General features: G+C 61.2%; 107 protein-coding genes, 1 tRNA gene and 5 pseudogenes (2 of these 113 cut by a window edge). 58 read left to right on the forward strand and 55 right to left on the reverse strand.

Annotation, left to right across the window (positions count from 1 at the left end):
- The 7 genes from GC125_RS18345 to GC125_RS18375 form a co-directional block, all read left to right on the forward strand.
- Window positions 1–423: the 3' end of an extracellular solute-binding protein gene (locus tag GC125_RS18345; protein ID WP_151986970.1), read on the forward strand. 1,470 nt of this gene lie to the left of the window's left edge; 423 of the gene's 1,893 nt are visible here — the last part of the coding sequence; its start codon lies beyond the left edge, outside the window; its stop codon occupies window positions 421–423.
- A 42-nt stretch (window positions 424–465) separates the two neighbouring features.
- Entirely contained in the window at window positions 466–1,569 is a 1,104-nt protein-coding gene (locus GC125_RS18350; protein ID WP_151986971.1) for a microcin C ABC transporter permease YejB, read from the forward strand.
- A gap of 118 nt (window positions 1,570–1,687) precedes the next feature.
- The gene (locus tag GC125_RS18355) at window positions 1,688–2,767 is read left to right on the forward strand and encodes an ABC transporter permease (RefSeq protein ID WP_286165692.1); all 1,080 of its coding nucleotides are present in this window, start codon (window positions 1,688–1,690) and stop codon (window positions 2,765–2,767) included.
- Window positions 2,768–2,778: 11 nt separating this feature from the next.
- Window positions 2,779–4,419 (forward strand): ABC transporter ATP-binding protein, encoded by a 1,641-nt coding sequence (locus GC125_RS18360; protein WP_151986973.1) that lies wholly within the window; start codon window positions 2,779–2,781, stop codon window positions 4,417–4,419.
- Window positions 4,416–5,060, forward strand: a complete 645-nt coding sequence (locus tag GC125_RS18365; RefSeq protein WP_151986974.1) for an NUDIX domain-containing protein — start codon at window positions 4,416–4,418, stop codon at window positions 5,058–5,060. The genes GC125_RS18360 and GC125_RS18365 overlap by 4 nt, the downstream gene beginning before the upstream one ends.
- Window positions 5,057–6,028 carry a 2-hydroxyacid dehydrogenase gene (locus GC125_RS18370; protein ID WP_151986975.1) on the forward strand — a complete coding sequence of 324 codons (972 nt, stop codon included), beginning with the start codon at window positions 5,057–5,059 and terminating at the stop codon, window positions 6,026–6,028. Before GC125_RS18365 ends, GC125_RS18370 begins: the two co-directional genes overlap by 4 nt.
- A 55-nt stretch (window positions 6,029–6,083) precedes the next feature.
- Entirely contained in the window at window positions 6,084–6,524 is a 441-nt protein-coding gene (locus GC125_RS18375; protein WP_151986976.1) for a DUF1801 domain-containing protein, read from the forward strand.
- Between the two features lie 23 nt (window positions 6,525–6,547).
- Here the strand turns inward: GC125_RS18375 and GC125_RS18380 are convergent, their stop codons facing one another.
- From GC125_RS18380 to GC125_RS18390, 3 genes are all read right to left on the reverse strand, one after another.
- The gene (locus tag GC125_RS18380) at window positions 6,548–7,393 is read right to left on the reverse strand and encodes a C40 family peptidase (protein ID WP_151986977.1); all 846 of its coding nucleotides are present in this window, start codon (window positions 7,391–7,393) and stop codon (window positions 6,548–6,550) included.
- Window positions 7,394–7,401: 8 nt separating this feature from the next.
- Complete coding sequence (locus GC125_RS18385) at window positions 7,402–7,749, reverse strand: MarR family winged helix-turn-helix transcriptional regulator (protein ID WP_151986978.1); 348 nt, start codon at window positions 7,747–7,749, stop codon at window positions 7,402–7,404.
- An 87-nt stretch (window positions 7,750–7,836) separates the two neighbouring features.
- The gene (locus GC125_RS18390; RefSeq protein ID WP_199864641.1) at window positions 7,837–9,219 is read right to left on the reverse strand and encodes a leucyl aminopeptidase family protein; all 1,383 of its coding nucleotides are present in this window, start codon (window positions 9,217–9,219) and stop codon (window positions 7,837–7,839) included.
- 179 nt (window positions 9,220–9,398) lie between these two features.
- Here GC125_RS18390 and GC125_RS18395 point away from each other — a divergent pair, with 179 nt between their 5' ends.
- From GC125_RS18395 to GC125_RS18415, 5 genes are all read left to right on the forward strand, one after another.
- Complete coding sequence (locus tag GC125_RS18395; RefSeq protein WP_151986979.1) at window positions 9,399–10,211, forward strand: tetratricopeptide repeat protein; 813 nt, start codon at window positions 9,399–9,401, stop codon at window positions 10,209–10,211.
- 72 nt (window positions 10,212–10,283) lie between these two features.
- Complete coding sequence (lepA, locus tag GC125_RS18400; protein ID WP_286165572.1) at window positions 10,284–12,107, forward strand: translation elongation factor 4; 1,824 nt, start codon at window positions 10,284–10,286, stop codon at window positions 12,105–12,107.
- A gap of 80 nt (window positions 12,108–12,187) precedes the next feature.
- Complete coding sequence (locus tag GC125_RS18405) at window positions 12,188–12,859, forward strand: class I SAM-dependent methyltransferase (RefSeq protein ID WP_151986981.1); 672 nt, start codon at window positions 12,188–12,190, stop codon at window positions 12,857–12,859.
- Window positions 12,860–13,032: 173 nt separating this feature from the next.
- Window positions 13,033–14,061, forward strand: a complete 1,029-nt coding sequence (locus GC125_RS18410; RefSeq protein WP_151986982.1) for a fatty acid desaturase — start codon at window positions 13,033–13,035, stop codon at window positions 14,059–14,061.
- 124 nt (window positions 14,062–14,185) lie between these two features.
- A complete protein-coding gene (locus GC125_RS18415) occupies window positions 14,186–15,817 on the forward strand; it encodes a BCCT family transporter (RefSeq protein WP_151986983.1) in 1,632 nt (543 codons plus the stop codon).
- Between the two features lie 9 nt (window positions 15,818–15,826).
- On the opposite strand, the gene GC125_RS18420 is transcribed toward GC125_RS18415, so the two are convergent.
- From GC125_RS18420 to GC125_RS18435, 4 genes are all read right to left on the reverse strand, one after another.
- On the reverse strand, window positions 15,827–16,972 hold the full coding sequence (locus GC125_RS18420; RefSeq protein ID WP_151986984.1) for an aminotransferase class V-fold PLP-dependent enzyme: 1,146 nt from the start codon (window positions 16,970–16,972) through the stop codon (window positions 15,827–15,829).
- Between the two features lie 28 nt (window positions 16,973–17,000).
- Window positions 17,001–17,666 carry an amino acid ABC transporter permease gene (locus tag GC125_RS18425; protein WP_151986985.1) on the reverse strand — a complete coding sequence of 222 codons (666 nt, stop codon included), beginning with the start codon at window positions 17,664–17,666 and terminating at the stop codon, window positions 17,001–17,003.
- Window positions 17,667–17,747: 81 nt separating this feature from the next.
- Entirely contained in the window at window positions 17,748–18,533 is a 786-nt protein-coding gene (locus GC125_RS18430; RefSeq protein WP_151986986.1) for an ABC transporter substrate-binding protein, read from the reverse strand.
- Window positions 18,530–19,285, reverse strand: a complete 756-nt coding sequence (locus tag GC125_RS18435) for a GntR family transcriptional regulator (protein ID WP_151986987.1) — start codon at window positions 19,283–19,285, stop codon at window positions 18,530–18,532. Before GC125_RS18435 ends, GC125_RS18430 begins: the two co-directional genes overlap by 4 nt.
- A gap of 71 nt (window positions 19,286–19,356) precedes the next feature.
- On the opposite strand from GC125_RS18435, the gene GC125_RS18440 reads away from it, so the two are divergent.
- On the forward strand, window positions 19,357–20,094 hold the full coding sequence (locus tag GC125_RS18440) for an SDR family NAD(P)-dependent oxidoreductase (protein ID WP_151986988.1): 738 nt from the start codon (window positions 19,357–19,359) through the stop codon (window positions 20,092–20,094).
- On the opposite strand, the gene GC125_RS18445 is transcribed toward GC125_RS18440, so the two are convergent.
- Window positions 20,091–20,849 carry an N-acyl homoserine lactonase family protein gene (locus GC125_RS18445; protein ID WP_151986989.1) on the reverse strand — a complete coding sequence of 253 codons (759 nt, stop codon included), beginning with the start codon at window positions 20,847–20,849 and terminating at the stop codon, window positions 20,091–20,093. The genes GC125_RS18440 and GC125_RS18445 overlap by 4 nt on opposite strands.
- A gap of 40 nt (window positions 20,850–20,889) precedes the next feature.
- Between GC125_RS18445 and GC125_RS18450 the strand changes: the two genes are divergently transcribed.
- From GC125_RS18450 to kynU, 3 genes are read left to right on the forward strand one after another with little or no spacing between them, the layout of a single operon-like run.
- Window positions 20,890–22,053, forward strand: a complete 1,164-nt coding sequence (locus GC125_RS18450) for an aminotransferase class I/II-fold pyridoxal phosphate-dependent enzyme (protein ID WP_151986990.1) — start codon at window positions 20,890–20,892, stop codon at window positions 22,051–22,053.
- Between the two features lie 3 nt (window positions 22,054–22,056).
- Window positions 22,057–23,157, forward strand: coding sequence for a cupin domain-containing protein (locus GC125_RS18455; protein WP_151986991.1), 1,101 nt, complete (start codon window positions 22,057–22,059; stop codon window positions 23,155–23,157).
- Window positions 23,158–23,180: 23 nt separating this feature from the next.
- Window positions 23,181–24,374, forward strand: coding sequence for a kynureninase (gene kynU / locus GC125_RS18460; protein WP_151986992.1), 1,194 nt, complete (start codon window positions 23,181–23,183; stop codon window positions 24,372–24,374).
- A 68-nt stretch (window positions 24,375–24,442) separates the two neighbouring features.
- Here the strand turns inward: kynU and GC125_RS18465 are convergent, their stop codons facing one another.
- On the reverse strand, window positions 24,443–25,321 hold the full coding sequence (locus tag GC125_RS18465) for a DMT family transporter (protein ID WP_286165573.1): 879 nt from the start codon (window positions 25,319–25,321) through the stop codon (window positions 24,443–24,445).
- A gap of 127 nt (window positions 25,322–25,448) precedes the next feature.
- Between GC125_RS18465 and GC125_RS18470 the strand changes: the two genes are divergently transcribed.
- A complete protein-coding gene (locus tag GC125_RS18470; protein WP_286165574.1) occupies window positions 25,449–26,159 on the forward strand; it encodes an SDR family oxidoreductase in 711 nt (236 codons plus the stop codon).
- A 16-nt stretch (window positions 26,160–26,175) separates the two neighbouring features.
- On the opposite strand, the gene polA is transcribed toward GC125_RS18470, so the two are convergent.
- Window positions 26,176–29,193 (reverse strand): DNA polymerase I, encoded by a 3,018-nt coding sequence (polA, locus tag GC125_RS18475; RefSeq protein ID WP_151986994.1) that lies wholly within the window; start codon window positions 29,191–29,193, stop codon window positions 26,176–26,178.
- A 155-nt stretch (window positions 29,194–29,348) separates the two neighbouring features.
- Between polA and GC125_RS18480 the strand changes: the two genes are divergently transcribed.
- Together GC125_RS18480 and GC125_RS18485 are read left to right on the forward strand one after the other, a co-directional pair.
- Window positions 29,349–30,017, forward strand: coding sequence for a hypothetical protein (locus GC125_RS18480; RefSeq protein ID WP_151986995.1), 669 nt, complete (start codon window positions 29,349–29,351; stop codon window positions 30,015–30,017).
- Complete coding sequence (locus tag GC125_RS18485) at window positions 30,014–30,328, forward strand: hypothetical protein (RefSeq protein WP_151986996.1); 315 nt, start codon at window positions 30,014–30,016, stop codon at window positions 30,326–30,328. Before GC125_RS18480 ends, GC125_RS18485 begins: the two co-directional genes overlap by 4 nt.
- 15 nt (window positions 30,329–30,343) lie before the next feature.
- Here GC125_RS18485 and GC125_RS18490 read toward each other — a convergent pair whose 3' ends face one another.
- The gene (locus tag GC125_RS18490) at window positions 30,344–30,838 is read right to left on the reverse strand and encodes a hypothetical protein (protein WP_151986997.1); all 495 of its coding nucleotides are present in this window, start codon (window positions 30,836–30,838) and stop codon (window positions 30,344–30,346) included.
- 66 nt (window positions 30,839–30,904) lie between these two features.
- Entirely contained in the window at window positions 30,905–31,591 is a 687-nt protein-coding gene (locus GC125_RS20105) for a hypothetical protein (protein ID WP_199864642.1), read from the reverse strand.
- 290 nt (window positions 31,592–31,881) lie between these two features.
- On the opposite strand from GC125_RS20105, the gene GC125_RS18500 reads away from it, so the two are divergent.
- Complete coding sequence (locus GC125_RS18500) at window positions 31,882–33,348, forward strand: alanine/glycine:cation symporter family protein (RefSeq protein ID WP_151986998.1); 1,467 nt, start codon at window positions 31,882–31,884, stop codon at window positions 33,346–33,348.
- A 34-nt stretch (window positions 33,349–33,382) separates the two neighbouring features.
- Here the strand turns inward: GC125_RS18500 and GC125_RS18505 are convergent, their stop codons facing one another.
- The 14 genes from GC125_RS18505 to rimP all read right to left on the reverse strand — a co-directional run bounded on the left by GC125_RS18505 (window position 33,383) and on the right by rimP (window position 49,194).
- Window positions 33,383–33,844, reverse strand: coding sequence for an AAC(3)-I family aminoglycoside N-acetyltransferase (locus GC125_RS18505; protein ID WP_151986999.1), 462 nt, complete (start codon window positions 33,842–33,844; stop codon window positions 33,383–33,385).
- 780 nt (window positions 33,845–34,624) lie between these two features.
- Complete coding sequence (locus GC125_RS18510) at window positions 34,625–35,176, reverse strand: SLATT domain-containing protein (RefSeq protein ID WP_151987000.1); 552 nt, start codon at window positions 35,174–35,176, stop codon at window positions 34,625–34,627.
- Window positions 35,131–36,021 carry an SMODS domain-containing nucleotidyltransferase gene (locus GC125_RS18515; RefSeq protein WP_151987001.1) on the reverse strand — a complete coding sequence of 297 codons (891 nt, stop codon included), beginning with the start codon at window positions 36,019–36,021 and terminating at the stop codon, window positions 35,131–35,133. Before GC125_RS18515 ends, GC125_RS18510 begins: the two co-directional genes overlap by 46 nt.
- 187 nt (window positions 36,022–36,208) lie before the next feature.
- Window positions 36,209–36,454, reverse strand: coding sequence for a hypothetical protein (locus tag GC125_RS18520; protein WP_151987002.1), 246 nt, complete (start codon window positions 36,452–36,454; stop codon window positions 36,209–36,211).
- Window positions 36,455–36,537: 83 nt separating this feature from the next.
- Window positions 36,538–36,744, reverse strand: coding sequence for a hypothetical protein (locus GC125_RS18525; protein ID WP_151987003.1), 207 nt, complete (start codon window positions 36,742–36,744; stop codon window positions 36,538–36,540).
- Between the two features lie 238 nt (window positions 36,745–36,982).
- Entirely contained in the window at window positions 36,983–39,106 is a 2,124-nt protein-coding gene (gene pnp, locus GC125_RS18530; RefSeq protein WP_151987004.1) for a polyribonucleotide nucleotidyltransferase, read from the reverse strand.
- Between the two features lie 308 nt (window positions 39,107–39,414).
- Entirely contained in the window at window positions 39,415–39,684 is a 270-nt protein-coding gene (gene rpsO, locus GC125_RS18535) for a 30S ribosomal protein S15 (RefSeq protein WP_151987005.1), read from the reverse strand.
- 203 nt (window positions 39,685–39,887) lie between these two features.
- The gene (locus GC125_RS18540) at window positions 39,888–41,600 is read right to left on the reverse strand and encodes a sensor histidine kinase (RefSeq protein ID WP_151987006.1); all 1,713 of its coding nucleotides are present in this window, start codon (window positions 41,598–41,600) and stop codon (window positions 39,888–39,890) included.
- A 234-nt stretch (window positions 41,601–41,834) separates the two neighbouring features.
- Window positions 41,835–42,770, reverse strand: a complete 936-nt coding sequence (truB, locus tag GC125_RS18545) for a tRNA pseudouridine(55) synthase TruB (protein WP_151987007.1) — start codon at window positions 42,768–42,770, stop codon at window positions 41,835–41,837.
- On the reverse strand, window positions 42,770–43,231 hold the full coding sequence (gene rbfA / locus GC125_RS18550; RefSeq protein WP_151987008.1) for a 30S ribosome-binding factor RbfA: 462 nt from the start codon (window positions 43,229–43,231) through the stop codon (window positions 42,770–42,772). The genes truB and rbfA overlap by 1 nt, the downstream gene beginning before the upstream one ends.
- Before the next feature lie 130 nt (window positions 43,232–43,361).
- Window positions 43,362–46,067 (reverse strand): translation initiation factor IF-2, encoded by a 2,706-nt coding sequence (gene infB / locus GC125_RS18555; RefSeq protein WP_151987009.1) that lies wholly within the window; start codon window positions 46,065–46,067, stop codon window positions 43,362–43,364.
- Window positions 46,068–46,169: 102 nt separating this feature from the next.
- On the reverse strand, window positions 46,170–46,811 hold the full coding sequence (locus GC125_RS18560; protein ID WP_151988079.1) for an RNA-binding protein: 642 nt from the start codon (window positions 46,809–46,811) through the stop codon (window positions 46,170–46,172).
- A gap of 56 nt (window positions 46,812–46,867) precedes the next feature.
- Window positions 46,868–48,490 (reverse strand): transcription termination factor NusA, encoded by a 1,623-nt coding sequence (gene nusA, locus GC125_RS18565; RefSeq protein ID WP_151987010.1) that lies wholly within the window; start codon window positions 48,488–48,490, stop codon window positions 46,868–46,870.
- Window positions 48,491–48,552: 62 nt separating this feature from the next.
- Window positions 48,553–49,194 (reverse strand): ribosome maturation factor RimP, encoded by a 642-nt coding sequence (gene rimP / locus GC125_RS18570; protein WP_151987011.1) that lies wholly within the window; start codon window positions 49,192–49,194, stop codon window positions 48,553–48,555.
- Window positions 49,195–49,534: 340 nt separating this feature from the next.
- Here rimP and GC125_RS18575 point away from each other — a divergent pair, with 340 nt between their 5' ends.
- On the forward strand, window positions 49,535–51,364 hold the full coding sequence (locus tag GC125_RS18575; RefSeq protein ID WP_151987012.1) for an ABC transporter ATP-binding protein: 1,830 nt from the start codon (window positions 49,535–49,537) through the stop codon (window positions 51,362–51,364).
- Window positions 51,365–51,367: 3 nt separating this feature from the next.
- Entirely contained in the window at window positions 51,368–52,198 is an 831-nt protein-coding gene (gene dapB, locus GC125_RS18580; protein ID WP_151987013.1) for a 4-hydroxy-tetrahydrodipicolinate reductase, read from the forward strand.
- Between the two features lie 21 nt (window positions 52,199–52,219).
- On the opposite strand, the gene GC125_RS18585 is transcribed toward dapB, so the two are convergent.
- The gene (locus GC125_RS18585; RefSeq protein WP_151987014.1) at window positions 52,220–52,432 is read right to left on the reverse strand and encodes a SlyX family protein; all 213 of its coding nucleotides are present in this window, start codon (window positions 52,430–52,432) and stop codon (window positions 52,220–52,222) included.
- Window positions 52,429–52,863 (reverse strand): acyl-CoA thioesterase, encoded by a 435-nt coding sequence (locus GC125_RS18590; protein WP_151987015.1) that lies wholly within the window; start codon window positions 52,861–52,863, stop codon window positions 52,429–52,431. The genes GC125_RS18585 and GC125_RS18590 overlap by 4 nt, the downstream gene beginning before the upstream one ends.
- Window positions 52,864–53,051: 188 nt before the next feature.
- On the opposite strand from GC125_RS18590, the gene GC125_RS18595 reads away from it, so the two are divergent.
- Genes GC125_RS18595 through deoA form a run of 7 tightly spaced genes read left to right on the forward strand, consistent with a single transcriptional unit; the run spans window position 53,052 to window position 59,970 of the window.
- Complete coding sequence (locus GC125_RS18595) at window positions 53,052–54,587, forward strand: ABC transporter ATP-binding protein (RefSeq protein ID WP_151987016.1); 1,536 nt, start codon at window positions 53,052–53,054, stop codon at window positions 54,585–54,587.
- A gap of 4 nt (window positions 54,588–54,591) precedes the next feature.
- On the forward strand, window positions 54,592–55,725 hold the full coding sequence (locus GC125_RS18600) for an ABC transporter permease (RefSeq protein WP_151987017.1): 1,134 nt from the start codon (window positions 54,592–54,594) through the stop codon (window positions 55,723–55,725).
- Entirely contained in the window at window positions 55,725–56,687 is a 963-nt protein-coding gene (locus GC125_RS18605) for an ABC transporter permease (protein WP_151987018.1), read from the forward strand. Before GC125_RS18600 ends, GC125_RS18605 begins: the two co-directional genes overlap by 1 nt.
- Before the next feature lie 4 nt (window positions 56,688–56,691).
- A complete protein-coding gene (locus tag GC125_RS18610; RefSeq protein ID WP_151987019.1) occupies window positions 56,692–57,084 on the forward strand; it encodes a cytidine deaminase in 393 nt (130 codons plus the stop codon).
- Window positions 57,081–57,878 carry a purine-nucleoside phosphorylase gene (locus GC125_RS18615; RefSeq protein WP_151987020.1) on the forward strand — a complete coding sequence of 266 codons (798 nt, stop codon included), beginning with the start codon at window positions 57,081–57,083 and terminating at the stop codon, window positions 57,876–57,878. The genes GC125_RS18610 and GC125_RS18615 overlap by 4 nt, the downstream gene beginning before the upstream one ends.
- A gap of 2 nt (window positions 57,879–57,880) precedes the next feature.
- Window positions 57,881–58,654, forward strand: a complete 774-nt coding sequence (deoC, locus tag GC125_RS18620; RefSeq protein ID WP_151987021.1) for a deoxyribose-phosphate aldolase — start codon at window positions 57,881–57,883, stop codon at window positions 58,652–58,654.
- The gene (deoA, locus tag GC125_RS18625) at window positions 58,651–59,970 is read left to right on the forward strand and encodes a thymidine phosphorylase (protein WP_151987022.1); all 1,320 of its coding nucleotides are present in this window, start codon (window positions 58,651–58,653) and stop codon (window positions 59,968–59,970) included. Before deoC ends, deoA begins: the two co-directional genes overlap by 4 nt.
- Before the next feature lie 20 nt (window positions 59,971–59,990).
- On the opposite strand, the gene GC125_RS18630 is transcribed toward deoA, so the two are convergent.
- From GC125_RS18630 to GC125_RS18670, 9 genes are all read right to left on the reverse strand, one after another.
- Window positions 59,991–60,560: a retropepsin-like aspartic protease family protein gene (locus GC125_RS18630; RefSeq protein WP_151987023.1), complete on the reverse strand. Its 570-nt coding sequence runs from the start codon at window positions 60,558–60,560 to the stop codon at window positions 59,991–59,993.
- A 132-nt stretch (window positions 60,561–60,692) separates the two neighbouring features.
- Window positions 60,693–61,322 carry a uracil phosphoribosyltransferase gene (gene upp / locus GC125_RS18635; RefSeq protein WP_126007059.1) on the reverse strand — a complete coding sequence of 210 codons (630 nt, stop codon included), beginning with the start codon at window positions 61,320–61,322 and terminating at the stop codon, window positions 60,693–60,695.
- An 86-nt stretch (window positions 61,323–61,408) separates the two neighbouring features.
- Window positions 61,409–62,566 (reverse strand): iron-containing alcohol dehydrogenase, encoded by a 1,158-nt coding sequence (locus GC125_RS18640; protein WP_151987024.1) that lies wholly within the window; start codon window positions 62,564–62,566, stop codon window positions 61,409–61,411.
- Between the two features lie 9 nt (window positions 62,567–62,575).
- Window positions 62,576–63,958 (reverse strand): aldehyde dehydrogenase family protein, encoded by a 1,383-nt coding sequence (locus GC125_RS18645; RefSeq protein ID WP_151987025.1) that lies wholly within the window; start codon window positions 63,956–63,958, stop codon window positions 62,576–62,578.
- A 107-nt stretch (window positions 63,959–64,065) separates the two neighbouring features.
- The gene (locus tag GC125_RS18650; protein ID WP_151987026.1) at window positions 64,066–65,427 is read right to left on the reverse strand and encodes a glutamine synthetase family protein; all 1,362 of its coding nucleotides are present in this window, start codon (window positions 65,425–65,427) and stop codon (window positions 64,066–64,068) included.
- 100 nt (window positions 65,428–65,527) lie between these two features.
- Window positions 65,528–66,595, reverse strand: coding sequence for a TRAP transporter substrate-binding protein (locus GC125_RS18655; protein WP_151987027.1), 1,068 nt, complete (start codon window positions 66,593–66,595; stop codon window positions 65,528–65,530).
- Window positions 66,596–66,720: 125 nt separating this feature from the next.
- A complete protein-coding gene (locus GC125_RS18660; RefSeq protein ID WP_151987028.1) occupies window positions 66,721–68,046 on the reverse strand; it encodes a TRAP transporter large permease in 1,326 nt (441 codons plus the stop codon).
- Window positions 68,043–68,555, reverse strand: a complete 513-nt coding sequence (locus GC125_RS18665) for a TRAP transporter small permease subunit (RefSeq protein ID WP_151987029.1) — start codon at window positions 68,553–68,555, stop codon at window positions 68,043–68,045. The genes GC125_RS18660 and GC125_RS18665 overlap by 4 nt, the downstream gene beginning before the upstream one ends.
- Window positions 68,556–68,560: 5 nt before the next feature.
- On the reverse strand, window positions 68,561–69,358 hold the full coding sequence (locus tag GC125_RS18670; protein WP_151987030.1) for an N-formylglutamate amidohydrolase: 798 nt from the start codon (window positions 69,356–69,358) through the stop codon (window positions 68,561–68,563).
- Window positions 69,359–69,433: 75 nt separating this feature from the next.
- Between GC125_RS18670 and GC125_RS18675 the strand changes: the two genes are divergently transcribed.
- The 5 genes and pseudogenes from GC125_RS18675 to GC125_RS18695 form a co-directional block, all read left to right on the forward strand.
- Window positions 69,434–70,267 carry a MurR/RpiR family transcriptional regulator gene (locus GC125_RS18675; protein ID WP_151987031.1) on the forward strand — a complete coding sequence of 278 codons (834 nt, stop codon included), beginning with the start codon at window positions 69,434–69,436 and terminating at the stop codon, window positions 70,265–70,267.
- A gap of 80 nt (window positions 70,268–70,347) precedes the next feature.
- Window positions 70,348–71,298: a 16S rRNA (cytidine(1402)-2'-O)-methyltransferase gene (gene rsmI, locus GC125_RS18680; RefSeq protein WP_151987032.1), complete on the forward strand. Its 951-nt coding sequence runs from the start codon at window positions 70,348–70,350 to the stop codon at window positions 71,296–71,298.
- 6 nt (window positions 71,299–71,304) lie between these two features.
- Complete coding sequence (locus GC125_RS18685) at window positions 71,305–71,697, forward strand: YraN family protein (protein WP_151987033.1); 393 nt, start codon at window positions 71,305–71,307, stop codon at window positions 71,695–71,697.
- A 96-nt stretch (window positions 71,698–71,793) separates the two neighbouring features.
- Window positions 71,794–72,738, forward strand: coding sequence for a glutathione synthase (gene gshB / locus GC125_RS18690; RefSeq protein ID WP_151987034.1), 945 nt, complete (start codon window positions 71,794–71,796; stop codon window positions 72,736–72,738).
- Window positions 72,739–72,927: 189 nt separating this feature from the next.
- Window positions 72,928–73,578: pseudogene (locus GC125_RS18695) on the forward strand (magnesium chelatase domain-containing protein); the annotation flags it as partial.
- A 337-nt stretch (window positions 73,579–73,915) separates the two neighbouring features.
- Here the strand turns inward: GC125_RS18695 and GC125_RS18700 are convergent.
- Complete coding sequence (locus GC125_RS18700; protein WP_151987036.1) at window positions 73,916–74,110, reverse strand: hypothetical protein; 195 nt, start codon at window positions 74,108–74,110, stop codon at window positions 73,916–73,918.
- A gap of 277 nt (window positions 74,111–74,387) precedes the next feature.
- On the opposite strand from GC125_RS18700, the gene GC125_RS18705 reads away from it, so the two are divergent.
- The gene (locus GC125_RS18705) at window positions 74,388–75,509 is read left to right on the forward strand and encodes a cache domain-containing protein (protein WP_199864643.1); all 1,122 of its coding nucleotides are present in this window, start codon (window positions 74,388–74,390) and stop codon (window positions 75,507–75,509) included.
- A gap of 9 nt (window positions 75,510–75,518) precedes the next feature.
- Here the strand turns inward: GC125_RS18705 and GC125_RS18710 are convergent, their stop codons facing one another.
- Window positions 75,519–77,501 (reverse strand): glycosyltransferase, encoded by a 1,983-nt coding sequence (locus tag GC125_RS18710; protein ID WP_151987038.1) that lies wholly within the window; start codon window positions 77,499–77,501, stop codon window positions 75,519–75,521.
- 3 nt (window positions 77,502–77,504) lie between these two features.
- Window positions 77,505–78,701: an HlyD family secretion protein gene (locus GC125_RS18715; RefSeq protein WP_151987039.1), complete on the reverse strand. Its 1,197-nt coding sequence runs from the start codon at window positions 78,699–78,701 to the stop codon at window positions 77,505–77,507.
- Window positions 78,702–79,808: 1,107 nt separating this feature from the next.
- Here GC125_RS18715 and GC125_RS18720 point away from each other — a divergent pair.
- Both GC125_RS18720 and GC125_RS18725 read left to right on the forward strand, forming a co-directional pair.
- Window positions 79,809–80,093 carry a hypothetical protein gene (locus tag GC125_RS18720; RefSeq protein ID WP_151987040.1) on the forward strand — a complete coding sequence of 95 codons (285 nt, stop codon included), beginning with the start codon at window positions 79,809–79,811 and terminating at the stop codon, window positions 80,091–80,093.
- Window positions 80,093–80,350, forward strand: coding sequence for a hypothetical protein (locus tag GC125_RS18725; RefSeq protein ID WP_151987041.1), 258 nt, complete (start codon window positions 80,093–80,095; stop codon window positions 80,348–80,350). The genes GC125_RS18720 and GC125_RS18725 overlap by 1 nt, the downstream gene beginning before the upstream one ends.
- Here GC125_RS18725 and ligD read toward each other — a convergent pair.
- Window positions 80,332–81,420: a non-homologous end-joining DNA ligase gene (gene ligD, locus GC125_RS18730; RefSeq protein WP_151987042.1), complete on the reverse strand. Its 1,089-nt coding sequence runs from the start codon at window positions 81,418–81,420 to the stop codon at window positions 80,332–80,334. The two genes, GC125_RS18725 and ligD, sit on opposite strands and share 19 nt — an antisense overlap.
- A 109-nt stretch (window positions 81,421–81,529) precedes the next feature.
- On the opposite strand from ligD, the gene GC125_RS18735 reads away from it, so the two are divergent.
- The 5 genes from GC125_RS18735 (at window position 81,530) to GC125_RS18755 (ending at window position 84,488) form a co-directional block, all read left to right on the forward strand.
- Complete coding sequence (locus tag GC125_RS18735; RefSeq protein ID WP_151987043.1) at window positions 81,530–81,988, forward strand: MgtC/SapB family protein; 459 nt, start codon at window positions 81,530–81,532, stop codon at window positions 81,986–81,988.
- A 20-nt stretch (window positions 81,989–82,008) separates the two neighbouring features.
- Entirely contained in the window at window positions 82,009–82,665 is a 657-nt protein-coding gene (locus GC125_RS18740) for an SOS response-associated peptidase (protein WP_151987044.1), read from the forward strand.
- Window positions 82,666–82,876: 211 nt separating this feature from the next.
- Window positions 82,877–83,473 (forward strand): outer membrane protein, encoded by a 597-nt coding sequence (locus GC125_RS18745; protein ID WP_199864644.1) that lies wholly within the window; start codon window positions 82,877–82,879, stop codon window positions 83,471–83,473.
- Between the two features lie 289 nt (window positions 83,474–83,762).
- Window positions 83,763–84,074 (forward strand): hypothetical protein, encoded by a 312-nt coding sequence (locus GC125_RS18750; RefSeq protein ID WP_151987046.1) that lies wholly within the window; start codon window positions 83,763–83,765, stop codon window positions 84,072–84,074.
- 114 nt (window positions 84,075–84,188) lie between these two features.
- On the forward strand, window positions 84,189–84,488 hold the full coding sequence (locus GC125_RS18755) for a hypothetical protein (protein WP_151987047.1): 300 nt from the start codon (window positions 84,189–84,191) through the stop codon (window positions 84,486–84,488).
- 560 nt (window positions 84,489–85,048) lie between these two features.
- Here GC125_RS18755 and GC125_RS18760 read toward each other — a convergent pair.
- On the reverse strand, window positions 85,049–85,399 hold the full coding sequence (locus tag GC125_RS18760) for a hypothetical protein (RefSeq protein ID WP_151987048.1): 351 nt from the start codon (window positions 85,397–85,399) through the stop codon (window positions 85,049–85,051).
- A 155-nt stretch (window positions 85,400–85,554) separates the two neighbouring features.
- On the opposite strand from GC125_RS18760, the gene GC125_RS18765 reads away from it, so the two are divergent.
- Window positions 85,555–85,821: a hypothetical protein gene (locus GC125_RS18765; RefSeq protein WP_151987049.1), complete on the forward strand. Its 267-nt coding sequence runs from the start codon at window positions 85,555–85,557 to the stop codon at window positions 85,819–85,821.
- A 535-nt stretch (window positions 85,822–86,356) separates the two neighbouring features.
- Window positions 86,357–86,644: an EAL domain-containing protein gene (locus GC125_RS18770; RefSeq protein WP_199864645.1), complete on the forward strand. Its 288-nt coding sequence runs from the start codon at window positions 86,357–86,359 to the stop codon at window positions 86,642–86,644.
- Window positions 86,645–86,727: 83 nt separating this feature from the next.
- Here GC125_RS18770 and GC125_RS18775 read toward each other — a convergent pair whose 3' ends face one another.
- Window positions 86,728–87,072: a helix-turn-helix domain-containing protein gene (locus tag GC125_RS18775; protein ID WP_151987050.1), complete on the reverse strand. Its 345-nt coding sequence runs from the start codon at window positions 87,070–87,072 to the stop codon at window positions 86,728–86,730.
- A gap of 168 nt (window positions 87,073–87,240) precedes the next feature.
- Between GC125_RS18775 and GC125_RS18780 the strand changes: the two genes are divergently transcribed.
- The 3 genes from GC125_RS18780 (at window position 87,241) to GC125_RS18790 (ending at window position 88,575) form a co-directional block, all read left to right on the forward strand.
- On the forward strand, window positions 87,241–87,555 hold the full coding sequence (locus tag GC125_RS18780; RefSeq protein WP_151987051.1) for a hypothetical protein: 315 nt from the start codon (window positions 87,241–87,243) through the stop codon (window positions 87,553–87,555).
- A gap of 54 nt (window positions 87,556–87,609) precedes the next feature.
- On the forward strand, window positions 87,610–88,029 hold the full coding sequence (locus tag GC125_RS18785) for a hypothetical protein (protein ID WP_286165575.1): 420 nt from the start codon (window positions 87,610–87,612) through the stop codon (window positions 88,027–88,029).
- 153 nt (window positions 88,030–88,182) lie between these two features.
- Window positions 88,183–88,575 (forward strand): hypothetical protein, encoded by a 393-nt coding sequence (locus GC125_RS18790; RefSeq protein WP_151987052.1) that lies wholly within the window; start codon window positions 88,183–88,185, stop codon window positions 88,573–88,575.
- 244 nt (window positions 88,576–88,819) lie between these two features.
- Here GC125_RS18790 and GC125_RS18795 read toward each other — a convergent pair whose 3' ends face one another.
- Together GC125_RS18795 and GC125_RS18800 are read right to left on the reverse strand one after the other, a co-directional pair.
- Window positions 88,820–89,425, reverse strand: coding sequence for a hypothetical protein (locus tag GC125_RS18795; protein WP_151987053.1), 606 nt, complete (start codon window positions 89,423–89,425; stop codon window positions 88,820–88,822).
- Between the two features lie 214 nt (window positions 89,426–89,639).
- Window positions 89,640–90,299 (reverse strand): hypothetical protein, encoded by a 660-nt coding sequence (locus tag GC125_RS18800; RefSeq protein WP_151987054.1) that lies wholly within the window; start codon window positions 90,297–90,299, stop codon window positions 89,640–89,642.
- Window positions 90,300–90,593: 294 nt separating this feature from the next.
- Between GC125_RS18800 and GC125_RS18805 the strand changes: the two genes are divergently transcribed.
- Window positions 90,594–91,277, forward strand: coding sequence for a recombinase family protein (locus GC125_RS18805; protein ID WP_151987055.1), 684 nt, complete (start codon window positions 90,594–90,596; stop codon window positions 91,275–91,277).
- A gap of 560 nt (window positions 91,278–91,837) precedes the next feature.
- Here the strand turns inward: GC125_RS18805 and GC125_RS18810 are convergent.
- The 3 genes from GC125_RS18810 to GC125_RS18820 are packed head-to-tail and all read right to left on the reverse strand — an operon-like array spanning window position 91,838 to window position 96,762.
- Window positions 91,838–92,746, reverse strand: coding sequence for a DUF6671 family protein (locus tag GC125_RS18810; RefSeq protein WP_151987056.1), 909 nt, complete (start codon window positions 92,744–92,746; stop codon window positions 91,838–91,840).
- Window positions 92,743–95,166, reverse strand: coding sequence for a YbcC family protein (locus GC125_RS18815; RefSeq protein ID WP_151987057.1), 2,424 nt, complete (start codon window positions 95,164–95,166; stop codon window positions 92,743–92,745). The genes GC125_RS18810 and GC125_RS18815 overlap by 4 nt, the downstream gene beginning before the upstream one ends.
- Before the next feature lie 24 nt (window positions 95,167–95,190).
- Window positions 95,191–96,762: a proton-conducting transporter transmembrane domain-containing protein gene (locus GC125_RS18820; protein WP_151987058.1), complete on the reverse strand. Its 1,572-nt coding sequence runs from the start codon at window positions 96,760–96,762 to the stop codon at window positions 95,191–95,193.
- A 103-nt stretch (window positions 96,763–96,865) separates the two neighbouring features.
- On the opposite strand from GC125_RS18820, the gene GC125_RS18825 reads away from it, so the two are divergent.
- The gene (locus GC125_RS18825) at window positions 96,866–97,744 is read left to right on the forward strand and encodes a LysR family transcriptional regulator (RefSeq protein WP_151987060.1); all 879 of its coding nucleotides are present in this window, start codon (window positions 96,866–96,868) and stop codon (window positions 97,742–97,744) included.
- A gap of 15 nt (window positions 97,745–97,759) precedes the next feature.
- On the opposite strand, the gene GC125_RS18830 is transcribed toward GC125_RS18825, so the two are convergent.
- Entirely contained in the window at window positions 97,760–98,671 is a 912-nt protein-coding gene (locus GC125_RS18830; protein ID WP_151987062.1) for a hydrogen peroxide-inducible genes activator, read from the reverse strand.
- Between the two features lie 103 nt (window positions 98,672–98,774).
- On the opposite strand from GC125_RS18830, the gene GC125_RS18835 reads away from it, so the two are divergent.
- The 4 genes from GC125_RS18835 to GC125_RS18850 all read left to right on the forward strand — a co-directional run bounded on the left by GC125_RS18835 (window position 98,775) and on the right by GC125_RS18850 (window position 101,479).
- Complete coding sequence (locus GC125_RS18835) at window positions 98,775–99,014, forward strand: DUF465 domain-containing protein (protein ID WP_199864646.1); 240 nt, start codon at window positions 98,775–98,777, stop codon at window positions 99,012–99,014.
- A gap of 10 nt (window positions 99,015–99,024) precedes the next feature.
- On the forward strand, window positions 99,025–99,312 hold the full coding sequence (locus tag GC125_RS18840) for a hypothetical protein (protein ID WP_151987066.1): 288 nt from the start codon (window positions 99,025–99,027) through the stop codon (window positions 99,310–99,312).
- 139 nt (window positions 99,313–99,451) lie between these two features.
- Window positions 99,452–100,459, forward strand: a complete 1,008-nt coding sequence (locus GC125_RS18845) for a TerC family protein (protein ID WP_151987068.1) — start codon at window positions 99,452–99,454, stop codon at window positions 100,457–100,459.
- Between the two features lie 342 nt (window positions 100,460–100,801).
- A complete protein-coding gene (locus tag GC125_RS18850; protein WP_199864647.1) occupies window positions 100,802–101,479 on the forward strand; it encodes an exopolysaccharide biosynthesis protein in 678 nt (225 codons plus the stop codon).
- Window positions 101,480–102,128: 649 nt separating this feature from the next.
- Here the strand turns inward: GC125_RS18850 and GC125_RS18855 are convergent.
- Together GC125_RS18855 and GC125_RS18860 are read right to left on the reverse strand one after the other, a co-directional pair.
- Window positions 102,129–102,954 (reverse strand): annotated as a pseudogene (locus tag GC125_RS18855) (IS3 family transposase); the annotation flags it as partial.
- A 33-nt stretch (window positions 102,955–102,987) separates the two neighbouring features.
- Window positions 102,988–104,025, reverse strand: a pseudogene (locus tag GC125_RS18860) (IS3 family transposase); the annotation flags it as partial.
- A gap of 373 nt (window positions 104,026–104,398) precedes the next feature.
- Here GC125_RS18860 and GC125_RS18865 point away from each other — a divergent pair.
- From GC125_RS18865 to GC125_RS18880, 4 genes and pseudogenes are all read left to right on the forward strand, one after another.
- Window positions 104,399–105,136, forward strand: coding sequence for a class I SAM-dependent methyltransferase (locus GC125_RS18865; RefSeq protein ID WP_151987072.1), 738 nt, complete (start codon window positions 104,399–104,401; stop codon window positions 105,134–105,136).
- Window positions 105,137–105,213: 77 nt separating this feature from the next.
- On the forward strand, window positions 105,214–105,516 hold the full coding sequence (locus GC125_RS18870) for a hypothetical protein (RefSeq protein WP_151987074.1): 303 nt from the start codon (window positions 105,214–105,216) through the stop codon (window positions 105,514–105,516).
- A gap of 116 nt (window positions 105,517–105,632) precedes the next feature.
- Window positions 105,633–106,208, forward strand: a pseudogene (locus tag GC125_RS18875) (IS630 family transposase); the annotation flags it as partial.
- A 390-nt stretch (window positions 106,209–106,598) separates the two neighbouring features.
- A complete protein-coding gene (locus tag GC125_RS18880) occupies window positions 106,599–107,375 on the forward strand; it encodes a sulfite exporter TauE/SafE family protein (RefSeq protein WP_151987078.1) in 777 nt (258 codons plus the stop codon).
- Between the two features lie 247 nt (window positions 107,376–107,622).
- Here GC125_RS18880 and GC125_RS20310 read toward each other — a convergent pair.
- From GC125_RS20310 to GC125_RS18900, 4 genes and pseudogenes are all read right to left on the reverse strand, one after another.
- A pseudogene (locus GC125_RS20310) lies at window positions 107,623–108,274 on the reverse strand (transposase family protein); the annotation flags it as partial.
- A 655-nt stretch (window positions 108,275–108,929) separates the two neighbouring features.
- Window positions 108,930–110,420, reverse strand: a complete 1,491-nt coding sequence (locus GC125_RS18890; RefSeq protein WP_151987082.1) for a ubiquitin-activating E1 FCCH domain-containing protein — start codon at window positions 110,418–110,420, stop codon at window positions 108,930–108,932.
- A 1,010-nt stretch (window positions 110,421–111,430) separates the two neighbouring features.
- A tRNA-His gene (locus GC125_RS18895) sits at window positions 111,431–111,507 on the reverse strand.
- 185 nt (window positions 111,508–111,692) lie between these two features.
- Entirely contained in the window at window positions 111,693–112,151 is a 459-nt protein-coding gene (locus GC125_RS18900; protein WP_151987084.1) for a phasin, read from the reverse strand.
- 256 nt (window positions 112,152–112,407) lie between these two features.
- Between GC125_RS18900 and GC125_RS18905 the strand changes: the two genes are divergently transcribed.
- Window positions 112,408–113,009: the beginning of a sensor histidine kinase gene (locus GC125_RS18905; protein WP_199864648.1), read on the forward strand. It continues 2,920 nt past the right edge of the window; 602 of the gene's 3,522 nt are visible here — the first part of the coding sequence; it begins with the start codon at window positions 112,408–112,410; its stop codon lies beyond the right edge, outside the window.

Consider the following 113,009-nt stretch of genomic DNA (forward strand, 5'->3'; position numbering starts at 1 on the left):
CGGTTGGTCGATTCGGCGCAGTATACGGCGCGGACGAACGACTACGATTTCGACATGGTCATGATGGCCGTCCAGTTTTCAGCGACGCCGACGGCTGAATCCTTCGAGACCTTCGTTTCGACCCGCTCGGCCGATCCGAAAGGCATGCGCAATCTTCCGGGCGCCAAGGACGCAGTTTACGACGGGCTTCTCGACCACATGGAACGGGTGGAAAGCCGCGAAGAGCTGGTCACGGTCATGCGCGTGCTCGATCGGGTCTTGCGGGCGCGGCTCGACTGGATTCCAAACTGGTACTCGGCGAATCACCTCGTGGCCCATTGGGACATGTTCGGCTTCGTCGATCCGAAACCGGATTATGGCTGGCCGGTGGAACAGCTCTGGTGGTACGACCAGGAGAAGGCTCAGGCAATTGGCAGGACATAGCTCTGCACGCCCCAAAGGGCATTTCAGAGGGAACCGCATCTGATGGGCGCTTATATCGCGCGTCGCCTGCTTTTGATGATCCCGACGATCTTCGGCATCATGGCGATCTCCTTCGCCGTCATCCAGTTCGCCCCGGGCGGGCCGGTCGAACAGGTCATCGCGGATCTGACTGGCCAGGGCGACGGCTTGTCCGACCGGATCGGCGGCGGCAGCGGCGATCTCGGTGCCGGCCAGGAATTTTCCGGCAACGACGGTGGCTCGTCGCGCTATCGCGGCGCGCAGGGGCTCGATCCGCAATTCATCGCGCAGCTCGAAGCGCAGTTCGGCTTCGACAAGCCGCCGCTCGAGCGCTTCGCAACCATGATCTGGAACTATCTGCGGTTCGATTTCGGCAACAGTTATTTCCGCGACGTGTCGGTGATCGATCTCATCGTCGAGAAACTGCCCGTCTCCATCTCGCTCGGCGTCTGGATTCTGCTTCTCTCCTACATCATCTCCATTCCGCTCGGCATCAAGAAGGCCATGGAGGACGGCTCACGCTTCGACGTATGGACGTCCGGCATCATCATCGTCGCCTACGCGGTCCCGGGCTTCCTGTTCGGCATTCTTCTGATCGTGCTCTTTGCCGGCGGGTCGTTCTTCGACTGGTTCCCCTTGCGCGGCCTCGTCTCGGACAATTTTGCCCAGCTCTCCTGGTGGGAGAAGATCATCGATTATTTCTGGCACCTGACGCTGCCGCTTCTGTCGCTGGCGCTGGCCGCCTTTGCCACGACGACGCTTCTGACCAAGAACTCGTTCATCGACGAAATCCGCAAGCAGTATGTGACGACAGCACGGGCGAAGGGGCTTTCGGAGCGCTCGGTGCTCTACAAGCACGTCTTCCGCAACGCGATGCTGATCATCATCGCGGGTTTTCCGGCAGCCTTCATCTCGGCCTTCTTCACCGGCTCGCTTCTCATCGAGACGATCTTTTCGCTCGACGGTCTCGGCCGCCTCGGTTTCGAGTCCGTCGTGCGGCGCGATTATCCGGTCGTCTTCGCGACGCTCTACATCTTCTCCCTGATGGGGCTTCTGATCGGTCTCCTCTCCGACCTGCTCTACACCTGGGTCGATCCGCGGATCGATTTCGAGCGGAGGGATGTCTGACATGACCGTCACCCAGCCCATTCCGCCGACAGAGCGCTCGGCGCCAGTAGAGACGCCGGGGCCAGGCACCGATACGCCCATTGCGCCACAGCGTCCGAAGCGAGCCTTCCTCTCGCCGATGAACCGGCGCCGCTGGCAGAACTTCAAGGCCAACCGGCGCGGCTACTGGTCGATGTGGACATTCCTCGTCGTGTTCGTTCTGGCGATGCTGGCCGAATTCATCGCCAATGACCGCCCGATCATCGCGTCCTACAATGGCGAGATCCTCTTCCCCGTCGTCGTCGACTATCCGGAGGAGAAATTCGGAGGCTTCCTTGCCCAGACCGATTACCGCGATCCCTTCATTCAGGAGGAGATCGAGGCGAATGGCTGGATGATCTGGCCGCCGATCCGCTATTCCTACCAGACGGCCAATTCCAACATTCCGCGCTCGGCACCGACCCCGCCATTCTGGATGATGAGCGAGAGCGAGCGTTGTTCGGCCTACCCGCTCGGACCCGACGATCCCAATTGCACGCTCGGCAATATGAACTGGCTCGGCACGGACGACCAGGCGCGCGACGTGAGCGCTCGGCTGATCTACGGGTTCCGCATCTCCGTGCTCTTCGGGCTCATTCTCACGGCGGCATCGGCCGTCGTCGGCGTCGCTTCCGGTGCTGTGCAGGGCTATTTCGGCGGTTGGACGGACCTGATCCTGCAGCGCTTCATCGAGATCTGGTCCTCGATGCCGGTGCTCTACATCCTGTTGATCATCGCCGCGATCCTTCCGCCAGGTTTCTGGATATTGCTCGGGATCATGCTGCTCTTTTCCTGGGTCGCCTTCGTCGGCATCGTGCGTGCGGAATTCCTTCGGGCGCGCAATTTCGAATATGTGAACGCTGCGCGCGCCCTCGGCGTGTCGAACACCACGATCATGTTCCGCCACCTGCTGCCGAACGCGATGGTCGCCACGCTGACCTTCCTGCCCTTCATCCTGTCGGGCTCGATCACGACGCTGACCTCTCTGGACTTCCTGGGCTTCGGCCTGCCGCCCGGCTCGCCCTCGCTCGGCGAAATGATCGCGCAGGGCCAGCGCAACCTGCAGGCACCCTGGCTCGGCATCACCGCCTTCCTCGTCATATCGCTGATGCTTTCGCTGCTGATCTTCATCGGCGAGGCGACCCGCGACGCCTTCGACCCGCGCAAGACTTTCCGGTGAGGGGAACCGCATTGACCAACGCGCCAAGCACGCCCCTCCTGTCCGTTCAGGATCTGTCGGTCGCCTTCCATCAGGAGGGCGTCACCGTTCCGGCGGTCGATCACGTGTCGTTCGATATCCATGCCGGGGAAACGGTGGCGCTCGTCGGCGAATCCGGGTCCGGCAAATCGGTCTCGGCGCTTTCGGTGCTGAGATTGCTGCCCTACCCGGCGGCCAGCCATCCATCGGGACGCATCCTGTTCGACGGCCAGGATCTGCTGTCGGCCGATGTGAAAGCGCTGAGGCGCGTGCGCGGCAACGACATCACGATGATCTTCCAGGAGCCGATGACATCGCTCAATCCGCTCCACTCCATCGAAAAGCAGATCGCAGAAATCCTGATGCTGCATCAGGGCATCCGTGAGAACGAGGCGCGGCCGCAGGTCATCGACCTCATGCACCAGGTCGGCATTCGCGAGCCGGAGAAGCGGCTGGAGGCGTTTCCGCACCAGTTGTCGGGTGGGCAGCGCCAGCGCGTCATGATCGCCATGGCGCTCGCCAACCGGCCGAAGCTTCTGATTGCGGATGAGCCGACGACCGCGCTCGACGTGACCGTTCAGGCGCAGATCCTGGAGCTTCTGAAATCGCTGAAAGACAAGCACGGCATGGCCATGCTGTTCATCACCCACGACCTCGGCATCGTCCGCAAGATCGCCGACCGTGTCTGCGTCATGACCAAGGGCAAGATCGTCGAGACGGGACCGACCGCCGAGATCTTTGCCAATCCGCAGCATGATTACACGCGCCATCTGCTGGCGGCCGAGCCCAAGGGCCGCGCGCCTGCCTTGAACGAGAACGCGCCCGTCGTGCTTTCCGGCACCGGCGTGAAGGTCTGGTTTCCGATCAAGAAGGGGTTCCTGCGAAAGACCGTCGACCATGTGAAGGCGGTCGACGGCATCGATCTCGAACTGCGCGCCGGCCAGACGCTCGGCGTCGTCGGCGAGTCCGGATCCGGCAAGACCACGCTGGGCCTCGCGTTGACGCGCCTGATCGCATCGGAGGGCCGCATCGGCTTCGTCGGCAAGGACATCAATGCCTTTTCGTTCGCCGAGATGAAGCCGCTGCGCAATCGCATGCAGGTCGTATTCCAGGATCCCTACGGATCGCTCTCGCCACGCATGTCGATCGCGGAGATCGTGGCCGAAGGGCTTGCGATCCACGAACCCAAGCTTTCCGCCAGCGAGCGCGATGCAAAGGTCGTCGAAGCGCTGCAGGAAGTGGGCCTCAATCCGGAAACCCGCTTCCGCTATCCGCATGAGTTTTCCGGCGGGCAGCGCCAGCGCGTCGCCATCGCGCGCGCCATGGTGCTGAAGCCGCGTTTCGTGATGCTGGACGAACCGACCTCGGCGCTCGACATGAGCGTGCAGGCACAGGTGGTCGATCTCCTGCGCGATCTGCAGAAGAAGCACGATCTCGCCTATCTCTTCATCAGCCACGATCTGAAAGTGGTTCGTGCGCTTGCCAACGAGGTGATGGTGATGCGCAACGGCAAGGTGGTGGAACGCGGAACATCCGACCAGATCTTCGATAACCCGCAGACGGATTATACCAAGGCGCTGATGGCAGCAGCCTTCGATATGGAAACCGTCGCCAGGGAAGCGGTCAACCAGTGACCGAAGCGTCGATCGACCTCAGGGACGGCGAGAGCCGCATCCGCATCGATGCGCGCGAGACGTTGTTTTCGGGCTTTCGCACCTATGATCTCGTCACCTTCGCGGAAGCCAACCAGGCGACAGGGCTGGTCGAGCCGGATGACAGCGCGCAGGTGCTGACGCGCGAGCTTCTGGTTACGCACCGCACGGCCGCGGTTCTTCCCTACGATCCAAAAAGCGGCGATATCATCCTGCTTCGGCAATTCCGGCTCGCGGCGCATCTGCGCACCGGGCGCGGCATGATGATCGAGATCGTCGCCGGCGCAGTCGATGCAGGCGAGGACGTCGAGGCCGCGGCACTGCGGGAACTGACGGAGGAAACGGGCCTCGTCGCCGAGACGCTGCACTGGGCAGCCGATTTCCTGCCGACGCCCGGAATGGCGGACGAATATGCCACGCTTTTCGTCGCGCCGGTCGATGCGACCGCATTCCACGCGCAGGCTGGCACCGACGAGGACGAAACGATCTTCCCATTCCGCGTATCGCTTGAAGATGCCATTGCCGCTGCGGACGCTGGCTTCATCACCAACGGCTTCACGCTGCTCGCCCTCAACTGGTTTGCCCGCCACCACGCCCGCTTTGTCGATCTACAGGACGCATGATGGACACGTTACGCAAGGGCCGCGTTCTTCTGTCGCTCACCGGTTGGTCCCCGGACGTCTGGGTCGATGCGCTGCGCCGGCAAGCACCGGATCGCGAAATCGTGCTGGCGCCCGACCATCCCGCCGATCCGACGATCGACTATGCGGTCGTCTGGAAGCAACCGCACGGGATCCTGAAGGACCTGCCGAACCTCAAGGCGATCTTTTCGATCGGAGCCGGCGTCGATCACCTCTTCCAGGACCCGCATGTGCCGGACGTCCCCATCGTCAGGGTCGTCTCGACCGATCTCACGCTGCGCATGAGCGAATATGTCGTCTGGCAGGTGCTCGACCATCACCGGAAGGGCCCGGCTTATCGGGACCAGCAACGGCGTTGCATCTGGCGTGAAGACCTCGCCCAGAAATCGGCGGACAAGGTCACCGTCGGCATTATGGGCCTGGGACATCTCGGGCTCGATGCGGCGACCAAGTTGCAGGCACTGGGCTTTCGGGTCACGGGCTGGTCCCGCCGGCCGAAAAAATCGGCTTCCGGCATCACGGTATTCGCTGGTGAAGACCAACTCGGTGCGTTTCTGGGCTCTGCCGACATGATCGTCTGCCTGTTGCCGCTGACGCCCGATACGGCCGGCATTCTCGCAGCGCCGCTTTTCGCACAGATGAAGAAGCCCGGACCGGACTTCGCGGGGCCCATCCTCATCAATGCGGGCCGCGGCGGATTGCAGAACGAGGCTGATATCCTGCTAGCCCTCGAAAGCGGTGCACTGGCCGCCGCCAGCCTCGATGTCTTCGAAAGCGAACCGCTGCCCGCCTCAAGCCCACTCTGGCGTCATCCGCGGGTGACGATCACTCCGCATGCCGCGGCGGCCTCCTCGCCAGCCAAGATCATCCCGCCGATGGTTACGCAGATGAACCGCCACGATGCAGGCGAGCCGCTGACCGACCTTGTCGATCGCGCCGCCGGCTATTGATCGGCTGTGGCATGCGGGTAAATTGGCCAAAGTGACACTGCCTGGACGTGTGACAATGGCCGACGATCCGCAAAAGCAGCCCAGGGCCGACGATCAGCCCCGACTCCTGTCCGGTGGCAATCCGCAAATCGCCAAGGGGTACGGCGAGGCGCCGGTGCAAGCCTATATTTCCGCAATGCCGGGATGGAAAAGTGATCTCGGGCGACGGCTCGATGCTTTGATAACCGAGACCGTCCCTGATGTCCGTAAGGCCGTCAAATGGAACTCTCCTCTCTACGGCGCGGACGATAATGGCTGGTTTCTCAGTTTTCACTGCTTCGCGAAATACGTGAAGGTCGCGTTCTTTCGCGGCGCCTCGCTCGACCCGGTGCCCCCGGGCACCTCCAAGCAGGAGCAGGTGCGCTATCTCGATATCCGCGAGGACGCCATCCTCGACGAGACGCAGTTTCGCGCATGGGTTCAGCAGGCAAGCGTGCTGCCGAGCGAGAAGATGTAGCGCGGCTCGGGTTTCGTCTTCAGTTAGACCCGGCGAAGGTTCGTCGGCTGGCCGTAGACCGGACCAATGCGAGTGATGGCATCCGCGAGGGTTTCACGGGCAACCGTCATCGTATGACCGTTGGCGTGGATCACGGTCTCTTCGTCCTCCAGGATCGCGACGTGTCCCCTCCAAAAGACGAAATCGCCGCGGCTGCGCTCATCGAAGCCGATCTCGACACCCAGAGCGTTGGCCTGCATGTCGCTGTCACGCGGCGCGGTCTTGCCTGACATCATCAGCGTCATCTGGACTAGGCCGGAACAATCGATGCCAAACCCGGATCGCCCGCCCCAGAGATACGGCGTCTCGATAAAGCGCGCAGCCCAGGCGACATGGTCCAACGAAGCAGTGTCGATCGGAGCCAAATGGGCGGCGACCACGGCATAACTGTTGTCCGTCAGCGCGTAGCGCGTGCCACGGACCTCTGTCTCACCAATAACTCTTAACCGGCTTCCGATCGAAAGCTGGTCGACGATCGGCCGCTTCATGTCCGGTTCGGCGTATCGATAGGTCCGCAGCGCCGTCACCCAATGGGTCGGCGCCTCATCACTGATGTCCTCGATCGCGCTTTCCGATACATAGCCCACATAGCCGTCAAGCTCGGCACGGACCCAGGCGAACCCGTTCGCGCGGTCGAATATCTGCACCCGCTCTCCCAGGAGCAACTGGCTATCGATTCCGACCTTTGCGTCGGGATGCGGCCTGAGATCTGCGAGCGGCGCCGTCACCCGCCCTGCCGTGCCTTCGGTAAAGGTCTCGGCCTCAACCAGGCCTTTCAGCCGCTGCTCGGCCAGGTCGGCGCGAAAGGCGTTCAGCCTTCGATCAAGCATCCTTTGTCTCACTCTTCCAAGTGCCGCCCGGACGCGACGATGAGGTCGCCCAGACGTTCCAGATAAAGCGCACCCTTGACGGTGCGCTTGATGATCACGTTCCGCCTGTCGTCGTCGTCGCGGATACGGTCGACCAGGCCCATCTGCCCCATGCGATCGAGTGCCCGTGTAATCACCGGCTTCGTCACCTTCAGTGTCGCCGCCAGGCCTCGTACTGTATGCGGCGGCGGGACGAGATAGATCTGGCTGAGGATCGCGAGTTGTCGCAGCGTCAGGTCCGGACCCGCTTCCCGCACGAGATCGAGGCTTACGCGATGCCAGAGCCCGAGCGCTTCCGAGGCCCGCAATTGCAGCATCGTCCACCTCGCCCTCTGCTCCGCGCCAGCGAAATGGTTCGCGGCCGTTCCCGTTCTTAGCGCCTCGGCGACCCTTCCAACAAGCCGTCAGCCATAGCGTTTTTCGAGAAGATGATACAGCGCGCGGATCGCCTGCGCCTCGCCGCCCATCGGCGATTGCGGCCGATCCTTCGGGTTCCAGCCATAGATGTCGAAATGGACCCAGGAGCCCGCTCCTGACACGAAGCGCTTGAGAAAGAGCGCTGCGGTGATCGAGCCGGCAAAGCCGCCGGATGGGGCGTTGTTGAGGTCGGCGACCTTGCTCGACAGATCGCCATCATAGCCCATGTGCAGGGGCAGGCGCCAAAGCGGGTCGGCAACGGCGCGCTGCGCCTCGTCGATGTCGGCGGCAAGGCTCTCGTCATCGGTGTAATAGGGTGGCAGGTCGGGTCCAAGCGCGACGCGGGCGGCCCCCGTCAGCGTCGCCATGTCTATCAGCAGTTCCGGCTCCCGCTCGCAGGCGAGCGCCAGCGCATCGGCCAGCACGAGACGGCCTTCTGCGTCGGTGTTGCCGATCTCAACCGTCAACCCCTTTCGGCTCGACAGGATGTCGCCGGGGCGGAAGGCGTTACCGGCAATGGCATTCTCCACCGCAGGCACCAGCACCGTCAGGTCGATATCGAGGCCCGCATCCATCAGCATGAAGGCGAGACCCATGACATTGGCCGCCCCACCCATGTCCTTCTTCATCAACAGCATGCCGGAGGCCGGCTTGATATCGAGGCCGCCGGTATCGAAACAGACGCCCTTGCCGACCAGCGTCACCTTCGGTGCGCCCGCGCGGCCATGGCGCAGCTCCAAAAGCCGCGGCGCGTCCGCGCTTGCGCGGCCCACCGCATGGATCATCGGAAAGTTCTGGTCCAGAAGCGCGTCGCCCTTGTTGACCGTGATGGTGGCGCCGAACCGCGCGCCCAAGGCCCTGAAGGCATCTTCGAGTTGCTGCGGGCCCATGTCGTTTGTCGGCGTGTTGATCAGATCACGGGCAAGAAACGAGCCGGCGATCAGGCGCTCGATGCGCGCGCCATCGACCGTATCGGGAAGTGCCATCGCAGGCAGGTCGGCGCCATTGCCGTTCGTGCGGTAACGGTCGAATCGGTAGGAGCCCAGACCATAGCCAAGGGCGAAATCCTCGGCACCGTCTGCCGGGCCTGCATAGCGCCAATCGCCTTTGGGCAGCAGCCGGGCAAGCCGACCGGCCGCGAGAGGCAGCGGCTTGGAGCCCATGCCGACGAGAATCCCGGACAAAGCGCCATCCGCTGAGGGGACCGGCAGCAGCATGCCCACATCCGCCTTGAACCCAGCCCGATCCGCCCAGTCCTTGGCGTGCTGCGGCACATGCGAAGCGTCCCCGCCCTTGGCCAGCGGCCACACGGGCAAAGCGCTCTCGGCAGGCGTGGAGAAAACGGGCGTGCGGTCGAAGGGAAACGTCACGTTTGGGCCTCGTCTGGAATGCCGCAAAGCGGGTGCCGGCGGCCTTAAGGGAATCGGCGTTAAGGAACGGTTAGGGTTAACAGATTATCTCTTTCAGTCGAGCGGCGCTGCAGTTCGACCTCCTCGGATGCCAAGCGTCTCGCGATCCTGATGACGGGCGATCGACCATGAAAAACGCGATGACACGAGCCACTTCTGTATCCCGAACCGCCCGTATGGGCGCCATTCTGGCGCTAGGCATCGCGCTTTCGGCATGCGCCTCCAGCCGCGACCAGATGTCGACCGGCTCCATTCCCGGCGGTGATTCGCGCAAACCGGTCGCCGCCATGAACACCGTCGAAATCGATGCCGCGACCCGGCGCGTCGGCTCCGCCTATGAGCGCGACCCGCAGGACAAGTCGATCGGCATGAGCTACGCCAGCATCCTCAACATGAACGGGCGCGCCGACCAGGCGCTGGCGGTCATGCAACAGGTTGCCATCTCGCATCCCTCAGACAACGATGTGTTGGCAGCCTTCGGCAAGGCGCAGGCTGCGGCCGGCGAATTGCAGCCGGCACTGGATACGATCCGCCGCGCCCAGACGCCCGACATGCCCGATTGGCGGCTGTTGTCGGCGGAAGGCGCGATCCTTGACCAGCTCGATCGCCCAGAGGAAGCCCGCGCGCTTTACCGCAAGGCGCTCGACATCCAGCCGAACGAGCCATCCGTTCTCTCCAATCTCGGCATGTCCTACCTGCTGAAGGGCGATCTGCCGGCTGCGGAGACCTATCTCAAGACGGCTGTGGCCCAGCCGGAAGCCGACAGCCGCGTGCGCCAGAACCTCGCGCTCGTCGTCGGCCTTCAGGGTAGGTTCGGCGAAGCGGAACAGATCGCAGGGGCCGAACTGGCGCCCGCCCAGGCTGCCGCGAACGTCGCTTATCTGCGCAGCATTCTCGCCCAACAGAATGCCTGGGCCGATCTTGCCGACAGGGACGCTAGCGCGACGAACTGACGCCCTCGACAAGCCGCTCTCGACCGCGAGAATCCCGTTTCAATCGGGCCTTTCCCGCGCTATATGCGCGCCATGACCAGATCCGTGAACGAAACGCCGCTTTCCCATATCCGTAACTTTTCCATCGTCGCCCATATCGACCATGGAAAGTCGACGCTTGCCGACCGTCTCATCCAGATGACCGGCTCGCTCGAGATGCGCGAAATGAAGGAGCAGATCCTCGACGCGATGGATATCGAGCGCGAGCGCGGCATCACGATCAAGGCCAACACCGTCCGGCTCGAATATGATGCAAAGGACGGCGAGCATTACGTCCTGAACCTCATCGACACGCCCGGCCATGTTGACTTCGCCTACGAAGTCTCTCGGTCGCTGTCGGCCTGCGAAGGCTCGCTGCTGGTCGTCGATGCGAGCCAGGGCGTCGAAGCGCAGACGCTTGCAAACGTTTATCAAGCGCTCGACAACGACCACGAGATCGTCACCGTCCTCAACAAGATCGACCTGCCGGCCGCCGAGCCGGAGCGCATCAAGGCGCAGATCGAGGAAGTGATCGGACTGGATACCGCCGATGCGGTCGAAATTTCCGCAAAGACGGGCCTCGGCGTCGAGAATGTGCTGGAAGCGATCGTCAAGCGCCTGCCACCGCCGAAGGGTGGCAACCGCAACGATCCGCTGAAGGCGCTTCTCGTCGACAGCTGGTACGACAGCTATCTTGGCGTCATCGTCCTCGTTCGGGTGCTCGACGGGCATTTGAAGAAGGGCCAGATCATCCGAATGATGGGCACCGACGCAAAATACACCGTCGAGCGCGTCGGCGTGATCACGCCGAAGATGGTGACGGTCGAGGAGCTCGGCCCCGGCGAAATCGGCTTCATCACCGGCTCGATCAAGGAAGTGGCCGATACGCGCGTCGGCGACACGATCACCGAGGACAAGCGCCCGACATCTACGATGCTGCCTGGCTTCAAGCCGGCGCAGCCGGTCGTGTTCTGCGGCCTGTTCCCCGTCGACGCCGCCGACTTCGAGGATTTGCGCGCCGCAATGGGCAAGCTTCGCCTCAACGATGCGTCGTTTTCCTTCGAGATGGAAAGCTCGGCGGCGTTGGGCTTCGGCTTCCGCTGCGGCTTCCTCGGCCTGCTGCACCTCGAAATCGTACAGGAGCGCCTGGAGCGCGAGTTCGATCTCGACCTGATCGCGACGGCACCGTCCGTCGTCTACAAGCTGTCGATGACCGATGGCACCGAGCGCGAACTGCATAACCCGGCCGACATGCCCGATGTGGTCAAGATCCGTGAAATCCACGAGCCATGGATCCGCGCGACCATCCTGACGCCGGACGACTATCTCGGCGCAGTTCTCAAGCTTTGCCAGGATCGCCGCGGCATTCAGGTCGACCTGTCCTATGTCGGCAATCGCGCCATGGTCATCTACGACCTGCCGCTGAACGAAGTCGTCTTCGATTTCTACGACCGGCTGAAGTCCCTTTCGAAGGGCTATGCCTCCTTCGACTACCAGATCACCGAGTATCGCGAGGGCAACCTCGTGAAGATGCAGATCCTCGTCAATTCCGAGCCCGTCGACGCTCTGTCGATGATGGTGCACCGCTCGGCTGCCGAACGCCGCGGCCGCGAAATGTGCGAGAAGCTCAAGGAGCTGATCCCCAAGCACATGTTCAAGATCCCGATCCAGGCGGCGATCGGCGGCTCGGTCATCGCCCGCGAGACTATCTCGGCGCTGCGCAAGGACGTGACGGCCAAGTGCTATGGCGGCGACGCCAGCCGCAAGCGCAAGCTCCTCGACAAGCAGAAAGAGGGCAAGAAGCGCATGCGGCAGTTCGGCAAGGTCGACATCCCGCAGGAAGCCTTCATCGCCGCCCTGAAGATGAGCGACCAGTAGCAGGCGAGGTCTGCGCTTCACCGTCGATTTACAGAGGCCATAGCCATCGGTAGTGTCTGCCCGGCATCGGGGGGACAGCCATGGGCGATCGCAATCAGCTTCTGTTCGTCGAGCGGAATGCGTCACATTTCGACGGACCGTTTCTCGAGATCGGGTCGCGCGACTACGGCGACACCCAGAATCTCAGGGCCCTTTTCGCGCCCAAGGGAGACTATATCGGCATCGATGCGCTCGAAGGGGCAGGCGTCGATCGCGTCGTCGACCTGACGCAGCCGATGGAGACGATCTCAGCCGCCCTGGGCGGCCAGCGCTTCGGCACGATCTTCTGCATGAGCGTGATGGAACATTGCAGGCAGCCTTTCGCCATGGCGGATGCGATCACAAAGTTGCTGAAGCCCGGAGGCGTGCTCTGCCTGTCGGTGCCCTTCGCCTGGCAGTTCCATGGCTATCCATCGGACTATTGGCGCTTCACCCATGAAGGCGTGAAGCAGCTGTTTCCGGATCTGGTGTTCGACGAAGCCAAGGGACATGCGGCTTTGCGGGATGGCGAATTCAACCCTCTCGACACCGAGATCGGCAAGGTGACGCTCAGCACATCGATGCATCGCAAGGCGGGCAAGGCCGGTCGCGCCGTGGGTGCTGGTCTTCTCAAGATGATCGGCCGCACGCCGGTTTTCGGCTGGGCTCTCGGCCATCCCTATCTGCTTGCCCCAACCATGATCAACATGGTCGGGAGAAAGCCCACCGCCTGAGCCATGGCCGGGAAATCGATGACGTCAAAACACCGCAGGCCGCTTGATTCATTGCGCGTGCGCCTTCAACGTCGTATGAGCACAGTGTGGCGCGCCGGTTCGGCGCGTCTGGTCCGGTCAAACCGCATGCACTTCCTGCATGGGCTCAGCTCCCGGCCGCGGTTGGAGTTTTCGTGAACATACGCCCTACCCATGAAGCGACTGCTGAGGCGCAGGCGCGCGCCTGGGCCAAAGTCCTCGCCCCCTATCGCAAGCCCGATCCCCTGCGCAGCACTTACGAACTGGCAATCACGGCCATTCCGTTCGTGATTCTCTGGGCATTGACCGCGCTGGCCGTGACGCACGGCTACTGGTGGGGTCTTGTCCTCACCATACCGGCAGCCGGATTCCTCGTACGGCTGTTCATCGTGCAGCACGATTGCGGCCACGGGACGCTTTACCAGCGCCGCAGCGTGAACGACTGGATCGGCCGCGTGCTCGGCGTCTTCACGCTGACGCCTTACGATTATTGGCGCCGGACCCACGCGGTTCACCACGCAACTGCCGGCAATCTCGACAAGCGTGGCATCGGCGACATCACGACCCTCACCGTCGCAGAATACCGTGCCCTGCCGTGGCTTGGGCGCCTGCGTTACCGGCTCTACCGCCACCCCGTCGTCATGTTCGGTCTCGGACCGGCCTGGCTCTTCATCTGCCAGTATCGCCTGCCCTTCGGCCTGATGCGCGCTGGTGTTCAGCCTTGGACATCGACACTCGCCACCAATGTTGCGATCGCCGTTCCGGTGGCCTTGCTGATGTGGCTGATGGGCCCGATCGAGTTTCTGCTGGTACAGATTCCGATCACCCTGATGGCGGCGACGGCTGGCGTCTGGCTGTTCTACGTGCAGCACCAGTTCGAAGAAACCCATTGGTCGGATGCCGACGAATGGAATTTCCAGAACGCGGCACTGCATGGAAGCTCGCACTACGATCTTCCGGTCGTCCTGCGCTGGATGAGCGGCAATATCGGCATTCATCACGTGCACCATCTCTCCGCAACGGTGCCGTTCTACCGGCTGCCGCAAGTGCTTCGGGACCATCCGGAATTGCACGAGATCGGCCGCATCACCTTTATGGAAAGCCTCGCCTGCGTGAAGCTCGTGCTTTGGGACGAAAGCGCAAGGCGGCTTGTCTCCTTCCGGCAGGCGCGGGCCATCGCCTAAAGGGCGACCCGCGCCACCGCTGTTTCATCAGCATTTTCGGAACTGTTTGTCCGCGAGCGCATTCTGGACTGTATGCGGCCACCTTTCTGCCGCAATTTCAGAACGTTCAAGGGGCAATTATTACATGGCTACAGAGGTCAAAACCGGCCGGCTCGGTCCTTTTCCGCATGTCAGCGTGCCGGTCTTCTCGGTCTCTGCCGGACTGATCGTCGCGTTTATCCTGTTTGGAGCGCTTTTTCCGGAAACATCGGGGGCAATCTTTCTCGGCGCACAGGCGGCGGTTGCCGACTATTTCGGCTGGTTCCTCATCCTCGTCACGAACCTGGCCGTTGCCGCCAGCCTCTACCTCGCCATCGGCCCATACGGATCGATCCGGCTCGGCGCCCAAACGGAAACCCCGCAATACGGGCTGTTCTCCTGGATCGCGATGATGTTCTCGGCCGGCATCGGCATCGGCCTGCTTTATTGGGGCGTGGCCGAGCCTCTGACGCATTTCTACGCGCCGCCGCTCCAGGAACCCGAAAGCGTCGCTGCGGCCGAACAGGCCATGGTGCTGTCGTTCCTGCACTGGGGCTTTCACGGCTGGGCGGTCTACTGCATCGTCGGCTGCGCTCTCGCCTATTTCCATTATCGCAAGGGCTTGCCGCTCTCGATCCGATCCGCGCTCTATCCGATCATCGGCGAGCGCATCTACGGCCCTTGGGGTCATGCGGTTGATATTCTGGCAGTCTTCGGCACGATGTTCGGCGTCGTAACGTCGCTGGGCCTCGGCGTGATGCAGATCAATGCGGGCCTCGATACGCTCTTCGGCATAGGTAACAACATCTACGTCCAGTTGCTGCTGATCGCGGTGATCACGGCCTTGGCCACCGCATCGGTGCTTGCGGGTCTCGATGGCGGCATCAAGCGGCTTTCGAACCTTAACATCCAGGTCTCGTTCGTGCTGCTCGCCTTCATGGTGATCACCGGCCCGACGCTCTACATCTTCGACAGCTTCGTCGAGAACATGGGCAATTACATCAACGAGTTCGTCTATTTCTCGTTCTGGTCGGAAGCCTATTCGGGCACCAACTGGCAGGTCGACTGGACCATCTTCTACTGGGCCTGGTGGATTTCCTGGTCGCCTTTCGTCGGTATCTTCATCGCGCGCATTTCACGGGGTCGCACGATTCGCGAATTCACGCTGGGCGTGCTCTTCGTGCCGGCAACGATCATGTTCTTCTGGTTCACGGCGTTCGGCGGCGTCGCCATTCAGATGGAACTCGCCGGAGACCCGGGACTGATCGCCGTCACGCAGGAAGCCTATGGAAACGCCATTTTCCGGCTGATGGACTTCTATCCGCTGACCGACGTCATCACCGGTCTGCTCGTGATCATGATCGTGATGTGGTTCGTCACCTCGTCCGACTCCGCCTCCTTCGTGATCGACATGCTGACCGCCGGTGGCGAAGCCGATCCGCCGAAGATCCAGCGTCTGTTCTGGGCGATTTCGGAAGGTGCGATCGCAGCGGTGTTGCTGGTGGCAGGCGGGCTCAGTGCGCTGCAGGCGGCGGCTGTCGTGGCCGGCTTCCCATTCGCTTTCGTCATTCTGGTGATGATGTACGGCCTGATGCGCGGCCTGTCTCGCGACCACCTCGTGCTCTATCGCTACGAGCAGTGGTACGAGACGGAAAAGGAAGCGGAAGCCAACCTGCCCAAGGCCTATGCGGGTGAAGACGCGCTTGGCGGACCGCCGGAACTCGCCAAGGGCAACTGAGCCCTTCGCTCAGGAAAGATGGGTTCGCATTGCATCGACCAGCACTGCGACCCCGTCCATCGTCGTGACCGGCCCCGGCGAGAAGCGCAGGAGCGCATCTCGCCGGTCGGCGTAGACGCCGCGGTTTCGCAAAGTCGATAGCAGGCCCTCGGCGGTTTCGCTGTCCTCCAGCCGGATCATCACGCTGCCGCCGCGCGCATTGTCGTCGCGAGGGCTGACGAGGCTGAAAGGCAGGCCTTCGATGCCGTCGAAGATAGCGTCAGACAGCGCCCGATTGTGCGCCAGCAAAGCATCGCCGTCCTGAGAAGCATGCCAGCGCATCGCCGGAAGGCTCGCGAGTGCCGACACCACCGATGGCGTGCCATTGTCGAAACGGCGGATGTCGGACGCGTAGTGGAACTTGTCCAGATCCCAAGAAAACGGGTTTTCCTGGCTGAACCAGCCTCGAAACTCCGGTTCACAGGCGGCGATCAGATCGCTCGCCACGTGAAGCATGCCGGCGCCCGGCGTGCCGCACATCCATTTGAGACTGGTGGAAATGGTGAAATCGACAGCAGGGTCGTTGACCGAGAACGGCAGTAGCCCGGCGGCCTGCGTGATGTCGACGCCGACGAGGCTGCCCATCTTGCGGCCATGAGCCGCGAGCGACGCGATGTCTGCCCGATGCGACGAGGTCGACGAGACCCATGTCAAAAGCGCCAAGCCGACTTCCGAGTCCCATTGCGCGATCACATCCTCGTCTTCCACGTAGGACGCACCCTGCCGCAACGGCACGGTCTCGAGCGAGAAGCCGAAGCGGGGGCTAAGCGCCGTTAAAAGAAAATGCAGCGACGGGAAGCAGTCGCCCGCGACCAGAAGCTTGCGTCCTTTGAGATGCTCGCTCGGCAGCGCGCCGATCAGGGCATACAGCGCCGCCGTGACGTTCTCCGATGTCGTCACTGTGCCCTCGGACGCGCCGATCAGGCGCCGCCAATGCTCGACGAACTCGGCCCGTCGACCCAGGATCGCGCCCCACTGGCCGTCGTCCGGCGCACCCCACACGCCTGCGAACTCGGCCATCGCAGCGGCGACATCCTCAGCCTTGCCGGGATACTGGCCGATGGAGTGATAGAGGAAATAGCCGGAGCCATCCTTTTCGAGGCGCTGAGCGGTCATGTGATGTCTTCAAGTCCCTGGATGGCGTTCAATTCGTGCGGAAGCGGTTTTCGAGATAGGAGACGAGCCGCACCGCCGGCAGGAGCACGATCAGATAGATCAGCGCGGCAGCGATCAGCGGCGACGGATTGGCCGTCAACGCCTGCGCGTCGGTTGCCTGCTTCAAGAGGTCCGGCATCGCGACCACCGAGGCGAGCGACGTGTCCTTGGCGATGGCAACCGAGTTCGATGTGTGCGGTGGAATGGCGATGCGGAACGCCTGCGGCAGGATCACCTTGATGATGATAATGCGAAACGGCAGCCCCAGCGATTCGGCTGCTTCCGTCTGGCCCTTCGGGATCGCCTGGATGCCGGCCCGGAAAACTTCCGCCGTGAACGCCGAGAAGACGAGGCTGAGCGCGAGGACGGCCGACACGAACGGCGAGAAGCGCAGACCCATGAAGGGCAGCGCGTAGTAGATGAGAACGAGGAGCACGAGGATCGGGATCGCCCGGAACACGTCGATATAGGCGACGGCCAGCAGTCGAAACGGCTTTGCCGCATAGAGACGAACGAGACACATCAGAACGCCGGCGATCGCACCGACCGTCAGCGTCGCGCCTGCAAGTGCCAGCGTGTTCCAGATCCCGCGCCATAGCATCGGCAGCACGCGCACGATCACATCGATGTTCAGGAAAGTTTCGACGAAACCCATGACCGGACCTTCGCGCTTGTCAGGAGATCAAAAAGAAGCGGCCCGCCTGTTGGAACGGGCCGCCCTATCGCGAAACGCCGACTATTCGGCGGTCGGGATTTCGAGCACTGTCACGGTGGAGCTGTCCGCCGCCGGTGCTTCGCCAAGCCACTTCTCGTAGATTTCGGCGAGCGTGCCGTCTTCCTTGATTTCACTGATGGCCGCGTTGATCGGCTCCAGCAGTTCGGACCCCTTCGGCAGCATCAGGCCGTACTGGTCCCCGGTCGGGATCACTTCGGCGATGTTGAGGTCGGGCATTTCCTTGGCTGCGAAGATGAAGCCCGTCACGTCGCCGATGGCGCCGGCAATACGGCCGGCACGCACGTCGAGCAGAAGACCCTGCTGGTCGGGATAGGTGCGCAGTTCGCCGAAGCCGTATTCTTCCGTGTTGGCCTGGATCCAGGCGTCACCGGTGGAGGATGCGATGGCGCCGACGGGCTCGCCTTCAAGCTCGGCAAGGCTCGTTGCGCCTTCCTGCAAGGACACGAGTGCCAGATCGGCGTCGTAATAGCCCTGCGTGAACGACTGGCTCTGCAGACGCTCGTCGGTAATGGTGATCGTCGAGATCGCAACGTCGATGCGGCCTGAAGCGGTCGCGGCGAACAGTGCCTGGAAGCCGAGGTCGGAGATCTCGAGGTCCATCTCGAGCCGTTCGGCGACTTCCGTGATCAGGTCGACTTCGAAGCCTTCGAACTCGCTCTGCTCGTTCTTAAATTCCCATGGCGGGTTCGACGGATAAGCGCCGACGGTCAGGGTCTCGGCAAATGCCGCTGCACCGGCGGTCAGGCCGAGTGCAAGGGTCGTGGTGGCAAGCAGCAGTTTCTTCATGTGACTTGTTCCTCTCGTTTGGCCTTTTTTTCCTTCATGCTCGCGCCGGCGATCGATCGAAAGACCTCCAGCGTGATCTCGACATGCAGGCGCAGCTTTTCGCGCGCCACGACGGCGTCCCTGTCGAGGACGACCTGCATCAATTCCGTATGGGCGGTTACCGAATGCGCGCGCGACAACAGCGCCTCTGTTTCCGGCGTGTGCTTCTCCGGACCATTCGGATTGATGGCCCGTGGGTGAAACAACAAGGCCTGATGGTGCAGCCGCAGTTGCTCCGCAGTGCGCACGAAGAAGCGCTTCAGCCAAGACGAACGGCCGGCTGCATGCAACGCGATATGAAACGCATCATGCGTCTCGTCCCAAAGCTGACGAGCCGCCACGTCGACATTTCCGGCAGGCGGCGCAACCTGGGTCATACGGTGGTGGGCTGCGACGATGCCGCTTTCCCAGTCGAGATCCCCATGGGCGATCGCATCTTCCAGAAGCGACGTCTCCACGGTGAGGCGTGCGATCTCCAGATCCTCGAGCTCGGGCAGCGAAACGGGTGCGACGCGCCATCCGCGGTTGGCGCTGCCGACGACCAATTGCTTCTCTTCAAGCCGGGAAAGCGCCTCGCGCAACGGGGTGGCACTCACGCCATAGAGGCCCGAAAGCGCGGCGATACGCAGCGGCTGACCGGGCGCGTGACTGCCGTTCAAAATGTCACGGTGCAGCATCTCAAAAGCCGCATCTGTCTTGGCGGAATACCCCATGCCAAAAATCTTATTATATACAATCTGGCAAATCCACTATAATTATCACCGGCAGTGAGGGAGATGTGTGGATGTCTGAAACGAGGATTGCGGTGGTAACCGGCGCTGCCGGTGGCATGGGGCGGGCGATCGTGGAGACCCTGCTGCAATCGGGCATGACCGTCATCGGCCTCGACATCGATGGTCCTGCCATGAAGGCGATGGAAGCGTCACTGGGCGGAGATTTCGAGGGTCATCAGGTCGACCTGACGAAGGCCGATGCGATCTCCGCAGTGTTTGCCGCCATCGCCGAAAAGCACGGCGGCATCGACGCGCTCGTCAACAATGCCGGCACATGCCTGATGTCGGCTTTCCCGGATATTCCAGCTGAAGAACTCGACCGCCAGATGGCGATCAACTTCTCGTCCGCCTTCCACTGCTCGCAGCAGGCGGTGAAGTTGATGGCCGGCCGGGCGGGCGTGCGCAAGATCGTCATGATCTCTTCGAACGGCGCCTATAATTTCGATGTGTTCGACCCGCCGCACTATCGTGCGAGCAAGGCTGCGATGGACACGCTGACGAAGGATCTCGCGCGCCGCTACGCCCGCGACAAGATCGCCGTGAACTCCATCGCGCCGGCGATGACCGAGACGCCGCTCTTCGGCGTCGTCAGCGAAGAGGTCCTCGAAAAGGCGCTCGCTGCGATGCCGCATGGTCGCGCCATGCAGCCGAGCGAAATCGCCGCCTGGGTCGCCTTCCTGCTTTCACCGGCAGGCGACGTCTCAAGCGGCAATGTCATCATCCTCAATCAGGGTCGAGATGTTCGCTAGGCGTAGAATTCCGGCGATTTCTTCAGCTGCGGCCACTGCTCGGGCGAGTGACCGTAGATGACCATCGCACCCTTCTCTGCTGCCAGACGCATGATGCGGTCTGCGCTTGCAATTGCGGCAGTAGGGTCGTCGGCCGTGTCGAAGCGTTCGTCGATTTCAGCCGGGCGCGAGATGGCATCTCCCGTCAAAAGCACCGGGCCAGTCTCGGGTAGTTCAACGAGCAGGGCAAGCTGCCCGATCGTGTGGCCGGGTGCGGCGAGAACCTTCAGCCCCGGGCCGAGATCGACGTCGCCATCGACCAGCATGTATGCGCGATCCGGCCAGTCGAGCGGCTTCAGCCCGCTCCAGTATATGGGCTTTTCGAGCGCGCGTTCTGCGGCCGACATGAGGATCGGACGATCCGGAAAATCAGCGATCCCGCCCACATGGTCGATATGGGTGTGCGTCATGATGAGGAGATCGACGTCCTCCATGGCGACCCCGGCCCTGGCGAGCTGCGCCGCCGGCAGGTTCTCATCCGTGAGCGCCAGCACGACGCCAAAGCCGCCAAGCTTGTCTTCGGCGCTGGAGGCCTCGATGTCATAGGCATACTTAGCCGGAAAACCGGTATCGACGAGAATGGTCTCGTCCCGGTCGGTGCGGATCAGGAACCCGACGATCCCGATCACCCGGCCATTGGCATGGACCTTGAACAGACCGTAGTCGAGAACGGTCAGCGATACCGGCTTACCCTTGATATAACCTTTTGAATTCATTTATTAATCTCCTCTTTCCGCCTAATAGGTGCCGATCCGGATGAAAGTCAAGATTCACACGCTCTTTCAGTATCTGCTCGATACGACCGAAGCGGACCCGGAAGCGATCGTCGGCTTTTCGCTGGCGCGCTCGCCGAAGCTCGGCGACTTCCTTCGCGATCTCGATCCGGAATTGTCGCTGGACTGGAACGGCAAGTCGTTCCGCGGCCTTCCGGCGCTACGGGAGCACGTGATCGCGCAGGCCGGACTTTCCGGCATCTGCACGCCGGACGATGTCTTGATCACTGCCGGCGCCGCGGAAGCCAATTATCTCGTTATCCGCCAGCTGGTCGAGGCCGGCGATGAGATCGTCACGGAAGTGCCGGGCTGGCCGCAGGCCGCCGTTCTCGGCGCGGCCGTCGGGGCCAATATGCGCCTGGTTCATCGCCGCGAAGAGGATCAATGGCGCCTGCCGCTCGACCAGTTGCGCGATGCGGTCACGTCGCGCACGAAGCTCATCTTCCTGTCGAACCCCAACAATCCCACCGGCCGGCTGATGGACGAGGCGGAGCTTGCCGAGATCGTCGCCATCGCGCGCTCGGTCGGGGCCTGGCTTCTCGTCGACGAGGTCTATGCCGGGCTCGAATGGGAAGGCACACGTGCGCCAAGCATTGCGGGACTTTACGAGCGCGGCATCACGACCGGCAGCGTCTCCAAGGCGCTCGGACTCCAGGGCCTGCGCACCGGATGGATGATCTGCCGCGACAAGGATCTGATCATGGACGCCGTGATCCTGCGCGAAAACGCCAGCGAGATCATGAACATCATGGGCGAGGCGATCGCCGAGATCGCGCTCAGACCCGAGCGCCTCGGTCCTGCGCTGGATCGGGCACGGGCAGAAGGCCGCGCCAATCTCGATCAGTTGGACTGGTTCGTGGCGAACGAGCCGAAGTTGTCCTGGGTGCGACCGCAGGCGGGCCTGATCGGGCTAGCTCGTTTGGCAAACGGGATCGATTCCGACGATTTCGCGCGGCGACTGCTTGCGCCCCCCTACCGCACCTTCCTTCTGCCCGGCTCCGCCTACGACATGCCCGGGCATATCCGGCTCGGCGTCGGCGGAGGCGAGAGCGTGCGGCTGGAGGACGGGCTTTCACGGGTCTCCCAGCTCTTGCAGGACTGGGATGCACCGGAACAGAGAAACCACAAACCATTGCGAGAGGCATGAGCCATGAGCGATACGCGTGCAGAAATGCGCCTTCCCACGAAGGACGTGCGCGACGACCTGCCCTTCTTCACCAAAGTGCTGAAGATGCGGCTCGATACGATCTTCCCGGCAGACGACCCCAAGGTCGCGGTGGTGTCCGGTCACGGATTGCGGCTCTGCCTCGATGCCCATTCGAACGAACCGCCCGGCACGATCCGCATCCTGACCGACGATCCGGATGGCTTCGCAGGCGGCGAGCGGCGGCTGACCGCTCCGAACGGCACGCGGATCGAGATCGAACCGCTGCATGTACCGCTTGCGACGCCGACGACCGCGCATGATTTCGTGGTGCGCCGGCTCGCCGACCAGGCACCCTGGGTCATCGGTCGCGCCGGGATGCACTACCGCGATCTCGTGCCATCCCGTCTCGGCGGCTCGATCATTGCGAGCCACATCCGCATTCCCGATGGCGGCCCCGTGCCGGACATGGTGCATTACCACACCGTCGGCTTCCAATTGATCTTCTGCTATCGCGGCTGGGTCGACCTCGTTTACGAGGACCAGGGCGAGCCTTTCCGGCTCGAAGCCGGCAATTGCGTCATCCAGCCGCCGGAAATCCGTCACCGCGTGCTCTATGCGAGCCCAAACATCGAGGTGATCGAGATCGGCGTGCCGGCGGAGCATGTCACTTCGATCGATCATTCCATGACCCTGCCGAATGGCCCGGCCAATCCGGACAGGCGGTTCCAGGGTCAGCGCTTCGTGCATCACAAGGCAGCGGAAGCGACTTGGAAGCCGTTCCGGCTGCCGGGTTTCGTCGCCCGTGACACGACGATCGGCGAGAACACGCAAGGCGTCGCCGGCGTGCATGTGGCCAAGCGCGGCGAAGGCACGCCGGTCTTTGCGCGCCATGACAGCGACATCCTCTTCACCTTCGTCATGGATGGCGAACTGACGCTGGAGGCAAGAGGCCAGGAGACGCAGCGTCTCGGCGCCGGCGATGCCTTCGTGGTGCCCCCGGGCCTCGTGACGCGCTACGCCGATCCCTCAGACGACATCGAATTGCTGGAAGTATCGCTTCCCGCCCGTTTCATCACCGACACAGAGGAAGCAGGCGCCGCCTGATTGGTGCGCCGGCTAAGGACCGAATGAGCGACTTCAACAAGACCCGTAGTGAATTTCATCTCCCCGAGGGCCTCATCTATCTCGACGGCAACTCGCTCGGCCCCCTGCCCAGGAAGGCAGCCGAGCGTGTCGCCTCGACCATCACCGCCGAATGGGGGGACATGCTCGTCACCGGCTGGAACAAGGCCGGCTGGATGGCCAAGCCGACGGATATCGGCGACCGCATCGGCAAGCTGATCGGCGCGCCCGCCGGTACCGTCGTCATGGGCGACACGCTGTCGATCAAGGTATTCCAAGCGCTTGCCTCGGCGCTGCGGCTGCGGCCCGATCGCAAGATCATCCTGTCCGACACCGGCAATTTTCCCTCCGACCTCTATATGGCCGAAGGCCTGGTCGGGCTGCTGGGCCAAGGCTACAGCCTGAAGACGGTCGCGCCGGAAGAAGTCGAAGGCGCGATCGACGAGACGGTTGCGGTGACCCTCATCACAGAGGTCGACTACCGCACCGGGCGCATGCACGACATGAAGCGGATCACTGAAAAGGCCCACGCGGCCGGTGCGCTGACCGTCTGGGATCTCGCCCACTCGGCCGGCGCCGTACCCGTCGATTTGACGGGCGCCGATGCCGATTTCGCCGTCGGCTGCACCTACAAATATCTGAACTCCGGTCCGGGCGGCCCGGCCTTCATCTATGTGCGGCCCGATCTTGCGGATACGGCGCAGCCAGCGCTCGCCGGCTGGCTTGGCCACGAGCAGCCCTTCGCCTTCGACCAGAACTACAGGCCCGGCCGCGGTATCGAGCGGATGCGCGTCGGCACGCCGCCGGTGCTGCAGATGGCTGCGCTCGAAGCGGCGCTGGATATCTGGGACATGACCACGATGGCCGACGTGCGCGCCCGCTCGATCGAACTGACGGAGCGCTTCATCGCCGGCGTCGAGGCCGCTTGCCCGGAATTGACGCTCGCGACGCCGCGCGAAGCAGCCCTGCGCGGTAGCCAGGTGAGTTTTCGTCATCCGGAAGGCTACGCAATCATGCAGGCCCTGATCGCGCGCAAGGTGATCGGCGATTTCCGCGCGCCGGACATCCTGCGCTTCGGTTTCACGCCGCTCTATATCGGCGAGGCCGAAGTGGACGGCGCCGTGAAGATCATCGCGGAGGTCATGGACGGCAAGCTCTGGGACCGCGAAGAGTACAAGCGCCGCGCCCGCGTCACCTGATCGACTCGCCGGCCAAAGCGTTTCCAGGTGAAGTGGAGACCGGTTCACCGTTCGGAAACGCGATAAATCTAAGTCTTGAGCCAGACATAGATGCCGCTGGCAACCAACAGACCGGCGCCGGCGATCATCGTCCATTGCAGCGGATCGCCGAAGACGACGACACTGATCGTGGCGGCAGCCACGATCTGCGAATAGAGGAACGGCGACAGCGACGAGGCCGGCGCAATGGCGAAGGCCCGCACCAGCAGGAAATGGCCGAGCGCCCCGAGGCTCCCCATGATCGCCATCAACCCGATCTGCGGCCAGGACGGCATCTCCCAGACGAAAGGCAGCGCCAGCGAGAAAAGCACGGCACCGACGCTCGTCGTGTAGAACAGCGTCGTGGACGCGCTGTCATACCGTCCCACGAGACGGGTCAGCAGGTAGAAGAACGCAAGCAGGATCGCCGCGCCGAGCGGGATCAGCATGGCCGGCTCGGCGCCGAAGCCAGGCCGGATGATCAGCAGGACGCCCAGGAAGCCGACGACGACGGCAACGAGTTGGCGTGGCCCGACGCTTTCGCCGAGGACCAGATAGGCCAGCAGCGTGACGAGGACCGGCGCGAAGAAGAGCACCGCAGTCGCATTGCCGAGCGGCACGTGGATCAGCGAGGCGTAGAGGAGAAACGTCGTGGCGCAAAGCAGCAGCGCCCGCACCAACTGCAGGTCCAACCGCCGACTTTTCCAAAACCCCGGCTGGGCGCGCAACGCGAGCACGGTCATCACGATCAGCGTATGGAAGAAATAGCGGCCCCACACCACCTGCACGACCGGCAGGTCGCCGGTCAGCAGTTTCGACAGGGCATCCATGCTGGCAAGCACGAAGGTCGACCCGATCGTCAGTGCGATGCCGAGCAGGAGGCGAACCGGGCGGGTGTCGGGCGAGGCCGGGGGCTTAAGTTGGGTCAAGTCAGTCCAGGGATCGCGGAACCCGTCGGACGGCTCCGGCTTTTTGAGGAAGCGTGATCCTATCATTGCCTGGGGCGGTAGACAGGTCCACTGAACGAAATACCCAAGACAGTCGAAAGGAATTCCCATGATGAAGACGGCGATCGTCACAGGCGGCGCTTCCGGCATAGGCGCGGGCATCGTGCGTCAACTGGTTGCCGAAGATTGGGAGGTCGTCGTCGCCGACCTCGATTCAGACAAGGGCGTCGCGATCGTCGAGGAAACCGGCTGCGACTTCGTGACCTGCGATGTGGCGCGCGAGGACGACATCATCGCGCTGATCGAAGGCGTGCAGGAGCGCAGCGGTCGCATCGATGCCATCGTCTCGAATGCGGGCATCTCCGAGTTCGCCGGTCTCGCCGAATTGACTCTCGCCGATTGGAACCGGGTGATTGCGACCAATCTGACGGCTGCCTTCCTTCTCGCACAGCATGGGGAAGAGCCGCTGCGGCAGGCGAAAGGCGCCATGGTTCTGATCGCATCGACCCGGGCGCATATGAGCGAGAAGGACACGCACGCCTATTCCGCAACCAAGGGAGGGCTCGTCGCGCTCACCCATTCGCTGGCGATCAGCCTTGGACCGGACGTGCGCGTCAACTGCATCTCGCCCGGTTGGATTGATGTTTCGGACGGCGAGCTTTCGGCCGAGGATCACGCCCAGCATCCGGCAGGCCGCGTCGGCACGCCGGAGGACATCGCGCATCTCGCCGCCTATCTCCTGTCCGAGAAGGCCGGCTTCGTCACCGGGGCCGAATTCACGGTCGACGGAGGCATGACGCGCAAGATGATCTACAGCTGAGCTCCTTGGTCGGATGTCAGTGCGCTTCGTCCCAATTGTCGGCGGCGCGCGCGTCGACTTTGAGCGGCACCTTCATGGAGAGCGCGGGCATGGCCGCGTTTTCCATCAGATCGGTGACGAGCTCGATCGTCTGGTCGACCTCTGCCTCGGGCACTTCGAAGATCAGTTCGTCATGCACCTGCAGCAGCATGCGGCCGGACAGGCTCGATTGTGCCAATGCCGGCTCGATGCGGATCATCGCACGGCGGATGATGTCGGCAGCCGAGCCTTGGATCGGCGCATTGATTGCCGCGCGCTCGTTGAACGCCCGCACCTGAGGGTTCGATGAGCGGATTTCCGGGTAATGCGCCCGGCGGCCGAAGATCGTTTCCACATAGCCGTGCTCGCGGGCGAACAATTTCGTCGCATCCATATAGTCGCGGATACCCGGAAACCGCTCGAAATAGCGACGGATGTAGTCGCTGGCTTCGGACCGCTCGATGGCAAGCTGGTTGGCAAGGCCGAAGGCGGAGATGCCGTAGATGATGCCGAAATTGATGGCTTTCGCGCGCCGGCGCACTTCCGACGGCATGCCTTCTATCGGCACGGAGAACATTTCCGAAGCCGTCATCGCGTGAATGTCGATGCCATCGGCGAACGCCTGGCGCAGCTGCGGAATGTCGGCCACATGGGCGAGCACGCGCAGCTCGATCTGGCTGTAATCGGCAGAAACGAGTTTCTGACCTGCATCGGCGATGAAGGCCGTGCGGATCTTGCGCCCCTCGGCGGTGCGGATCGGGATGTTCTGAAGGTTCGGCTCGGAGGAAGAAAGCCGGCCCGTCGTCGTCGATGCAAGCGAATAGGAGGTGTGGACGCGCTTGGTCTGCGGATGGATGTAGCCCGGCAGCGCATCCGTATAGGTCGATTTCAGCTTGGAAAGCTGGCGCCAATCCACGATCTTGCGCGGCAGGTCGTGGCCGACTGCGGCCAGATCTTCCAGCACTTGGGCGGACGTCGACCATTGCCCGGTCTTCGTCTTCGATCCACCTGGCAGGCCGAGCTTCCCGAACAGGATTTCGCCGAGCTGCTTGGGCGAACCCAGATTGAACTTTTCGCCGGCAAGTTCATAGGCGGCTGCCTCATGGGCGCCCGCACCTTGCGCGAATTCGCCGGAAAGACGCGACAGTATCTGTCGGTCGACGGAGATCCCGCGTTCCTCCATGCGGGCAAGGACCGGCAGCAGGGGCCGCTCCAATCGTTCGTAGACGTGGACGAGGCCCTTGGCGACGAGCTGCGGCTTGATCGCGAACCAGAGCCTGAGCGCGACATCGGCATCTTCCGCCGCGTACTCTGTCGCCTTCTCGATGGATACGAAATCGAATGTGACCTGCCCCTTGCCGGAGCCCGCGACTTCCTTGAGGCCTATCGTCTTGTGGCCGAGCCAGCGTTCGGCCAGCGCATCCATGCCATGGCCGCCCGAGGCGCCGAAGCTCGCCATGCCAGATTCGACGACATAGGACATCAGCATCGTATCGTCGAACGGGCCGATCTCGACGCCGTAGCGCTTCATCAGCAACCAGTCATATTTCAGGTCCTGGCCTACTTTCAGGACGGCCGGGTCTTCCAGCAGCGATTTCAGCCGGGCGAGCGCCTCGTCGAACTTCACCTGACCTTCGGCGATGCCGCCGCCGAACATGTCGCCTTCGCCGGTGCGGTGGGCGAGTGGCAGATAGGCCGCCATGATCTCCCTGCCGGATGCATCCTTGCTGTTGCCGGCAACCGCGAGCGACACACCGACGAGATCGGCCTGCATTGCATCAAGCGCATTGCTTTCCGTATCGAACGCGACAAGACCAGTCTCGCGGGCAATGGCGATGAAGCGGTCGAGCGTCGCCAGATCGGAAATGGTGACGTAGGACGCGCGGTCGATCGTGCCGGTGGCTGCCGCTTCGGCGCGGGCCTTGGCGAGCGCCTGGGGCGTCCAAGTCTCGGTCTTGGCGCTCACGGTGGCGCTTGCGATGGTCTGTTCCGAGCCGCCGGCTGGCTTTTGAGCCATCGTCGTCCCGTCTGCAGGAGCTGTTGCATCGCCCTTGTCGAGATCCGGTCCGTGGGCTTCAGCACCCCATTGCACCTGGACATGGGACGGTTCGACGGCAGCCGCGTCCGTCCCGGTGGCGTCCGCGACCCGGCGCGTGAGCGACGTGAATTCCATCGCCTTCAGAAAACCGACGAGCTTCGGCCCGTCCTGGGGATCGAGGCTCAATTCCTCGAGCCCGACATCGATCGGCGTATCGAGCTTCAGCGTGACTAGCTCGCGCGACAGCCGTGCCTGATCGGCGAACTGGATGATGTTTTCGCGCCGCTTGTTCTGCTTGATCTCGGACGCACGCTCCAGAAGCGTATCGAGATCGCCATACTCCTCAAGCAGCTGCGCGGCGGTCTTCGGGCCGATGCCTGGGATACCCGGGATGTTGTCGGTCGAGTCACCCGTCAACGACTGCAGGTCGATCATCTTCTCAGGCGGAACGCCCCATTTCTCGATGACCTCGGGGATGCCGATCTGCTTGTCCTTCATCGTATCGTAGAGCGACACTTTGGGGGTGACGAGCTGCATCAGGTCCTTGTCGGAGGAGACGATCGTGACGTCGCCACCGGCCTCGACGGCCATCCGGGTATAGGTGGCGATCAGGTCGTCGGCCTCGAAGCCTTCCTTCTCGATGCAAGGCAGGTTGAAGGCGCGCGTCGCCTGGCGGATCAGGCCGAATTGCGGGATCAGATCGTCCGGCGGTGCCGAGCGGTTCGCCTTATACTGATCGTAGAGCGCGTTGCGGAAGGTCTTGGAGGAATAGTCGAAGATCACCGCGAAGTGCGTCGGTGTAACACCCACTTCCGTGTCGCGCGCCTCGACAAGCAGCTTCCACAGCATGTTGCAGAAGCCGGACACCGCGCCGACCGGCAGGCCATCGGACTTGCGCGTGAGAGGCGGGAGCGCGTGATAGGCCCGGAAGATGTAACCCGAACCGTCGACTAGGAAGAGATGATCGCCGTTTTTCATGCGCCGACGATTAGCGCGGCGATCAAAGCGAGTCTACATGGCGTCGCCTCGGCGGCGCCGTTGCTTCGGGGCCGACGGCCTGCCCATGCTTTCGACACACTCCATTGGAAAGTTCGCCCCCTACCGTGCAACCGACGCGTATTGGAGCCGACATCGTGTTCTCAACCCTTGGCGACCTTGGTTCGAAGCGTGTTCCACTGGCTCTTGGCTGTGTCGGGCTGCTGGCTGCCTCGATCATGCCACTGCCGGCTGCAGCCCAGGAAGGGTCATCCAGTGCCGTCATAACCAGCGAGGAGGCCAAGGCCGCATTGCCGGACGCCGAGCGATACCGGCTCGAGATCGACAATGACGGGCTCGATGCCAAACAGAGGCAAGACCTCGGCGCAATGCTGATCGACACGATCGGCGATGCCCATTTCTTCGGGGCAATCTATGCCTTTCTGCCCGAAGGTTCGAACCAGCTCTCCATTCATCTTCGGCGACAGCTGCACTCGCTCGACGCGGCGGAGCGTTCGGCGCTGGCTGATTGCGAGGCGGAGCGAAGCGAGGACGATTCCGAGTGCTACCGAATCGGACGGATCATTCCCGAAGACTGGGACGAGGACGACGGTTCGCTGTTGTCGCACGAAGCCACCTTCCCGTTTTCCCAGAATGTAGACGCGCTGGAGGGATCGAAGATCGTCGCCCGGTCACGCAACACGACGGCCTGGGCCATGTGGAGCGGCGAAAACGTCCGCCAACGAGCGCTCGACGAATGCAACGAGGCAGTCGAAGCCGGCGGCTTCGAGCCGGATTGCGAAATCATCATCGATGACGGCGCATGAGCGGCGAAAGCCCAGTTCATGACAAGGCCGGCAATCCCGGTTTTGCGGGCGGCGTCGGCAGGCGGCGATCCGCGCCCGGCCTCTCCTATATCGCCTGCTTCGCCATTCTGATCGGCTGCATGGCCGCCGGGGCGATCCTGTTCGCGCTCGGCGCTCTCGCTCTGCTGCAATGGGCGGATGGCGATGCTCGGGGCGGAGAGCTTGTGTTCTTCGGCTTTGCCATCCTGATCGGCGCTGCGATCGGATGTTTGGCCGGCATTGTGTCGTCAGTGCTCTGGCTGCGCGGTGGGCGGCGCACTTCCGCGCGATAGTCTCGCGATAGCTGCTCACGCACCCTGCTGAACGATCGAGACGAAGGCTCGATCACGGCTGGTGGACTTCATGCGGCCCGCGAATAGATCGTCGAACGCTTCCACTGCCCGGCGGATGCCTTGAACGCTTAGATCCCAGCTCGCCGGACTGCCGAGCCCCAGAAGCGAAAAGATGGCGCCGGGGAGCGTCGGCGGGGCCTGATCGAGGGCCACGAGCAGCGAACGGAGCGCCTCACGGGCAATGTCCAACTCATCCGGCGTTACGGAGAGTTCTTCGAAGCCGTGCGGGACGCTGCCGACGAACCCTTCGCCGGACGCCATGAGCCACTGATCGCGGACCCGTTCGGCGCGATCGCCCGATTCCGGCGAGCCGCCGACCGCGACATGCAAGGCCATGAGCCTCAGCAGCAGTTCCAGATCGGAATCATGCATCCAGAAACCGAGCGCGGACCCCTGCGCGGCCGGCGCGCCATCCAAGCCACGGCCAAGCGTAACGAAACTTGTTCCCATCGAAATGGAGATCCTTTTCCCTCGAGGCGTTCAATCAAAGCGCGGGACCTGACGCCTCGCCGTGCTTCAATTTGCGGACGGGCCGCTGTCGCTCGTGTCCCGGCTGCCGCCGCCCATCCCCATGCCGGTGCCGCCACCCGCACCGCCGCCTCCACCACCACCACCACCACCACCGCCGCCGCGTTCGCGACCAGCTTCATTTCTGCCGCGTCCACCGGCGCCCTGCGGGCGGGTCGGGCCCTGGAACGGGATCTTGGCGCCTTCCGGAATGGGGTCGAGATCGAGCGCCATGCGGATGAAGGTGCGCAGCGAGATGACCAGTTCCGCCGTGCGGATCGGGCGTCCCGCCGCAAGATCGGTTGCCGCCTGGCCGGCGAGGCGCACATGCTCTTCGGTGCCGAGCAGGAGGATGTCGGACAAAGCGGCCTCGACGGCATCGCGAATGCGGCGCGGGCGCTCGGAGGCGGCGTCGGGAACAGGTGCAGGTTCCGCGCCCTCTTCCGGCGTCGCGGCGGCGGTCTTGAGGTCGCGCAGATGCGCGGGGCTGACGGTCAGTTCGCCCGTGAACGACCCGCCGAGCGTGCGATAGGCGGCGATGAGCGTCTTCAAACGCTCGTTGATCTGGCGGTTCATGCGCTGCTGGCGCTGCTGCAAGGTGAGCATCATCACCATGCGGATACCGACGCCGACGAGCGCGAGCACGGCAATGCCGAGGATGGTGGTGAGCACGCCCTGCCAAGAACTGAAATCCATGAAGCGCACTGGCCGTCTCCCCTGACAATGATCCGCCGCCGGCACGCGCAATGCAGGCGGGACGGAGCGGGTGGAGGCGACACTTAGCATGGGCGGCGCGGTGACGAGCAAGGTTCAAAGTTTGGCGTCAAAGGTTGCTTTGTGGCGGACCCTCAGCCTCAATGGGATAAGCGTCGCGCGGTTCGCGACGGTCAAGCGAGCTTTCATTGGTCGCGCGTTCGTGCTGGAGGGAGGGGCGTTGCGATCGAATTTTGCGGAGCGGCCACGCTCCAAGAGGGGATTTTGAGCTTATGGATCTGATTACCGGCTTTTTCGGTCTGATCGAAGACCTCACCTGGGGATGGGCACTGATCCCGATTCTCGTGGTTTTCGGCGTGTTCATCACGGTGATGAGCGGCTTCGTGCAGATCGAATATTTCACCCGCATGTTCCGCGTGCTGTCCTCCAAGAACCAGAGCGGCGATCCGAATGCGATCAGCGCGCGCGAGGCCCTATTGATTTCCGTCGGCGGGCGCGTCGGCGGCGGCAACATCGCGGGCGTCGCGGTGGCGATCACGCTCGGCGGTCCGGGTGCAGTGTTCTGGATGTGGGCGATCGCGCTGGTCGGCATGGCGACAAGCCTTGTCGAGGCATCGCTGGCGCAGCTCTACAAGCGCTCGAACGGCGACGGCACCTATCACGGCGGGCCGGCGAGCTACATCATCCACGGGCTCGGCCACCGCTATCGGTGGCTCGCGGTGGTCTATGCGATCTGCCTGATGCTGGCCTTCGCCTTCGGGTTCAACGCGTTCCAGGGCAACACTTTTGCCGGCGCGGTGAACGACAGTCTCGGCGTCGACCGCCTGTGGAGCGGCATCGCGCTTGCGATCATCACTGGCTTCATCGTCTATGGGGGGATCCGGCGCATCGCCAAGGTGGCGGACGTCATCATCCCGATCATGGCGTTCATCTATATCGGGCTGGCACTCCTCGTCATCGTGATGAACATCACGGAGCTGCCCGGCGTGATCTGGTCGATCATCGCCAATGCGTTCGGCTTTGAAGAAGCGGTCAGCGGCGGCGTGGGCGCGGCGATGGCGCAAGGGCTGCGGCGCGGCCTCTTCTCCAACGAGGCCGGCCTCGGTTCGGCGCCGAACGTGGCGGCGACCGCCGATGTGCGCCACCCGATCAGCCAGGGCATCACGCAGTCCTTCTCGGTCTTCATCGACACGATCATCATCTGCTCGTGCACGGCATTCATCATCCTGCTCAGCCCCGTCTACCAGCCGGGTGCCGAAGGGATAGACGGGGTGGTGCTGACCCAGCAGTCGCTGGTGAGCCAGGTGGGCAACTGGTCGCAGTACTTCCTGACCTTTGCGATCCTGCTCTTCGCGTTCAGCTCGATCATCTACAACTACTATCTGGGCGAGACGGCGCTGAAGGTGATGACGTCGCAGCCGGCGGCGGTGCATGTGCTGCGGCTGGCGATCGTCATCATCGTCTTCCTCGGGGCGACGGCACCGGGGGCGACGGCGGTGTTCTTCTTCTCCGATCCGCTGATGGGCGTGCTCGCGATCGTCAACCTGATGGCGATCATGATGCTGTTTCCGACGGCGTTGCGCGTGCTCAACGATTTCCGCGACCAGCTGAAATCGGGCGTGGACCGGCCGGTCTTCCGGCCGACGGCGTTTCCGGATCTCGACCTCGACCACTCGGCCTGGCCATACGCGATGGCGAACCCCGAGACGGTGGTGGAGAGCCGGCCGACGGGCGTCTGACGGCTCACGACAGATCTGGTCGGCGGCGGCGCCTTCAGCCGCCGCCGGCTTTGACGGCGATGTCGAAATGCATGACGTCCTCGCGCGTGCCGAGCCTGGTGTAGAGCGCCACGGCCGGATCGTCGCCGTAATCGGCCTGGACATAGGCGACCCAGGCGCCGCGCTCCGCGCCGATCGCGCAGAGCCTTTCGATCAGAGCGGTGGCGACGCCCTGCCTGCGATGGGCCTCGGCCACCGCGAGATCGTAGATGTAGATTTCCGAGCGCGCCTGCTCGAACTTTTCAAGCTCATAGGCAACAAGCCCGCCAATCACATCGTCCCCGTCCAGTGCCACAAGGGCATGCACGTGATCGCGGTCGAGAAGCCGCGCGAGATAGGCGTCGGCCGGCGGCTTGGACGCATAGCTTTCGGGATCGTCGAATTCCCGCGCGAAGAGGCCGTTCAGTTGGCGCGCGAGCGCCTCGTCACCCGTAGTGAGCCGCTTGATCTCGATCATCGATCGCTCCGTTTCCTGTCGCCTGTCCGGCGCGCGGAGCGTAGCGCGGCCAGTCTTTGAGCGGGAGAGGCCGAAAACGGGAGAGACGAGAAACGGGAGAGACCAAGACTTGCGCGGCCATGCGGCTTTGCCCGGCACGGCTTTCGCCGCCCGGGGGATCACGGAATGGAGACGGGGCGCGCGAAGCGGGCCTCGAAAAAATAGGTAGGTGTGGCTCGCTTCGCGCGCCTCGCCCGACGTCTTGCGGGACCCTCGTCCCTCTGGACCAGTCGACGCCCTCTGCACCGTCGCCCTTTTACGGGGCACTCATGCGGGACCGGACCTTCACGAGCGAATGGTGGCGCACTGAGGCTCCCGGCGGGAGCCTTCATGCGGCTTCACGCGCTCAGCCCGGATCGAACGCCCCTCCACCGGCCGCATCGCAGCTCACAGGGATCATCGCTCGCTTCCGCACCACGGCTTGCATGGACACACAGCCAAAGCCGGTCGTAATGCCGGCGGAGGCGCTGTCGGCCCAGCTCCAGGCTGCGGGCATCGTTCCCCACAACCGGAAGCGCCGTCCCCCACCCGCACCCGGACGTCTCACGAATGCTTCCAACCGGCGGGGACGAAGGGAGTATGGCACGGGGCGAAGGGGCGGGGAAAATTGGGGGGAGTAGTTATGACGGCTTGCGACGCCATTGCGGTCGTTCGAGATCAGTTTCGCAATGGGCCAGAAGCGGCCAACTCGTCGTCTCGGAACGCGGAGAGCGGCTTTGCGATACCGGCCTTAGCGAGCGCCTATTTGGCGGCCGGTGGCTGATCGACCGAAAAGTCATAGTGTCCTTCAGCGATCTTCCGTTGGGCTTCTTTGAAAGCCGATTCCGGCGGCGTGATGCTGCTGCTTCGCGCGATATCCATCCGATCCATCAATTCGGCCAATACGTCTTCCGCCGCCTGCAGATCGCCCAAAGCGGTGATGGTCGCGGTTCGACGGAAGCGATCCTGTAATGCCTTGAATTCGGCTGCCAGTCGCGAAATTTCATCCACACTGGTTTCGAACTTCAATGCATCCGCCAAGGCCGGGAACAAGCTGGCGATGATGGCCAGCACTGCCATAACCCATTCCAAACCCCATTCCTGCAAGATCGAAAGCCCGGCAAAACCGGCGATGACGATAGGCGCGGCAACGAAGAATTGCTTTTGCCGGCGTACGCGCCGAAGCCAAATATAAAGCGTGGTGGACGTGTAGAGACAGGATTCCTCCTGCCGCCGGCATTCCGCGATGATTGCCCTGCGGCGGTCGTCTACAGGACGTGAACTGGGATTCGATCCCCGAATATCTTCTGCCATTCTTCGCCCGCCGAGATCGTGTAATCGTTATACTCATCCGCACACGCCTGCAGAGCGCGATCGCGGGCGGTTTGCGCCCTCGACAGCCACGCATCGCCCAGATTTATGGATTCGAAAGTGCCGGGTATGGTCAAGTTCGCCCAAGCTTTGTTGCATAGCCAGGCGAAGAAATCGCGCATAAACCAATCATACCAATAATAGTCGTATTGCCGGTTCTCGTAGGTCGTCATGAATTCGGCCGTGAGCAACTCGATCTGGTATGATTTTAGCGGCACGTTGCAATGCCGCTTCCATGTTTTGAGCATCTGCGCCATTGGCCGCACGTTGCCGCTTGCGTTGCGATCGGCGGTATCGATGAAAGCGATCTCGGCTTGGGGATCGACCAGCTTCCATCGGCCCCCATCGTTGGTATCGGGCATATAGAAGCGGCCGAGATTATCGTATCGGAACGCTGGCACTACCTCTACGGTGATCGTATTGAAGCCGACGATTACCACTTGGCCGTCGCCGCGCGTATTGGTTTGCGAATAGGTTTCGAGCAGATGTGCGCGAACCTCTTGCAGCAACGCCGATTGCTTGTTGCCCTGATAGGCTTCGATGCGTTGATAAACTGCCGTTGGCAACTCAAAGAAAATATCGACGTCGCTAGGCGGCGCGACGGCCGTTCCCTTGCCCCATGATCCGACGATGAACCCGCGCGGGGTTTCGGTGGATTCATCGTAATAGGCCCGGTGAAGCGACTTCTGCACGCCGTGCTGTTTGCCAAGGCCATCATCGATCTGATCCTTCGATAAGTTCAGATCCTCATGAAAGCGGCGGAACCGCTGCCTTACCCCTGCCCACATACGAATCGCCCTTTGCTTGGGAAAGTATAGGGGCCTCAAGCTTTACTTGCACCCGAAGACGGCGGCATTTCGTCTTAACTTGCGGAAAAGCGGGGGACACGAGTGGCATCCGCGGCCGCTACTTCAACATCGCTCTAAATACTGACCGATCGCTTCCCCCCCAATCCTGCCGGTCATCGCCGCCCGTCTACCCCACCGCGCGGCGTAGTTCAGCCAAGCATGTCATGGCATGGAAGCGGTGGTCCTCGGCGTCTTCTCGTTCTTCGAGCAATGCGCGCTGGAGTGAGAAGAAGGCGGCTTGGAAATTACCGGCCGATCTTGTGAGCTCGGGTCGGCTCCTCAGATCGACAATCAACCGGGTCAATTCGAGGTCCGTTCGGACATCCGGTTTCTCGACCATCGCCAGATAGTCTGCAGCTTGGTCGAGCGTCATGCGCAAACCACTCCATGCCGATATTTCAAGTCGGCGCGAAGTTACATGCAAACGCATTTTCTGCAACCGGTAGTTTCAGCAGATCAAGAGAGCGTGCGAAAACATTCTGTTTTCACTTCCAACGCTGCGTGACCAGTGTCGGAACAAATTTCGGGGTGTTCCTGCCTCGCTTCGAGTTCAGCCATGGCAAGGAGGTGGGCAAGCATGGGCTGACGAGACTCGATCGCGAGCTTGCGCAATTCGATCAGCATATCTGCGACATAAGAGAGTTTTGGCTCCGACTTAGCCATCGAAAAATACCCCGCACGACGATTCGCATGTTCAGGGTCGGTTCAAATTGAATTCTGTTCAAGCACTGAAAGTTTATTCAAAACGTTTAAATCGGCATTCTCGGGCGCTCATGGAGTATTTACGCGAAATTCCCCTTAGATCTATGGGCAATATTACTCTCATTATTGCTTTTCCGTACCAAAACGGCCGCATCTTTCGATGCGGCCGTTGGCATTTCAGCGGAGCTGATCGGCTTGATCAGTCTTCCTGCTTTTCGCGTTCCTTACCGGTCTCCTGGTCAACGACCTTCATGGAGAGGCGGACCTTGCCGCGTTCGTCGAAGCCCATGAGCTTGACGTAGACCTTCTGGCCTTCCTTGACGACGTCGGATGTCTTGGCGACGCGGTCTTCGGCGAGCTGGGAGATGTGGACGAGGCCGTCGCGCGGGCCGAAGAAGTTCACGAAGGCGCCGAAATCGGCGATCTTCACGACCGTGCCTTCGTAGACGTGGCCGATTTCCGGCTCGTCGACGATGGAGTGAATCCACTTCTTGGCGGCTTCGATCTCCTTGCCGGAGGCCGATGCGATCTTGATCGTGCCGTCATCCTCGATGTTGATCTTGGCGCCGGTCTTCTCGACGATCTCGCGGATGATCTTGCCGCCGGAACCGATGACGTCACGGATCTTGTCGACGGGGATCTGCATCACTTCGATGCGCGGGGCGAACTCGCCCAGCTCTTCGCGGCTCGTCGTGAGGGCCTTGGCCATCTCGCCGAGGATGTGGATGCGACCGTCCTTGGCCTGGCCGAGCGCGATCTTCATGATCTCCTCGGTGATGCCTTCGATCTTGATGTCCATCTGCAGCGAGGTGATGCCGTTCTCGGTGCCTGCGACCTTGAAGTCCATGTCGCCGAGGTGGTCTTCATCGCCCAGGATGTCGGAGAGGACGGCGAAGCGCTCGTCTTCCTTGATCAGGCCCATGGCGATGCCGGCAACGGGACGCTGCAGCGGAACGCCTGCATCCATGAGCGCGAGCGAGGTGCCGCACACGGTCGCCATGGAGGACGAGCCGTTGGATTCGGTGATCTCGGAGACGACGCGGAGCGTGTAGGGGAACTGCTCGGGTGCCGGCAGCATCGGACGGATCGCGCGCCATGCGAGCTTGCCGTGACCGATTTCGCGGCGGCCGGGCGAGCCGATGCGGCCCGTTTCACCGACGGAGAAGGGCGGGAAGTTGTAGTGGAGCAGGAAGCGCTCCTTGTACATGCCCGTGAGTGAATCGACGTACTGTTCGTCTTCGCCGGTGCCGAGCGTGGCGACGACGATCGCCTGGGTCTCGCCGCGGGTGAAGAGCGCCGAGCCGTGGGTGCGCGGCAGCATGGAGACTTCCGACACGATCGGGCGGACGGTCGCGAGATCACGGCCGTCGATGCGCGACTTGGTGTCGAGGATGTTCCAGCGCACGATCTTGGCCTGGAGCGACTTGAAGACCGAACCGATCTGCTCGGCGGTGAAGCGGGCTTCCTCGCCTTCGGCCGGCGCGAAATGCTCCTTGACCTTTGCCTTCACGGCATCGACCGCGGTGTAGCGTGCGGTCTTGTCGGTGTTCTTGTAGGCGTCGCGAAGTTCGGCTTCGGCGAAGGCGAGCATTTCGCTTTCGAGTGCCGAATGATCTTCGGCGGTGAAGTCGCGCGGCTCCTTGGCGGCCACTTCCGCGAGCTTGATGATCGCGTCGATCACCGGCTGGAAGCCGCGATGGCCGAACATGACGGCGCCGAGCATGGTTTCTTCGTCGAGTTCCTGGGCTTCCGATTCCACCATGAGAACCGCGTCACCCGTGCCGGCGACCATCAGGTCGAGCTTGGATTCCGGCATTTCGTCGACATGCGGGTTGAGCACGTATTCGCCGTTGATGTAGCCAACGCGCGCGCCGCCGACGGGGCCCATGAAGGGCACGCCCGAGAGCGTCAGCGCAGCAGACGTGGCGACCAGGGCGACGACGTCCGGGTTGTTCTCCCGGTCGTGCTGCATCACGGTGATGATGACCTGGGTGTCGTTCTTGTAGCCATCCGGGAAGAGCGGGCGGATCGGCCGGTCGATGAGGCGCGAGGTGAGCGTCTCGTTTTCGGACGGACGGCCTTCGCGCTTGAAGTAGCCACCCGGGATCTTGCCGGCGGCGTAGGTCTTTTCCTGGTAGTTGACGGTCAGCGGGAAGAAGTCCTGGCCGGCCTTCGGCGACTTGGCGGAAACGACGGTGGCGAGCACGACGGTCTCGCCATAGGTGGCGATGACGGCGCCATCAGCCTGGCGGGCGACCTTGCCCGTTTCGAGGGTCAGCGGACGGCCGGCCCATTCGAGTTCAACTTTGTGGTGATCGAACATGGAGTGTCCTTGATTGGCGGGGCGCGGGAGGCTCAATCAAGAGCCGACATGCCGCACCCGGCTTGGCGTTATCGACGCGCCACGGGCAAGACAACGGGAGGCTTGGTGTCCGGAAAGGAGGAACGGCGCAAAGCCGATGCAAGCATCCTGCAATCCTGCCCCATGACAGGTCGCTCATCACCCGCACCGACCTCTTGCCGGGCGGGGTAGACCGGACAAGCGGGCGCCTGAGAGGCGCCGCCTGCCGAAAAGTGCAAACCGGCGGACGACCATTCAAAGAACGGCCCCGCCGGCTCGAAGCTCAAAGCCTAGCGGCGGATGCCGAGGCTGGTGATCAGCGTCTTGTAGCGCTCTTCGTCCTTCGACTTGACGTAGTCGAGGAGCGAACGGCGGCTCGAAACCATCTTGAGGAGACCACGACGGGAGTGGTTGTCCTTCTTGTGGCCCTTGAAATGATCGGTCAGGTTGGTGATCCGCTCAGTCAGGATCGCGACCTGGACTTCCGGCGAACCGGTGTCGCCTTCCTTGATCGCGTATTGCTTGAGCAGTTCAGCCTTACGTTCGGCAGTGATCGACATCGGACAATCCTTTCTATCGATTGTTTGAGGATCTTCGGGACGCCTGCGGCCGGGATGTCGTCCAGCGGAGGCCATGACAAAACGCGAAGGTGGCAGAGCCACCCGTCGCGCTGGCGTGCCTATAGGCTAAAACAGCCCGCAAGGAAAGGGCGAAATGGCCGCGCCGCTTTGCCCGAAAGCCCGAGGCGCCGGATCGCGACCGGTCAGGCCTCGTCCTCCGAGCCGTCGGCACGCAGCCGTTCGAGCGGGATCGCGAAATGCCATTCGATGCCGTTGTCATGAAGATTGCGGGTGATCTCGGCGTCGAGCGTGCCGCCCATCATGCGCTCGAGCACAACCGAGCCGAAGCCCTTGCGGTCCGGATCGGGCAACACGTTGAGCTTCTTCACATATTCGCGCCAGGTGAGCGACAGCGTGCCCTCACGCCGCCACCAGGTGATTTCCAGCCGGCTCTCCTCGTCGGACAGCGCACCGTATTTCGAGGCATTGGTGGCAAGCTCGTGAATCGCCATGCCGAGCGTCTGCGAAGCCTGCGCATCGACCATGACCGTCGGTCCCAAAAGCCGCACGCGCTCCGGATCACTCGGCAAAAATGGTTCGAGCTGGCTTTCCACCAGCGCGCGGAAGTCGATGCCGCGCGCGGCATTGGCGAGCAGAAGGTCGGTGGAGCGGGCAAGGCCGGTGATGCGGCGGCGGAAACTGTCGACGAATTCGTCGACGCTCGCGGCGTTCTTGGCGGTTTGGCCGACCATGGCGTTGATGACCGTGAGCTGGTTCTTGGACCGGTGCGCCACTTCACGCATCAGCAGGCGGATTTCGCTTTCGGCCTCGCTTCGATTATGGGCCGCCTCGCCGAGAGCGGTTGAGACGATGGCGAATTCGCTGATGGGATGCAAATTCTGCGGCACGGTCTGCCCGGCGCCCAGAAGACGCGCGCTTTCGGACAACCGTCGGGCCGAGCGGGTGATACGACCCGCAACGAGCCAGGTGACGAGCGCCGCAAGGGCGCCAATGGTCAATCCGCCGATCACGAGAAGACCGATCGAGCGCATGATGGGCGCGCTGATCGTCGCCATCGGGGTCCAGGCGACAACACTCCACTGGGTGAGCGCCGATCCCTCGCGAATGATCTGGAACGGATGACCGTTCATCTCGATTTCGGTGATCCCCTGCCGAAACGTATCGGTGAAGGTGAAAGGAAGTGCACCGCCAGCCGATAGCGCGGGATCGGTGGACGAAAGAACGGTCTGGGTGCTGTCGACGATCGCAACCTGCCATGAGGCGGGCAGCCGCCCGTCTTCGATGGCCCGCGCGAGCGAGTCCGCGCCTCTTGCGAGGACGAGCAGGAGCGGCTCGCGCCCTTCACGATTGACCGGAAGCGCGACGAAAAACACCCAGGAGAGCGACGTTTCGCTGAACAGTACGCCGGACACCGCCGATGTGCGATCTTGAAGGGCGCGACGCAGGACATCCGGGCCGCTGACGGCAGGCAGTTGCGCGCCATAGTCGGCGCGCGTGTTGAACACTTGCCGAAGATTGCTGTCGACCACGGCGAGGTTCATGCCCCGACCGATCAGCGCACGGCGGCCCCGGTCGTGAAACGCCTCGAGATTGTCGGCCTCGAGCGTTGGATCGGTCGCCAGAACCCGAAGCGTCGTCAGCATGCCGGAAACTTCCTGCTCCACCACCTGCACGATGGAGCGGGTGTTCGACTGGAAGATGGACTGCAATCCTTCCTGCTGGACCGTATTGGTGCGCACCAGTAGGTAGCCGGAGAACAGAAGCGCCGGCACGAGACCGACGAGGATGAGGAAGAAGAGATAATGGGAAATCGGCCGCGAGCGCATACGCACCGTGCCATCGAGCGTCGACTTTTCCGGCTCGGGAGGGCCCCGTTCGTCGACTGCCTGAACCATCAGCGCGCAACCTGAACCACGGCGCGCATCATGCCGATCAAACCACTATGGGAAACAACTTCGAACATCTGATCCCGAGCCTTCTATGCGGCAGCGCGTTCTCGTTATTGTTCTTACCGGAAAAGCGGGCCCGGCGTTTTTTTGTAGTTTCTCCTTCGGCCACCGGCCGAGAACGCGCGTCGCGCAGATGGGCGCCAAACACTTCAATCAGGCGCGCAACGTGCGAAATGGATTTCAGTTGCCGAAAACGCGGCGGGGACGAAACTCTCCTTGGCCGATTTCGCCGATGGCGACAAGACGTCCTCGTGCGGTGACCCACACGTCGGCTTCGTCAAGCGGCGCATCGCGACCACGCAGGATGATCGGATTGCCCATGCGCAAGCGGTGTGCCTGGTCGTCCGTGATCGCAACATGGGGCAGATTGGCAAGCGCTTCGCCGGTGTCGATCAGGAACGCGTCGAGCGCTGCGAGCCTTTCGGCATCATCCTCAAGCTCTTCCAACGCCGCCAAATCGGCGAGCGGCACCATGTCTTCGTCGGAAAACGGCGCAACGCCGATGCGGCGAAGCTTGGCGATGTGGCCATAGCAGCCGAGATCGCGGCCAAGGTCGCGGGCAAGCGAGCGGACATACGTTCCCTTGCCGCATTCGACAACGAAGACCGCCAGATCGTCCTCGGGGCAAGCGACGAGATCGAGGCGGTGGATTTCAACTTCACGGGCTGCGATCTCGACCGTTTCGCCGCCACGTGCGAGGTCATAGGCGCGGTTGCCATCGATTTTTACCGCGGAATATTGCGGCGGGATCTGCTCGATCACACCCGTATAGCGCGTAAGAAGCGCCTCAACGTCGGCTTGCGCGGGGCGAAGGTCACTCGATTGGGTGATTTCGCCTTCCATGTCGTCGGTGTCGCGCTCGGCACCCCAACGCACGGTGAATTCGTAAATCTTGCGGCCATCCATGACGTAGGGGACGGTCTTGGTGGCATCGCCAAGCGCGATCGGAAGCAGACCAGATGCCAGAGGATCGAGGGTCCCGGCATGTCCGGCCTTCTGGGCCTTGAACAGCCACTTGATCTTGGAGACGGCCTCTGTCGATCCGAAATCCTCAGGCTTGTCGAGGATGATCCAGCCGGAGACGGGCCGGCCCTTGTTCTTACCGCGACGACCCATCAGTTCGACGTTCCCTTGTCGCTGGGGTGGTTGTCATCGCCATTGTCATCGCCATTATCATCGTCCGTGCGATTGAGATCGCGGGCGACTTCGGGCGAGCGCAAGAGCTCATCGATCTTCTGGTAGTTGTCGAAGCTGGTATCGTCACGAAAACGCACTTCCGGCATGAATTTCATCTGCCGGAGCGCCGGTGTGATGTGCTTGCGGATTGCACGCGCATTGCGGTTGAGCGCCGCAACGAGCGCATCGTGGTCTTGCTGGCCGAGCGGCGTGACGTAGGCGGTCGCGATCCTCAGATCGTTCGACATGCGCACCTCGGAAATCGCGATGACGGTCTTTTCGATCAATGGATCGCGGATTTCATCGCGCTGGAGCACCTGCGTTATCGCGGCGCGGACCTGCTCGCCGACGCGCAGCATGCGCTGGGTGGGAGCGGAGGAGGAGGAATTCGTACGTGCCATGGGTGATGCTCGTTCCGGTAAAACGGGGAAAGCGATCGCGCGGACGACCTTGCTGGAGGCCTGTCCGAATGGGAAGACGCGCCGGGCTGATTGTCCCGACGCGTCCTGATGCCCATCGATCGATCGACGACTAGAGCGTGCGCGTCACGTGCTCGACGCGGAAGCACTCGATGATGTCGCCTGCGCGCATATCGTCGTAGTTCTGGAACGCCATGCCGCACTCCTGACCGACCGGCACTTCGGACACTTCGTCCTTGAAGCGCTTGAGGGTCTTGAGCGTGCCTTCGTGGATGACGACGTTGTCGCGGATGAGGCGCACGCCGGCTCCACGCTCGACCTTGCCTTCCGTGACACGGCAACCCGCGACCTTGCCGACCTTCGTGATGTTGAACACCTCGAGGATTCCGGCATTGCCGATGAAGGTCTCGCGACGCTCCGGAGACAGAAGCCCCGACATGGCCGCTTTCACGTCATCCACCAGATCGTAGATGATGTTGTAGTAGCGGATCTCGATGCCCGCAGCCTCGGCCGCATCGCGTGCCTGCTTGTTGGCACGGACGTTGAAGCCGATGATCGCCGCATTGGAGGCTTCCGCGAGCGAGATGTCGCTCTCGGTGATGCCGCCGGCACCGGAATGCACGATGCGGGCGCGGACTTCGCTGGTGCCCAGCTTGTCGAGCGTGCCGATGATGGCTTCGATCGAGCCCTGAACGTCGCCCTTGATGACCAGCGGAAATTCCTTCAGCCCGGTATCCTGGAGCTGGGTCATCATCTGCTCGAGCGAACCGCGCGAACCGGCCTGACGCGCGACTGCCTTTTCACGGGCAAGACGCTGACGATACTCGGAAATCTCGCGAGCGCGCTGTTCGTTCTCGACGACGGCGAACCGGTCGCCGGCCATCGGCGTACCCTGCAGGCCGAGGATTTCGACCGGCATGGACGGGCCAGCCTCTTTCACGACTTCGCCGCGATCGTTGACCAGCGCACGCACACGGCCCCACTGGTCGCCGGCCACGATGATCTCGCCCGGACGCAATGTGCCCTTCTGGACGAGGACGGTCGCAACCGAACCGCGACCGCGATCGAGCTTGGCTTCGACGACCATGCCTTCCGCCGTACGGCTGGTATTCGCCTTCAGGTCGAGAATTTCAGACTGAAGAAGGATCGCTTCGAGCAGCTTGTCGAGATTGGCGCCCGTCTTGGCGGACACTTCTACGTCGAGCACTTCACCGCCCATGGATTCCACGAACACCTCATGCTGGAGGAGCTGCGTGCGGACCTTCTGGGCGTCGGCCGTCGGCTTGTCGATCTTGTTGATCGCCACGATGATCGGGACGCCGGCAGCCTTGGCGTGGCTGATCGACTCGATCGTCTGCGGCATCACGCTGTCGTCGGCGGCAACCACGAGGATCGCGATGTCGGTCGCCTGCGCACCACGGGCACGCATCGCCGTAAAGGCGGCGTGGCCGGGCGTGTCGATGAAGGTGATCTTGTGACCATCCTGCTCGACCTGATAGGCGCCGATATGCTGAGTGATGCCACCGGCTTCACCCGACACGACGTTGGCGTGACGAATGGCGTCGAGCAGCGATGTCTTGCCGTGGTCGACGTGACCCATGATCGTGACGATCGGCGGACGCGACGACAGATCGCCATCGACATCCTTGACGTCAAAGATGCCCTCTTCGACATCCGATTCCGACACGCGCTTGACCGTGTGGCCGAATTCGGTGGCGAGAAGCTCGGCCAAGTCGGCATCGATGATGTCGCCAGGCTTCAGCATCTGGCCTTCCTTCATCAGATACTTGATGACGTCGACCGAACGCTCCGCCATACGCTGGGAGAGTTCCTGGATGGTGATGGTTTCCGGCAGAATGACCTCGCGCTGGATCTTCTCGCGGGTCTCCTGCATCTGCGCGCGCTTGAACTTCTCCTGGCGGCGACGCATGGCCGAGAGCGAGCGACCACGGGTCGAACCATCTTCGTCGAGTGCGCCCGTCAGGGTCAGCTTGCCACGGCGGCGTTCGCCATCGGTCTTGGGCCGGGTCGGCTTGGGTGCTTCCACCTTGACCGGACCGCCGCCCTTGCGCGGTGCAGCGCGGCCATCGTCGTCCTCGGCATCGACCTTGCGACCGACGCGGGCGATGGGCGTCGCTTCTTCCTTTTCCTTCTCCTTGACGGGAGCCGGACGCTTGCGCTCGCCGGATTCGGCGGAGATGACCTTGGCCTCGGTTTCGGCCCGGTTCAACGCTGCCTGTTCAGCTTCGATGCGGGCCTGCTCGGCACGCTCGATGGCAAGGCGCTTGTCTTCTTCGGCCCGACGACGGGCTTCGATCTCGGCAAGCTTGCGATCTTCGACGTCGCGCACGCGCGCTTCCTCGAGGGCGCGACGGCGGGCATCCATCTCTCCCGCGGACAGATTGCCGGTGGAGCCTGGGCGCGGCCGCATCTGCGGTGCCGGACGCGGGGTCTCGATGCGCTGGGGCGGTGCCGCCGGGCGGGGAGCGGCCGGGCGCTGCGGCTGCTGCTGCGGCGCAGCGGCTGCAGGTGCGGCTGCCGGAGTAGGCGCCGGCGCAGTCGAAGCGGCTGGCTGTGCCGGCTGCTGCTGTGGCTGCGCTGCGGGTGCAGGTGCCGCTGGCGCCGCCTGGGCAGGCGCCGGCTTTACATCGTCTTCTGGGCGATGGATGCGACGCTTGCGCGTCTCAACGACGACGGCCTTCGTCCGGCCGCGTCCCATTTCCTGCCGTACAGTGCCCTGGCTGGAGCCCGGACGCTTCAGAGTAAGGGTCGACTTGCTCGGTACGCTCAGGGTCTTGTCGTCTTTAGTGTCGCTCATTCCGTATCCGTTCCTTGGAAACAGAGATGCGCGACAGGGTTGGCGGCGCAGCGCTGTTTCGATCTATTCTCGACGGCGCGGGCTCATGCCGACGCCACACATCTATTCCAGTTCGCCATGTTCGGTCCCACCGTTGAGAGCCCCATCTGACGGCTTAGCCAAGCCGTGGCGGTAGCGATGGAGCAACTTTGCGCGCTTCACTACACCCTCACCGGCCTGTCCCGCAAGCGCTGCGGCATGGATTAACGCGCCTTCGCCCAAATGAAACGCCATCTCGTCGGCGCTGACGAGGTGAAATGCTTCAATCGGATCAATGCCGATCTCGACTGCGAAATGCCGCGCCTGACCGATCTTGCGCACGCCATCCTCGGCCGCGTCGGTGGCATGGAAGACCGCCAGCGCCTCGCCGGAACGCACCGCCTTGTCCACCTTGGTGGCGCCGGAGACGAACTGGCCGGCCTTGCGGGCCATGGCCATCATGCCGAGCAACTGATCGCGCAACAGGCGATCGAGCGTTTCCGGCATATCCGGATCGACCGTCACCTCGGCCTTGAGCGCCTTGGCGAAGAGACGGCGCTTCAAGGCGAGCGCGACGACATCGCGCTCGGGCGTGATCCAGCAACCTCGTCCGGGCAGCCGCTCCTTCAGATCCGGAACGAGCGTACCATCCGGAGCCGCGACGAAGCGGATCAGGCCTTCCGTCGGGCCGCTTGCGCGCGTGACGATGCACATGCGCTCGCTCATCGGCTCAACCCTTTCGGCCACGATCCGCTTTCCAGTCCATCAAAACCCGTGAGGCCTCAGGCCTGCTCGGCACCCTCTTCGACGGCTTCGGCCGCTTCGGCGTCTTCCGCCACTTCCTCGGTCGCGATTTCGTCCTCGGTGATCCAGCCTGCTGCCAGCCGAGCCTGGATGATCATCGCGTCGGCATCGGCGCGAGAGACGTCGTGGTCCTTCAGAATGCCGTCGAACCGCTTGGTCTCGCCGTTCTTGCGCTCCGACCAGCCAACAAGGTCGTCAGCCGCACAGCCGGCGAAATCTTCGAGCGACTTGACCTCGTTCTCGCCGAGCGCGACCAGCATCTGCGTCGTCAGTCCCTGGATCTGCTTCAGATCGTCGGAAACGCCGAGTTCAACGCGCTTGGCTTCCAACTCGGCTTCCAGGCGATCCAGGTGCTCGCGGGCACGGGTCTGGAGTTCCAGCGCGGTGTCTTCGTCGAAACCGTCGATCGAGGCGATTTCGTCGAGATCGACATAGGCGACTTCCTCGACCTGGCTGAAGCCTTCGGACGCCAGCACCTGGCCGACCATCTCGTCGACGTTCAGGGCTTCCATGAAGAGGTTCGAGCGCTCGACGAATTCCTTCTGGCGGCGCTGGCTTTCCTCTTCCTCGGTCAGGATGTCGATATCCCAGCCGGTCAGCTGCGAGGCGAGACGCACGTTCTGGCCACGGCGACCGATGGCGAGCGAGAGCTGCTCGTCCGGCACGACGACTTCGATGCGCTCGGCATCTTCGTCGAGAACGACCTTGGCGACTTCGGCCGGCTGCAGGGCGTTGACGATGAAGGAAGCCGGATCGTGGCTCCACGGGATGATGTCGATCTTCTCGCCCTGAAGCTCGCCGACGACCGCCTGGACGCGGCTGCCGCGCATGCCGACGCAGGCGCCGACGGGATCGATGGAGCTGTCATTGGAGATGACGGCGATCTTGGCGCGCGAACCGGGGTCACGGGCAACCGAGCGGATCTCGATGACGCCGTCATATATTTCAGGCACTTCCATGGTGAAGAGCTTGACCATGAACTGCGGATGCGTGCGCGACAGGAAAATCTGCGGGCCGCGCTGCTCGCGGCGCACGTCGTAGACATAGGCGCGGACGCGGTCGCCATAACGGAAGTTTTCGCGCGGGATCGTCTCGTCGCGGCGGATGATGCCTTCGCCACGGCCGAGATCGACGATGACGTTGCCGTATTCGACGCGCTTGACGGTGCCGTTGACGATCTCGCCGACGCGGTCCTTGTATTCGTCGAACTGCTTGTCGCGCTCGGCTTCACGGACCTTCTGGACGATGACCTGCTTGGCCGACTGAGCAGCGATGCGGCCGAAATCCATGGGCGGCAGCGGATCGGTCACATAGTCACCGAGCTGGATGTTCTCGTCGCGGTCACGTGCCAGCTCAAGGGCGATCTGAGTCGAATAGTCCTCGACCTTGTCGACGACGAGCAGGCGTCGCTGCAGCTTGATCTCGCCGGTCTTCGGGTTGATATCGGCAAGGATGTCGGTTTCCTGACCGTAGCGCGAGCGGGCTGCCTTCTGGATGGCATCGGCCATCGCGTCGATGACGATCTCGCGATCGATCAGCTTTTCGCGGGCGACCGCGTCGGCGATCTGCAAGAGTTCGAGCCTGTTTGCACTGACTGCCATGGATATCTCCCTGAATGGGCGCCACCGAAGGCGCCGCTCGTCATTGCGGCCTCAAAGGGCCGTCAGATGTCTTCGTTGTCGTCTACGCCGCCGTCCTCGTCGGACTCGGGCGGATTGTTTTCATTGGCGGCGCGCGCCGCCTTGGCGGCCTTGTCGGCCTGAAGTGCTTCGCGAATGAGTTCGTCGGTCAGGATCAGCTTGGCGTCGGCCAGGGCAACGAACGGGATATGAACAGTCGGCTCGTCGCCGTAGGTCGCCTGATCGCGCTCCATGAGGAAACCATCCTCGCTCACCGAGGCGATCTTACCACGGAAGCGCTTGCGGTTGTCGACGAGGACCGAGGTTTCGATCTTGACCACATGGCCCTGCCAGTTGGCGAAATCGGCACGGCGGACCATCGGGCGGTCGATGCCGGGCGAGGAAACTTCCAGGTGATAGGCCTTGTCGATCGGATCATCGACGTCGAGCGCGGGCGAGACGGCGCGCGACAGCGCTTCGCAGTCCTCGACAGTCATCATGCCGTCGAGCCGCTCGGCCATGATCTGCAGCGTCAGACCGTTCTGCCCCGAGAGGCGCACGCGCACCAGGCGCATGTCGAGAGAGCGCACAACGGGCTCCACGATCGCGGCAATGCGCGCGTCGGTGCCCGTCTCGGTGATGAGACGGTCTTCGTTCGGATCGAATAATGTTTGCGTTTCAGTCATGCCTGCCAGTCGCTCGCGCGGCGCGCCGCAGAATGGTCGGATCGGCGGCTGCCTATGGAAACAAAAAAGAGCGGGCCCCGGCAGGAACCCACTCTTGCTCGTATGACCAAGAATTTTGACGACTAGATAGTCCTCTTCGCCCAGCGACGCAAGAGTTTTCCGCGCGGGCAAAGACCGACCCGCCCAGGATGCGACTGAGGATGCCGGCCCGGGCCGTTGGCGCCGGTCGTTGGCCTGGGCCGTGGCAGCACTGCAATAGGCAAAGCGGGACCAAGCGTCTATAGACGCCGGCAATGCTTAGCGAACGGCCACAGTTTCCAGGGTGCGAACCGACAACCGCATGACAGAACCGACCAAAAAGCCACGGCTCGATCCAGATACCGTCATGGGGATGCTGAGGCGCATTCTTTCGGAGAATGGGCGCGACTACGTTCGCGACTACGTGTTCGCGGCAATCTTTCTGGCGATCGTGGCGGCGACGACGGCGTTTACCGCCTGGATCATGGAAATCGTGATCAACGAGGCCTTCGCCAATCAGCGGGCCGATATCGTCTGGCTCATCTGCGGTTCGATCTTCGCGGCCTTTCTGTTGCGCGGCCTCGCTTCCTATGGTCAGGCCGTACTTCTGGCCAAAGTCGGCAACAATCTCGTCGCGCGCTACCAGAAACGGCTCTTCGACCAGCTGATGGCGCTCAGCGTCGGGTTTTACAGCGACAACCGGTCGGCACAGATCGCCGCGCAGATCAGCCAGAACGTGATCGGCATCCGCGACGTTTTGAACCTGACGATCACGTCGTTGGCTCGCGATCTCCTGACGCTGGTCGCGCTCATCGGGGTCATGCTGTCGAAGGACTGGCTGTTGACGCTGATCGTCTTCACGGTCGCGCCGCCGCTTCTCCTGGCGCTGCGCTATATTTCCAAGCGGCTCAGAAGTGCCACGCGGGATGCGGTGGAGCTGAACAGCAGCGTGCAGGCCGCCATGCAGGAGACGGTTCAGGGCATCACCATCGTGAAGTCCTTCACCATGGAAGACGTGCTCCGTGTACGCATGAACCGGCTGATCGATGCGGCCGAAGGGCGGGCGAACCGCATCATCCGGCTGACGGAGCGGACGTCGCCGCTGACCGAAACGCTGGCCGGCCTCGCGATTTCCGGCGTGCTCGCCTATGCGGCGTTCCGTTCGATCTATGGCGACGTTTTGCCGGGTGCGTTCTTCGCCTTCGTGACGGCACTGCTCCTCGCCTACGAGCCTGCCAAGCGCCTTGCACGACTGCAGGTGAACCTCGAGCGTGCCGTCGTCAATGCACGCATGATCTACGAAATCCTCGATATACAACCCCAGCAGGCCGATCGCCCCGACGCCAAGCCGCTGGTGATGGGCAAGGGCGAAGTCGTTCTCGAAGGGGTAAGCTTTTCCTACCAGCAGGGCGACCCGATCCTGCGCGACGTCTCCTTCACGGCGCATGCGGGGCGGACGACGGCGCTCGTCGGGCCTTCGGGTGCCGGCAAGTCCACGGTCATCAGCCTCGTGCCGCGCTTCTACGATCCCGACGCGGGCCGCATCCTGATCGACGGGCAGGACATCGCCGACGTCACCAAGCAGTCGTTGCGGGCCGCGATCGCCTACGTCTCGCAGCAGCCTTATCTTTTCGAAGGCTCGATCCGCGACAATATCCGCTATGGCCGTCCGGATGCGACCGACGCAGAAATCGAGGAAGCCGCACGTCGGGCCAATGCGCATGATTTCATTCTGGCGCAGCCGCGCGGCTACGACACGCCGGTCGGCGAAAACGGCATCACCCTTTCCGGTGGCCAGCGGCAGCGGCTGTCGATTGCCCGGGCGCTGGTGCGTAATGCGCCGATCCTGCTGCTGGACGAGGCGACATCCGCGCTCGACACGGAATCGGAAGCGCTGGTGCAGCGGGCACTGGAAACGGCCATGCAGGGCCGCACGGTGATCGTGATCGCCCACCGGCTATCGACCATCGCGCGGGCTCACAAGATCGTCGTCATGCAGGCGGGCCGTGTTGCCGAAGAAGGCCGGCACGATGATCTGGTCACGAAGACCGACGGGATCTATGCACGCTTCCACAACATGCAGATGCTGGGGATCGACGGCTTCGACGAGAGCGAGGCCTTGCCCCAACCGGTCAGCAACACGAGGATCTGAGCCATGAGCGACATGAAGGATTTGAAGCTCGTCGTTGCCGGTGCCGGCGGACGCATGGGCCGCGCGCTGATCCAGAGCATCGACGCCGTTCCGGGCGTGGTGCTTGCCGGCGCGATCGATCGGCCGGGCGCCGCCTCGATCGGGGCGGACGCCGGCCAGCTGGCGGGCTTGGGCGCAAACGGCGTGATCGTCACCGACGACCCGGAAGCCGCACTTGCCGATGCCGACGGCGTTTTAGATTTCACCGCCCCGGAGGCGACGGTTGCGCTGGCGCGCCGCGCCTCCACCCATGGGCTCGTCCACATCATCGGCACGACGGGCTGTTCGGAAGACGACGATGCTGCCATCCGCGAAGCGGCGACCGGCGCGCGGATCGTCAAGTCCGGCAATATGAGCCTCGGCGTGAATCTTCTCGCGGTGCTGGTGGAAGAAGCCGCGCGCGCTCTCGAAGCAGCCGACTGGGACATCGAGGTGCTGGAGATGCACCACCGGCATAAGGTGGATGCACCATCCGGCACCGCGCTGCTGCTCGGCAAGGCGGCCGCCCACGGCCGGGCGATCGATCTTGTTGAAAAGAGCGTGCGGGTGCGCGACGGACATACGGGCGCACGGCCTGAGGGCACGATCGGCTTTGCGACGCTGCGCGGCGGTTCGGTGGTCGGCGAGCACACGGTGCTGATCGCCGGCGAAGGCGAAACGATCGAGCTGACCCACAAGGCAACCGACCGGGCGATCTTCGCGCGCGGCGCAGTCAAGGCCGCGCTTTGGGCCAGCCGCCAGCAGCCGGGGCTCTATTCGATGATCGACGTGCTGGGGCTGAAGGGCCACAACTGAGCCACAACCCGTTCCGCATCTTCAATAATGCGGGGGTCTGGTGACTGGAACGGGCCCGCTGCTTTGTTCCTCGATCGCCATGAAGCGCTGCGCGATCGCCTCGACCTGGCGCGTCAGCCTGTCGGTGACCTGATACTGTTTGGCCAGCTCGTCCGACAGATCCTCGATCGTCTTCGCCTGGTGCGCGGCGAGTTCTTCCAGCGCAGTCAAACGGTTTTCCAGATCGGCGCTCATAGCGAAATCTCCTCGAGGATGGTCCGCCAGCGCGCATCGAGCGGCTGCGGTTTGCGGCTTTCGCGATCCACATAGACATGGGTGAACCGGCCCTGTGCCGCCTCGACGCCCTCGTCGCCGCGAAAGAGGCCGATGCGGTAGGTGACGGACGACGTGCCGATGCGCGTGACGGCTATGCCAGCCGTGACCGGATCAGGAAAGGCCATTTCGCTGAAATAGCTGCAACCGGTTTCGACCACGAGCCCGACGACCTCGCCGCGGGCGATATCGAGGAGCTCCTTTTCGACCAACCAGCCGTTGATGGCCGTATCGAACAGGGCGTAATGCACGACATTGTTCATGTGCCCGTAGGCATCATTGTCGGCCCATCTTGTCTGAAGCGGTCGGAAAAGGCGGTAGTCGTCGCGCCGCCGCGGTTCGGCTCTCTGCATGAATTCACCCGATCGTGAGCGGTTTTACCTTGCCTGCACGCGGCTTCATCGTTACCCGGCCCGTGCGCGGCCCAACTGGACTTTATGCGAAGAACTGTCGAGAGTGGCAAACCTCTCCTTGCGCAGCAGGCGGCGCTCAGCAAGATGTCGATAATCCTGACGACCAAAGCGGTTTGGCCAAGGCGGACATGAACGAAACAGCGATCGAACTTATCGGCATCAACAAGCGCTTCGGGCTCGTGCATGCCAACAAGGACATCAGCCTGAAGGTCCGCAAGGGTACCATTCACGGCATCATCGGCGAGAACGGCGCAGGCAAGTCGACGCTGATGTCGATCCTCTACGGCTTCTACGAGGCCGACAGCGGCGAGATCCTGGTCGACGGCACCAAGCGCAAGATCACCAATCCGAACGAGGCGATCGCCGCCGGCATCGGCATGGTCCACCAGCACTTCATGCTGGTCGACAATTTCACGGTGCTCGAGAACATCATGCTCGGCGCCGAAGACAGCGCGATCCTGAACAAGGGCATTGCGCGGGCCCGCGCCGAACTGAAGCGGCTGGAGCGCGACTACGCGCTGGAAGTCGATCCGGACGCGGTGATCGAGGAACTGCCCGTCGGCCTGCAGCAGCGCGTGGAAATCCTGAAGGCGCTCTATCGCGGGGCGGAAATCCTCATCCTCGACGAGCCGACCGGCGTGTTGACGCCGCCGGAAGCCGACCACCTCTTCCGCATCCTCGGCCAGCTCAAGGACCAGGGAAAGACGATCATCTTCATCACGCACAAGCTTCGCGAGATCATGGCGATCACCGACGAGGTGTCCGTCATGCGCCAGGGCGAACTGGTCGGCACAAGGCAGACGGCAGACACCTCCGTAGAAGAGCTTGCGAGCCTGATGGTCGGCCGCCGCGTTCTGCTGCGCGTCGAAAAAGGCCCCGCCAATCCCGGTGACGTGAAGCTTTCGGTGCGCAATCTCACGGTCAAGGATTCGCGCGGCGTGACGGTGGTCGACAACGTGTCGCTCGACGTGCGTGCTGGCGAGATCGTTGGGATCGCGGGCGTTGCCGGAAACGGCCAGTCGCAGCTTCTGGAGACGATCGCCGGTATCCGCACGGCGTCGGGAGGCGAGGTCTATCTCAACGGCAAGCCGGTCGACATTTCGGGCAAGGCGGACCCTGCCGAACTGCGCCGCCGCGGCCTCGCCCATGTGCCGGAAGACCGGCACCATATGGGCCTGATCCTCGAGTTCGAGGAGGCCGAAAGCGCCATCCTCGGCTACCACAACCAGGACGCCTATCTGAACGGGGCCTTTCTGAACGTCGACGCGATCCGCAAGGATGCGGAGGCGAAGATCAAGGCCTATGACATCCGCCCGGCGAATGCCCGGCTGAAGACCGCCAACTTCTCCGGCGGCAATCAGCAGAAGGTGGTTCTGGCGCGCGAGATCGAGCAGGATCCCGACGTGCTGATCATCGGGCAGCCGACGCGCGGCGTCGATGTCGGCGCCATCGAATTCATTCACAAGCGCATCATCGAGATGCGCGATGCCGGCAAAGCCGTTCTCCTCGTCTCCGTCGAGCTCGACGAAATCCGCGCGCTCTCGGACCGCATCCTCGTGATGTTCGCCGGCCGGGTCGTCGGCGAGCGCGACGGCGAAGCGGGCGAAGACGATCTCGGCCTGCTGATGGCGGGCATCGAGGAAGACCGGGAGGCGGCGGAGTAGTTCAATGGCCACCCCATATGCAAAACTTCCGGGATGGGTGGAATATGTCCTCATCCCGCTCATCAACCTGATCGTCGCGTTTGCCGTTGCCGGTCTTGTCGTGCTTCTCGTCGGCCAGAGCCCGATCCGCGCGGCGACGCTTCTGGTCGACGGCGCCTTCGGCTATGGCGAAGGCATCGGCTATACGCTCTATTACGCGACGACGTTCATCTTCACGGGGCTGGCGGTCGCGGTCGCTTTTCACTGCAAGCTCTTCAACATCGGCGGCGAGGGCCAGGCCTATATCGGCGGCATCGGCGTGGCGCTCGCGTGCCTGACCTTCGACACGATCCTGCCCTGGTACCTGACCTTCATCGTGGCGACGATCGGCGCGGCGCTTTTCGGTGCGGCATGGGCCTTCATTCCGGCCTACCTGCGCGCCAAGCGCGGCAGCCACATCGTCATCACCACGATCATGTTCAACTTCATCGCGTCGAGCGTGATGATCTATCTGCTCGTCGAGGTGATGAAGCCGGCCGGCACCATGTCGCCGCAGACGCGCACCTTCGGCGAGGGCGGGCAGCTGCCGCAGCTCGACTGGCTGATGGCGATCTTCGGGCTCGATATCGGCGGCGCGCCGTTCAACGTGTCGTTTCTTCTGGCGCTCGCCGCGGCCGTCTTCGTCTGGGTGCTGATCTGGCGCACGAAGCTCGGCTATGAAATCCGCACCATGGGATTCTCGGAAAAGGCCGCGCGCTACGCCGGCATCAAGGACAGCCGGATCATCATCATCGCCATGCTGATCTCCGGCGCGCTAGCCGGCATGATGGCGCTGAACCCGATCATGGGCGAGCAGGGCCGCATGCAGCTCGATTTCGTCGCGGGCGCCGGCTTCGTCGGCATCGCGGTGGCGCTGATGGGCCGCTCGCATCCGGCCGGCATCATCCCGGCGGCGATCCTCTTCGGCATGCTCTACCAGGGCGGCGCCGAGATCTCATTCGAAATGCCGGAAATCTCGCGCGACATGATCGTCATCATCCAGGGCCTCGTGATCCTCTTCGCCGGCGCATTGGAAAACACCTTCCGGCCGGCCATTTCGCGCTTCTTCGGCGCCAGGGCGGCCAAGACGAAGCCTGTAAGCGTGGGGAGTGCGGGCTGATGGATATCGTCGTTCTCACCATCGAATCCACCATCCGCCTGTCCGTGCCGCTGCTGCTCGCAGCGCTTGCCGGCCTGTTTTCGGAACGGTCGGGCATTTTCGACATCGGGCTTGAAGGCAAGATGCTCGGCGCGGCCTTTGCGGGCGGCGCCGCGGCGGCGGTTTTCTCCTCCGCACTAATGGGGCTTTTGGCGGCGCTCGTCGTCTCGGTCGCGCTGTCGCTCGTGCATGGCTATGCCTCGATCACGCAGCGCGGCAACCAGATCGTTTCGGGCGTCGCCATCAACTTCATCGCCATGGGAACGACGGTCATTCTCGGCCAGGCGTGGTTCGCGCAGGGCGGCCGCACGCCGGCGCTTTCGGGCGACGCGCGCTTCACCACGATCGACCTGCCGTTTGCGCAGGCGGTTGCCGACGTGCCGGTGCTCGGCACGATCTATTCCGACATCCTGTCGGGGCATTTCTGGCTGACCTATTTCGCCTTTGCGATGGTACCCTTCGCCTGGTGGGTGCTCTATCGCACGCGCTTCGGCTTGAGGCTTCGGGCCGTTGGCGAGAACCCAGGCGCGGTCGACACTGCGGGGATCTCGGTGACCTGGCTGCGCTACCGGGCCGTGATCTGCTGCGGCATTCTCTGCGGCTTTGCCGGCGCCTATCTCTCCATGGCGCTGACGGCCGGCTTCGTGAAGAACATGACGGCCGGCAAGGGTTATATCGCGCTCGCCGCGCTGATCTTCGCCAAATGGCGGCCGGTGCCGATCATGTATGCCTGCCTGCTCTTCGGCTTCCTCGACGCTATGGGCATCCGCCTGCAGGGCCAGCCGCTGCCGATCATCGGACCGGTGCCGGTGCAGTTCATCCAGGCCCTGCCCTACATTTTGACGGTGATCCTGCTTGCGGGCTTCATCGGCAAGGCCGAGCCGCCGAAGGCCGGCGGCGTCCCCTACGTGAAAGAAAGATAGACCGATGGCTGAGGATCTGTTCCTGGCGGCCCGCGATGCCATGGCGCGGGCGCATGCTCCCTATTCGAAATTTCCGGTCGGCGCCGCGATCCGCGCCGAGGACGGCAAAATCTACGCCGGCGCCAATATCGAGGTGATCTCCTACCCCGAGGGCTGGTGCGCGGAGACGACCGCGATCGGCCACATGGTGATGGCCGGGGCCGGCAAGATCACCGAGGTCGCCGTGATCGCGCAAAAGATGGCGAAGTGCACGCCCTGCGGCGGCTGCCGCCAGCGGCTCGCGGAATTCGGCACGCCGGCAACAAAGGTTTATCTCTGCGACGACACCGGCGTGGTCGAGACCGTGACGCTTGCCGACCTGCTGCCGATGGCGTTCGAGACCGAGGTCCTGAAGTGAGATACGCGGCCGAAATCCTCAACGAGAAGCTGGGCGGACTGAAGCCCGAAACGGCGATCGTGCTCGGCTCGGGCCTGAGCGGCCTCGTCGATCAGTTGGAAGGCGCGGTCTCTGTGCCTTACGAAACGATCGCCGGCTTTCCGCGCGGCGGCGTTTCGGGCCATGCGGGGCGGCTCGTGGGCGGCACGCTTTCCGGCACGCCGGTGCTGATGCTGGCCGGACGGGTGCATTATTACGAAAAGGGCGACGCCGACGCGATGCGTCCGGTGCTGGAGACGCTGCGTGCGCTCGGCATCAAGACGCTGATCCTCACCAATGCCGCCGGTTCGGTGCGCGAGGACATGCCGCCCGGCTCGGTGATGCGGATTTCGGACCACATCAACTATTCCGGCCTGAACCCGCTGATCGGCGAGGAAAGCGACGCACGCTTCGTCGGCATGACGAGCGCCTACGACGCAGAGCTAGGCGCGGCGATGCAGGCTGCGGCGAGCCGTGTCGGCGTAACGCTGCATGACGGCATCTACATGTGGTTTTCGGGCCCGAGCTTCGAGACGCCGGCGGAAATCCGCATGGCGCGGATTCTCGGCGCGGACGCCGTCGGCATGTCGACCGTACCCGAAGTGATCCTCGCCCGCTTCCTCGGACTGAAGGTGGCGGCGGCGTCCGTCATCACCAATCTCGGGGCCGGCATGACCGGTGGCGAACTCAGCCACCAGGAAACCAAGGACATGGCGCCGATCGGCGGCGAACGGCTCGGACGCGTGCTGAGCGAATTGTTGCGAAAAGAGAACTGACCATGGCCGAAGACATGCACATTGCGGCCAAGCGGGCGCTTTCCATGCTGGATCTCACCGATCTGACGGACAACTGCACGCCGGATGCGATCGACGCGCTCTGCCGCGATGCGTTCGTCGGCGACGATCATGCCGCGGCGATCTGCATCTGGCCACGCTTCGTGGCGCAAGCGCGCGGCATTCTCGGGCCGGACAGCGCGGTGAAGATCGCGACCGTGGTGAACTTTCCCTCCGGCGACTTGGCCGTTTCGGATGTGGTCGTGGAGACCGTCGAGGCGATCGCCGACGGCGCCGACGAGATCGATCTCGTCATTCCCTATCGCGCGGTGCTTTCTGGCGACGAGACGTCGGTTTCAGCGATGGTCGAGGCGATCCGCGAAGTGTGCGCCGAACCGGTTCTCCTGAAGACAATTCTCGAAACGGGCGAGCTCGTCGATCCGGCGCTCATTCGCCGGGCGTCGGAACTTGCGATCGAGGCGCGCGCCGACTTCATCAAGACCTCGACCGGCAAGGTGACGGTCAACGCGACGCCGGAAGCGGCCGAAATCATGGTCACCGCCATCAAGGACAGCGGCAAGGCAGTCGGTTTCAAGGCGGCGGGTGGCGTGCGCACGGTTGAGGATGCCTCGCGCTATCTCGCCCAGGCGGAAGCGATCATGGGTGAAGGCTGGCCGACACCGGACACATTCCGCTTCGGCGCATCGGGCCTTCTCGGCGACATCCGCGCCAAGCTGACAGGCGTGGCTGCCGCAACCGGCCCGGAGGCATCCTATTGAGCCTCCTTCCGCAGGAATTCATCCGCCGCAAGCGCGACCGCCAGACGCTGGATGAAAAGGACATCGCCGCCTTCGTTGCCGGAATCACCGACGAGACGATCACCGAGGGCCAGATTGCGGCCTTTGCCATGGCCGTCTTCTTCAACGGACTTTCGCGCGACGAGACGGTGGCGCTGACGCTTGCGATGCGCGATTCCGGCGACGTTCTGGCCTGGCCGGACATCGACCGGCCCGTTTCCGACAAACATTCGACGGGCGGCGTCGGCGACAATGTCTCGCTGATGCTTGCGCCGATCTTAGCTGCCTGTGGCGTCGCGGTGCCGATGATTTCCGGCCGCGGGCTCGGCCACACGGGCGGCACGCTCGACAAGATGGAATCGATCCCAGGCTATTCCGTCATTCCGGACAACGCGCTTTTCCGCCGCACGGTGGACGAGGTGGGCTGCGCCATCATCGGCCAGACAGGTCGCCTTGCACCTGCCGACAAGCGCTTCTACGGCATCCGCGACGTAACGGCGACGGTGGAATCGGTGCCGCTTATCACGGCCTCGATCCTCTCGAAGAAGCTCGCCGCGGGGCTCGGCTCGCTGGTTCTCGACGTCAAATGCGGCAACGGCGCCTTCATGGACGACCCGAAGAAGGCCGAGACGCTGGCGCGCTCGCTCGTCGATGTCGCCAATGCCGCAGGCCTTTCGACCAGCGCGCTGATCACGGCGATGGACCAGCCGCTCGCTTCGGCCGCCGGCAATGCCGTGGAAGTGCGCAACGCCGTCGATTTCCTTACCGGCGCGCACCGCGACACGCGGCTCCTCGATGTGACGCTGGCGCTTGCTTCCGAGATGCTGCTGCGCTCCGGCCAGGCCGGCTCTCACGGCGAAGCGGCGAACATCGCCCGCAAGACACTCGAAAACGGCGCGGCGACGGAAAAATTCCAGGCGATGGTGACGGCGCTCGGCGGGCCAGCTGATTTCGTCGAGTCGATGGACCGCCACCTGCCGAAGGCCGTGATCGTCCGCGATATCGCAGCTCCACAGGCAGGAACCGTGCTCGCCATCGACACCCGCGGCGTCGGCCTTGCCGTCGTGACGCTTGGCGGCGGGCGTCGGCGCGCAGCCGACACGGTCGATCACGCGGTCGGCCTCGACCAGCTCGTCGCGCTCGGGACCGTTCTGCAGCCGGGTGATCCGATCGCCCGCGTCCATGCGCGCACCGAGAAAGAGGCCGCGGAAGCGCAAGCCGCCGTCATCGCCGCCTACACGATCGGCGACGGCACAGCCTCGATCAACGACGCGGTGATGATGCGGATCGCCGACTGAACGGCGCTTCGTCGTCTGAACTAATTGACCAGCAGGATCTCGCCATTGGCGACCTGGAAGCTCTTCAGCTTGTTCAGAAAGCTCATGCCGATCAGGTTGATGGAGATGTTCTGGTCCTGAAGGACGAAGGCTTCCACGTCTTCGACGCGCAGCGAGCCGACCTGGACGTGGTCCAGCAGGACCTTTGCCGCCTTGGTCTCGCCATTGGCCGTCTGGACGCCGTAGACGAAGTCCGCCGGCGAAAGCTGAACGCCGAGTCGGCGCGCCGTGGACTGGTTGACCGCGACATAGGTCGCTCCGGTATCGATCAAGCCTTCGAGTGGCGTTCCGTTGACGCGAAAATCACCGACGAAATGGCCGCTGGCATCGGCGCTCAGGCGGATGCTGCGGCCTGCGGCGTAGCTTGCCTGATAGGTGGGCTGGGCGGCGGAGGCAGTGACACTGTCCTGTACCCGCGCGAGATCGCCGACGGCAAGCTGGGCTTCGGCGGACTGGCGATCGGCCAGCCGATCCTGAAACTGTGACGCATAGTGCGGAATGGCGGCCACGACGCTTGCGCCGACGACTGTCCAGACGACCAGTTTGAGCATGGTTCCCGCCCCTTCAATTGAAGGCGCCAGCACACCATGGCATCGCTAAGAAGGCCCTAACGCGGCGACATCCGCCGCCGCCCGCCTGTGATCGGAGTCAACGGAGCGTAAAGCGAGCTTGCAGGATTGGCGCTATTTCGTGCCGTACATGCGGTCACCGGCATCGCCGAGGCCGGGGACGATGTAGCCTTTTTCGTTGAGATGGCTGTCGACGGAGGCGGTGTAGATCGGCACGTCGGGATGGGCTTCCTGGAAGTTCCTGATGCCTTCCGGGGCGGCAAGCAGGCAGAGGAAGCGGATGTTGCGCGCGCCGCGCTCCTTCAGCTTGTCGATGGAGGCAATGGAGGAATTGCCGGTCGCGAGCATCGGATCGACGACGATGACGAGGCGGTTGACGACGTCTTCCGGCGCCTTGAAGTAATATTCGATCGCTTCCAGCGTCTCGTGGTCGCGGTAGACGCCGATATGAGCGACACGGGCCGAGGGCACGAGATCGAGCATGCCTTCGAGCAGGCCGTTGCCAGCGCGCAGAATGGAGGCGAAGACGAGCTTCTTGCCCTCGAGTTTCGGCGCCTGGATTTCCATCAGCGGCGTCTCGATCGTCTCCATGGTGAGTTCGAGATCGCGCGTCACCTCGTAGCAGAGCAGCGTCGAGATCTCGCGCAGCAGCCGGCGGAAGCTTGCCGTCGACGTGTCCTTGGAGCGCATGATCGTCAGTTTGTGCTGCACCAGCGGGTGATCGATGATGGTGACGCCGTCCATGGCTATGGCCCTTCCTTCGTGCGCGCTCGTCTGGCTGCTTTAAGACACAGAAAGGCGGCCGGCGACAAGGGCGCCGGCCGTTTCGCTCACAGCCTGCCGTCGACGGCGCGGTCGAAGATCGAAAGCGCGCGCTCGCGCGTCAGCTCGATCGGGTTGCCGCCAGCGGTCGGATCGACGATCGCCATGTCGGCGATCTGGTCGCGCTTGTCAGTGCCAACCTTGAAGTCGCCGAGCGTGTGCGGCACGTCGAGCGTCTTGCGCAGCTTGAGAACGGCATCGAGGAAGGCATCGAAGGAGGCTTCCATGCCGAGGAAGGCGGACAGCCTGGCGATCTTCGTTTCGATCGCTTCGCGGTTCTCGACCAGCACGTAAGGCATGAAGACGGCGTTGGTCATGCCGTGATGGGTGTCGTAGAGCGCGCCGACGGGATGGGACAGCGCATGGATGCCGCCGAGGCTCTTTTGGAACGCAGTGGCGCCCATGGCGGCCGCGCTCATCAGATGACCGCGCGCCTCAATGTCGTTCGGGTCGGCGGCGACCTTCTCGAGATTTTCGAAGACGAGGCGCATGCCTTCGACCGCGATGCCCTCGGCCATCGGGTGGTAACCGGGTGCGCAATAGGCTTCGAGGCAGTGGGCGAGCGCGTCTAAGCCGGTGCCGATGGTGATGAAGCGGGGCATGCCGACGGTGAGTTCGGGATCGCAGATAACGATCTTCGGCATCATCAGCGGGTGGAAGATCACCTTCTTGGTGTGGGTCGTCTCATCGGTGATGACGCCGGCGCGGCCGACCTCGGAGCCGGTGCCGGCGGTGGTCGGCACGGCGATGATCGGCAGGATGCCGGCAGGATCGGCGCGGGTCCACCAGTCGCCGACGTCCTCGAAATCCCACATAGGACGGGTCTGGCCGGCCATGAAGGCGATGACCTTGGCCGCATCGAGGCCCGAGCCGCCGCCAAACGCGATGACGCCGTCATGGCCGCCGTCGCGCAGCACCTTGATGCCGGCTTCGACATTGGCGGCAATCGGGTTCGGCTTCACGTCGGAAAAGAGCGCGCATGGGATGCCCGCATCTTCCAGGATCTTCAGCGTCGATTGCGTGACGGGCAGATTGGCAAGGCCCGCATCGGTGACGAGCAAGGGCTTAAAAATGCCGCTCGCCTTCAGCGCGTCGGGCAACTCGGCGATGCGGCCGGCGCCGAAGCGGACGGCGGTCGGGTAGTTCCAGTTGGCTTTGACAGTCATGTCTTGAACTCAAATCTTCTTGAGATGGAAGGATTTCGGTTGGGTCAGCATCTGGTAGCCGACCTCCGACAGCGCGCCGCCCTTGCCGGTGTCCTTGACGCCCGTCCAGACGAGGCTCGGATCGAGATAGTCGCAGCGATTGGCGAAAACGGTGCCCGTCTCCACGCGCGCACCGAGCCTTGCGGCAGCATCGAGATCGCGGGTCCAGATGGAGGCGGTAAGACCGTAGGGGCTGTCGTTCATCAGCGTGATCGCCTCCTCGTCGTCGGCGACCTGCATGATGCCGATGACCGGGCCGAAGCTCTCCTCGCGCATCACCGCCATCTGGTGATCGACGTTGGAGAGGACCTGCGGGGCGAGATAGGGCGAGCCTTCGCGATCGCGCTCGTCGTGGGTATCGAGATGCGTGACCGCGCCCTTGCGGATCGCTTCGGCCGTCTGCGCGCGCACGTGATCGGCGAACGAACCACGCGCCATGGGGCCGACGACGGTGTCGGCATCGAAGGGATTGCCGAGCTTCCAGCCCTTGGCGCTTGCGACGAACCGCTCCAGAAACTCCGGATAGAGCGCGCGATCGACATAGATGCGCTCGATGCCGCAGCAGCTCTGGCCGGAATTGAAGAAAGCGCCGTCGACGAGATTGTCGACCGTTTGGTCGAGATCGGCATCGGCGCGGACGAAGGCGGGATCCTTGCCGCCGAGCTCAAGGCCGAGCGTGGCGAAGGTGCCGGCCGCGGCCCGCTCGATCGCGCGGCCGCCTTCGACGGAGCCGGTGAAGACGATGTGGTCGATGCGGCCCGAGCCGATAAGATGCTCGGTGTCGCGGTGGCTGAGAACGAGGTTCTGGAAGAGCCCCTTCGGCAGGCCGGCGCGGTCGGCGGCAAGCTGGAAGCGCTCGCCGACAAGCAGCGTCTGGCTCGCATGTTTCAGAATGACGGCGTTGCCGGCCATCAGCGCCGGGACGATGGAGTTGACGGCGGTGAGGTATGGGTAATTCCACGGCGCGATGACCAGCACGGTGCCGACGGGTTCGCGCGCGATATGGCGGATGAAGCCGGGCTTCTCCGGCAATTCGATCGGCGACAGCGCCTTCTCGGCGATGGCGATCATGTGGCGGGCACGTTCTTCGACGCCGCCCTTCTCGCCGCCATAGCGCACCGGCCGGCCCATCTGCCAAGCGAGTTCCGGCACGATCTCCTCGTTCATGGCGATGAGTGCGTCGGCAAAGTGGGTCATGATCTTGGCGCGTTCGCCGAGTGTCGTCTCGCGCCAGGCGAGGCGGGCGGTCTTGGCGGCTTCGACGGCGCGCTCGATCTCGGCCTGCTCGGCATAGGGCCGCTCGGCGTAGACGGAGCCATCCACGGGTGAAATGAGCTTGACCAGTTCGGTCATGGGACTTCTTCCTTGTCAGCAGGCAGCGCGGCCCGCGCCGCGCAAAAGAGTGCCGATTGCCTTATTCCGATGTTGGGTGCGCTCCAAGGGGTGGCGCGCAACAGTTTTCAACACCGCTCGAAACCGCGCTTGATTTCCCAATCGGTCACCCGTCGGTCGTATTCGAGCTGCTCCCAGTCGGCGGTGTGGGCGTAGTGCGCGATGACCTGTTCGCCGAGCGCGCCTTTCAGCATCGAGGATCCGCGAAACGCGGAGATCGCGGCGCGCAGCGTCTTCGGGATTTGCGGGAGCTTTTCGCCGCTATAGGCGTCGCCGGTATAGGGCGGATCGAGCTCAAGTTCGTCCTCGATGCCCTTGAGGCCGGCGGCGATCATGCCCGCATAGGCGAGATAGGGGTTCAGGTCGGCGCCGCCGATGCGGCATTCGATGCGCACGCCCTTTGTGTTCTCGCCGCAAAGCCTAAAGCCCGCCGTGCGGTTGTCGCCGCTCCAGATCGCCTTGGTCGGCGCGAACGTGCCGGCCTGGAAGCGCTTGTAGGAATTCACATAGGGCGCAAGAAGCACGGTGATGTCGGCAGCGTATTTGAGCAGGCCCGCCACATAGTGCTTCATCAGCTTCGACATACCGAGCTTGTCGTTTTCATCGACGAAGGCGTTCTTGCCGTCCTTGGCGAGCGACATGTGGACGTGGCTCGACGAACCGGCGAGCCCGTAATCCCACTTGGCCATGAAGGTGACGGCCTTGCCCTGGGCATAGGCGATTTCCTTGATGGCGTTCTTCATCACCACGTGACGGTCGGCCATGGTCAGCGCGTCGGCGTAGCGGACGTTGATCTCTTCCTGGCCCGGGCCCCACTCGCCCTTGGAGTTCTCGATCGGAATGCCCGACGCCTGCAGCTTGCGGCGGATCTCGCGCATCACCGGCTCTTCCTTGGTGGTCTGGAAGATGTGGTAATCCTCGATGTAGTAGCCGGCCGTCTTGAGGCCGCGGAAGCCCTTCTCGTGGATCGTGCGGTAGTCCTCGTCGAAGAGGTAGAATTCGAGCTCTGATGCGAAATTCGCCGTGAGGCCCAGCGCATCGAGCCGCTCGAGCTGCTTCTTGAGAATCGCGCGCGGCGAATGCGGCACGGGGTCGTGATGGTGGTGATCGACCAGATCGCAAAGAACGATCGCGGTGCCTTCCAGCCAGTGCGCCTTCATCAGCGTCGAGAGATCCGGCTTCATGACGAAATCGCCGTAGCCGCGCTGCCAGTTGGCGACATCGTAGCCCGGCACCGGCTCCATATCGATGTCATTGGCGAGCAGGTAGTCACATCCATGGGTCTCGTCGAGCGCGCCCTCGACGAAGAATTCCGCCTGGAAGCGCTTGCCGATCAGGCGGCCCTGCATGTCGGGGAAACAGACGAGCACGGTGTCGATGTCGCCCGACTTGATGTCGGCCTTCAGCGTTTTGAGATCATAGGCGGCCATCGGCACTCTCCCTCAAGCGTTTCCGGTTGGTCTTTTTGATTTGAGAACCCGGCCGCCTCGAATGAAGCGGCCGGGTCGATGCGTGGTGAGCGGTCGTCGATCAGGTATAGCGGTACGGTGCGCCGGCGTTGCGCATCGTGTCCGCGTATTTCTTGAGGATCTCGACGACGCGGGCGCTGCGGTCGCTTTCCTGCGCGACCTCGTCCCAGAAGGCGAGCGCCTCGTCTTCGACGCGCTTCCAGTCGGCTTCCGGAATGGTCGTGAGTTCCAGCTTGCCGCCGGTCGTGCGGTAATGGGCCTCGCCCCACCAGTACCAATGCTGGCGGTAATAGTGGGAGCTGTCCATCGCCATGTTGAAGAGCGTTTTCAGATGCTCGGGCAGCTCGTTCCAGCGATCGGTGTTGGCGAAGAAAGAACCGGCCCAGGCGCCGTTGATGTTGTTGGTCAGGTAGTACTGGGTCACATCGGCCCAGCCGACCGTGTAGGCTTCGGTCGCGCCGCACCAGGCGACGCCGTCGATCTCGCCGGTCTGGATCGCGACTTCGATGTCTTCCCAGGGCAGCGTGACCGGCACGACGCCGAAGCGGGTGAGGAAGCGGCCGCCCGTCGGGAAGGTGAAGACGCGCAGGCCGTTCAGATCGTCGACGCTGCGGATCGGCTTTGTGGTGACGAAGTTGCAGGGGTCCCAGGCGCCGGCAGACAACCAGGTGACGCCCTCGACCTCGCCATAGGCCTCTTCCCAGATTTCCTTCAGGCCGTACCAGTTCCACAGCACCGGCACGTCGAGACCGTAGCGGGACGCGAACGGGAAATAGGCGCCAAAGACCGAGACGTCGACGGGCGATGCCATGGAGTCATCGTCCGACTGGCAAGCGTCGATCGTGCCCTGCTGAACCGCGCGGAAGAGTTCACCCTGCGGTACGAGCTGGTCGGCGGTGAACAGTTCGATGACCATTTCGCCGTTGGCGGCGGTGTTGAACGCGTCGATGGCCGGCTTCACCACATGTTCGGCAAGCGCCGGGCCGGCATAGGTTTGCAGGCGCCAGCGGATCGGGCTCTGCGCCCTCACGTAAGGCGCGGCGAGCGTGGACGCCGAAACGCCACCGGCTGTCACGAGACCGGTCCGCTTGATGAATTGTCGCTTGGTGAACTTCGTATTGTCACTCATGTCGATTTTCCCTCTTTCGGTTTTTGATCCTTCGGCCGCCCGTTCTTCGGGCAGTCCGTTGCCGCATCTCGTTTCCTTGCCTCGTCGGTGTCAGCGTTCCTTTCCGTTGTTGGCCGATCTCCCCGTCAGCGGGCCGTCCAGAGGCCCGGCAGCCACAGAGCGATCTGCGGGAAGATCATCAGGATGATGATGGTCAAAACCATCAGCCCGACGAAGGGCACGATGGAGCGGTAGATGTCGGAGAGCGTGATCTCCGGCGGCGCCATGGCGCGCATCAGGAAGAGATTGTAGCCGAAGGGCGGGGTGATGTAGGCGATCTGGCAGGTGATCGTGTAGAGAATGCCGAACCAGATGGCGTTGAAATCGAGCCCGATGACCAACGGGATATAGAGCGGCGCGACGATGACGAGCATCGCCGTATCGTCGAGGAACATGCCCATCACGATGAACGACAGCAGCATGAGGATCAGGATCGTCCAGCGATCCAGCTCCCAGGTGTTCAGGAGCAGGTTTTCGATGGCGCCCACGGCGCCCAGACCGTCATAGACCGCGCCGAAGCAGAGCGCGGCGAGGATGATCCAGAGGAACATGCAGGAGATGGCGAGCGTGTTTCGCGTGCTGTCGTCGATTACCTTCCAGGTGAGCTTGCGCGAGACGGCTGCAGCCAGCACCGCCATCAATGCGCCGACGGCGGAGCTTTCGACGAGGCTTGTTACGCCGCTGATGAAGAGGCCCATCATCGTGCCGAAGACGACGAGCGGCAGGAAGCCGGCGCCGAGCAGGCGCATCTTTTCGGCCTGCGTGATCGCGGCACGCTCTTCCGCCGGCATGGCGGGCGCGAGTTCCGGCTGGAGCCGGCAGCGGACATAGATATAGATACAGAAGAGCGTCGCCATCAAAAGGCCGGGCAGGATGCCGGCGAGCCAGAGCTGCAGCACGGGCTGACGCGCGATCATGGCATAAAGCACGAGCACCACCGATGGCGGGATGAGGATGCCTAGCGAGCTTCCCGCCTGAACCACGCCGGTGACCATGACCTTGTCGTAGCCGCGGCGCAGAAGCTCCGGCAGGGCGACCGTGGCGCCGATCGCCATGCCCGCGACCGACAGGCCGTTCATGCAGGAAATCAGCACCATGAGCCCGATCGTGCCGAGCGCCAGGCCACCGCGCATGCCGCCGAACCAGACGTGGAACATGCGGTAGAGATTGCTGGCGATACCGGACTCCGAAAAGATGAAGCCCATGAAGACGAAGAGCGGCACGGTGATCAGCGGATACCAGTTGAGCACCTGGAAAGCCGCATTGAAGGGCAGCTCCGAAGAGCCCTGCCCCCAAAGCCAGATTGCCGCCGCCGCGCCGACAAAGCCGATGACACCGAAGACGCGCTGCCCGGTGATGAGCAGCACCATCATGGTGGAAAACATGAAGAGCGTGATCAGTTCCGAGCTCATGCGATCGGCTTTCCGCGCGCCATGGCGACATCCTTGAAGAAGGACGAGATCGCCTGCAGCAACATGAGGAAGATGCCGAGCGTCATGATCGCCTTGATCGGCCAGAGCGGCGGCGCCCAGGAGGTGTAGTTCTTCTGGCCATACTCGATGGCGTAGGTGGTGCTCGACAGCCCGCCCATCAGCAGGACGCCGAGATAGAAGAGCACGAAGACGATGGTGAAGGCATCGGTGACGGCGCGCTTTTGCGGCGTCAGCTTGCTGTAGAAGAGATCCATGCGCACGTGGCCATCGGTCTGCATCGTGTAGGCGCCGCCGAGCAGATAATAGGCCGACAGCACGAACTGGCTCATTTCCAGCGACCAGTTGACCGGCGTGCCGATCATGACGCGCGAGAATGTCGAATAGAGCAGGATGCCGGCCAGCACGAAGAGCAGATACATGGCGAAGCGGCCGACGACCCTGTTGATCGCATCGACCACCCGGACATAGGCGCGGATCGGCTTGGGCATGCGGGTCAAGCCTCCCTTTTGCGCGAGGCCTGCGCGGCCGGCTGTGCCCGATCGGCCGCACCGCTGGCATGGGCTGCGACCAGCGCCCGGCCGAGACGGCCCGCCCAGTCGGCGACGCCCGCGGGACCCGAAATCTCGTCGTTGCGGATTTCGACCATGACGGCGGCAAGGCCCTCGGCATCGCCGTGCTTTTCGAGCGTCAGCGTGACGCCGTTGAGCGCCGCATAGGGCTCGTTCCAGCCGACATTGAGCGCCGGGTCTTCGGCAATCAGCGCATCGCTGACGGCGCGGGTGAAACGTGTATCGACACCGTGGATCAGGCCGACCGGCCAGGGGCGCGCGACGCCGTGATAGACCGGTGTGAAGGAGTGCATGCAGACCAGAACCGTCTCTTGGCCCCGCTCTAGACGCTTGGCGATCACCGCATCGATCGCCTCGTGAAACGGGCGGTGATAGGCATCGATGCGGAACTGTCGCTCCTGCGGATCGAGGTTTTCGTTGGCGGCGATGCGGGTGCGTTCCGAGAGCGTCCAGATCAGATCCGGCGCATCGAGACCGCGGTTGCAGTCGATGATCAGTCGCGACACGGTGGACTGGATAAGCTGCGCATCGAGCGCTTCGACCATTGCCAGGCTTACGGCCTGTGCGCCCGGATCCCAGGCGATGTGGCTTTCCAGTTCCTCTAGCGTGAGGCCGAGCGTTCCGTAGCGCGCGGGCAGCCGGTTCGAGGCATGGTCGCAGACGAAGAGAAAGGGCGAGCGGCCCTTCTCGTTGACGATCTCGACGGCTTTCTCGATGGACATGCCCCTGCACCCCCTTTACTGATACAGTAATTCGGGAAACCGATTTTGTGTCAACACTGAAACGAGAAATTCAGAATGGCTGGCAGCATCCCGGCCACGGTCGAGATCATCATTCACGAGACGATCGATGCGCTGACGGCGGCGGAGAAGCGGGCCGCGCGCACGCTGCTCGCCAACTACCCGACGATTGGGCTGGCGCCCGTCGCCGAGTTCGGCCAGGCGGCCGGCGCGAGCGCCGCAACCGTTCTGCGCTTCATTGCCCGGCTCGGCTTCCGCTCCTATCCGGATTTCCAGCGCGCACTGCGCAAGGAGCTCGACGAGCGGACGAAATCGCCGCTGCAGCGCAGTTTCGAGGTGCCACGGCAAGAGAGCGAAAGGTTCCTCGATCGCTTCTTCGAGCAGACGGCGGAGATCATGCGGGCGACGGCCGAGCGCATTCCCGCATCCGAATTCGAGGCAGCATCCCGGAAGCTCGCCGACAGCCGCCATGCCTGCCATCTCGCCGGCGGCCGCTTCACCGATGCGCTCGCCACCTACATGGAAGCCCATCTGAGGCGGGCGCGACCGGGCGTGCGGCGGCTCGACGGGCGGATCGCCAACCGCGCCGACCAGCTGCTGGACATCAAGCCGGGCGATGTCGTCGTGCTGTTCGACATGCGCCGCTACGACGACGACCTGTTGGAAACGGCACGCCAGCTCAAGGCGGCGCGCGCCTTCTCCATTCTCGTGACGGATGAATGGATTTCGCCGATTTCGCGCTTCTCCAAGATCGTGCTGCCGTGCCGGGTCTCGATCGACCGCATCTGGGACGCCAACACAGCCATGTTCGCCCTTGTGGAAGCGCTGATCGCGCGCACCACCGAATTGTCCTGGAAGACCGCCGAAAGCCGTATTCGCGCCGGCGACTGATCGCGCCGTGTCTTCAAGGGTTGCACGCCTGGCCGACCATGGCGCAGAACCGTCACTGGATTGCAGGCGAAGGACGAAATATGGCGCGACCAGACGAAAGCGGCCCCGCGGAAACCGACCTTACGGACGGCGAAGCTTCAACCCGCGAAGGGAGGCCCGCACCCGCCTTCACCATCGGCACGACGGAAATTAAGGCGCGGCCGGTCGAACCGGCGCTCTATCTCGTCTCAACGCCGATCGGCAATCTGGGCGACATCACGCTGCGCGCGCTGGAAACGCTCGCCTCGGCAGATTTGCTCGCTTGCGAGGACACCCGCGTAACCCGCGTGCTGCTGGAGCGCTACGGCATTCGCCGCCGGCCATTTGCCTATCACGAGCACAATGCGGAGGCGGCCGGCGAGAAGCTGATGGCGGCGCTCGATGCAGGGCAAAGCGTGGCACTGGTTTCCGATGCCGGAACGCCGCTCGTTTCCGACCCCGGCTTTCGCTTGGTGGAAAGCGCGCTTGCCGCGGGCCACCGCGTGGTGCCGATACCCGGCGCTTCGGCACCGCTTGCGGCACTGACGGCTTCCGGCATGCCGAGCGACAGTTTTCTCTTTGCCGGCTTCCTCCCGCAGAAATCGAAGGCGCGGCGCGACCGGTTTGCAGCGCTGCAACGCATTCCCACCACGCTGATCTTTTTTGAATCGCCGCATCGGATCGCCGATGCGCTGGCCGACGGCGCCACAGTTCTGGGCGAAGCACGCCATGCCGCCGTCTGCCGCGAACTGACCAAGACGTTCGAGGAAACGCGGCGCGGCACTCTCGGCGAGCTGGCGGCGCACTATGCGTCCTCTGGCAACGTCAAAGGCGAGATCGTGCTTCTCATCGCGCCCTACGAGGAAGCGGCGAGCGACATCGATCCGCAAGCATTGCTGGACGATCTGGTGCGGACGATGCCGCCTGCGAAAGCGGCGACCGAAGCCGCAAAACTGACCGGGCTGCCGCGCAAGGACCTCTATGCGCGGCTGCTTGAGATGAAGAAGGGCTGACGTCCGATGCGCGCTCCGCGCAAGCGGCAGGAACGGCCGATGTCGCGGCAGGAAGCCGAACGGCGCGGTCATATGGCGGAGGCGCTTGCCGCTTTGTCGCTGCAGCTTCGCGGGTACCGGATTCTGGCGCGGCGGCACAAGACGCCGCTCGGCGAGATCGACCTGATCGTGAAGCGCGGCGAGATCATCGCTTTCGTCGAGGTGAAGGCGCGGGCCGACGAACGCGCGGCGATCGACGCCGTGTCACATACGACGGCGACACGGATCCGCGGTGCGAGCGACCTCTGGATCGCGGCGCACATGAAGCGCGGCGTCGATCTCTCTCGCATCTCCTACCGCTACGACATCGTGGCGATCACACCGTGGCGCTGGCCCCGGCATTTTATCGACGCCTTCTAAGAACACGACCACTGGCTAAGATCACGACCACAGGACGGTTGCGCTGAGGGCTGCTCGCGCACTATCTGGACAACAGTCAAACGCAAGGAACCGATAATGGCGAAGTCGCTGAAAGTGGCGGTCCAGATGGACCATGTGCAGTCGATCAACATCGAAGGCGACTCCACCTTCGCCATGTGCCTGGAAGCGCAGGCGCGCGGCCACGAACTGTTCCACTATACGCCCGACCTGCTGACGCTGCGCGACAGCAAGGTGTTCGCCCGCATCGAACCGATGACGGTGAAGGACGAGAAGGGCGCGCACTACACGCTGGGCGAGCCGGTGCGTACCGATCTCTCGACCATGGACGTGGTGCTGCTGCGCCAGGATCCGCCCTTCGACATGGCCTACATCACCTCGACCCACCTGCTGGAGCGCATCCATCCGCAGACGCTGGTCGTCAACGACCCGGCCTGGGTGCGCAATTCGCCGGAAAAGATCTTCGTAACGGAGTTTCCGGACCTGATGCCGGAAACGCTGATCACCCGCGACCCGGCGGAAATCCGCGCTTTTCGCCAGGAGATGGGCGATATCATCCTGAAGCCGCTCTACGGAAATGGCGGCGCCGGCGTGTTCCACTTGGCGGAGGGCGATCGCAATTTGTCGTCGCTGCTGGAAATGTTCACGCAGATGTTCCGCGAGCCGATCATCGCGCAGCGCTATCTTCCGAAGGTGCGCGAGGGCGACAAGCGCATCATCCTCATCGACGGCGAACCCGTCGGCGCGATCAACCGCGTGCCGGCCGAGCACGACAGCCGCTCCAACATGCATGTGGGCGGCAAGGCGGTGAAGACAGAGCTGACGGATCGCGAACGCGAAATCTGCGCGCGCATCGGGCCATCCTTGCGCGAACGAGGCTTCATTCTGGTCGGCATCGACGTGATCGGCGACGTGATGACCGAGATCAACGTGACCTCGCCCACGGGCATCCGCGAAGTGCGCAAATTCGGGGGCGCCGACATCGCGGCACTGATGTGGGATGCGATCGAAAAGCGCCGCTAACCGCCTTTCTTTGTTCTTCCTCTACAACCGCCTGAAGCAAAGGTAACGTGCATCAGGTTGCAACCGTTCCGAAAACGTTCTTGTTTTATTCCTACTGCTATGTCAAGTTGCATGCGCGGCGAATGAAACATGAAGTTGTTGGAGCCGATGCGATAGACCCTATCGGATCGTTTGGAGAGGCGGTGCAGGATGGTCAGTCGCGTCAGGACAGTTTCGTTCCAGGGCATCGAAGCGGTTCCCGTCGACGTTCAGGCCATGCTGGCGCCGGGCAAGATCGGCATGCATATCGTCGGTCTTCCCGACAAGGCGGTTGCAGAAAGCCGCGAGCGGGTCCAGGCCGCGCTGCATGCCTCGGGTCTCGCGCTGCCGCCGAAGAAGATCACGCTCAACCTTGCGCCCGCCGACCTTCCCAAAGAGGGAAGCCATTTCGATCTGCCGATCGCCCTCGCACTCATGGCGGCGCTCGGCGCCATTCCGGCCGATGCGCTGGATGATTACGTCGTTCTTGGCGAGCTGTCGCTCGACGGAACGATCGCGCCCGTCGCGGGTGTATTGCCGGCGGCGATTGGCGCTAATGCGCTCGGCAAGGGGCTGATCTGCCCGGCCGAAAGCGGCCCCGAGGCGGCCTGGGCGGGTGCCGACATCGACATTCTCGCGCCGCGCAGCCTGATCGCGCTCGCCAACCATTTTCGCGGCAGCCAGGTCTTGTCGCGGCCCGAGCCCGCATTGCACCAGTCGGCGATCGGCCTGCCGGATCTTTCCGACATCAAGGGCCAGGAAACGGCCAAGCGCGCTTTGGAAGTCGCAGCGGCTGGCGGGCATAATTTGCTAACAATGGGGCTAATTAAATCAAGAATTGGGTTTAATCGCCCTCGATATTTTGAGGCCAGGGTCAATTAATTTTGTCTAGGTGGTTCATTAGAAAACGTTTCGACCATTAGGACTGATTAACAGGCTTTATGCCCCACTCTCTACGGTGATGTTCAACCGGTTTAGGGCTTGATCGCGTTGATTTGGGTGGTCACGGATACGACGAGTTACGACCCCATTTCGGCAGTTCAGCCTGCTGTGACGGAGATCCGCAAGCCGACATTCTGACGGCCTCAGGCTTGCGGCGCGGACGCGCCAGTAGCGGACATCAAAGGCTCTCGTTAGGAGGTCGGCGAAGACTTCGCGACTAGGCCGGTGGCGTTTGTGGTAGTGCCATGCGCTCCAGCAGCAACACGGTGTCGTACGGTTGGCCCCGCTTCTCCGTTGACTGAGAGACGATCACAAACGCGCTTAACTTTTCGGCGTCCACCGTCTCTGCCGCGAGCTGCTGTATGACGGATCGCAAAGTGTCGCGCAGCTGCTCCGGAAACACGTAGAACATGACGGCGGCCTACCGCGGCTAAGGCGGGCGGATGACGAGAGTGCTGATGTGTTTCGGGTCACGGTAGTGCTTCCGCACATTATCGCGCAGCTTGTGAAGGTTCCGCTCGACTGCCCGCTGCTCGGCCGGATCAGCGCGCGAAAGCAAGTGCATGCCAATGAGCGTCCAGCCGCGCCGTCTAGCCTGGCGGCGCGCGCGCTCTCCATCTTGCGTATGCATGACTGATGCCCCCCAGCATCCTAAAGGATTATTAACACATATTCGTGAGCCTCTACTGATGACGAAACCAATCAATCCGACCTTGGTCAGCAGGCAAAATCGAAAAAGCGGTCGAACTCCGCTCACTCTCGCGCGCGCAGTCTACGGCTTTGTGGTTATGGGAGCGGTCGTTGCAGCGCTGGCCGCCACGACGCTCGTTCGTGATCGCGTACGGGCGTTCAACGAAGACGCATTGGCGACAGCAGTTGCGACGCGGGCTGCGGGCTTGGAACTCGCATTTGCTCGTGCGTTGCATGAGGAGTGGGAGAACATTCGACAGCTGGCGGAAACTATAGCCGTTGGTAACAGGGACGATCTTCCATCCCAACTCGCGTTTGCAGTGGGCGATGGTCAAAAAGTCTCTTGGGCGGGCTATGCTGCCATCGACGGCACGGTACTGGCCGCATCAAACGGCTTGCTCGAAGGCGTCGACGTTGGGCAGAGAGAGTGGTTCCAGAGAGGATTGGAGGCCCCTTTTGCCGGCGACGTGCACGAGGCAGTGCTGCTCGCATCATTATTGCCAGGCAACGATGGCGAGCCTCTTCGGTTTCTCGATCTGGCTACTCCCGTCCGCAACGCGAATGGCGATCCAATCGGCGTCCTCGGCTTTCATCTGAATTTCGCGTGGGCTCAAGACTTCATCACTGAACAAGCGGCTGCTTTAGACATCGATGCTTTTCTGATGTCGCAAGACGGTTCCGTCGTTATTGCCACCGACGGAAACACTTACGAAGCGCTTGATCTACAGAGCACTCGGCGAGCATCGGCAGGCATGGCCGGCGGCGGCCTTGAGCTGTGGCCGGATGGTCAAACTTATTTCACGAACGTCGTTCCGCAGGTCGCCTATGAAGACCTGCCATCGTTTGGATGGCGTTTGATCGCACGGATCGATGGCGATGCAGTCGACACTACCGACCGGGCTTTTTCAACAGGAGTTTTGATGTCGACAGGAATGTTCGGCATTTTTCTCATTTTACTGACGGCGCTTTTTGTCAGGATCTTCATCCGCCCCTTCGACGAAATATCGAAAAATGCGATCCGCGTTGCCGACGGGGAAGACGTGTATCCCTACGATTCCCGTAGAACGGCGGAACTGGCCCGCCTCAGCGCCGCGCTCGCCCGACTCCAAGGTCGCTCTTAACACGTAAGATCACTGTCGGTTCGCGAACGAGAAGCGTCTAGCAGCATCACCAATGATGGCAGACAGTCGCGTGGACGACACGCCCGGCGCGTCGCCATCGGCGTAGAATCGCCTCAGCAAGGACTGAAACTGGTGTGCATCGGGGGAAAGACCGAGTACACCGCCATCGGCCGTGACGGTCTCGACCTTACCTACTACCTCGCCGACACCTCGGATCGAGATAAGAATATCGTCATCTTTTGTCAGCGAGATGCCACGGACCCTCGCCGCCTCCTGCGTCAAGCTGGTCAACCACACTCGCGAAAGTTTCCCCTCAGAACGCATCAGCGTCCGTTCCGGCTTGTCTCCGAAATGGCGTTCGCGGCGTGGCAGTTCCACGCATGCGATGATCGTGACCGCGAGAACAAACAGATTGTAGACAGTCCAAAACAGGATGACCGTCTTGCCTTCGCCCGCATCCCGGTAGTTAAGAGCATCAAAGACGATGCCGACCGTGACACCGATCCAAGTCAGTGCAAACAGTAAAAGGAATGGCCGCATGATCCCCCACTGGATCACAACACGGCTTCTGTCGCCGCCTTTTGCCGTGACCTTAAATCCGTGACCGTGAGGATTGAGCAGACCGGTTATTGCTGCGCGCGTGATCGGCATGGCACCCAACAGCTGGCTCACATCGTTGACGATCGGCACGATCAGACCGCGTGAAATGAAGTTCATTACAAAAAGCAGCCATATAAAATATACGCCAAAATAGTTGACGACATCGGCGACCGATGCATCGACGACAATTATTCCAAAGTACCAGTAGAGCAGCGGATAAATGATCGTCGCGAGCTTAAATGAGAAGGCAGTCAGCCAGTAGACAACCGAGTCAAGCACGCTCCAGCGATCGCGAAGCCGTAAGTTCGACCGGGCGAATGGGTGCAGGCGACTTCGCGCGATCTGCATCAAGCCGAGACACCAACGCGCGCGTTGGGTGACATATTCCTTCAACCCCTCCGGTGCCAATCCTTCCGTTAACGCCTCATTGAGATAGACCGTACGGTGGCCTGCATCCTGCAGAGCCAAGGTCAGCATGAAATCTTCGGTGACGCTGTCGGTTGGGAAACCTCCGATATCACGCACAGCCGTCCAGCGGATCACGGAAGATGTGCCGCAGCAGAAAGCAATGCCCCAGGCATCGCGCGCTGGTTCCAGATGGTCGAAGAAGAAGCGCTGTTCGTCCGGATACGACCGCGAGAGACCAAGATTGTGCTGGATTGGATCTGTGTTGAAGAAGTGCTGCGGTGTTTGCACGAGCCCGACATCAGTCTCGTGGAACAGCGGTAGCGTACGTGCGATGAAGTTGCGATGAGGGACAAAATCCGCATCAAGGACGGCTATGAAGTCCGGTGGAATCGGGTCGTTGGCAAGCACATCGAGCGCGTTGTTGATGTTGCCGGCCTTTGAGCCCTTGTTGTCGTCGCGCCGGACATAGCGCACGCCCATGTCGTCACAATACAACTTGAGCCAGTCTCGCCGACCGTCATCGAGCACCAGCGTTTCCACAGTCGGATGATCAATGCCGAGACAACCGACGATCGTTCGTTCGAGTACCTCGCGGTCCTCATTGTAGGTGGCAATCAACATCGCAACCTTGGGAACACGATCTGGCTTCCACCACTCCCCAACCTCCGTGGCTTCGAGTGACCGGTTTCTATGCCTCATCAAGATCGTAAAGGCGGATAGCGATGAAAGTAGCGCTCCCGCTTCCATGATAAAAAAGGACCAACTGGCGAGGAAGTCCCAGCTCAAATCAATCGGTGCGAGTGTCTCGGAAAACCTCCACCAGATGTAGCGAAGCGAAAGTACGATCGCGATCGAAAACAAGAACACGCGGTCGAGGGTGCGGTCTCTTTCCAAGACGAGCGGCAGCACCATTATAAGCCCCGCGACGAGCCCGAGCTGCACCACACTCGACGCCAGCTCCGACAGATAGACTGGCGGAAACATGGCTTAAGCCCCCATCAGGCCGCGTATCCAATCAAGCGGTCGGCTTTCAAAATATGCCCTCCCTGTACGCCCGATCAAGCAGCGCAATTGAGGCTCGGAGCGCAGCGCCGGTACGAGAAGCGCAACGTCGAACCTTTCTAGGTGCCGTTCGCTCGGCGCGATGGCGAGGCTTTGATACACGCTCTGGGCTCCCGATCCCGCAAGGCGGGTGATGGTGCCATCCAGTACGATGTTCGATCCGCCGAGCGCAAACCGTGCGGGTGTGCCGACTGCGAGTCGATTGTAAACGTTCTCAGTCACGCTCAACGTGACGAAGGCACTATCGCAATCGACGAGGCGAAGCACGCTTTCCCCCCGTTGCACCGTCTCTCCGTCGATAGCAGAGCGATCCCAGAGCAGACCGTTGACGTTGGCCGCGAGAGCATTGGAGTTAAGCCGGTTGACACGGCGGCGCTCTGCTTCGATCCGCTGATCGAGTGCTGCACCCAATTGTTCCTGGGCGATGAGCTCGGCATCGAGTTCCCGGACGCGCAGAGATAATTCCGAAATGCGTTGCTCAGAATAAGGCGCATCGTTGTAGCCGTCACCGAGAAAGGTGCCACGCTGCGCAGACTGAAGGGCGATTTCGATCGCCGTGGCTTGTTCACGTGCATTGTCGATCTCTGCGCGAGAGGTCTCAACCAGCGACTGGGCGCGTTCGAACGAAACGGCCGATTCCAGACCACGCGTGGACAGCTCCGTTGAGCGGGCAAGTGCGGTTTCCGAACTCCCTAACCGCGATTCTGCAACAACAACTAGCGCATTAGCAGCCCGTAGCTGGGCTTCCAGCTGCCGGACACGTTCAACACCGTAGATCCTAGCGCGTTCACGGAGCAGCTCGATCGACGCCCTGTTAGCTTCAATAGCATCGTTCAGACGAGCCATCTGAGCATCGACAACAGCACGCTCCTGAACGAGATCATTCAACCGAATGTTGTCGACCAGAAGATCGCTTATAGAACCAAGCGCTTCCCCCGCGCCGACCGCTGATCCGAGCGCTCTTTGGGGGAGTTCAAGTGTCCCGGCAATAGGCGCGCGCACCGTCGTGACCTGCGCATTGACCACGGCATCAGCGCTCGCCCCAGACAGTTGCTCCGCGAAAATGATATAAAGGGCGCCTAAGATTAAAGCGAAGCCGACGATTAGTCTCGTGTAGCGCATAATCAGCCTTTCGAATCATCTCGCGAAAAGAGAGAACCCAACATTGAAGCCGGTGTCGGATCGCCTCGCCTCGCCTCTAAGTTTAAAGTCATGCGTTTCGTCATCAACCGGACAGGCCGAACAAAGTTAAGGGTTTTTCCTGATTCGATCGAAGCATGGCTCCCCGCCTCGAACTCAATTTTCCGCGGAAACTTCCGACACCCTTTGCGAAGATTCAACATAGGCTGCTGGTACCGGGTTAAGGTGTGCTGTTTGTCAGCTTAGCCTGGCTGTTTTGCAGGTAGCTAAGGGCCGTGTCGCTGTGAAAGCTGAAGCGCCAGGTCCTGACAGGCGGGTGTCTGTCGACGGGATATCACCCATAGTCGAATGCAACCCTTAGCGATGAGGATGAACGAATGTTCGAAGTAGGTAAGCGATACGAACTCCGGATGATCGAAGGCGGAGATGAGATCGTCTTTCAGGGGACGGTCAATAGGTACGAGCACCCGCTCATTAAGATTGCAGATGCTCCTGCCTCCGGACGGGAAAGTCGGGTTCCGCATGGACCAATCAGATATCCGATCATCAACGTGACATCACCCAACTTTATCAGCGCGTATCTCCAGGAGGATTGATTTCGCAGCACCAGCCATGTCCTAGCAAATGACGCGTTCCAACTGATCTGGCACCAGCCGGGGCCGGAACGAATGCGCACCGCCATGCAGGCATTGGCACTGCCCAGCGACACAAATCTGGCACAGCTTGCTCGCCCGATGTTCTCACGGCATCATCGCCCGATGACCGATCTCGTTCTCAAATGGCGCCGCACCTACCGAGACGACGACCAGCACTTCCGCGCGCTGGACTCGAGACCTTCGGCGAGGCTCCCGTCCTCAACATCATCCGGAATAAGAGCAGCAGCGGATTGCCGACTGACTGGCACTGGATCCTAATCGCACCAGGCGTGATTGGAAACTTCCGCGGACCGCGCCAGGGCGATGCGGCGACGACGCGAGAAGCAGCCGCCGCGGGTGAAGCAGCCTATGCGGCCTTCCGGGCATGGATCACACCGGAAGCACTTGCCGATGCACAAAGCCAAGCGCAGAGTGTTTTGGTGGGGCTTCGGCAGTGGGCCAACCAGAACAAACGGGCAAGTTGATGGATGGGCCTAAAAGGAAGGGCGATTACCCTGAGCGTTTGCTCAGATGCGAAGAAGATCTCGAGGTCGCGTTTAATCTAGCTGTCGACGCTGTCGTGTTGAAAGCAGTAGAAGCTGGCTGGGATTTGGAGGAAGCAGAAGAGGTTGTGCTGTCACTGGCCCAAAGCCGACGCTGGGTGCAGCTGACGAGCGACGAGGCTGATGAAATTGAGGATACCAACGTGGTAAGCATCAACGACAGGAAGAAGCATTGATGTTTCAAGCACGTCAAGCATTGACCGGCTATAAGCTGAAACTCGATGAAAGCCGGATCGGTCTGAATATCCGAACAGTGAAGATGGCCTACGATCCCGCGGGACGTGAGGGGCACGGTGCTGACGAGATCAACTTTGCGGATCTGGATTACATTGCCGTCAATGACAATGGCCGTCCGTCGAGACGCTCGGCAGCACATTTTGCAGTGACGTTCTTCGCCTTGGCCTTCAGTGGTTTCTACTGGCTGCTAAGCTGAACTTCAGGCTTTCTCGACGTCATCAAGGCTGAACACCTCGATATGATCCTCCGATCGCGCATCCCTTTGAATGAGGCATGCCGTAATTTCCCGTCGCCGGTCCAGGCGCGGAACTCAATCTCAGCAGCCAGCTTCGGCGGGACAAAGACCGCGCCTTTCCGCTTCAGTGAGATGCTCGGAGAGGCTTCCTTTATGGAATCGAGAAGCGTTTTGAACGACACGGCCTGGTCATAGGAGAAGCCGGTGCCGACTGAGCCGACATAGACCGGCTCTCCATCCTTGAGCGCGGCCAGCAGCAGATTAGCGATGGCGCCACGGACTTTCGTTGAGGGCTCATAGCCAATCACAAGGAAGGTCTCGCGCTGCACGCATTTGATTTTAAGCCAGTCGCCTTTGCGGCCTGACCGATACGGTCGATCGCGATGCTTGGCGATAATCCCTTCTAGACCCATTTCACATGCGACCTTGAGAAAGGCGGATCCATCGGCGTCAACCTCTTCCGAAAGTCGGATAGCTCCTCCTCCCTCACCCACCAGGGCTTTGAGCCAATGGCGTCGATCCTCAAGCGTCAATTGGGTGAGATCATGCCCGTCGAAGTAAAGCAGGTCGAAGGCGTAGAAGATGACCTCGCCACCCGCCACGCGTTTACCGCCGCGGCCACCAAGCGATCGCTGGAGGGCGTTGAAGTCCGACCTGCCGTGCTCATCCAAAACCACAGCCTCGCCGTCGAGCACGAGGGAATTTACGTCGATCGCTTGCAGCGCGGCAACGAGCGCAGGAAAACGATGACTCCAATCGTGGCCACCGCGCGTGAGGACACTGACTTGGTCGCCGTTGCGGTGTAGCGCGAGACGGTAGCCATCCCATTTTACCTCAAAGACCCAACGGGGTCCCTCGGGAGGGGATCCGGCGAGCAATGCGAGGCACGGCTCGATCCGTTCCGGGAACGGATCAAATGATAACTGAGGTTGAAGCGGATCTCGTGGCTTCCGCGGCTTGCTGCGCGCAACAAAGCCAGGATCGGCATCAAGTCCGACGGATCGCGGTGGTTTCGAGGTTCGACGAGCCATCCGGCGATTAGGCATTATGATGATTAAAATTTAGCCGATTGATGATGAACCAAGCGCCGGAATTCGAGTTCTGCCCGCCATGTGTGATCAGAGAAAATGGGATGGGGTTATGGACGCGGTCTGGGCTGAAATCGTCGCTACGGGTGAAGAGTTCAATGTACTCCCCCACCTATTGGCATTGGGCATAGCCTACATCCTGGCGCTGCCGATCGGATGGGATCGAGAGAAGACGGAGCGCAGCGCTGGACTGCGAACGTTCCCTCTCGTTGCCATCGCTGCCTGTGGATTCCTTCAGGCCGCTGAGACCATCACGCAAGGTAGCCCTGAAGCAACCGCTCGGGTCGTCGAGGGCATCATCACCGGCATCGGGTTCATCGGAGGCGGCGCAATCTTGGTCGTAAAGTCGTCGGTGAGGGGAACAGCAACAGCTGCCAGCCTGTGGGCCACTGGGGCAATCGGAGTTGCGGTCGGCCTCGGCACTTATGACATCGCACTTGTCATTTCGATCGTGACGTTCTTTACGCTTCGCGCGCTGACTTCGCTGAAGCCGACTCCCAAAACCGACTGAAGCAAGGCATCCTCGCCGCCATGTGCAACCTCTACTCACTCACCAAGGGCCAAGCGGCCATCATCGAGCTTGCCCGTGCCATGCGCGACCAGACGGGCAACCTCCCGCCCCTGCCCGGCATCTTTCCCGACTACCCAGCGCCGATCGTCCGCAACGGAGCCGACGGCGTTCGTGAGCTCATCATGGCACGATGGGGCATGCCGTCGCCGCAATTCGTCCTGAAGGGCAAAAAGGTCGACAGCGGCGTGACGAACATCCGCAACGTGAAGAGTCCCCATTGGCGCCGCTGGCTCGGCCCGGCAAACCGTTGTCTGGTGCCGTTCACCAGCTTCTCGGAGTACGACACGATCGACGGCAAGAAGGTGCCGGTCTGGTTCGCAGCCGACGATAGCCGTCCGCTCATGATGCTCGCCGGGATCTGGACGAACTGGACCAGCACCAGGAAGGTTAAGGAAGGCGAGATCAACGCCGACCTCTACGGTTTCCTGACCTGCGAGCCCAACGCGATCGTCGGCGCCGTTCATCCCAAGGCCATGCCGGTGATCCTTACGACGGTCGAAGAGAAGGATGTCTGGATGCGGGCGGAGTGGGCCGAGGCGGCTGAGCTGCAGCGGCCATTACCTGATGACGCCCTGCGGATCGTCGCCAAGGGCGAACGGAAGGATGGAGCAGCCTGAGACAGGTATGCATGACAAACGCTCTCGGACGTCGACATCAGTTTGAAGGCTCGAGCACGCCCCCGAAGCGTCTGTGACAAGTCTGCAACAGCGCGAAATTCTTCGAGCAACCGAACTCGAATTTGGAGATCGGGAAGCCAGTTCGAGACATTATCGCAGGCATCAGATTCGACCGATCCAAACCCCAGTTTGTTCGCCTATGGAGAAGAAAATGAAGCACATCATCGCAGTTGCACTTGCCTCGACCGTCATGTCCCCATCCGCCTTCGCAGCCGATGCGGTCGTTTACAACGAGCCTGCTCCGGCAAGCGCTCCGATGATCGCCCCCGGTTTCGACTGGACAGGTCCTTACATCGGTGTCCAGGCTGGTTATGCCTGGGCTGATCTCGACGTTGGTCCTGCAACGATCGACGCCGACGGCGTCCTCGGTGGTGTGCACGCCGGTTACAACTATGACCTCGGCGGCTTTGTCGTCGGCGCGGAAATCGACTACGACTTCGCCAACATCGAAATCGACGGCGGCATCGGTGAAGTCGACGGTGTCGCTCGCGGCAAGCTGCGCGCCGGTGTCGATCTCGGCCGTGTGATGGTTTACGGAACTGGTGGTGTTGCCTATGCGACGGCCGACACGGTTCTCGGCGACCTGAGCGACTTCGGCTGGGCTGCCGGCGCTGGCGTCGATTTCGCAGCGACCGACAACATCATCGTCGGTGCGGAATATCTCTACCACGATTTCTCGAACTTCGACGACAGCGGCATCGACGTCAACGTCCACACACTGAAGGCGAAAGTGTCCTTCAAGTTCTGATCGCTTTTCAGCGAGATGGCTTCAAAAGGGGCGAGCGGAAGCTTGCCTCTTTTTGCATGTCGAAGACGGGGTGGAGCCGATGAGGGGCGAAGCCTTCATGACTTTCTGTAGCGACCCTTTTGCCCTTAGGCGGCCAGCTTTCCATCAATCCAAACGATCATTCACATGATAGCTGATCGAGCTGCATGAGACAGATACCTGCGCCTCATTGTTGACATTGCCGTTTCCAGGCGCATGATTTGCAGCATTCTCGTCCCACCAAGAGCCGGTAGCGATGCAGGAGGCTTCGATGGAAATCGCAGATCGTCTGTACAAACTTGTCTTGGATGAAGCTGTCCCCACTGCGGCAGAAGTTCTCGAAGTCAAACTCCTTATGAAGAAGCTCTGCATGGGACAGACCGAGCGGAAGGCCGAGCGTTCATTCCGCCTCGTCCATTCGGCCTATCTCAATCTTCAGATGGCCAGAATGTGCAATGATCAGGACCTGCTCAACGCCTCGCTTGAAGACTTTCGGAGCGCGTTGAAGGTCGTGACCTCCGACAGCGAGCCCGCGGAACCAGCCTCTCGTCAAGCTGAGCAGCACAGGTCACCGCCGGTCTGATCATTCATGGAGTTCATTCCCGACTTCGTGTTCCGCCGCCTATTGAACCGGCGAGATTTTCGCTGACATAAGGGCCGGGCCCCACGGAGGGCTTTCAAGCGGACGGAGCATTTTTTGCAGGACATCATCGCAGCACTGATCTCGATCTTTCTGATCGAGCCCCTCCAGGCAAATATCGCTGAGCGCTTTGCCGAAGCCGGCGTTTCGGCACAAGCTGCCGGAAGGGTTGCGACGTGTTTCTCGAATGCCGCCCCGGAGATCCTCGACCGAGCAGGCAACGAACCTGCTTGGGCCATCGGCCATGCGATTGGCTACTGGACTGGCGCGTCGACGATCGATTCCATTCTGGCCGACGCAGCACCAGATTGCCTAGCTGCAGTTGACGGAGAAAGCGTTGAGCCCGACGTTGCCTGATCGCAGAGACACGCGGCTTTAGGAAGGGCGGTCCAAGTTTACCGACTTCGGCGAACACCGCTACTTCTCCTTGATGCGTCCGTCCCTAAGCTCGAACACTCCATCGCTGTCGGCAGCCTGCGCCAGAAAATCATTCTGCAATTCGCCCCAGGTGCCAAGATATCCGTTGCACGTGCTGCAGTGGATAGGAGTGCGTTCACCGGCGTCACGCGGGATGTTGAGGTAAATCGTCCCGCAGGACTAGCAGTCCAGCTTGTGATCGAGAAAGTCGCCTTCCATGGATCACCCCCGTCAGAAACTAACAGCGGGAGAAATTGTCTAAGCGAAAGCGATGCCCGCGGGTGTTGCAAGGGTGATACGACAATTGCAGCGGCCTCTGCAATATCAGCGCCGATCTGAACAAGACCCTCGCGAAACCTGATCCAGCCGAGCCAATAGCTCAAGCATGCTGTCAGACGTGTTACTGTCGAGCTGAAACTGCGGAAACGACGCGCTGGCACTTCTCACTGGGCTCTGCTGACACGTCTTCAAGATCGCACGAGCAAGGCGGTCGTCCGGCTTCACATTCTTTGTGATGTCCCCCACGAACGTGGGAATGCGCCATCAAGTATAAGTTCCGCGTTTATGGCCAGTGAACAGAAACGCGCGTGTTTCCAAGGCTTCTGAAGCCGCGCAATAAGCCACTCCAGCACATTGTTTCCGACCCACATCAGCAAGCCGCCGAGCAGCGTCCAGGCCACGATGCTGGCTGCGACGCTGCCCTTTGACCGCTCTCGCACCCTCCCGAAATCTCGGGCGAATTGCTCGATCTCGGTGATGACGCGTTCGGCCCTGCCGACACGGCCATCGAAGTGGTTAAACGCGGTCTCGACATTCTCGACTTCTCGAAATGCACGGCCGCGTGATGACACGTCCACCCTCTCCAGATGTGGGTGGTTGAAGTTTGGCCTACGAAGAGGCTCAGGCGACGTTGCCGTTCACCGAATGGTGATCGGCTTCAACGGCAATCGCTCTTGCAGTCATTAGCTTGCGCGATATCTCGCCCTCCGATTAAGGGGGAAAACGCATGAAGTTTACGATTTACAGCGCCGACCATGCTGACGGGATGGATGTCGACTGGACAGCAATTCCGCGGGTGGGCGACTCCATCGTCCTGCCTTTGGCCGGCACCGAGAAAACCTATGATGTGGAAGTCGTGCGTTGGCTTCTAGACGAAGCCGGGAAGCAGACGGGCCTCGAGGTGCACATGGGCATTGGCTTTGGAGCGGATATCAGTGGACGGGGTGAGAACATAGCGAGAGCTGGTAAAGTTTCGTTAACTTTCGCCTCCTAGCTCTATTCAGCACCCCGGGTGGTGCATGGGTCGCGGATGTTCATTAGGCCCCCCAGCTCGACGCCGCGACCCAACTGTCTGCCGCTGGAACTTCGGCGCTGAGCGTCGGTTCGGCTGCGATGGTCTCGCCACGATGATCCATTGCTGTGTCGGTGCCATCAGGGTCGCAGCGTCCGAAAGCTGTCCTTTCTGGTGTTGCGACCCCCAGAAATGCTGAGGACGAAAAACTTCGGCCCCTCGCCGCCCGACAAGCGCATTTGTCGATAATCTAATTTTACGGGAACTTATATTTCGTTGGGATCTTATGGGGACGCACACTACAGAAAGCCCCGACAAGAAGGGCCTCTTTCTGCAGCTACACAGAAAGCCCCGACAAGAAGGGCCTCTTTCTGCAGCTACCCAGATCGTACCGTCCCGTCTATCTGGGTAGCTGCAGCGTCATACGAGCTGCGCATCGATGCAATGCTGGCAGAACTGAGAGAGCAAGGCGTTGGGATCGCATTTGATGACTATGGTACGGGGTTTGCCTCCCTCAATGCTGAAGGACTTCCCCGTAACCCGGTTGAAGATCGATCGATCCTTCGTCAGCGGTGAAGACGCCGGGAACCAGAACAGGCTCATTGTGGAAGCGATAGCGCAGTTGGCCACCGGGTTAAATCTTGATGTGATCGCTGAAGGGATCGAAACGTCGTTCCAAGCAGATCTTATGCGACTGTATTGCGGTGAGGGTCAGGGGTACTTTTTCGGCCGACCGATGCCCGCATGCACGTTTGAAAAGACTTTTCTGCAAACCGTCGCCACGAACGGTCGCGAGGTAGCCTAGCGTCAATTTCAGAGTTGGGCGGACCATGCCCCAGCGTTTCAAGCGTGCCTTATGCCACGGTGTTCGTGGCCTAAACATCGCCTTCAGTCACCAGATTTACGATCCAGCCGCACCACGACCCTCAGCAACTCTCTCGCTAGGTCTAGCTGTTGATCCGTCATGCTCTCGATCAACAATTTCGCTTCTATTTTCCGTTCAAGAAGATCATCAGTTTCGGCGATACCCGTTTCAAAAAACGCAGCAGCACGTACGTCCAGCGCCTCTGACAGTCGGACAAGCGTATCAAAACTCGGCCAGTTGACGCCCCTCTCCCATTGAGAGACCGCATCAACAGAGCGCCCGGTGAGCTGGGCCAAATCTTCCTGAGTTAGCCCACGGAGCTTCCGCAGCTGTTTCAAGGTCGTCCCGAATTGATCGATTGCTGACATGGAACATGACTTGCTCCGCTTGTCAGATTCGGTGAACCGAGCACTTTACGTTTGATGGTGGAAATTCCGTAGTAAACTACGACTTTCCGTTGATTGCTAGGACGAGGTTCGGTATCTCAAAGGCGGTCTTGGCATCGAAAGGTCGACGCCGATTTCGGAGAGCCTCGCATGGAACCTGCACTGCCCATAACCACCATAGAATGCCCATACTGCTCCGAGGCAATCAATGCCAAGTCGAAGAAGTGCCGCCACTGCGGAGAGATGATCGATCCTCAGATGCGCGAGATGGAGCTTTTGAAGAGCCAGCGGCAACAGAGCGTGTTCATGAACGCCGGTGGTGCAGCCGCATCCTCATCTTCAGGAGCAGAGCTGCGGAAATTTCCACACTGGATCCACCTGATCCTTGTGGTGATATCTGGTTTGCTCTGGTTGCCTGGCTATATCCTGATGTATCTGTTTCGCAATCGCCGGTATTATTATTGACGTTCAGCGATTTTCCGAGCTTCCCACCGAAACATCCTAAGACTGTAGGTGGACATGACAGCTCAGGATCCGCTTCACAAATGCGATAGAATCGGCAGCTGGACCATCGTTTTACATCGTAACCCGAAAGCGAGAGGTCTTGATGCGTTCGAAAATTCTATCCCTGCCACTAATCCTATTCGTGACATCGCCTCACCCGCAGAGGCCGTCATCTTGTCGGAGATGGATGAGGAAACGAGGGTCTATATACAGCGAGGCAACAAAGGACAGAATGTCGAATGCTATTTCTATGCCGTGAAAATGATGCTTCAGAATTCGAATGCGACAAAAGCTGAGATCTATGTCGAATTTGATAGCCCCGATCTCGACGGGATTGGCATCGGAGCCGTTGATGCAGGGGAATATTATACCTGTGAAGATGGCGTTCTAAGGGCTTGGGAAATGGGGCAATCAACCGAGATGAAGCGGTTCTGATATCCGTTGAGCCGGTCACATCGGTCAAGAGCCACCGCCGAATCGAGTTCACAGGCAGGTTTGACGATTACTCGCCATCCAACTGCGTCTCTTTGAACTCCGTTGCCAACTGGCCTAATCCAATGGATGAGCCCGACATCATAGGAGGCGCAAATGGCACTAACTGGCATGAAACTGGTCGAGCTCATCGACAAGCCCAATCGTACGGAGCAGCAAAGACGACGCGATCGGCTTCACGAGAACATCAGCAAGCAGATCGAACGCACAAATCAAGCCGCCAAAGGCGGCAGACCCCGAGGCTTATGGTGGTGGAAGAATGAAGACGGAAAAATCGTCCTGACGATCAAATACGGCCGTCACACGCTCGAACTGGCCAAAGGCAAGCGAGCGATCCTCTGTGACGACCTGGATGCGATCATCGTGGCACTAGAGCGTGTTGAGGCTGCCAATGTTACCGGGGCGTTTGATGATCAGCTTGCGGAACTGGCCTCATCGATCCGAGCCAATTTTCGAGAACGACCAGCAAGCCAGGAAGGTTCGACGTGAGCGTGTGGTGAAGCTCTATGGATGATCTACCAACATCAGAGGATGAACAGATCGCAATCGCACGATGCATTCGCGTACTCGGTCCTCTGATCGACCAGGCTGTCGCACAAGTTCGGTCCAGCGGCTTCACTGAAGATCATGTCTCGATCGCACTGATTGGTCTGGCTGAACGTTATCGTGCCGACGTCGTCATCAGGCATCTCACGTTCGACGACTTTTCGCTGAATTAGTGTGTGAAGACGGATCAAACGCCCGTCATTGGTCCGTCATCAATCCCTGCCAGTCCCTTTGGATAGACGTCAAACAGCTTTGAAACTGGTGAAGTCAAACGATCGGATTTCACAAACTTGCCTGCATATGACAGGACCCGTCGGGGCGTTCCGTCCACTCGCTTCACATCAATATTCTTGATTGCGAATTTGTGACGAGCCTGGTTCTCGGTCAGTGGCGAGTTGATCCATTCGTCAAAGCGCTCTTTCAAATGGTCAGGAACGATCCAAATCGAATGGAAATGGATCCCTTGAACCTGATCCTGGAACCGTCCATCAGCAGTTCCTTCAACATCCAAAAAGGCGAGCACCAGTGGTTGCTGATCACGCTTGTTCACGTGATTGAACCCGGACCCTAACATCGTTCGACAGGTCCATTTATAGAACCTATCAAACCCTATCCATTCTTTTACCCCTGCTTCAGCCCTATCAGAAACACTTGAAACCTTTTCACGGTCCATCATCATGGTTATAAAATAACCATTCTCTTTCAATAGCTCTTTGGTTTTTTTAGAGCTGTATAAACGGGCATATGATCCAATTTTGCTCAGTGCAAAATCTGTATAAGCTTCATGTAACATTTGACTATCTCACTGCGTGAGAATGGCTTCGCCATATCATCGACATCAACACATCCTCATTTCTGTTAATCATTTTCAATTGGTTTCGATCTTTTCAACCTTTTCAAGACATGCAAAACACTCCTGCTCAAAAATTGAGCAGGAGCAAAATTTTCACAAATCACACCCATTCCAACCATCTGGATTTTCCGCGACAGCGCATGTGGCTCTTTATTTAGTCGTCGGATGACCGGGGCCTCGTCAGCGGTGTCACATTATCGCCAGACCCATGCGGCCCGGGACGACCATCTGTCGATGCTGAAATAGTTCTGACGGTGAAATCGGCGAAATCCTCAAGCTCACCATGAGGATAAGGCGCCTGTTTGCAGTCCATGAACGAAAAGCTTTCGCCGCGTCGTTTGCAGATTTCGAAAATTTCGAGCCAATCCTCATCGTCACGCGTGAGATCACCGACCATTCCGAAAACGGTTTTGGCTTCTGGGCCTGTGATGTGCTCGTAAGTCTGCCCCTCCAGCAGGCGGTTCAGATCAATGCAGCCCGAAAGACCAGAGTAGTCGAGCATCGGCTGGAGAGCGTCTCTGTCGAACTCGAATGGCGTAACCCATGCTTCTTCAGCGAAGGAAAGACTGGATGCCAGTACGGCTAGGGCTGCAGCTTTTCCTTTTAGCCGTCCCTTTATGCAAAGATGGAAATTCGCAAAGCGCTCCCGACAGATGTCCGCGAACATCACCACGAGCCGTTCGTTTCGACAATCTAGATCCGCGTATAGATAGAGATCGTTGGGCTCATCATCGTTGAACCGGCCCGTCATGTGGTCGAATTGCTGGACGGCCTCCCAGGTTAAAATGCCGTTTATCATGTATCGGTAGATCATCGACAGCTCCTTTTCGATGCATTTTCTTTGCGAACGGAGCCGTGATCTATGCCGTTTTGCGCGCCTCTGCAAATAACATCCGCAGAGTGCGTACACCTAATACTTTTATATTGCGTGATAATACGTCATACAACCGATTTTAGCGCTTTTTTGAGCTTCAAATCAGCACTTTATCCCGCAGTATTACGTATCTCCATATTCATGACACAAAAGATCCTTGATTGACGAGCTTGTCTGCCTCAATGTCTGCCACCTTGAGTTGTCTTGCCACATTCTTCAGAGGATCCTTCAAACATGAACCAGCATTCATGTTTGAAAGAATTCGTCGCCTATTACCGCGTCTCAACGAAGCGGCAAGGCCGATCAGGGCTTGGCATTGAAGCCCAGCGAGGTTCGGTTGAGCGATATGCTGAGCAGTACGGAACGTTGATTGGAGCGTTCGTTGATATCGAGTCCGGCAGAAACGATGAGCGAACCGGCCTTCAGCAGGCGATCAAACTCGTCCGCAGTCGAAAGGCCTCGCTGTTGATTGCGCGGCTAGACAGGTTTTCCCGGCGGGTCAGCTTCATCGCGGGCATGATGGATAAGGGGGTTCCGCTCGTTATCGCGGAAATGCCGCACGCGTCTGAATTTCAGCTGCACATATTTGCTGCTCTCGCACAGGAAGAACGGCGAATGATTTCGCTGCGGACGCGTGCAGCTCTGCAAGCGGCGAAGCAACGCGGTGTGAAACTGGGGTCTACCGGCAAAACACGTGCGGCGGAGAACAAGACCAACGCCGATGCAAAAGCGGTAGAAATGGTTCGCCTCTTGAAGTCGCTGCCACCGGCTGTTTCATTGTCAGAGGCGGCGTACCGGCTAAGACGAGCAGGATGGTCGACGGCCTTTGGGCGCCACCCTCATCCGCAGTCGGTCAAAAACTACCTCACGCGATTGGGCCTCAGGCTACACGAGATTTATGAAACGAAGGTAATCTGAACCGTGAAGCGAGATGCACCTGCCCTTTGCATCCTAGCCATCCTGACGTTCCGCTCTCTTGGATCCTGTTTTCCAAGGTCCAAGTGCAGCCTCGATTAATATCCAGCCTGCTGCCGTCCGCATATTTTTCAGCGCCTTTCGGTGGCAAGTCCTGGGCCGGTAGCGGTCTGTCCGCTTTTGAGTGCTGAAGGCCGGATAGCGGCCGTTAAGCACATGCCCAACGGCGGTCCATAGATCCCATTCAGTCGCTCATGGGAGCAGGCAAGACGGTCCTTAATCGCTTTAAGGAGGCGAACTTCCTGGGATCAACGCCAAGGTCGCGATGAAAGGATGGTAGATAAGCCCGACCGCGGGTGGAAGCAACCAGCTCACAGAATTGCAGCGGAGCTGATCTCATGCAGCACCACGAGGTTCTAGATCGTGGCGTCGCTGTCAGATCAGACTCAAGCGCTGCTTTCAGCCAAGGGCTCATTCGAGGATGTGCCAGAACCCAAGCGATCTGCTCGTCATTGGTCTGCACGGCGTCATCTAGTTTTGTCATAGGCTTCCTCCATCGCCGGTCATGGATTGCACGAGGGACAGTGTTTCGGGTCAGCGTGTGTCAGCCCGTCGTCACGCGGTCGATTTTCGCGATGCAGGCATGAGACGCAGCTAAAGATATATTGGCGGACCATCTGGCTCGGGGAGCCGCACCAGTCGCAAGGCAGGCCGGTCTCGACATCGATTTGTCCGTAGCCGGGCATGCCGCAGGCAGGGCAAAGCTGGGACAGCCGCTCGGCGAGCGCAGATGCAAGCCGGCCAAGCTGCGCCATCCGCGTCGGGTTCATATGGGCGCGCATATCGGTTTGGATCAGCGCTCGGCCGTCCTTCGATAGCGCCTGGGCCGACATGACAGCTCTCTTAAGGGTGGCTCGTTCGCGCAGGCCCTTGAAGATGTGGCCAGCTCCATTGTCGCTCTCGGCCGGCTTCACGATCAGAGCGTGCTTGGGAAAGCCGAGACGATCGAGGACGGGTGTCAGATCGTCGCCCGCCTCCGCATAAGCGTGCCCGAAGGCTGGTGTATCGTCGATCAAATGCTCGCTAACGACGATGCCGCGCGTGTCGTCGACGAGCACCATCAATTCGACGCCCCCGGGAACGAGGGGAATCTCGGGGTGCGGGCCGTAGCTGCCTTCGCTCCCAAGGCCGATCGGCAGCCCCACCGCCTCCATGCCCAGTCGCGCCTTGGCGATCGCCACGTCGCGAATGGTGCCTGTGCGCGGGATCTCGCCGGTGAAAGTACCGAGCGCGTCGGTGTCGATATCCGACGCGGCGGAGACGATCAGTCCGAGCCGGGCGCGCAGGACGGGCGCGATCGCTTCTTCCTTTCCGTGCATCGTGGTCAGCACAGCGTTCTGGCCGGCATAGGATGCAGACTGGTGACCGGCAGCGGCTGCAAGGGGGACAGGTTCCGGAACGACAGTCTTCATGCTTGCGCCTGAAGCCGCGTGGTCTCCATCTCCACTTCGTCCCATGCAAGATCACCGACGTAGCGCCAGGCCATGCGGCCATCATCATCTAGCACGAAGAGATGCAGCCAGCGATGGTCGAACAGTCCCCGGACCTGCGGGTGGCGATTGAGAATATCGGCGATTGCCTCGCGCGGGGCCTCGATGACCACGGAGAGCCGCAGCGGCTCATGGACGAGCCGCTCACCGTCATGGACGGATTGCCACGGCAGCCCGGCACGCAGGAGTCCGCCATTGCCTTCGACAACGCCGATCCCGCCGATGACATTGTGCAGAAGCTTGTTACCAGCGCCAAAGAGTCCAGGCGCAACAGTAGAGCCATAGTATTGGAGGCTGATCCAGCTTGCCACGACGACCGGCGCGGTCAGGATCAGTTCGAGCACGCCGAAGCCCTGATCCAGGCGCCAGTCATAATCGTGCAGGAAGGCGCGGCCGGCGAGATCGCTGCCGGCGGTGCGTTCCCTCGGTGCTGCGACGAATGCCTGGCAGCCCGCGAGCGCCCATTCGGGCCGCAGCTCGGACCAATCGCGAGCGCGGCGAAGGACATCCGCTTCAGATGCGGCGCGGGGCAGCCGGAGCGCCCGCTCGGCGCGGGCGAGCTTGCCTGCGGCGTGGAGCCAGCTTTGGGCTGTTGCCAGGTCAGCGGCATGGCCCACCGATGGATGATCGGCATCATAGATATGGACGTCGTCGGTCGTCGTGTCGTGGAGGGCCGCTAGGAACAGTGTGTCTTGAGGAACCGAAATGCCGCGCGCGACAAGGCCGGCGCGAACGGCGGGTTCGTTGAGCAGCGATGCGAGCAGCCGGGCATTGACTTCGCCCGAATAGCCGCCGCAGGCGCCGCAATGCAGCGCGCTGGCATGCGGATTGTTGATGACATTGGCGCCGTGACCGGCAAGCAGTATCAATCGCGCGAAGCCATCTGTGAGCGACATCGCTCTAAGGACACCTTCGGCCATCGCAATCCTCTGTTCGAGGCCGATCGTGCCAGCGAAACGGGGCGCCAGGTCGCTTGGCACGCAATTTTTGGCCAGTCCCAGACCGTCGCGCAAAAGCTTGCCTATATAAACAGGTCCCGCTGCCTCGACGAAGGCGAAGGAGGAGATGGCGGCAAGCTTGAACCGGCCCCAAGCACGCTTGGCACGTGCCGCGACCCTTGCCGCTCGATCCGCGCTCTGCGTCTGCAGCGTCGGCTCTCCGGAGCAGGAGAGGCGACTGGGCTGGAGTAGCACCGGCAGACGCGCTTCCACCACGTCCGAGCCAAAGCGGCGATGCGCGATCCCCATGCCGAAGAAACCGGCGAAGCCGAGCGTGCTGATGCTGGAATCGAGCGTTTCCAATGCGCGGCGAAAAACCTCCGATCGCACGTCGATACAGAAGGCCATCTGCATCACGGGACGCGAGGAGGCCATCACGGCGGGCCGCGCCTGGTTGAATAGGGTCTTCAGCGTCCGCTGGGCTGCATACTCACTGGCCTCCTGGAGGATGGCATCTACATGATCCTCCTCGTCTGCAACGATCGGTTCACCGTGGGCGATCGCGGTGTCACGCCACTGCGGTCCGATTTCCTGTTCGTACTGACTCAGAAGCGCTGCTTCCCAGACGAGAGAAATGGTGAGCAGATCGGTCACCGTACTGTCTGTCTTACCTGCCAGTTCCGCCTGCCAGAGGCGGTGGCGCGCAAGCTGCGACCAGCCGCCAAGACCGATCAGCAATCGGTGGAAGCAGCTGTCCAGTGCTGCCTCAGACAGGCTGAGCGTTTTGACAGCGTCGACGAGGGCGTCATCGGCGCTTTCGGATGTGTCCGCCAAAATGCCAGCGAAGCCGGCAAGGCCGACGATTTCCGGGGTCAGATCGTGCATGGCGGCGGTGCGCCAGGAAGCATAGGCGCTGCGTCCCTCGGGAAGGGCCCAGAGCGCCTGACCCTGATCGAAATAGCCCGCTGCCCAATGGCTCAGGCGCTCATCGACAACGGCCTGCCAGTCGATGCCGCTGACGTTGCTTGCCAACTCTGCGACCGAAGGCAGCGCCCGTGCTGCCGGCGTCTCGCCATGCATGGCCTGCTTCAGTGCGGCAATCGACTTCGAACGGTGCGAGACAGGGGCTGCGCTGAGCGCATCGGCCAAGTCACACTCGGTGAGTTCACCTCTTTGGAAGCGTTCCTGATACCAGCGGCGCGGCATGGTCAGCCGGATACCGGCCGCCCGCCGCAGGCGCGCTGCGGCTTGAGCCAGAGATTCGTCTGTCTGGCCGAGAAACGGATTGACAGCGACGCTCGCGGCCAGCGGCCAGAGCGGCGGGATGGAGCGTGCCGCGCGTCGGGCCGCAGCCATGATCGTTTCGGGGCCCGGACAGTGGGTCTTGGGTGCAGTCATCAACATGAGCGCAATTCCTGATCCTTGAGGTCACGAAGGCTTGCGGACGGCCCAACCGGCCAGCATGCGATCGAGCATGGCGTTGACGTAAAGCCCGTTGGAGAGATGCACCCGCAGGCCCGCGGCCGCCGGATGGGCTACCCAAAGCGGGAACAGGGCCTGCGCGACCGCCACCAGGCCGAAGGTCAAGACGGCGAGCGCCATCAAGGTCCATTCGAGCCGACCAGGCGCGGGCGTCGCAGGCAGCACGCCAGCCGTCAGCCATTCGGCCGCCGTCTGGAGCGTGAAGTAGCCGAGCGCGGCTGCGGTTGCATAAAGCGCCGTCCTCGCCGTCAGAGCTCTCGGCGCAGCATCTGCCAGCCCTTGGGCAAGCAGATATGCGACGCCGAAGATGAGGATGGCGCCAAGCGCGAGCGCCTGTGGCGACTTGTGCTCGAACCCGAAGCCGATGCCGAAGGCTACACCGATCGCAAAATAGATCGCGAGCGCGATGAGGAACGCGCGTGCGACAGCACCGCCATGGGGTATGGCGACCGGACCCGGGCGACGCATGGAGGCGACCTGCTCCACGGCACCGCCCGAGGCCAGGAAGGCATGCGCCTTGTAGAGGGAATGGGCCACGATGTGGAGCAGCGCCAGCGGGAACAGCGCCAGCCCGCATTGCAGGATCATGAAGCCCATCTGCGCCACGGTTGACCAAGCGAGAGAGGTTTTGACTGCAGGCTGCGTCAGCATGACGAGCGCGCCGAAGAGGGCAGTAAAGCCGCCGATCATCGCCAGCACGGCCAGCACGCCGGGCGCGAGAAGCATGACGTCGGCGAAGCGGATCAGCAGGAAGCCGCCCGCATTGATGACCCCGGCATGGAGGAGCGCCGAGACCGGCGTCGGCGCCTCCATGACTTCCGTCAGCCAACCATGGGTCGGGAATTGCGCCGACTTCAACAGCGCTGCAAGTGCCAACAAGCCCGCTGCGGCCGGCGCGTGCCATGAAACGTCGCCGGCCCGCGCCATGGCGTTGATCGCCGCAATGTCGGTCGTGCCGAAGGCCATGCTCATCAGCAGCACCGACCCGGCCAGCGACAGGGCACCCAAGCCCGCAAATAGCCGCTTCTTGCGGGCCGCGCGTTGCGCCCCAATGCGGTCGGGATAGAAGAGCAGCAGGCGATGGAGCGCATAACTCGTCGCAATCCAGGCGCCGAGAAACTGGACCAGATTGCCGGCCTGCACAAGGAGAAGGACTGCCGCCAGTGCCGCGCACAGCCAACCCGTGAATGCGCCCTGCCGGGCCTCGCCGTCGAGATAGGTGCGCGAGTAGCGCAGCACGATCCAGCCGATGAAGGAGACGAGCAGAAGCATCGTGACGCTGACGGCGTCGATCCGCACGGAAAAGCCGATCATGGATAAGCCGAGCAGTGCGCTATCACCCGGCCCGACGAGAAGCAGGAGAAACAGCGATCCGGTCGCAACGGCGAAAGCCGCCAAGGCGGCCGCCTCGGCAACGGCCGCGACAAGCGAGGGCCTTAGACCCTGTCGGGAAGACGCAAACAGTGCGGCGAGCAACAGGAATAGCGGTGTGGCGAGCGCAAGCAGATTGGGCGACAAGGCGGTTACCCCTCGGCAGTGACGATGTAACTGCTGCTAACGGAGCCGCACTCCGAAAGAAAATGCATTGTTTGCTCAAATACGTTCGCTATTATCGAACGTCATGGCAGCGCTCAATTATCACCACCTGCGGTACTTCCGGGCCGTCGCGCATGACGGCAACCTCACACGCACGGCCGAGCGCCTGAACCTGACCCAGTCGGCGCTTTCGGTGCAGATCCGCAAGCTGGAGGAGCAACTTGGCCACGCGCTCTTCGACCGGCGTGGACGACAGCTTCATCTGACCGAGGCCGGCCGCATTGCGCTCGACCATGCCGATGCGATCTTTACGACCGGGGATGAACTGCTCGGCACGCTTCGCGAGACCGGTACGGCGCGCCAGGCACTACGGGTCGGGGCGCTGGCTACGTTGTCGCGCAACTTCCAGATGGAGTTTCTTCGGCCCGTTCTCGGTCGGACCGACATCGAGCTCGTGTTGCGCTCCGGCGGAGCCGCCGAGCTCTTGCGCGCGCTGGAAGCGCTGAACCTGGACGTCGTGCTCATCAACCATGCGCCCGCGCGTGATGTGCTGACGCCATTCGTGGCGCATCGGATCGCAGAGCAGCCGGTCGGCCTCATCGGCACGCCGTCTCGGTTCAGCGGCAAAGCGGGGCTCGTCGACCTCCTGCGCGATCATCCCGTTATAGTGCCGACGCTAGAGAGCAGCGTGCGCGCCGGCTTTGACGCTCTCGCCGATCGCCTGGGGGTGCGCCCGCAAATCGTCGCGGAGGTCGAGGACATGGCGATGATGCGGCTTCTGGCGCGCGAAGATGTCGGCCTTGCCGTTCTGCCGCCCATAGTCGTCAAGGACGAGCTGGCGGCCGGCCTCCTCGTCGAGGGCGATGAGCCACTGGGGATTACGGAGACTTTCTTCGCCGTGACCATGGAACGGCGTTTTCCCAATCCGACATTGCGAATTCTCCTGCAGCAAGGCTCGACATAGGACCGACAGATTCAGTTACCTGACGCCCAGCGCCAGTGCCGCATCTTTCGCCCGTCCGGCCAATTCCTCAAAATGCGCCACGCGACCGGCCGTCGCCCTGAAGTAGACCCCCACCTCACGCATCTCGCGCCAGTCCGTCAGCTCTAGGAGATGTACATCGTCTGCATTGCGGAACTCCGCCCGGGCGTAGAGCTCTGGAAATAGCGAGCAGCCCATGCCGAACGACACCATCTGGCGGATCGCGTCGAGGCTGGTCCCGACATAGTCGTCGACAACCGCCGCACCTGATACCTTCGCCAGATGTTGAACGTTCTCCAGCAGACGGTTGCCGCTTCCAAGGGCCAGAAGTCGTTCGCTTTCCAATTCCTTGACGGCAACGGAACTCCTTTGCGCAAGGCGGTGATTGGCCGGAACGCCCAGGTAAAGCCGTTCGCAGCCGATCGGGATGAAGGTCAAGGAAGGCTCGCCGCACGAGGGGCCGACGCCGCAATCGAGCGTTCCTTCGGCCACAGCGGTTTCAATCGCGGCGGGGCGATCCTCGATTATATAAATTTTGAGATCAGGGTACTTCTGGTGCAAGGGCGGCAGGAATGTCGGCAGAAAATACGGACCGAAAGTCGGCGGTGTGCCGAGCCTGACGATCCCACCCAGAGCTGCGCTGTCCTGCGCTACCGCATCCATCAAATCACTCATAGCGGCAAGCGTCACTCGCGCACCGCGTAGAAAACGTTCTCCGATCGGTGTGATCTGGACCGTTGCCGAGGTCCGCTCGAAGAGCTGGATGCCCAGATTGTTTTCGACGATCCCGACCTGAACGGACAAAGTGGGCTGCGATACATGGCAACGCTTGGCGGCCTTACCGAAATGACCGCATTCGGCAAGGGCGACGACATATTCAAGCTGGCGTAAAGTAGGGCGGAACGGCATAGACAATAGCTGATGACTATAAAGACGATTACAACAATCAATTGGCGCAATTGAGCAAGGATGTCCAGATCAGCCTCGTGGTCAACACGAAGGAATGATGAACATGGACCCATTCTTGAATTCGCTGCGCAATCGCCGTGCGGCAATCCAGGCTCTCATCAACCGCGAGCAGGCACGGCCTGCACCGGACGGCCTGAAGCTGTTTGAACTGAAAAAGCTCAGGCTCCGATTCAGGGAACAAATCGAATATCTCGAGCGACTCAACCGTGAAGGGCAGTCCAAAGTCATTCCGGTAATTCGTCGCAAGTCATCAACGCTGGCAACGGTGCGATCGCGAACTTGATGGCGCGCTGATGCGTCCCGGACCAAGCAGTGCTGCGAAGCTCATCCGCGTCGTCAGTTCCAGCGCTGTTGCCCTGATCGCTGCATGGTCGCTGCTCGCGCTTGCCGTCTGTGCCAGCGTCGAACTGTCAGTCTGTCGGCTCGCCGATATGGGCGGCGCCGATGGTCTGATCGCCTGGTTCGCACAGATCGCCGCGCCGCTTGACGGACCGCTGATCGCGATCGTGTGGCTTGTCGGCGTTGCGATGCTGGGTGGTGTGACCGTCCTGATCCGCCGTCTTACTTCGGCTGCAACCTAGTTGGTCGGCCGCCGCCGGTCCTACCGAATCGGCGACGGCCATGTTGATTGCCCAGTCCGGGCCCCTCTGGCGAGAGATGCCGGTCCTCTCGCGATGTCGGACATTGCACCCGTCGTGGACGACCGGCTGGAGAGTTCACGTGGAATTTGCATTTCTATTCACCGATTGGCTCGGCAAGCCGGTCTGGATGTGGCTCGGCTTCATCTCGATCGTCATCGCGCTTCTGGTGTTTGACCTTGGTGTGCTTCACCGCGACAATCACGAGATCGAGGTCCGGGAAAGCTTGATCCTGTCCTCGATGTACATCACCCTCGGCCTCGCCTTCGGTGGCTGGGTCTGGTGGCAACTCGGCGCGGAATCAGGGCTGAACTACCTCACCGGCTTTGTTGTGGAGAAGACGTTAGCGCTCGACAACGTCTTCGTCATCGCGCTCATCTTCTCCTTCTTCGCCGTTCCCCGCAAATACCAGCATCGCGTGCTCTTTTGGGGCATCTTGGGCGTCATCATCCTGCGCGCCATCATGATAGGTCTGGGGGCTACGCTCGTCTCGCAGTTCTCTTGGGTGCTCTACATCTTCGCGGCATTCCTGGTAATCACGGGTATCAAGATGCTGTGGATCGGCGACAAAGAGCCCGAGATTGGCAACAATCCCATCGTCGGCTTTCTGCGGCGGCGCTTCAACGTGACCGACGAACATCACGGTCAGGATTTCTTCGTCAAGAAACCCGATCCAAAGACCGGCAAACTCGTTTGGTTTATGACGCCGCTCTTCATGGCGCTCGTCATGGTGGAGATCGCCGACGTCATCTTCGCGGTGGATTCGGTCCCGGCGATTTTCGCCATCACGACCGACCCATTCATTGTATATACGTCCAATATCTTCGCCATCCTTGGACTGCGAGCGCTCTATTTCGCTCTTGCCGCGATGATCCACCGTTTCCAGTACCTGAAGCCGGCGCTTGCAATAGTCTTGATCTTTATCGGATCGAAGATTTTTGTTGCAGACCTTCTGGGGCTCGAAAAGTTCCCCGCTGCGCTCTCGCTAGGCATCACCTTTAGCATCATCGCATCGGGCGTCATCTGGAGCCTGATCAAGACACGGTCGCAGCCGCCGCATGACGGGCCGCCTAAACTGCTGCGTCCCTGAGGCTCTGTGCTGGCGCTGGACAGCTAGTCCAGCGCCAGCACAGCCGGATGATGCATGCCGAATTCAAGAGACATGTTCAGGCGCAGGAAGTGAAGCGATGCAAGACATGCTGGTTACCCTCCTTTCTCTGGTGGGCATCTGGCCGGCACCGGGTAAGAAGGATCAAGCGGCGCGGCGAACTGAGCGCTGCAGATATCAATCGTCTTGTCGTCGCCTTGAACCGATCCCAGATGCTCAACACGCGCGCAGCGTTCACGACGGCCTGCGCTTGCGCACTTGCCGGCCTCCAGTTGGTCCTAGACCTTACCTAAGATGCCGGATGAACAGCGCGAGGCTATACCGATGCCCCGAATTGCGATCACCCAGAAACGAGAACCGGATAGTTGCTTCCTGGCTGCTGCGGAGGCCGCACCAGCGCGCACCGCGTCGGATGCGATTGACGATCTGCTGGCGACCTGCATCGATCGGGATCGCATCGCTATTGGCGACGTGGTCAACCAGCTCGGCGCAGACGGTTTCCCAATGCTGGTTCTCGTTCTCGTGCTGCCCGCGCTCATCCCTATCCCGGGGCCATATGGCATGGTGTTCGGCACGGCGGTTGCAGTCCTGTCCATCCAGATGATCGCTGGTCGCTCTAGGCCATGGCTGCCCACTGTGATCACCCGACGGTCTGTCTCAACGGGAATGCTCGTAAACGCCAGCAAACGAGCACGAAGCTGGCTGGTTGCGATCGAAAATCTTCACGAGCCGGGCCGCTTCAAGTGGCTTGCCGGAACTATGGCCGGCCGCGTCGCGGCTTTGATAATCCTACCTCTGTCCATCATGATCGGATTGCCGATACCATTCGGCAACGTCCCGCCTGTCGCAGCGATCGTCATGATCGCGTTTGCCTTGATCTTGCGCGACGGGCTTGCACTTGTTGTCGCGTTTGTCGCAGCCATCCTGGCAGCGGCATGGGTTGCGTTCGTTTTCTGGTTCGGGGGTGAACTTCTAGCCCGGATCTGGCCGGTTTCCGGATAAACGTTAGCAGTCAGTCTAGTCTCTGCGACGGGAGGCGTGGACAATTTCGGCAATGGTTGTATCAGACGAAATATTGAAGCTTATCGCCTTTGCAAGTGGCCGCATTTGCTTAATCTGACCCGAAAGCAGTCAGTCAGGTATCCACCCCGGTCCGGCCGTCGGCGTCAGCCGGCGTGGGCAAGCTAGGAAATGTTTTCCTGCCGACGCTTTCGAGGCCGGTTTCGGACCGTCCGGTTATGGGGAGGCAAGCTGCCGTTTCGTGTCTGCCAGACCATCCAAAGTTTGCGTGGTCAGCTTGCTGCCTCAACCTGGACGATCAGGTTGGTTTCTGAACACCCGAAATTCGCATTTCATTCAGCACCTGCTTTTCGCTCAAGGGGGAGCTTTCCTGGACACACTGTTCACTGAGCCCGAGCAGGGTAACCCCCGCAGCATAATTCATTTGCATGTGATGCGGCTCGCAGTTCAGACCCTTGGCGTACAACGCGACTTTCAATCGAATAGCGCACATCAGATGCCCTTCACGGCTTCCAGCGCCACGCGAGCCTTGAAGCCCGCGTCATGGTTCCTGCGTTTGCGCATGTTCTGATCTCCTCGTCATTGGAGATCAGCAGACGTCAGATCGTAGCTTCCGTCACCGTCCAATTTCTGGGGAGGTGCTCACGATGTAGTGCCACTCGACGCCCCGATCCTGCCAAGCCAGCGTGGCGTTTGACGTCAGCTCCGTACCGTTGTCGCTGACAATCATGCAGGGGTAGCCGCGCCGTTCAGCAATCGCATCCAGTTCACGAGCGACACGTTCGCCCGAGATCGAGTTGTCGACCACTGTCGCCAGGCACTCCCGGCTGAAGTCGTCGATCAACGCGTCCGACACGAAGTCAAGTGACCATCTCTGGTTTGGATCGTGCGGAGTGGCCATCGGAGCTCTCGTGCCCATAGCGCGTTTGCGCCACCACGTTTTCAGACCGTCCGGCGCTCTTCCTTGTGAATCCGGTAGAGCTTCTTCCAGTTTACCGCGACACCCTCCCGCTTCAACAGCAGGTGCAGGGCGGCGGTAGCCGAACCGCCATCGCTGCGATGACAGTTCCCGCAAACGCGCTCGCAGAGCAGCATCGTCCGACCCGCTGGATTATGTATTGGTAGACACGCCGCGCAATGCCAGCCAGGGCACAGGCCGCCGCTGCGAGTAGCTCTTTTCTTCGACTGCCCAACTCACGCATTTCTCCTTGAGCCGGGCGTCAGAAGTTTTTTGCCAGCATCTCGCGCAGCGTCGATACATCCATCATCGACTCTGCCAAAAGCCTCTTCAGACGGGCATTCTCCTCCTCCGAAGTCTTTAGCCGTTTGGCCTCCGACACCTCCATGCCGCCATACTTCTTGCGCCACGTGTAGAAGGTCGCGTCCGAAATGCCATGCTTGCGGCACAACTCGCCGGCCGTCATGCCCGCCTGATGCTCTTTCAGAATGCCAATGATTGAATAGCCCCGAGTATCGTAGACACCGTCAGGTTAGACTTTCTGCTGCTTCTCGAACTCGACGGGCGACAGCATCCCGTTTCTGACGTGCTTGCGTTTCGGGTTGTAGAACATCTCGATGTAGTCGAACATATTCTGGCGAGCTTCATCACGTGAACGGTAGTCCCTTCTACGTATCCGTTCTCGCTTCAGGAGATTGAAGAAGCTCTCATCCACCGCATTGTCATGGCAGTTGCCGCGTCGGCTCATCGAGTAAACCAGATTGTGGTGCCTGAGGAACGAGGCCCAATCCATGCTGGTGAACTGCGAGCCCTGATCCGAATGGATCAGAACCGTATTCTTCGGCTTGCGTCGCCACACCGCCATGAGCAGAGCCTGCAACACAACGTCGGTGGTTTGGCGGCTCTGCATTGCCCAGCCGATGACACGACGGGAGTAGAGATCAATGACGACGGCGAGATAGGCGAAGCCCCTCACAGGTCCGGATGTAGGTGATGTCCGTGACCCACGCCGTGTCTGGAGCCTCGACGTCGAACTGCCGGTCGAGCGCATTATCTACGACGACGGCAGGCCTGCCGCTGTAGATGCCAGGACGGCGTTTGTAGCCAATCTGCGCCTTTATCCCGGCAATGCGTGTCAGCCGTGCGACCCGGTTTGGGCAGCACATCTCGCCTTGGTCGAGAAGGTCGTCGTGCAGCTTTCGATAGCCATAGACCTTGCCGCTCTCTTCCGATGCCTTCAGGAGCAGATCGGTCTGTCGCTTGTCCTCACTGGCTCGCCTGCTCAGTGGGTTCTTCAGCCAGGTGTAAAACCCACTCGGGTGAACCCGCAGGAGGCGGCACATCGTCCGCACAGAAAACTGCAAGCGATGCAGGGCAATGAACGTGCACTTCACTTTGCATCCCTGGCGAAATACGCGGCCGCTTTTTTTAGGATATCGCGCTCCTCGGTGACGCGAGCCAGTTCCTTCTTCAGCCGCCTGATCTCCTCGGCCTCGTCGTTGCCCTTGGCGCTCGACGCAGCAAACTTCTTCTTCCATTCGTAAAGGGAATGCTGGGCCACCCCGAGCCGCTAAGAAACCTCTGCTCGACCGGCTCAAGGCCTCGCGCGAGGCCGTTGTCAATCTCGACAAGTTCACCTATGCCGGCAACACGGACAACCTCGCCGCCGCCATGGACGACGGGGCGCATGTCCGTCGAGGCCGATATCTGCGACGGCGACGCGCTGGGCCGCGTCTTCGCCGAGCACGACATCCGGGCGGTCGTGCAGGTACGAAAGCCGTTTGCGGCAGGTAATCTTCGCCGTTTGAATGGTAGTCGAAGCCGACAGAAGCGAAGGGGTCGATGGTAAGCGCTGGCATATGGGCAAATGTGTATACTAGCGTTGCACTCAGGAAGAGGCGTGGATAGGTTGCGGTCTCGTAAACGAGAAAGGGATTGATATAATGGGCGAACCAGAGACTTTCGAGCTAGGTGGTCAACGGTTCCGTATCGATACTCGAGCCGGGAAAGATCGATCCCTATCAAATGGCGACTCATTTACCCTCGTGAAGACTAAGGCCATGATCGATTTTTATCAGGATTTGGCGAAATCGATTGAAGCAAAGCACATTTTCGAAGTCGGCGTCTTTCAGGGGGGGAGTTACGTGCTTCTTGATCAAATATTCTCGCCGACCAAGATGACGGCCGTAGATTTGTCAGATGTGCCTGTTGATCCGCTAATGGATTACATATCCAGTAATTCGAGCCGTTCAGTCCATTGGGGTAAATCACAATCGGATGAAGCCGCCCTGCAAAAGATCGTTGATCAGGATCTGGGAGGCAGGCTTGATCTGGTCGTCGACGATGCGTCTCATCTATACAGCCAGACTCGACGGACATTTGAGATATTATTCCCGCGCCTTCAGCCGGGAGGCACTTACATCATCGAGGACTGGGCTTGGTCACATCGCCCAGCACATCAAAAAGAAACGTCGCCATGGGCCGGGCAGCCGGCCCTCACCAATCTTGTGTTTGAGATTATCGTTCTTCTTGCCTCCGGGCCCCTTATCGATGCAGTCAGTGTGAGAGATCATGCCGTCATTATCACCAAGAGCAAAACACAACGCGCGGTTCGACACTTCAAATCCCGTGAGTTATGGGAAGATCTGAAATTGCGCGGCAGAGAAATGCCACGCATCTGACAGCGACCTCGTAGACATCCCGTTGCGGCGTGAGAAAGGCGCGGCTACGTTGCGTCGCCACCGACCGGAGCCCTAGCATGAATCAGCGCGTAAACCTATTTGAGGGTCGTTGGCCCGAGCAATCCCACGAAGTGCTGAAGATCGGGAAAGCGGATCCAAAGTGGCCATCCGACGAATTCCAACCTGCATACATCGATATGCAGGGACCGGGACTGGTCCGACGCGCCTTTGCTTTCATCGACATCCTCCACATGGACGGCGCCTTCAACCGCCTGGAAGCCGACCCTTCATGGAGTCTTGAAGTCGTCGATCACGAGGGCACCAGTCATGTCGGGGAAGGGTGTTCTCGTCAGACGACGAAGCATTGGATACTGCGATAACGGCCATCGGAACCGAAGGTGCGGTCATCTTCATGCGTGGCAACAACGTCGTCCCATTCCGTCAACGCTGAGCCGACGTGGCAGCACAACACCGCTTACGCCTCAGATCAACAGCGCGGCCCGATGTCCAGCGCCGCCGCATCGCCTGGTTCGACAGCCAGCTCGCCCTCGACCCCGAGAAGCTGATTTTCATCGACGAGACCGCTACCTCGACGAAGATGGCCCGCTTGTGCGGTAGGGCGCCATGCGGCGAGCGATGCCGGGCAGCCGTTTCTCACGGTCATTGGAAGACAACAACCTTCACCGACGGGGTGCGATTGTCCGGCATGGCTGCGTCGATGCTCCTCGACGGCCCGATGAACGGTCCGGCCTTCTTCGCCTATGCCGAGCAGCTACTGGCACCCGAGCTGCGGCCTGGCGACATCGTGGTCATGGACAATCTGCCCGCTCACAAGATCAGCGGCGTGCGCAAGGCCATCAAGAGGGTCGGCGCGCAGCTCCTGTTCCAGCCGCTATACTCGCCCGACTTCAACCCGATCGAGATGGCTTTCTCCAAGCTCAAGGCCCTGCTCAGAAAGGCCGCCGCCAGAACCGTCGACGAACTCTGGCTGGTCGTCGCTAATTGCCTCTCAGCCTTCACACCAGACGAATGTCGGCATTACTTTGGAGCAGCAGGATATGACCCAGTTTAAATCGAATTTGCTCTCGCCTATGAATGGGAACATTCAGGGGAGCACGTCAGCCGTCGTGTCGGTCTGACCCAGACGCCAATAAATCAACGATGGTGCAGGCCTCGTCGGGCGTGGCGTCAAGTTGAGCCTTCCAGGCGACTGCCGACGTTCTCGGCTCAAATCCCTGTGATTTCACCGAGGTTTCTGACAAGCGTTAGGCGAGCCCGCTAGTCACCAATGCCAGCCCCGAAGACGAGAACAGCGTATTCACGACAAAACACCCGCGACGATTGCGCCAGAACGACCTCGGCGTAAAGCTGTTTGCCGCAAAGCTGTAACACGAATCGGCTGGTGCTTCCGGGAAGCGGTCGGCAGCCTCAATGTCCTATAACCTAAGGCTGGAGATACCAGGTGCTCGACTTCTTCACTTTCGCCCTCGTCGGTTTCTTCGCCCAGGCCGTCGATGGCGCACTTGGCATGGCCTATGGCGTCATCTCATCCACGGTGCTGCTCGGCGTCGGCCTGCCGCCTGCCCAGGTGTCCGCATCAGTCCACGCTGCCGAACTCTTCACCACGGCAGCCTCGGGCAGCGGGCACCTCTATCACCGCAACATCGACTGGAAACTCTTTGCTCGCCTCGCCCCGTTCGGCATCATCGGCGGCGTGACCGGTGCCTATGTGCTGACCTCCATCGATGGCTCGGCGATCAAGCCGTTCATCACCACCTATCTCGCCGCACTCGGCATCTGGATTTTCGCGCGCTCCTTCCGCAAGCTTCCAAGCAAGCCGATCAGCGGCAAGCTGGTGGCGCCGCTAGGTCTTGCGGGCGGCTTTCTGGATGCCTCGGGTGGTGGTGGCTGGGGGCCGATCGTGACGACCGGCCTTCTTGGAGCCGGCGGCGCCCCGCGCTACGTGATCGGCACCGTGAATGCGAGCGAATTCCTGATCACGCTCTCCGTGTCGCTTGCCTTCCTCATCGCACTCATTACCGGCCACTGGCAGGATGCCGGCGACCTTTCAAACCATGCCATGTCCATCGCCGGCCTTATCGTCGGGGGGCTTGGCGCAGCGCCGCTGGCCGGCTGGATCGTGCGGCACGTGCCGGAAAAGTTGCTGCTTCGAGCGGTCGGCACAGTCATCTGCATTCTTGCGATCACGCAAACGGTCCAGCAGGTGTTTGCCGCGTGAGCGAAACGACTGTCGCCCGCATTCGGGTCCCACCCTTATTGGGTTGGTTTTCGCTCGATCGTGAAATCTACACTACCCGTCGTTCCCTGTATCGGCCAAAAACGACGCATCCACCCCACATCTGCTAGGCCGAGTTTCAGACCGTAGAGACTGCACGAGATCATCTAGATGTTCAGTTCTGGCATTTAATGAATACGATAATGATGAATCGAGCAGGCTCTGAAGTAGACCGTTTGCAGATGGACTAGTATCGTGTGAGGGTCTTGAGGCGGCGACCGAAGTGGTGGGCATCGATGAAATCCCGAACGTGCCGCTGCAGTTAATCGTAGCTGTCGTGGTGGAAGCATTTCACGGTCGTGTCCTTGATGATGTGGTTCATCCGGTCCATATAACCGTTCGTCCATCGATGGCGCGGTTTAGGCAGACGATCCTCGATGTCGAGATCGGCGCATGCCGCCTCGAAGGCATGGCATCGGAATGTCACCTTCTGTTCTCGCATGACCTTGATGGCCTGGGGTGTCCAGCCATCGCCCTAAAAGATCGGCAAAGTGCGTTCCGTCGGTGAGCACTGTGTGGATTTTAGTAGAGAACGGCTGTCGCCAGCGCCAAGAAGAAATCGCCAGCAATCCCCCTTAGGGGCCTTCCTACGAACTAAACGAAGCGAACTTGGACGTCCGATCGATGGCGACCAAGGGATGAAGCTTTCCCTCGGCCGTTTGCACCTCGGCGATGGCAATGTGGAAGTAGCAGCCAGTCGGGTAGCTTTTTAACTTTCTCTCCCGCGCTTTGAACCTTGCCACTTCCGGCAGGCACGACATGCCGTGTCGCTGAAGGCGGCGATGCAGGGATGAATACGTCAGGTGCGGGATGGTCGGCTGGAAGGCGTGGAGGCAGTCGTCTGTCGTTGTTGCGCTCACGTGTGACACCTGACCCATAGCGCATCCCTCCATTCATGAGAAAATGATGTACCATCAAAATCTGGGATCAAGCACTATCTGGCGAAGCAGGAGGTCCGCGCGCGGCTGGTCGGCGGCGTACTCCGTTGTTCTTGAACGTGATGCCGCGCTAATCGAGGAACAGCAATAACGTCGCTAGGGAAGCCTGCACCCCGCGCTCGGCGGCAAGGCGCTCACCGATCTCCGGCAGCGTGATGTCCGGCACTTACCTCGATTTGGCCAAGAATGAAACCTTTGTACGCACCGGGGTTCGAGCGGGACGGCTGGCCCGGCATGCGCGCCTGGGTCTCGCCGGTCTCGCAATAGCCGCGATCCCGCGCCCCGGCCATTGATATCCCAATCGCGAAGCGTCGCACAGCCTCTCGGGTCGAAACTTCATCCGCTGTTGCTGCAACTACCCTACCGCAAAGGTCACAGCTCAAGCTCTTCGTCACCACCACCTCTTGGGAATTCACCAGGACCAATGCGTCGCGCAGGGCCGATCGCATGAATCCTCAATTCGACTTTGCGTTCGTCAAAAACGCTTTAGCAGATTTATCGGCACGTTCGATGATAGGAATGTCATGCATCCCAGACTGCAGCGTCATAACGTGTCCGGTTAATCAATATAAATCTTGCCGATTTCGTACGTATTTCCGTCAGATACTGAAGTTATTCGACCGTTGAATGCAATCATTTGATCGGCCTCTGTTTGGTCAACCGATGAAAACAGAATTTCTGCGCCATACATCGCAAAGAATTTTGGATTATTCAACAGTGTCGCACTCCATAAGCTGGAGAACATATCGACAACAGGTTTGTAGATTGCGATTACGCCACCGTTGCTGGAGATTAAAGCTTCAACAGCATTCGAATTATAAGTCGATAGCTCAAAACCTAGGACTTTTGCCGTCTCGACTGCTCCAGTATTAAAGACAATATTGCTTTCATTTCCTGAGCCCTCGAACAGGATTCTTGGAGCGCTGAACATTTCGATGAATGGAAAACTGGCGTCGGGAAAACCGATCTCGATATGTGGTTGACCATAAGCAACAATGTAAGCGTCGGCGAGGCTAATTCCCTCAGTCCTTGCAATGTATAATGGACTTTTTGTCTGACGCCGAATAACGACACCGCCACCGGTATAAGTCTCCAGACTAGTCGTGTCTAAGTTAGTGGTTACAGTATCGCCCGTGACAGCGGTAACTTTAGCAGTAACGCGAGACAAATATTCCATTCCACCGACGTAAGCGAAAACCACCTCATCACCTGCCTCAAGGTTGTGATCGCTCAGCGTGAGTACTGCACTACGGCTGTTTGAGACATCAGCAAGTTGCCATTGATCAAGTGTCGGCAGATAGCGAAAATCACAGTTTCCCTGTAACGATACGTTGACGTTACTTGTTGACCCACGAATGACCTCGCCGAACTCTGAAACAAACGAATGGCCATCATACCCTTCGATGATTGCAACCCGCCCCTTGTGGTAGCTGTTGTAGTAGGTGCAGTGGTCGTGTTTGGCTGTCTCTTGACCAAACGCAACCCAGCAAGCCTCTGAAAAGAAGCCATCAATTGCCACGTCATTGAATTGGACGTTGTCGCAAAACTGGGAATTCGCCAGTCGCGCCGCTTGCCACGCCGAGCGCGGCATGCGGTCGCGGCCTCCGTGAAAGCCGATGCCGTTGATCTCGTAACCACGCGATCCGCTGAGGTCAAACATCGGCTTGCCTTCGCATTCACCGTAAAAATGACCTCCGCTCATTTTCCAATTCCATGCGGTGATTGCTGTGGCGTCGACAGTATCTGACAATCGCCACCTTCCACCGGAAAAGCTGATCTCGATTGGGGCCTGCTGGCCTCCGCTCTGAGCCATCAATTCGCGGAAGTATCGAAACATCGCGTTTATCGCGCCTGAATCATCTTGGACCCCGTCGCCGCGACCTTGAAACTGAAAGGGAGAGAGTACGATTTCTGATTGGGTTACCCTGCCAGGTACTACTGCGCCGATCTGCTGATCTGCCGGAACACGGGTCTGGGCTTTCGACACCGATGTGGAGGCAGCAAGGCACCCGGCCGCATATAGAAAGTTCCGCCTTGTCAGTTCTGTCATCAAATCAATCCGGAGCCTAGGTCGTCATTCTGAGCGAAGTCGCGGTTGGAGCGGCGTTGATCATCGGACCGTTAAGCCGCCGAACGGGCCGATGAAGCGTCTCCTTGCAGAAGCCGTCGCTGTCGCGCCGACCATGGTTGATTGCGCGTGCCTCAATGAAAATTGGCCGGATTGCTACTACCCAGGTTTAGACATGAGGGTAGTCTGCTGTGCGCATGTACATAGCCAAAATCCAATGTGTTTACTTTTAACAGACGAGGTCTCAAGAGCGACTGCTCATAAGAGCGATTAGATAATATGGGCGCAACATCATGCGAGAACGTGGAGGACGCCACGGTGCAAGAGCATTTCTATAGCGACGAGCACCGGTCGGGTGCATCCTTGTGTTCGGCTTGTTCGCGCAGCACCGCATGGCTGCTGGCCCCTATGAAGTTGGCGGATCGGATCCCTAACAGCGTCATCGCGCTTGAAGCGCAGGGTCCGCGGGGTTTGTTCGATCCCAGATCTGCCGGTTTGTCGTAACCACTCAGCTGCACTTACACCATCCTGCCGCCAGCGCGGCGCTGGCACTGTGAACAAATATGACAACATCCGAGCACGGCCTCTACCCCGGATTTCGTGCATCGGGTCCGACCTCGCATCCAGATACGAGTGGTACCGTTGAGACGGTCTCAGAGAGTGAAGCCCCGGTAGTGCAAAACATCAAGCCAGATCGCTTCAGCCTGTTCTGAGTTGTCCTGATCGACGTCGACGGACTCATCTTCGCAAGCCCCCCTGTTATTACGGCGATACCGGACTAAAGGCCGCAGCGAGGGCTGCGATCTCCAAGGCTTTTAGTAACACACGCCAGAGTTGCAGAACCGGCCACTACCAAGTTTGTTGACAAACGTCGACAGCGCCTAGAGTCCATAAAATGGTACGAGAATGGTACGGATCGCCAAATCAGACGCGCCAAAGCAAGAAACGCGGAGACCGCTATAACGATAAGAGACTGATTCAATTGGATAAAATGGTACGGTTGGGTGGGCTCGAACCACCGACCTCCGGATCCACAATCCGGCGCTCTAACCAACTGAGCTACAACCGCATAAATCTCGCCGCCCGCTGGGGCGCAACGTTGGCGTCTGATACCTACTGGTTGCTGGTTTTGCAAGGGGAAAGCTGAACCGAAACAGCGGTCCCGCTGGAGCTTCCCGACAGGCTTAGAAAGACGAAAGGGCCGGCTTGCGCCGACCCTTCCAGATGTTGGTGCCCGCCCCGGCAATCACGGCATTAGGCGACGTTGATGTCCTTCATGGACTTCTCGACGGCGACCTTGCCAGGCTTGGTGACGTCTTCGGACACCGTGCGGACGGCGTCCTGCCAGTTCTTGGCCTGGTCGACGGCGGCTTCCATCTGCATGCGCACGAAGGAAGACTGCAGTTCGATCATTTCAGCGACGGACTTCACGCCGAGCAGCTTTTCCATGTGGGAAAAGGTGGTCTCGGTGTTCACGCGCATGGTGTCGATGGCCTTGAGACCGAGTTCCACGGTGCCGGCCTGCGCCTTTTCCATGGTGGTTTCCATGGTCTTGGAGGCGTCTTCCGCCGCAGACTTCATCTTGGCGTAAGCTTCTTTGGACTGTGCAACACCCTTTTCAGCGAATTCGCGATAGGTGTCGGTGACCTTTGCCGGGTCGAAATTCGGGAAAGCGAAGATTTCTGCTTCGGCAGTTTTCTTGGCAGTAGCCATGATGATGCGCTCCTTTGGTTTGGAACCCTCTCATGAGGCGTCCCTTGGCGATGAGGCTCATATAGGGGATATTATTGTGCATTGCAACATTTTTCATGCAGCGCAACATCGACGTTAACCCTTTGCCGCGAAAGCAGGGGGTGAAAGCAGCCTTTTGGTAGACCGCCAGGCGCGCGCGCATTATTAAAAAAGCCTTAATGAATTCTATGATTAACAAAGCCTTGCCAGCGAATTCGGCCAGCGGATAGGGTTTTATATGCCGGCGCACGACTATCCGTTCATCGAGATCGCCGTTCATCCCTCGATCCGTGAACGGTATTCGGAAGGAGCCGGACTTGCCGTGCTCTCGCCCGCCGTGGACTACGTCTATTGGGCGAATGGCGCCGCCGCCACACAATTTGGCTACGAGAGCATCTATACGTTTCTGGAGGACGAGGCCTTCGAGGAAGGCCTTTTGGCGCGACAAGTCGCGACGGCGGCCGGACGCGTCGCCGCATCCGGCCAGGCCGAAAAGCTCATCCTGCGCGTGGGTTCCGGCTTTCGTCGCGTGGCGACCGCCTGTGTACTGGAGCCGATGACCTTGAGTGGCGGCGAGCCCGCCCTCCTCTTGGCCATGCCGCCGGAAAAGCGGCTCAGAGATAGCATCCATCGCGCTCAGGCGATGATTTCCGGTTTCGGCGACACCGACACGCATGTTGCCGTCCTGGATGGTGACGCGAACATGCTCGCCCAATCCATGACCTTCGATGGGCTGCAGATCTCGCCGGACGAAATGGTGGCGCTCGTGGAATCGGTCGACCGCGAACCGGGTCGATTGATCAAGCGTGCCATTCTGACTGCTCACGGTACGATGCCCGC

It is taken from the genome of Rhizobium sp. EC-SD404 (assembly GCF_902498825.1).
In the GTDB taxonomy this organism is placed as follows: domain Bacteria; phylum Pseudomonadota; class Alphaproteobacteria; order Rhizobiales; family Rhizobiaceae; genus Georhizobium.

What these genes read in the sequence shown, in the direction of transcription:
- GC125_RS18350 (WP_151986971.1), top strand. Translation starts at nt 466, where the DNA reads ATGGGCGCTTATATCGCGCGTCGCCTGCTTTTGATGATCCCGACGATC.
- GC125_RS18355 (WP_286165692.1), top strand. Translation starts at nt 1,688, where the DNA reads ATGAACCGGCGCCGCTGGCAGAACTTCAAGGCCAACCGGCGCGGCTAC.
- GC125_RS18370 (WP_151986975.1), top strand. Translation starts at nt 5,057, where the DNA reads ATGATGGACACGTTACGCAAGGGCCGCGTTCTTCTGTCGCTCACCGGT.
- GC125_RS18375 (WP_151986976.1), top strand. Translation starts at nt 6,084, where the DNA reads ATGGCCGACGATCCGCAAAAGCAGCCCAGGGCCGACGATCAGCCCCGA.
- GC125_RS18380 (WP_151986977.1), bottom strand. Translation starts at nt 7,393, where the DNA reads ATGCTTGATCGAAGGCTGAACGCCTTTCGCGCCGACCTGGCCGAGCAG.
- GC125_RS18385 (WP_151986978.1), bottom strand. Translation starts at nt 7,749, where the DNA reads ATGCTGCAATTGCGGGCCTCGGAAGCGCTCGGGCTCTGGCATCGCGTA.
- GC125_RS18395 (WP_151986979.1), top strand. Translation starts at nt 9,399, where the DNA reads ATGACACGAGCCACTTCTGTATCCCGAACCGCCCGTATGGGCGCCATT.
- lepA (WP_286165572.1), top strand. Translation starts at nt 10,284, where the DNA reads ATGACCAGATCCGTGAACGAAACGCCGCTTTCCCATATCCGTAACTTT.
- GC125_RS18405 (WP_151986981.1), top strand. Translation starts at nt 12,188, where the DNA reads ATGGGCGATCGCAATCAGCTTCTGTTCGTCGAGCGGAATGCGTCACAT.
- GC125_RS18415 (WP_151986983.1), top strand. Translation starts at nt 14,186, where the DNA reads ATGGCTACAGAGGTCAAAACCGGCCGGCTCGGTCCTTTTCCGCATGTC.
- GC125_RS18420 (WP_151986984.1), bottom strand. Translation starts at nt 16,972, where the DNA reads ATGACCGCTCAGCGCCTCGAAAAGGATGGCTCCGGCTATTTCCTCTAT.
- GC125_RS18425 (WP_151986985.1), bottom strand. Translation starts at nt 17,666, where the DNA reads ATGGGTTTCGTCGAAACTTTCCTGAACATCGATGTGATCGTGCGCGTG.
- GC125_RS18430 (WP_151986986.1), bottom strand. Translation starts at nt 18,533, where the DNA reads ATGAAGAAACTGCTGCTTGCCACCACGACCCTTGCACTCGGCCTGACC.
- GC125_RS18435 (WP_151986987.1), bottom strand. Translation starts at nt 19,285, where the DNA reads ATGGGGTATTCCGCCAAGACAGATGCGGCTTTTGAGATGCTGCACCGT.
- GC125_RS18440 (WP_151986988.1), top strand. Translation starts at nt 19,357, where the DNA reads ATGTCTGAAACGAGGATTGCGGTGGTAACCGGCGCTGCCGGTGGCATG.
- GC125_RS18445 (WP_151986989.1), bottom strand. Translation starts at nt 20,849, where the DNA reads ATGAATTCAAAAGGTTATATCAAGGGTAAGCCGGTATCGCTGACCGTT.
- GC125_RS18450 (WP_151986990.1), top strand. Translation starts at nt 20,890, where the DNA reads ATGAAAGTCAAGATTCACACGCTCTTTCAGTATCTGCTCGATACGACC.
- GC125_RS18455 (WP_151986991.1), top strand. Translation starts at nt 22,057, where the DNA reads ATGAGCGATACGCGTGCAGAAATGCGCCTTCCCACGAAGGACGTGCGC.
- kynU (WP_151986992.1), top strand. Translation starts at nt 23,181, where the DNA reads ATGAGCGACTTCAACAAGACCCGTAGTGAATTTCATCTCCCCGAGGGC.
- GC125_RS18470 (WP_286165574.1), top strand. Translation starts at nt 25,449, where the DNA reads ATGATGAAGACGGCGATCGTCACAGGCGGCGCTTCCGGCATAGGCGCG.
- polA (WP_151986994.1), bottom strand. Translation starts at nt 29,193, where the DNA reads ATGAAAAACGGCGATCATCTCTTCCTAGTCGACGGTTCGGGTTACATC.
- GC125_RS18485 (WP_151986996.1), top strand. Translation starts at nt 30,014, where the DNA reads ATGAGCGGCGAAAGCCCAGTTCATGACAAGGCCGGCAATCCCGGTTTT.
- GC125_RS18490 (WP_151986997.1), bottom strand. Translation starts at nt 30,838, where the DNA reads ATGGGAACAAGTTTCGTTACGCTTGGCCGTGGCTTGGATGGCGCGCCG.
- GC125_RS20105 (WP_199864642.1), bottom strand. Translation starts at nt 31,591, where the DNA reads ATGGATTTCAGTTCTTGGCAGGGCGTGCTCACCACCATCCTCGGCATT.
- GC125_RS18500 (WP_151986998.1), top strand. Translation starts at nt 31,882, where the DNA reads ATGGATCTGATTACCGGCTTTTTCGGTCTGATCGAAGACCTCACCTGG.
- GC125_RS18505 (WP_151986999.1), bottom strand. Translation starts at nt 33,844, where the DNA reads ATGATCGAGATCAAGCGGCTCACTACGGGTGACGAGGCGCTCGCGCGC.
- GC125_RS18510 (WP_151987000.1), bottom strand. Translation starts at nt 35,176, where the DNA reads ATGGCAGAAGATATTCGGGGATCGAATCCCAGTTCACGTCCTGTAGAC.
- GC125_RS18515 (WP_151987001.1), bottom strand. Translation starts at nt 36,021, where the DNA reads ATGTGGGCAGGGGTAAGGCAGCGGTTCCGCCGCTTTCATGAGGATCTG.
- GC125_RS18520 (WP_151987002.1), bottom strand. Translation starts at nt 36,454, where the DNA reads ATGACGCTCGACCAAGCTGCAGACTATCTGGCGATGGTCGAGAAACCG.
- GC125_RS18525 (WP_151987003.1), bottom strand. Translation starts at nt 36,744, where the DNA reads ATGGCTAAGTCGGAGCCAAAACTCTCTTATGTCGCAGATATGCTGATC.
- pnp (WP_151987004.1), bottom strand. Translation starts at nt 39,106, where the DNA reads ATGTTCGATCACCACAAAGTTGAACTCGAATGGGCCGGCCGTCCGCTG.
- rpsO (WP_151987005.1), bottom strand. Translation starts at nt 39,684, where the DNA reads ATGTCGATCACTGCCGAACGTAAGGCTGAACTGCTCAAGCAATACGCG.
- GC125_RS18540 (WP_151987006.1), bottom strand. Translation starts at nt 41,600, where the DNA reads ATGGTTCAGGCAGTCGACGAACGGGGCCCTCCCGAGCCGGAAAAGTCG.
- truB (WP_151987007.1), bottom strand. Translation starts at nt 42,770, where the DNA reads ATGGGTCGTCGCGGTAAGAACAAGGGCCGGCCCGTCTCCGGCTGGATC.
- rbfA (WP_151987008.1), bottom strand. Translation starts at nt 43,231, where the DNA reads ATGGCACGTACGAATTCCTCCTCCTCCGCTCCCACCCAGCGCATGCTG.
- infB (WP_151987009.1), bottom strand. Translation starts at nt 46,067, where the DNA reads ATGAGCGACACTAAAGACGACAAGACCCTGAGCGTACCGAGCAAGTCG.
- GC125_RS18560 (WP_151988079.1), bottom strand. Translation starts at nt 46,811, where the DNA reads ATGAGCGAGCGCATGTGCATCGTCACGCGCGCAAGCGGCCCGACGGAA.
- nusA (WP_151987010.1), bottom strand. Translation starts at nt 48,490, where the DNA reads ATGGCAGTCAGTGCAAACAGGCTCGAACTCTTGCAGATCGCCGACGCG.
- rimP (WP_151987011.1), bottom strand. Translation starts at nt 49,194, where the DNA reads ATGACTGAAACGCAAACATTATTCGATCCGAACGAAGACCGTCTCATC.
- GC125_RS18575 (WP_151987012.1), top strand. Translation starts at nt 49,535, where the DNA reads ATGACAGAACCGACCAAAAAGCCACGGCTCGATCCAGATACCGTCATG.
- dapB (WP_151987013.1), top strand. Translation starts at nt 51,368, where the DNA reads ATGAGCGACATGAAGGATTTGAAGCTCGTCGTTGCCGGTGCCGGCGGA.
- GC125_RS18585 (WP_151987014.1), bottom strand. Translation starts at nt 52,432, where the DNA reads ATGAGCGCCGATCTGGAAAACCGTTTGACTGCGCTGGAAGAACTCGCC.
- GC125_RS18590 (WP_151987015.1), bottom strand. Translation starts at nt 52,863, where the DNA reads ATGCAGAGAGCCGAACCGCGGCGGCGCGACGACTACCGCCTTTTCCGA.
- GC125_RS18595 (WP_151987016.1), top strand. Translation starts at nt 53,052, where the DNA reads ATGAACGAAACAGCGATCGAACTTATCGGCATCAACAAGCGCTTCGGG.
- GC125_RS18600 (WP_151987017.1), top strand. Translation starts at nt 54,592, where the DNA reads ATGGCCACCCCATATGCAAAACTTCCGGGATGGGTGGAATATGTCCTC.
- GC125_RS18605 (WP_151987018.1), top strand. Translation starts at nt 55,725, where the DNA reads ATGGATATCGTCGTTCTCACCATCGAATCCACCATCCGCCTGTCCGTG.
- GC125_RS18610 (WP_151987019.1), top strand. Translation starts at nt 56,692, where the DNA reads ATGGCTGAGGATCTGTTCCTGGCGGCCCGCGATGCCATGGCGCGGGCG.
- deoC (WP_151987021.1), top strand. Translation starts at nt 57,881, where the DNA reads ATGGCCGAAGACATGCACATTGCGGCCAAGCGGGCGCTTTCCATGCTG.
- GC125_RS18630 (WP_151987023.1), bottom strand. Translation starts at nt 60,560, where the DNA reads ATGCTCAAACTGGTCGTCTGGACAGTCGTCGGCGCAAGCGTCGTGGCC.
- upp (WP_126007059.1), bottom strand. Translation starts at nt 61,322, where the DNA reads ATGGACGGCGTCACCATCATCGATCACCCGCTGGTGCAGCACAAACTG.
- GC125_RS18640 (WP_151987024.1), bottom strand. Translation starts at nt 62,566, where the DNA reads ATGACTGTCAAAGCCAACTGGAACTACCCGACCGCCGTCCGCTTCGGC.
- GC125_RS18645 (WP_151987025.1), bottom strand. Translation starts at nt 63,958, where the DNA reads ATGACCGAACTGGTCAAGCTCATTTCACCCGTGGATGGCTCCGTCTAC.
- GC125_RS18650 (WP_151987026.1), bottom strand. Translation starts at nt 65,427, where the DNA reads ATGGCCGCCTATGATCTCAAAACGCTGAAGGCCGACATCAAGTCGGGC.
- GC125_RS18655 (WP_151987027.1), bottom strand. Translation starts at nt 66,595, where the DNA reads ATGAGTGACAATACGAAGTTCACCAAGCGACAATTCATCAAGCGGACC.
- GC125_RS18660 (WP_151987028.1), bottom strand. Translation starts at nt 68,046, where the DNA reads ATGAGCTCGGAACTGATCACGCTCTTCATGTTTTCCACCATGATGGTG.
- GC125_RS18665 (WP_151987029.1), bottom strand. Translation starts at nt 68,555, where the DNA reads ATGCCCAAGCCGATCCGCGCCTATGTCCGGGTGGTCGATGCGATCAAC.
- GC125_RS18670 (WP_151987030.1), bottom strand. Translation starts at nt 69,358, where the DNA reads ATGTCCATCGAGAAAGCCGTCGAGATCGTCAACGAGAAGGGCCGCTCG.
- GC125_RS18675 (WP_151987031.1), top strand. Translation starts at nt 69,434, where the DNA reads ATGGCTGGCAGCATCCCGGCCACGGTCGAGATCATCATTCACGAGACG.
- rsmI (WP_151987032.1), top strand. Translation starts at nt 70,348, where the DNA reads ATGGCGCGACCAGACGAAAGCGGCCCCGCGGAAACCGACCTTACGGAC.
- GC125_RS18685 (WP_151987033.1), top strand. Translation starts at nt 71,305, where the DNA reads ATGCGCGCTCCGCGCAAGCGGCAGGAACGGCCGATGTCGCGGCAGGAA.
- gshB (WP_151987034.1), top strand. Translation starts at nt 71,794, where the DNA reads ATGGCGAAGTCGCTGAAAGTGGCGGTCCAGATGGACCATGTGCAGTCG.
- GC125_RS18700 (WP_151987036.1), bottom strand. Translation starts at nt 74,110, where the DNA reads ATGTTCTACGTGTTTCCGGAGCAGCTGCGCGACACTTTGCGATCCGTC.
- GC125_RS18705 (WP_199864643.1), top strand. Translation starts at nt 74,388, where the DNA reads ATGACGAAACCAATCAATCCGACCTTGGTCAGCAGGCAAAATCGAAAA.
- GC125_RS18710 (WP_151987038.1), bottom strand. Translation starts at nt 77,501, where the DNA reads ATGTTTCCGCCAGTCTATCTGTCGGAGCTGGCGTCGAGTGTGGTGCAG.
- GC125_RS18715 (WP_151987039.1), bottom strand. Translation starts at nt 78,701, where the DNA reads ATGCGCTACACGAGACTAATCGTCGGCTTCGCTTTAATCTTAGGCGCC.
- GC125_RS18725 (WP_151987041.1), top strand. Translation starts at nt 80,093, where the DNA reads ATGTTTCAAGCACGTCAAGCATTGACCGGCTATAAGCTGAAACTCGAT.
- ligD (WP_151987042.1), bottom strand. Translation starts at nt 81,420, where the DNA reads ATGGCTCGTCGAACCTCGAAACCACCGCGATCCGTCGGACTTGATGCC.
- GC125_RS18735 (WP_151987043.1), top strand. Translation starts at nt 81,530, where the DNA reads ATGGACGCGGTCTGGGCTGAAATCGTCGCTACGGGTGAAGAGTTCAAT.
- GC125_RS18740 (WP_151987044.1), top strand. Translation starts at nt 82,009, where the DNA reads ATGTGCAACCTCTACTCACTCACCAAGGGCCAAGCGGCCATCATCGAG.
- GC125_RS18745 (WP_199864644.1), top strand. Translation starts at nt 82,877, where the DNA reads ATGAAGCACATCATCGCAGTTGCACTTGCCTCGACCGTCATGTCCCCA.
- GC125_RS18750 (WP_151987046.1), top strand. Translation starts at nt 83,763, where the DNA reads ATGGAAATCGCAGATCGTCTGTACAAACTTGTCTTGGATGAAGCTGTC.
- GC125_RS18765 (WP_151987049.1), top strand. Translation starts at nt 85,555, where the DNA reads ATGAAGTTTACGATTTACAGCGCCGACCATGCTGACGGGATGGATGTC.
- GC125_RS18770 (WP_199864645.1), top strand. Translation starts at nt 86,357, where the DNA reads ATGCTGAAGGACTTCCCCGTAACCCGGTTGAAGATCGATCGATCCTTC.
- GC125_RS18775 (WP_151987050.1), bottom strand. Translation starts at nt 87,072, where the DNA reads ATGTCAGCAATCGATCAATTCGGGACGACCTTGAAACAGCTGCGGAAG.
- GC125_RS18780 (WP_151987051.1), top strand. Translation starts at nt 87,241, where the DNA reads ATGGAACCTGCACTGCCCATAACCACCATAGAATGCCCATACTGCTCC.
- GC125_RS18785 (WP_286165575.1), top strand. Translation starts at nt 87,610, where the DNA reads ATGACAGCTCAGGATCCGCTTCACAAATGCGATAGAATCGGCAGCTGG.
- GC125_RS18790 (WP_151987052.1), top strand. Translation starts at nt 88,183, where the DNA reads ATGGCACTAACTGGCATGAAACTGGTCGAGCTCATCGACAAGCCCAAT.
- GC125_RS18795 (WP_151987053.1), bottom strand. Translation starts at nt 89,425, where the DNA reads ATGTTACATGAAGCTTATACAGATTTTGCACTGAGCAAAATTGGATCA.
- GC125_RS18800 (WP_151987054.1), bottom strand. Translation starts at nt 90,299, where the DNA reads ATGATCTACCGATACATGATAAACGGCATTTTAACCTGGGAGGCCGTC.
- GC125_RS18805 (WP_151987055.1), top strand. Translation starts at nt 90,594, where the DNA reads ATGAACCAGCATTCATGTTTGAAAGAATTCGTCGCCTATTACCGCGTC.
- GC125_RS18810 (WP_151987056.1), bottom strand. Translation starts at nt 92,746, where the DNA reads ATGAAGACTGTCGTTCCGGAACCTGTCCCCCTTGCAGCCGCTGCCGGT.
- GC125_RS18815 (WP_151987057.1), bottom strand. Translation starts at nt 95,166, where the DNA reads ATGTTGATGACTGCACCCAAGACCCACTGTCCGGGCCCCGAAACGATC.
- GC125_RS18825 (WP_151987060.1), top strand. Translation starts at nt 96,866, where the DNA reads ATGGCAGCGCTCAATTATCACCACCTGCGGTACTTCCGGGCCGTCGCG.
- GC125_RS18830 (WP_151987062.1), bottom strand. Translation starts at nt 98,671, where the DNA reads ATGCCGTTCCGCCCTACTTTACGCCAGCTTGAATATGTCGTCGCCCTT.
- GC125_RS18835 (WP_199864646.1), top strand. Translation starts at nt 98,775, where the DNA reads ATGGACCCATTCTTGAATTCGCTGCGCAATCGCCGTGCGGCAATCCAG.
- GC125_RS18840 (WP_151987066.1), top strand. Translation starts at nt 99,025, where the DNA reads ATGCGTCCCGGACCAAGCAGTGCTGCGAAGCTCATCCGCGTCGTCAGT.
- GC125_RS18850 (WP_199864647.1), top strand. Translation starts at nt 100,802, where the DNA reads ATGCCCCGAATTGCGATCACCCAGAAACGAGAACCGGATAGTTGCTTC.
- GC125_RS18865 (WP_151987072.1), top strand. Translation starts at nt 104,399, where the DNA reads ATGGGCGAACCAGAGACTTTCGAGCTAGGTGGTCAACGGTTCCGTATC.
- GC125_RS18870 (WP_151987074.1), top strand. Translation starts at nt 105,214, where the DNA reads ATGAATCAGCGCGTAAACCTATTTGAGGGTCGTTGGCCCGAGCAATCC.
- GC125_RS18890 (WP_151987082.1), bottom strand. Translation starts at nt 110,420, where the DNA reads ATGACAGAACTGACAAGGCGGAACTTTCTATATGCGGCCGGGTGCCTT.
- GC125_RS18900 (WP_151987084.1), bottom strand. Translation starts at nt 112,151, where the DNA reads ATGGCTACTGCCAAGAAAACTGCCGAAGCAGAAATCTTCGCTTTCCCG.